The 115,343-nt window shown below is 62.4% G+C and carries 101 protein-coding genes, 4 tRNA genes, 2 other RNA genes and 1 pseudogene (2 of these 108 cut by a window edge); 84 read left to right on the top strand and 24 right to left on the bottom strand.

Features of this window, described 5'->3' with window-relative positions:
- The 5 genes from infB to pnp form a co-directional block, all read left to right on the top strand.
- Positions 1-1,627, top strand: the 3' portion of a protein-coding gene (gene infB, locus BJD12_RS04280) for a translation initiation factor IF-2 (protein WP_005991393.1). 1,082 nt of this gene lie to the left of the window's left edge; only the last 1,627 of its 2,709 coding nucleotides appear in the window; its start codon lies off the left edge, out of view; the stop codon is at positions 1,625-1,627.
- Between the two features lie 146 nt (positions 1,628-1,773).
- A complete protein-coding gene (gene rbfA / locus BJD12_RS04275; protein ID WP_005991395.1) occupies positions 1,774-2,166 on the top strand; it encodes a 30S ribosome-binding factor RbfA in 393 nt (130 codons plus the stop codon).
- A gap of 80 nt (positions 2,167-2,246) precedes the next feature.
- Positions 2,247-3,173 (top strand): tRNA pseudouridine(55) synthase TruB, encoded by a 927-nt coding sequence (truB, locus tag BJD12_RS04270; protein WP_005991397.1) that lies wholly within the window; start codon positions 2,247-2,249, stop codon positions 3,171-3,173.
- 156 nt (positions 3,174-3,329) lie between these two features.
- Positions 3,330-3,590, top strand: a complete 261-nt coding sequence (gene rpsO, locus BJD12_RS04265) for a 30S ribosomal protein S15 (protein WP_005991399.1) — start codon at positions 3,330-3,332, stop codon at positions 3,588-3,590.
- Positions 3,591-3,758: 168 nt separating this feature from the next.
- Entirely contained in the window at positions 3,759-5,873 is a 2,115-nt protein-coding gene (pnp, locus tag BJD12_RS04260; protein ID WP_005991401.1) for a polyribonucleotide nucleotidyltransferase, read from the top strand.
- A 503-nt stretch (positions 5,874-6,376) separates the two neighbouring features.
- On the opposite strand, the gene BJD12_RS04255 is transcribed toward pnp, so the two are convergent.
- From BJD12_RS04255 to BJD12_RS04245, 3 genes are all read right to left on the bottom strand, one after another.
- Complete coding sequence (locus BJD12_RS04255) at positions 6,377-7,429, bottom strand: DUF2272 domain-containing protein (RefSeq protein WP_039420592.1); 1,053 nt, start codon at positions 7,427-7,429, stop codon at positions 6,377-6,379.
- Between the two features lie 63 nt (positions 7,430-7,492).
- Positions 7,493-8,374, bottom strand: coding sequence for a carboxylating nicotinate-nucleotide diphosphorylase (nadC, locus tag BJD12_RS04250; protein ID WP_042827889.1), 882 nt, complete (start codon positions 8,372-8,374; stop codon positions 7,493-7,495).
- Complete coding sequence (locus tag BJD12_RS04245) at positions 8,371-8,640, bottom strand: Trm112 family protein (RefSeq protein WP_005991407.1); 270 nt, start codon at positions 8,638-8,640, stop codon at positions 8,371-8,373. Before BJD12_RS04245 ends, nadC begins: the two co-directional genes overlap by 4 nt.
- A 58-nt stretch (positions 8,641-8,698) precedes the next feature.
- Here BJD12_RS04245 and purE point away from each other — a divergent pair, with 58 nt between their 5' ends.
- A complete protein-coding gene (gene purE / locus BJD12_RS04240; RefSeq protein WP_005991409.1) occupies positions 8,699-9,202 on the top strand; it encodes a 5-(carboxyamino)imidazole ribonucleotide mutase in 504 nt (167 codons plus the stop codon).
- Positions 9,199-10,344: a 5-(carboxyamino)imidazole ribonucleotide synthase gene (locus BJD12_RS04235; RefSeq protein WP_005991411.1), complete on the top strand. Its 1,146-nt coding sequence runs from the start codon at positions 9,199-9,201 to the stop codon at positions 10,342-10,344. The genes purE and BJD12_RS04235 overlap by 4 nt, the downstream gene beginning before the upstream one ends.
- A gap of 138 nt (positions 10,345-10,482) precedes the next feature.
- On the opposite strand, the gene BJD12_RS04230 is transcribed toward BJD12_RS04235, so the two are convergent.
- Positions 10,483-11,061 carry a superoxide dismutase gene (locus BJD12_RS04230; RefSeq protein WP_005991414.1) on the bottom strand — a complete coding sequence of 193 codons (579 nt, stop codon included), beginning with the start codon at positions 11,059-11,061 and terminating at the stop codon, positions 10,483-10,485.
- Positions 11,062-11,181: 120 nt separating this feature from the next.
- Between BJD12_RS04230 and grxD the strand changes: the two genes are divergently transcribed.
- The 5 genes from grxD to ppnN all read left to right on the top strand — a co-directional run bounded on the left by grxD (position 11,182) and on the right by ppnN (position 17,946).
- On the top strand, positions 11,182-11,502 hold the full coding sequence (gene grxD / locus BJD12_RS04225; RefSeq protein WP_039420602.1) for a Grx4 family monothiol glutaredoxin: 321 nt from the start codon (positions 11,182-11,184) through the stop codon (positions 11,500-11,502).
- Positions 11,499-12,242, top strand: a complete 744-nt coding sequence (locus BJD12_RS04220) for an SDR family NAD(P)-dependent oxidoreductase (protein ID WP_005996029.1) — start codon at positions 11,499-11,501, stop codon at positions 12,240-12,242. Before grxD ends, BJD12_RS04220 begins: the two co-directional genes overlap by 4 nt.
- The gene (locus BJD12_RS04215) at positions 12,239-12,838 is read left to right on the top strand and encodes a YhgN family NAAT transporter (RefSeq protein WP_005996031.1); all 600 of its coding nucleotides are present in this window, start codon (positions 12,239-12,241) and stop codon (positions 12,836-12,838) included. Before BJD12_RS04220 ends, BJD12_RS04215 begins: the two co-directional genes overlap by 4 nt.
- 370 nt (positions 12,839-13,208) lie before the next feature.
- Positions 13,209-16,454, top strand: a complete 3,246-nt coding sequence (locus tag BJD12_RS04210) for a TonB-dependent receptor (RefSeq protein WP_042828472.1) — start codon at positions 13,209-13,211, stop codon at positions 16,452-16,454.
- A gap of 106 nt (positions 16,455-16,560) precedes the next feature.
- Positions 16,561-17,946: a nucleotide 5'-monophosphate nucleosidase PpnN gene (ppnN, locus tag BJD12_RS04205; protein ID WP_005996035.1), complete on the top strand. Its 1,386-nt coding sequence runs from the start codon at positions 16,561-16,563 to the stop codon at positions 17,944-17,946.
- An 18-nt stretch (positions 17,947-17,964) separates the two neighbouring features.
- Here the strand turns inward: ppnN and BJD12_RS24745 are convergent, their stop codons facing one another.
- Positions 17,965-19,020 (bottom strand): sensor histidine kinase, encoded by a 1,056-nt coding sequence (locus BJD12_RS24745; RefSeq protein WP_005996037.1) that lies wholly within the window; start codon positions 19,018-19,020, stop codon positions 17,965-17,967.
- A gap of 127 nt (positions 19,021-19,147) precedes the next feature.
- On the opposite strand from BJD12_RS24745, the gene BJD12_RS04195 reads away from it, so the two are divergent.
- From BJD12_RS04195 to BJD12_RS04165, 7 genes are read left to right on the top strand one after another with little or no spacing between them, the layout of a single operon-like run.
- Complete coding sequence (locus BJD12_RS04195; RefSeq protein WP_050812900.1) at positions 19,148-19,738, top strand: GspH/FimT family pseudopilin; 591 nt, start codon at positions 19,148-19,150, stop codon at positions 19,736-19,738.
- A gap of 7 nt (positions 19,739-19,745) precedes the next feature.
- A complete protein-coding gene (gene pilV, locus BJD12_RS04190; RefSeq protein ID WP_005996041.1) occupies positions 19,746-20,180 on the top strand; it encodes a type IV pilus modification protein PilV in 435 nt (144 codons plus the stop codon).
- Positions 20,181-20,215: 35 nt separating this feature from the next.
- Positions 20,216-21,190, top strand: a complete 975-nt coding sequence (locus tag BJD12_RS04185; protein WP_005996043.1) for a type IV pilus assembly protein PilW — start codon at positions 20,216-20,218, stop codon at positions 21,188-21,190.
- Positions 21,187-21,699, top strand: coding sequence for a pilus assembly PilX family protein (locus BJD12_RS04180; protein WP_005996045.1), 513 nt, complete (start codon positions 21,187-21,189; stop codon positions 21,697-21,699). The genes BJD12_RS04185 and BJD12_RS04180 overlap by 4 nt, the downstream gene beginning before the upstream one ends.
- Before the next feature lie 8 nt (positions 21,700-21,707).
- Positions 21,708-22,574 (top strand): hypothetical protein, encoded by an 867-nt coding sequence (locus BJD12_RS24085; RefSeq protein WP_155759266.1) that lies wholly within the window; start codon positions 21,708-21,710, stop codon positions 22,572-22,574.
- 1 nt (position 22,575) lies between these two features.
- Complete coding sequence (locus BJD12_RS24885) at positions 22,576-25,452, top strand: pilus assembly protein (protein WP_244149917.1); 2,877 nt, start codon at positions 22,576-22,578, stop codon at positions 25,450-25,452.
- Positions 25,453-25,454: 2 nt separating this feature from the next.
- Positions 25,455-25,880 (top strand): type IV pilin protein, encoded by a 426-nt coding sequence (locus BJD12_RS04165; RefSeq protein WP_074059317.1) that lies wholly within the window; start codon positions 25,455-25,457, stop codon positions 25,878-25,880.
- A 160-nt stretch (positions 25,881-26,040) separates the two neighbouring features.
- On the opposite strand, the gene BJD12_RS04160 is transcribed toward BJD12_RS04165, so the two are convergent.
- Positions 26,041-26,117, bottom strand: a tRNA-Asn gene (locus tag BJD12_RS04160).
- 58 nt (positions 26,118-26,175) lie between these two features.
- A complete protein-coding gene (locus tag BJD12_RS04155; RefSeq protein ID WP_005996050.1) occupies positions 26,176-26,709 on the bottom strand; it encodes a GspH/FimT family pseudopilin in 534 nt (177 codons plus the stop codon).
- Between the two features lie 149 nt (positions 26,710-26,858).
- Between BJD12_RS04155 and uvrB the strand changes: the two genes are divergently transcribed.
- The 21 genes and pseudogenes from uvrB to BJD12_RS04040 all read left to right on the top strand — a co-directional run bounded on the left by uvrB (position 26,859) and on the right by BJD12_RS04040 (position 48,635).
- Positions 26,859-28,880: an excinuclease ABC subunit UvrB gene (gene uvrB / locus BJD12_RS04150; RefSeq protein ID WP_005996054.1), complete on the top strand. Its 2,022-nt coding sequence runs from the start codon at positions 26,859-26,861 to the stop codon at positions 28,878-28,880.
- A 96-nt stretch (positions 28,881-28,976) separates the two neighbouring features.
- Positions 28,977-29,051: transfer RNA gene (locus tag BJD12_RS04145), tRNA-Val, on the top strand.
- Between the two features lie 527 nt (positions 29,052-29,578).
- Positions 29,579-29,821: a hypothetical protein gene (locus BJD12_RS04140; protein WP_005996056.1), complete on the top strand. Its 243-nt coding sequence runs from the start codon at positions 29,579-29,581 to the stop codon at positions 29,819-29,821.
- 35 nt (positions 29,822-29,856) lie between these two features.
- The gene (locus BJD12_RS04135) at positions 29,857-31,530 is read left to right on the top strand and encodes a type IV secretory system conjugative DNA transfer family protein (RefSeq protein WP_005996057.1); all 1,674 of its coding nucleotides are present in this window, start codon (positions 29,857-29,859) and stop codon (positions 31,528-31,530) included.
- A gap of 346 nt (positions 31,531-31,876) precedes the next feature.
- Positions 31,877-32,287 (top strand): TcpQ domain-containing protein, encoded by a 411-nt coding sequence (locus BJD12_RS04130; RefSeq protein WP_005996059.1) that lies wholly within the window; start codon positions 31,877-31,879, stop codon positions 32,285-32,287.
- A 129-nt stretch (positions 32,288-32,416) separates the two neighbouring features.
- Complete coding sequence (locus BJD12_RS04125) at positions 32,417-33,424, top strand: VirB8 family type IV secretion system protein (protein WP_005996061.1); 1,008 nt, start codon at positions 32,417-32,419, stop codon at positions 33,422-33,424.
- Complete coding sequence (locus BJD12_RS04120; protein WP_005996063.1) at positions 33,421-34,188, top strand: TrbG/VirB9 family P-type conjugative transfer protein; 768 nt, start codon at positions 33,421-33,423, stop codon at positions 34,186-34,188. The genes BJD12_RS04125 and BJD12_RS04120 overlap by 4 nt, the downstream gene beginning before the upstream one ends.
- The gene (locus BJD12_RS04115; RefSeq protein ID WP_005996065.1) at positions 34,185-35,354 is read left to right on the top strand and encodes a TrbI/VirB10 family protein; all 1,170 of its coding nucleotides are present in this window, start codon (positions 34,185-34,187) and stop codon (positions 35,352-35,354) included. Before BJD12_RS04120 ends, BJD12_RS04115 begins: the two co-directional genes overlap by 4 nt.
- A gap of 5 nt (positions 35,355-35,359) precedes the next feature.
- Positions 35,360-36,409, top strand: a complete 1,050-nt coding sequence (virB11, locus tag BJD12_RS04110) for a P-type DNA transfer ATPase VirB11 (protein WP_005996067.1) — start codon at positions 35,360-35,362, stop codon at positions 36,407-36,409.
- A gap of 62 nt (positions 36,410-36,471) precedes the next feature.
- Positions 36,472-37,296, top strand: coding sequence for a lytic transglycosylase domain-containing protein (locus BJD12_RS04105; protein ID WP_080553117.1), 825 nt, complete (start codon positions 36,472-36,474; stop codon positions 37,294-37,296).
- A 57-nt stretch (positions 37,297-37,353) separates the two neighbouring features.
- Positions 37,354-37,767, top strand: coding sequence for a TrbC/VirB2 family protein (locus tag BJD12_RS04100; RefSeq protein ID WP_005996072.1), 414 nt, complete (start codon positions 37,354-37,356; stop codon positions 37,765-37,767).
- The gene (locus BJD12_RS04095; RefSeq protein WP_005996074.1) at positions 37,760-38,071 is read left to right on the top strand and encodes a VirB3 family type IV secretion system protein; all 312 of its coding nucleotides are present in this window, start codon (positions 37,760-37,762) and stop codon (positions 38,069-38,071) included. The genes BJD12_RS04100 and BJD12_RS04095 overlap by 8 nt, the downstream gene beginning before the upstream one ends.
- A gap of 101 nt (positions 38,072-38,172) precedes the next feature.
- Positions 38,173-40,626 (top strand): VirB4 family type IV secretion/conjugal transfer ATPase, encoded by a 2,454-nt coding sequence (locus BJD12_RS04090; protein WP_005996076.1) that lies wholly within the window; start codon positions 38,173-38,175, stop codon positions 40,624-40,626.
- 106 nt (positions 40,627-40,732) lie between these two features.
- The gene (locus tag BJD12_RS04085) at positions 40,733-41,452 is read left to right on the top strand and encodes a hypothetical protein (RefSeq protein WP_042828476.1); all 720 of its coding nucleotides are present in this window, start codon (positions 40,733-40,735) and stop codon (positions 41,450-41,452) included.
- A 100-nt stretch (positions 41,453-41,552) separates the two neighbouring features.
- Positions 41,553-42,614 (top strand): TrbL/VirB6 family protein, encoded by a 1,062-nt coding sequence (locus BJD12_RS04080; protein ID WP_058563306.1) that lies wholly within the window; start codon positions 41,553-41,555, stop codon positions 42,612-42,614.
- 31 nt (positions 42,615-42,645) lie between these two features.
- Positions 42,646-43,134: a DUF4189 domain-containing protein gene (locus tag BJD12_RS04075; RefSeq protein WP_074059315.1), complete on the top strand. Its 489-nt coding sequence runs from the start codon at positions 42,646-42,648 to the stop codon at positions 43,132-43,134.
- Positions 43,135-43,278: 144 nt separating this feature from the next.
- A pseudogene (locus BJD12_RS25100) lies at positions 43,279-44,180 on the top strand (TrbL/VirB6 family protein).
- Between the two features lie 2 nt (positions 44,181-44,182).
- Positions 44,183-44,671: a DUF4189 domain-containing protein gene (locus BJD12_RS04060; protein WP_074059314.1), complete on the top strand. Its 489-nt coding sequence runs from the start codon at positions 44,183-44,185 to the stop codon at positions 44,669-44,671.
- 136 nt (positions 44,672-44,807) lie between these two features.
- A complete protein-coding gene (locus BJD12_RS04055) occupies positions 44,808-45,569 on the top strand; it encodes an FG-GAP repeat protein (protein WP_229003477.1) in 762 nt (253 codons plus the stop codon).
- A 116-nt stretch (positions 45,570-45,685) separates the two neighbouring features.
- A protein-coding gene (locus BJD12_RS23700; protein ID WP_172797204.1) for an IS3 family transposase occupies positions 45,686-46,800 on the top strand; the annotation gives its coding sequence in 2 pieces (ribosomal slippage) (positions 45,686-45,938 and positions 45,938-46,800; 1,116 coding nt in all).
- 218 nt (positions 46,801-47,018) lie between these two features.
- Positions 47,019-48,635 carry an alpha-glucosidase gene (locus tag BJD12_RS04040; protein ID WP_005995883.1) on the top strand — a complete coding sequence of 539 codons (1,617 nt, stop codon included), beginning with the start codon at positions 47,019-47,021 and terminating at the stop codon, positions 48,633-48,635.
- 356 nt (positions 48,636-48,991) lie between these two features.
- Here the strand turns inward: BJD12_RS04040 and BJD12_RS04035 are convergent.
- The 3 genes from BJD12_RS04035 to BJD12_RS04025 form a co-directional block, all read right to left on the bottom strand.
- Positions 48,992-49,067, bottom strand: a non-coding RNA gene (locus tag BJD12_RS04035) — sX9 sRNA.
- A gap of 339 nt (positions 49,068-49,406) precedes the next feature.
- Positions 49,407-52,181: a TonB-dependent receptor gene (locus BJD12_RS04030; protein WP_005995887.1), complete on the bottom strand. Its 2,775-nt coding sequence runs from the start codon at positions 52,179-52,181 to the stop codon at positions 49,407-49,409.
- A gap of 316 nt (positions 52,182-52,497) precedes the next feature.
- Complete coding sequence (locus BJD12_RS04025; RefSeq protein ID WP_042828445.1) at positions 52,498-54,579, bottom strand: glycoside hydrolase family 97 protein; 2,082 nt, start codon at positions 54,577-54,579, stop codon at positions 52,498-52,500.
- A 240-nt stretch (positions 54,580-54,819) separates the two neighbouring features.
- Between BJD12_RS04025 and BJD12_RS04020 the strand changes: the two genes are divergently transcribed.
- From BJD12_RS04020 to BJD12_RS04010, 3 genes are read left to right on the top strand one after another with little or no spacing between them, the layout of a single operon-like run.
- Positions 54,820-57,006, top strand: coding sequence for a glucosidase family protein (locus BJD12_RS04020; RefSeq protein ID WP_005995892.1), 2,187 nt, complete (start codon positions 54,820-54,822; stop codon positions 57,004-57,006).
- Positions 57,003-58,481, top strand: a complete 1,479-nt coding sequence (locus tag BJD12_RS04015) for an MFS transporter (protein ID WP_005995894.1) — start codon at positions 57,003-57,005, stop codon at positions 58,479-58,481. Before BJD12_RS04020 ends, BJD12_RS04015 begins: the two co-directional genes overlap by 4 nt.
- Positions 58,481-60,154 carry an alpha-amylase family glycosyl hydrolase gene (locus BJD12_RS04010; RefSeq protein WP_005995896.1) on the top strand — a complete coding sequence of 558 codons (1,674 nt, stop codon included), beginning with the start codon at positions 58,481-58,483 and terminating at the stop codon, positions 60,152-60,154. Before BJD12_RS04015 ends, BJD12_RS04010 begins: the two co-directional genes overlap by 1 nt.
- Before the next feature lie 132 nt (positions 60,155-60,286).
- Here the strand turns inward: BJD12_RS04010 and BJD12_RS04005 are convergent, their stop codons facing one another.
- A complete protein-coding gene (locus BJD12_RS04005; RefSeq protein WP_005995898.1) occupies positions 60,287-61,408 on the bottom strand; it encodes a LacI family DNA-binding transcriptional regulator in 1,122 nt (373 codons plus the stop codon).
- Between the two features lie 325 nt (positions 61,409-61,733).
- Between BJD12_RS04005 and thrS the strand changes: the two genes are divergently transcribed.
- The 30 genes from thrS to BJD12_RS03855 all read left to right on the top strand — a co-directional run bounded on the left by thrS (position 61,734) and on the right by BJD12_RS03855 (position 91,925).
- Positions 61,734-63,638: a threonine--tRNA ligase gene (gene thrS / locus BJD12_RS04000; protein WP_005995900.1), complete on the top strand. Its 1,905-nt coding sequence runs from the start codon at positions 61,734-61,736 to the stop codon at positions 63,636-63,638.
- 48 nt (positions 63,639-63,686) lie between these two features.
- Positions 63,687-64,229 (top strand): translation initiation factor IF-3, encoded by a 543-nt coding sequence (infC, locus tag BJD12_RS03995; RefSeq protein ID WP_070690874.1) that lies wholly within the window; start codon positions 63,687-63,689, stop codon positions 64,227-64,229.
- A 239-nt stretch (positions 64,230-64,468) separates the two neighbouring features.
- Positions 64,469-64,666, top strand: a complete 198-nt coding sequence (gene rpmI / locus BJD12_RS03990) for a 50S ribosomal protein L35 (protein WP_002811096.1) — start codon at positions 64,469-64,471, stop codon at positions 64,664-64,666.
- Between the two features lie 10 nt (positions 64,667-64,676).
- On the top strand, positions 64,677-65,036 hold the full coding sequence (gene rplT, locus BJD12_RS03985) for a 50S ribosomal protein L20 (protein WP_003484828.1): 360 nt from the start codon (positions 64,677-64,679) through the stop codon (positions 65,034-65,036).
- Positions 65,037-65,324: 288 nt separating this feature from the next.
- Positions 65,325-66,320, top strand: a complete 996-nt coding sequence (gene pheS / locus BJD12_RS03980; protein WP_005995904.1) for a phenylalanine--tRNA ligase subunit alpha — start codon at positions 65,325-65,327, stop codon at positions 66,318-66,320.
- Positions 66,321-66,453: 133 nt separating this feature from the next.
- Complete coding sequence (gene pheT / locus BJD12_RS03975) at positions 66,454-68,832, top strand: phenylalanine--tRNA ligase subunit beta (protein ID WP_005995906.1); 2,379 nt, start codon at positions 66,454-66,456, stop codon at positions 68,830-68,832.
- A 21-nt stretch (positions 68,833-68,853) separates the two neighbouring features.
- Positions 68,854-69,153: an integration host factor subunit alpha gene (locus tag BJD12_RS03970; RefSeq protein ID WP_005995908.1), complete on the top strand. Its 300-nt coding sequence runs from the start codon at positions 68,854-68,856 to the stop codon at positions 69,151-69,153.
- Positions 69,134-69,490: a MerR family transcriptional regulator gene (locus tag BJD12_RS03965; RefSeq protein ID WP_005995911.1), complete on the top strand. Its 357-nt coding sequence runs from the start codon at positions 69,134-69,136 to the stop codon at positions 69,488-69,490. The genes BJD12_RS03970 and BJD12_RS03965 overlap by 20 nt, the downstream gene beginning before the upstream one ends.
- A gap of 61 nt (positions 69,491-69,551) precedes the next feature.
- A tRNA-Pro gene (locus BJD12_RS03960) sits at positions 69,552-69,628 on the top strand.
- Between the two features lie 470 nt (positions 69,629-70,098).
- Positions 70,099-70,797, top strand: coding sequence for a polysaccharide biosynthesis/export family protein (locus tag BJD12_RS03955; RefSeq protein ID WP_005995913.1), 699 nt, complete (start codon positions 70,099-70,101; stop codon positions 70,795-70,797).
- Positions 70,779-72,218, top strand: coding sequence for a GumC family protein (locus tag BJD12_RS03950; RefSeq protein WP_074052462.1), 1,440 nt, complete (start codon positions 70,779-70,781; stop codon positions 72,216-72,218). Before BJD12_RS03955 ends, BJD12_RS03950 begins: the two co-directional genes overlap by 19 nt.
- 244 nt (positions 72,219-72,462) lie before the next feature.
- On the top strand, positions 72,463-73,917 hold the full coding sequence (locus BJD12_RS03945) for an undecaprenyl-phosphate glucose phosphotransferase (protein WP_005995917.1): 1,455 nt from the start codon (positions 72,463-72,465) through the stop codon (positions 73,915-73,917).
- Between the two features lie 94 nt (positions 73,918-74,011).
- Complete coding sequence (locus tag BJD12_RS03940) at positions 74,012-75,301, top strand: polysaccharide biosynthesis protein GumE (protein ID WP_161793271.1); 1,290 nt, start codon at positions 74,012-74,014, stop codon at positions 75,299-75,301.
- Complete coding sequence (locus BJD12_RS03935; protein ID WP_005991621.1) at positions 75,298-76,386, top strand: acyltransferase family protein; 1,089 nt, start codon at positions 75,298-75,300, stop codon at positions 76,384-76,386. Before BJD12_RS03940 ends, BJD12_RS03935 begins: the two co-directional genes overlap by 4 nt.
- Positions 76,364-77,488 (top strand): acyltransferase family protein, encoded by a 1,125-nt coding sequence (locus BJD12_RS03930; RefSeq protein WP_228999673.1) that lies wholly within the window; start codon positions 76,364-76,366, stop codon positions 77,486-77,488. The genes BJD12_RS03935 and BJD12_RS03930 overlap by 23 nt, the downstream gene beginning before the upstream one ends.
- A gap of 67 nt (positions 77,489-77,555) precedes the next feature.
- On the top strand, positions 77,556-78,698 hold the full coding sequence (locus BJD12_RS03925) for a glycosyltransferase family 4 protein (RefSeq protein WP_005991619.1): 1,143 nt from the start codon (positions 77,556-77,558) through the stop codon (positions 78,696-78,698).
- Entirely contained in the window at positions 78,695-79,744 is a 1,050-nt protein-coding gene (locus BJD12_RS03920) for a glycosyltransferase (RefSeq protein ID WP_005991617.1), read from the top strand. Before BJD12_RS03925 ends, BJD12_RS03920 begins: the two co-directional genes overlap by 4 nt.
- Positions 79,741-81,246: a lipopolysaccharide biosynthesis protein gene (locus tag BJD12_RS03915; RefSeq protein WP_042827914.1), complete on the top strand. Its 1,506-nt coding sequence runs from the start codon at positions 79,741-79,743 to the stop codon at positions 81,244-81,246. Before BJD12_RS03920 ends, BJD12_RS03915 begins: the two co-directional genes overlap by 4 nt.
- Before the next feature lie 64 nt (positions 81,247-81,310).
- A complete protein-coding gene (locus BJD12_RS03910) occupies positions 81,311-82,513 on the top strand; it encodes a GumK N-terminal domain-containing glycosyltransferase (RefSeq protein WP_005991613.1) in 1,203 nt (400 codons plus the stop codon).
- A gap of 41 nt (positions 82,514-82,554) precedes the next feature.
- A complete protein-coding gene (locus BJD12_RS03905) occupies positions 82,555-83,349 on the top strand; it encodes a polysaccharide pyruvyl transferase family protein (RefSeq protein ID WP_005991611.1) in 795 nt (264 codons plus the stop codon).
- A gap of 4 nt (positions 83,350-83,353) precedes the next feature.
- On the top strand, positions 83,354-84,148 hold the full coding sequence (locus tag BJD12_RS03900; protein ID WP_005991610.1) for a WecB/TagA/CpsF family glycosyltransferase: 795 nt from the start codon (positions 83,354-83,356) through the stop codon (positions 84,146-84,148).
- Positions 84,149-84,234: 86 nt separating this feature from the next.
- Positions 84,235-84,310: non-coding RNA, sX9 sRNA (locus tag BJD12_RS03895), on the top strand.
- Between the two features lie 17 nt (positions 84,311-84,327).
- A complete protein-coding gene (locus BJD12_RS03890) occupies positions 84,328-84,789 on the top strand; it encodes a cupin domain-containing protein (protein ID WP_005991608.1) in 462 nt (153 codons plus the stop codon).
- A 92-nt stretch (positions 84,790-84,881) separates the two neighbouring features.
- Positions 84,882-85,895 carry a TraB/GumN family protein gene (locus BJD12_RS03885; protein ID WP_005991606.1) on the top strand — a complete coding sequence of 338 codons (1,014 nt, stop codon included), beginning with the start codon at positions 84,882-84,884 and terminating at the stop codon, positions 85,893-85,895.
- Between the two features lie 193 nt (positions 85,896-86,088).
- Positions 86,089-87,120 carry a 3-oxoacyl-[acyl-carrier-protein] synthase III C-terminal domain-containing protein gene (locus BJD12_RS03880; protein WP_005991604.1) on the top strand — a complete coding sequence of 344 codons (1,032 nt, stop codon included), beginning with the start codon at positions 86,089-86,091 and terminating at the stop codon, positions 87,118-87,120.
- A complete protein-coding gene (locus BJD12_RS03875; RefSeq protein WP_058562635.1) occupies positions 87,120-87,968 on the top strand; it encodes an MBL fold metallo-hydrolase in 849 nt (282 codons plus the stop codon). Before BJD12_RS03880 ends, BJD12_RS03875 begins: the two co-directional genes overlap by 1 nt.
- Entirely contained in the window at positions 87,965-88,924 is a 960-nt protein-coding gene (locus BJD12_RS03870; RefSeq protein ID WP_005990564.1) for an NAD-dependent epimerase/dehydratase family protein, read from the top strand. The genes BJD12_RS03875 and BJD12_RS03870 overlap by 4 nt, the downstream gene beginning before the upstream one ends.
- Entirely contained in the window at positions 88,915-90,069 is a 1,155-nt protein-coding gene (locus tag BJD12_RS03865) for a glycosyltransferase (RefSeq protein WP_039420478.1), read from the top strand. Before BJD12_RS03870 ends, BJD12_RS03865 begins: the two co-directional genes overlap by 10 nt.
- Positions 90,059-90,658, top strand: coding sequence for a hypothetical protein (locus tag BJD12_RS03860; protein WP_005990560.1), 600 nt, complete (start codon positions 90,059-90,061; stop codon positions 90,656-90,658). The genes BJD12_RS03865 and BJD12_RS03860 overlap by 11 nt, the downstream gene beginning before the upstream one ends.
- Positions 90,648-91,925 carry a glycosyltransferase gene (locus tag BJD12_RS03855; RefSeq protein WP_005990558.1) on the top strand — a complete coding sequence of 426 codons (1,278 nt, stop codon included), beginning with the start codon at positions 90,648-90,650 and terminating at the stop codon, positions 91,923-91,925. Before BJD12_RS03860 ends, BJD12_RS03855 begins: the two co-directional genes overlap by 11 nt.
- Positions 91,926-92,296: 371 nt before the next feature.
- Here the strand turns inward: BJD12_RS03855 and dxs are convergent, their stop codons facing one another.
- The 5 genes from dxs to BJD12_RS03830 form a co-directional block, all read right to left on the bottom strand.
- On the bottom strand, positions 92,297-94,213 hold the full coding sequence (gene dxs / locus BJD12_RS03850; RefSeq protein WP_042827803.1) for a 1-deoxy-D-xylulose-5-phosphate synthase: 1,917 nt from the start codon (positions 94,211-94,213) through the stop codon (positions 92,297-92,299).
- Between the two features lie 484 nt (positions 94,214-94,697).
- Positions 94,698-95,354: an HNH endonuclease gene (locus BJD12_RS03845; protein WP_039420446.1), complete on the bottom strand. Its 657-nt coding sequence runs from the start codon at positions 95,352-95,354 to the stop codon at positions 94,698-94,700.
- Positions 95,355-95,718: 364 nt separating this feature from the next.
- Entirely contained in the window at positions 95,719-97,512 is a 1,794-nt protein-coding gene (locus BJD12_RS03840; protein ID WP_005990552.1) for an acyl-CoA dehydrogenase C-terminal domain-containing protein, read from the bottom strand.
- 38 nt (positions 97,513-97,550) lie between these two features.
- Complete coding sequence (locus BJD12_RS03835) at positions 97,551-98,024, bottom strand: LEA/WHy family protein (protein WP_005990550.1); 474 nt, start codon at positions 98,022-98,024, stop codon at positions 97,551-97,553.
- Between the two features lie 107 nt (positions 98,025-98,131).
- Positions 98,132-98,668, bottom strand: a complete 537-nt coding sequence (locus BJD12_RS03830) for a lipocalin family protein (protein ID WP_005990549.1) — start codon at positions 98,666-98,668, stop codon at positions 98,132-98,134.
- 179 nt (positions 98,669-98,847) lie between these two features.
- On the opposite strand from BJD12_RS03830, the gene BJD12_RS03825 reads away from it, so the two are divergent.
- Positions 98,848-98,923, top strand: a tRNA-Phe gene (locus BJD12_RS03825).
- 276 nt (positions 98,924-99,199) lie between these two features.
- Entirely contained in the window at positions 99,200-99,475 is a 276-nt protein-coding gene (locus tag BJD12_RS03820; protein WP_039420444.1) for a hypothetical protein, read from the top strand.
- A gap of 201 nt (positions 99,476-99,676) precedes the next feature.
- Here the strand turns inward: BJD12_RS03820 and BJD12_RS24080 are convergent, their stop codons facing one another.
- On the bottom strand, positions 99,677-100,339 hold the full coding sequence (locus BJD12_RS24080) for a S41 family peptidase (RefSeq protein WP_126936618.1): 663 nt from the start codon (positions 100,337-100,339) through the stop codon (positions 99,677-99,679).
- Between the two features lie 48 nt (positions 100,340-100,387).
- Between BJD12_RS24080 and BJD12_RS03805 the strand changes: the two genes are divergently transcribed.
- The gene (locus BJD12_RS03805; RefSeq protein ID WP_005990542.1) at positions 100,388-100,987 is read left to right on the top strand and encodes a hypothetical protein; all 600 of its coding nucleotides are present in this window, start codon (positions 100,388-100,390) and stop codon (positions 100,985-100,987) included.
- Positions 100,988-101,000: 13 nt separating this feature from the next.
- Here BJD12_RS03805 and BJD12_RS03800 read toward each other — a convergent pair whose 3' ends face one another.
- Complete coding sequence (locus tag BJD12_RS03800; protein WP_005990540.1) at positions 101,001-101,675, bottom strand: class I SAM-dependent methyltransferase; 675 nt, start codon at positions 101,673-101,675, stop codon at positions 101,001-101,003.
- A 324-nt stretch (positions 101,676-101,999) separates the two neighbouring features.
- On the opposite strand from BJD12_RS03800, the gene BJD12_RS03795 reads away from it, so the two are divergent.
- On the top strand, positions 102,000-103,622 hold the full coding sequence (locus BJD12_RS03795; RefSeq protein WP_042827796.1) for a hybrid sensor histidine kinase/response regulator: 1,623 nt from the start codon (positions 102,000-102,002) through the stop codon (positions 103,620-103,622).
- A gap of 310 nt (positions 103,623-103,932) precedes the next feature.
- On the opposite strand, the gene BJD12_RS03790 is transcribed toward BJD12_RS03795, so the two are convergent.
- The 6 genes from BJD12_RS03790 to BJD12_RS03765 all read right to left on the bottom strand — a co-directional run bounded on the left by BJD12_RS03790 (position 103,933) and on the right by BJD12_RS03765 (position 108,541).
- The gene (locus BJD12_RS03790; protein ID WP_005990536.1) at positions 103,933-104,208 is read right to left on the bottom strand and encodes a DUF3658 domain-containing protein; all 276 of its coding nucleotides are present in this window, start codon (positions 104,206-104,208) and stop codon (positions 103,933-103,935) included.
- Positions 104,209-104,305: 97 nt separating this feature from the next.
- On the bottom strand, positions 104,306-104,584 hold the full coding sequence (locus tag BJD12_RS03785; RefSeq protein ID WP_005990534.1) for an oxidative damage protection protein: 279 nt from the start codon (positions 104,582-104,584) through the stop codon (positions 104,306-104,308).
- A 21-nt stretch (positions 104,585-104,605) separates the two neighbouring features.
- Entirely contained in the window at positions 104,606-105,679 is a 1,074-nt protein-coding gene (mutY, locus tag BJD12_RS03780; protein ID WP_042827795.1) for an A/G-specific adenine glycosylase, read from the bottom strand.
- Positions 105,680-105,733: 54 nt separating this feature from the next.
- Positions 105,734-105,997 (bottom strand): hypothetical protein, encoded by a 264-nt coding sequence (locus tag BJD12_RS03775; RefSeq protein ID WP_005990530.1) that lies wholly within the window; start codon positions 105,995-105,997, stop codon positions 105,734-105,736.
- Complete coding sequence (ftsY, locus tag BJD12_RS03770) at positions 105,998-107,641, bottom strand: signal recognition particle-docking protein FtsY (RefSeq protein ID WP_005990528.1); 1,644 nt, start codon at positions 107,639-107,641, stop codon at positions 105,998-106,000.
- 183 nt (positions 107,642-107,824) lie between these two features.
- Complete coding sequence (locus BJD12_RS03765; RefSeq protein ID WP_005990526.1) at positions 107,825-108,541, bottom strand: AraC family transcriptional regulator; 717 nt, start codon at positions 108,539-108,541, stop codon at positions 107,825-107,827.
- Between the two features lie 159 nt (positions 108,542-108,700).
- On the opposite strand from BJD12_RS03765, the gene BJD12_RS03760 reads away from it, so the two are divergent.
- From BJD12_RS03760 to BJD12_RS03730, 7 genes are all read left to right on the top strand, one after another.
- Positions 108,701-109,639, top strand: a complete 939-nt coding sequence (locus BJD12_RS03760; RefSeq protein WP_005990524.1) for a proline racemase family protein — start codon at positions 108,701-108,703, stop codon at positions 109,637-109,639.
- The gene (locus BJD12_RS03755; protein ID WP_005990522.1) at positions 109,639-110,868 is read left to right on the top strand and encodes an NAD(P)/FAD-dependent oxidoreductase; all 1,230 of its coding nucleotides are present in this window, start codon (positions 109,639-109,641) and stop codon (positions 110,866-110,868) included. Before BJD12_RS03760 ends, BJD12_RS03755 begins: the two co-directional genes overlap by 1 nt.
- Positions 110,865-111,110, top strand: a complete 246-nt coding sequence (locus tag BJD12_RS03750; protein WP_005990520.1) for a 2Fe-2S iron-sulfur cluster-binding protein — start codon at positions 110,865-110,867, stop codon at positions 111,108-111,110. The genes BJD12_RS03755 and BJD12_RS03750 overlap by 4 nt, the downstream gene beginning before the upstream one ends.
- Entirely contained in the window at positions 111,103-112,416 is a 1,314-nt protein-coding gene (locus tag BJD12_RS03745; RefSeq protein WP_005990518.1) for an NAD(P)/FAD-dependent oxidoreductase, read from the top strand. The genes BJD12_RS03750 and BJD12_RS03745 overlap by 8 nt, the downstream gene beginning before the upstream one ends.
- Positions 112,413-113,321: a dihydrodipicolinate synthase family protein gene (locus BJD12_RS03740; RefSeq protein WP_005990516.1), complete on the top strand. Its 909-nt coding sequence runs from the start codon at positions 112,413-112,415 to the stop codon at positions 113,319-113,321. Before BJD12_RS03745 ends, BJD12_RS03740 begins: the two co-directional genes overlap by 4 nt.
- A 191-nt stretch (positions 113,322-113,512) precedes the next feature.
- Positions 113,513-115,108, top strand: coding sequence for an aldehyde dehydrogenase family protein (locus tag BJD12_RS03735; protein ID WP_074059310.1), 1,596 nt, complete (start codon positions 113,513-113,515; stop codon positions 115,106-115,108).
- Positions 115,105-115,343, top strand: partial view of a M24 family metallopeptidase gene (locus tag BJD12_RS03730; RefSeq protein WP_005990511.1) — the beginning only. It continues 961 nt past the right edge of the window; 239 of the gene's 1,200 nt are visible here — the first part of the coding sequence; the start codon lies at positions 115,105-115,107; its stop codon lies beyond the right edge, outside the window. Before BJD12_RS03735 ends, BJD12_RS03730 begins: the two co-directional genes overlap by 4 nt.

The raw sequence follows: 115,343 nt of genomic DNA, 5'->3' as shown, positions 1-115,343 counted from the left end.
TCACGACACCGCTGCGCTGGTGACCGAAGAACTCGGCCACAAGGCCATGCGTGCGGACAACGCAGACTTCGAAGATGCGCTGTTGGCGCATGCCGAAGATGCGCAGGGCGAGACCAGCTCGCGTCCGCCGGTGGTCACCATCATGGGTCACGTCGATCACGGCAAGACCTCGCTGCTGGATTACATCCGTCGTACCAAGATCGCCTCTGGCGAAGCCGGCGGCATCACCCAGCACATCGGTGCGTACCACGTCGAAACCGGCCGTGGCGTCATCAGCTTCCTGGATACGCCCGGCCATGCCGCGTTTACCTCGATGCGTGCGCGTGGTGCCAAGATCACCGACATCGTGGTGCTGGTGGTTGCAGCCGATGACGGCGTGATGCCGCAGACCAAGGAAGCGGTGGCGCATGCCAAGGCGGCAGGCGTTCCGTTGATCGTGGCGGTCAACAAGATCGACAAGGCCGGCGCGGATCCGCTGCGGGTCAAGAACGAGTTGCTGGCCGAAAACGTGGTGGCTGAAGAGTTCGGTGGCGATACCCAGTTCATCGAAGTGTCGGCCAAGGTCGGTACCGGTGTGGATACGCTGCTGGATGCGATTTCGCTGCAGGCCGAAGTGCTGGAACTCAAGGCAGTGGCCGACGGCCGCGCCAGCGGTACCGTGATCGAATCGTCGCTGGACAAGGGCCGCGGCCCGGTTGCGACGGTGCTGGTGCAACAGGGCGCGCTGAAGCGTGGCGATTACCTGGTGTGCGGCATCCAGTACGGCCGCGTGCGTGCGCTGTTCGACGAAACCGGCCACCAGCCGGCCTCGGCGGGCCCGTCGATTCCGGTGCAGGTGCTCGGCCTGTCCGGCGTGCCGGAAGCTGGCGACGACTTCGTGGTCGTCGACGACGAGCGTCTGGCCAAGGACGTGGCGCAGCAGCGCGAAACCAAGCGCCGCGAGTCGCGTCTGGTCGCTTCTGCCACCAACCGCATGGAAGACATCCTGGCCCAGATGGGCAAGGGCGAAGGTCAGCAGGTGTTGAACCTGGTGATCAAGGCCGACGTGCAGGGTTCGGTGGAAGCGCTCAAGCAGTCGCTGGTGGCGTTGTCCAACGACGACATCCGCATCAACGTGATCCACTCCGGCGTGGGCGGCATCACCGAGTCCGATGCGAATTCGGCCGCGGCCTCCAAGGCCACGGTGATCGGCTTCAACGTGCGTGCGGATGCGTCGGCGCGCAAGATCGTCGAGTCCAACGGTATCGATCTGCGCTACTTCTCGATCATCTATGACGTGATCGACCAGGTGAAGCAGGTGGCGTCCGGTTTGCTCGGCGTGGAAATCCGCGAAGAGATCATCGGTATCGCGCAGGTGCGCGACGTGTTCCGCAGCTCCAAGTTCGGTGCGGTTGCAGGCTGCATGATCATCGAAGGCGTGGTGAAGCGCAGCAAGCCGATCCGCGTGCTCCGCGACAGCGTCGTGGTGTTCGAGGGCGAGCTGGAATCGCTGCGCCGCTTCAAGGAAAACGTCGACGAAGTGCGTAACGGGACCGAGTGCGGTATCGGCGTGAAGGCCTACAACGACGTCAAGGCCGGCGACCAGATCGAGTGCTTCGAGCGTATCGAGGTTGCCCGTACGCTGTAAGGGGAATCGGGGCCTCTGCGGGCCCCGATTTACCGCGCTGGCGCATCGCGTCGCGCACGTTCTGCAAGGCGAGGGCGGCATGGCCGCCCGCGTTCGTTTTTGGCTTCGGTGCCATCTGGCCCTCCGAATCAACCAGGTCCACGACCATGCCAACCAAATCATTCCATCGCACCGACCGCGTCTCGGCGCAGGTGCGTCGCGACCTCGGCACGATCGTGCACGCGGCCGTGCGTGATCACGGCCTGCCGTCGGTCAGCGTTTCCGATGTCGAGATCAGCCGTGACCTGGCGCACGCCAAGGTGTTCGTCACCGCGCTGCAGCAAGAGCGTTCGGCCGAAGCGGTCAAGGGGCTCAAGGAAATCGCCGGGCAGCTGCGCACGCAGCTGGCGCGCGCAATGAAACTGCGCCACGTGCCCGAGCTGCACTTTCACTACGACGACTCAGTCGACCGTGGCGAACGGATCGATAACCTGCTGCGTGACCTGGACGATGTCGGTCCGCAGGCCACGTCCAGCGATGAAGACGCCGAGCAGCGCTAAGCGCTGCGTCGGCTGGGCGAGATTGCTGCGCCCCTGGATTCCCGCGGACGCGCACGGCGTCCGATTCGAGCACCGATCCATTGAAACCCCGCATCGTCTATCGCCCGCTACACGGCATCCTGTTGCTGGATAAACCGGCCGGGCTCAGCTCCAATAATGCGTTGCAGGCCGCGCGCCGCCTGTTGCGTGCCGAAAAAGGTGGCCACACTGGCAGCCTTGACCCGCTGGCCACCGGCTTGCTGCCGTTATGCCTGGGCGAGGCAACCAAGATCGCCGGCTTGCTGCTTGGTTCGGCCAAGGCATACGACGCCGAGGTGGTATTGGGCGTCACCACCGATACCGACGATGCCGACGGCGAGCCGCTGCGCGAGCGTGCAGTGCCGGCGTTGAGCGAAGACGCATTGCGTGCGGCCTTGGCTCCATTTATCGGGCGCATCCAGCAGCAGGCTCCGATCTATTCCGCGCTCAAGCAGGGCGGTGAGCCGCTGTATGCCAAGGCACGCCGGGGCGAGGAAATCGAGGCGCCGGTGCGCGAAGTCGAGGTGCATGCGATCGAATTGATCGGCTACCAGGCGCCGCGTCTGCAAGTGCGCGTGACCTGTGGCTCCGGCACCTACATCCGTAGCCTGGCCCGCGATCTGGGTGAAGTGCTCGGCTGCGGCGCGCATATCGCTTCGCTGCGCCGGCTGTGGGTGGAGCCGTTCCGGTCGCCACAAATGATCACACTTGAAGTGTTGAGCGCGGCATTGGAAACGGGCACACGGGCGGAGGATCTGCTGCTGCCGATCCAGGCCGGGCTGGCCGATTTTGCGCAGATCACCCTCGACCAGGCGCATGCGACCCGCTTTCGGATGGGGCAACGCTTGCGCGACCCCGCATTTCCAGTCGGTCAGGTGGCCGTTTTCGGCCCGGATGGACGCCCGTCAGGCCTTGGCCTTGTTGACGCTGACGGTCGGCTGTCGCCGCAGCGCCTGTTCAATGGACTGAACGAGACTGCGGGTTGTTAAGGTTTAGTCAACTTGTTCCTGGCGTCATGCAACGGTACAATTTCGCGGCCCCGATCTGGGCACCTCAGCGCCAAGCGCGCATATCCCTAGCAAACGGCGAGTCCGACGGTGCGTCATGCACGTTCCTGTCGACCACGCATCTATCGAGAACACATCATGTCTGTCGACACCCAGAAAGTTATTGAAGACAACAAGCGCAGCGCCCAGGACACCGGTTCGCCGGAAGTGCAGGTCGCTCTGCTGACCGCACGCATCGAGCTGCTGACCGGTCACTTCAAGACCCACAAGAAGGATCACCACAGCCGTCGTGGTCTGCTGCAGATGGTCAACCGTCGTCGCAGCCTGCTCGACTACCTGAAGAAGAAGGACAACGACCGCTACAAGTCGCTGATCGAGAAGCTCGGCCTGCGCCGCTAATCGAGTCCTACCGCCGCGGCGCAGCGATGCGCCGCGGTTTTGTTTTGGTCCTTCGCAAACGCGTCATCGCATCACCAAGTTCATGGGCCGGAGCCTCCCGGCCGCCCGTTCTCGGCATGGGTCGACGACGGTCCAACGAAGACAGTTACACCTAAGGAAAAAACCTCCGTGGCAAAAATCACCAAAACCTTCCAGTACGGCAAGCACACCGTCACTCTTGAGACGGGCGAAATCGCTCGCCAGGCAGGCGGCGCCGTCATCGTCAAGTTCGACGACACCGTACTGCTGGTCACCGCCGTCGCCGCCAAGAGCGCGCGCGAAGGGCAGGACTTCTTTCCCCTGACGGTCGATTATCAGGAGAAGTTCTACGCCGGCGGCCGCATCCCGGGCGGCTTTTTCAAGCGCGAAGGACGTGCGACCGAGAAGGAAACGTTGATCTCGCGCCTGATCGATCGCCCGATCCGTCCGCTGTTCCCGGAGGACTACAAGAACGAAGTGCAGATCATCGCCACCGTGATGTCGATGAACCCGGACATCGACGGCGACATCGCCGCGCTGATCGGCGCATCGGCCGCGCTGTCGCTGGCCGGTACCCCGTTCAACGGCCCGATCGCTGCGGCGAAGGTCGGTTACAAGAATGGCGAATACATCCTCAACCCGACCGTGACCGAGCTGAAGGATTCGCAGCTGGAGCTGGTCGTGGCCGGTACCGCCAATGCGGTGCTGATGGTCGAGTCCGAAGCCGAGCTGCTGTCGGAAGAAGTGATGCTGGGCGCGGTGACGTTCGGCCATCGCGAGATGCAGAAGGTCATCAACATCATCAACGAGCTGACCGTCGAAGCCGGCACCAAGCCGTCCGATTGGGTGGCCCCGGCGAAGAACGACGGCATGATCGCCGCGCTGAAGGAAGCAGTGGGCGATCAGCTCGCGTCGGCCTTCCAGGTGCGTGACAAGCTGCAGCGCCGCGATGCGATTTCGGCGATCAAGAAGGACGTGCTGGGTTCGCTGGCGCCGCGCGCCACGGTCGAAGGCTGGGTTGCCGGTGATCTGTCGAAGGAATTCGGCGAGCTGGAATACCAGACCATGCGTGGCTCGGTGCTGAGCACCAAGGTGCGTATCGATGGCCGTGCACTGGATACCGTGCGTCCGATCAGCGCCAAGGCCGGCGTGCTGCCGCGTACCCATGGCTCGGCGCTGTTCACCCGCGGCGAGACCCAGGCGATCGTGATCACCACGCTGGGTACCGCGCGCGACGGTCAGGTCATCGACGCGGTGTCGGGCGAGTACAAAGAGAACTTCCTGTTCCATTACAACTTCCCTCCGTATTCGGTGGGCGAGTGCGGTCGTTTCGGTGCGCCGAAGCGTCGCGAAATCGGCCACGGCCGTTTGGCCAAGCGCGGCGTGCTGGCCGTGATGCCGAGCCTGGAAGAATTCCCGTACACCATTCGCGTGGTTTCGGAAATCACCGAGTCCAACGGTTCCTCGTCGATGGCATCGGTCTGCGGCAGCTCGCTGGCGCTGATGGACGCCGGTGTGCCGATCAAGGCGCCGGTTGCCGGTATCGCGATGGGTCTGGTCAAGGAAGGCAACGACTTCGTCGTGCTCTCCGACATCCTGGGTGACGAAGATCACCTGGGCGACATGGACTTCAAGGTGGCCGGTACTGCCGAAGGCGTGTCCGCGCTGCAGATGGACATCAAGATCGAAGGCATCACCGAAGAGATCATGAAGCAGGCACTGCAGCAGGCCAAGGCCGGCCGTCTGCACATCCTCGGCGAGATGGCGCATGCGTTGACCACCCCGCGTCAGGAGCTGAGCGACTACACGCCGCGTCTGCTGACCATCAAGATCCATCCGGACAAGATCCGCGAAGTGATCGGCAAGGGCGGCTCGACCATCCAGGCGATCACCAAGGAAACCGGTACGCAGATCGACATCCAGGACGACGGCACGATCATCATCGCCTCGGTCAACGCCATCGCTGCGCAGGCTGCGAAGTCGCGCATCGAGCAGATCACCTCGGACGTGGAGCCGGGCCGCATCTACGAAGGCAAGGTCGCCAAGATCATGGACTTCGGTGCGTTCGTCACCATCCTGCCGGGCAAGGACGGCCTGGTGCACGTCTCGCAGATCTCCAGCGAGCGCGTGGAGAAGGTCGGCGACAAGCTGAAGGAAGGCGATCTGGTGCGCGTCAAGGTGCTGGAAGTGGACAAGCAGGGCCGTATCCGCCTGTCGATCAAGGCAGTGGAAGAAGGCGAGGGCGTTCCGCCGTCGGCCGAGTAATCGCCGCTGGTTGATGCGTCACCGAAAAAGCGGGCTTCGGCCCGCTTTTTTTTATGGGTCGAATTCGTCACATGTCGTGCGTCGCGTGTGGAACGCGTGGCGCTGCCAGCACTAGCGCCACCGGCGCGGAGCGCATGTGCCGGACGTTTCGTCGCAGTGCTCGTGGAGAGAAGTTACGCTCTAACTGGCACGCCCCACGAGGCGCGGCGCGGAACCCGTAGGTTGAAGTCTGTGGCGTCACCGCCGGGCCGGGACGGGCGTGTGGCTTGTCTGTCCGGGAATTGCGCTCGGAAGTGCCTGCCTTAACCGGAGCATCGTCGTCTCGGCGAAAGGTCTTCGATTTCTTTCGCACATGAGTGGACCGAATCGGCCCGGCGCAGCGGACGTCGAGGCTTGCAAACGTGCAAACGCAAACGTAAGACGTCTATCGCAATCCGGCGCACGCCGCGTTGTTATTCACCAGGCTGCGTTCGGGAGCGCCCTCCGACAGAAGGCTTGCCGATTCACCCCGGCTGCTGCGTCGGCGCCGGTTGCGTTTCCGGGCGCGGCGGCACCACGCGTGGGAAGCCTGCAGGCATCGTCTGCTCGGCAGGCGGTGCGGTGGGTGCAGGCGGTGGTTCGGTTGGCGGTGGTGCCAGCATTGCCGCGTCGGGACGCAGTTTCAGCAGCGCCGCCCAGTCGCGTCGGTTGAAGTCGCACAGTTCTTCGTGTGCCGGCGTGCATTCGCTGGCGACGCCAAGGCTGTCTTCGTTCTGATCCTGCGCGCTGTCGGACTGCGGCGTCGGTAATACCACGCGGCCGGCGCGGTCCAGCGGCATCTTGCGCATCATCACGGTGTTGAACACATTGCCGCCAATCAGATACAGCGTGCGATCACCGCCGACATTGGCAGCCACCACCACGTCGCAATGCGATTGCCATGGCATCGGTGCACTGCCGCCCAGGGCGGCCTTCAATCCTGCGTAGCCGAGCGCCACGCTGCGCCCGCGCAGCAGGCACAGCATGTCGCCAGGCGCGGGTTTTTCCACCGCAGGGTCGGCGAACTGGTAAGGGCCGGTGGCGCCATCGTTGTACGCGCTGCGGATGTAGTCCAGATGGCGCGCGGAGCGATGAAACCCGCTCAGTCTCGCTTGCGTCATCACCCATGAAATGAAGGCGGCCGACCACGGGTTGTCGATCAGAAAGGCGCGACAGTCGCTGGCGGTGTAGCGGGTGCCATCCAATGCGGCGCAACTCGATGCGCCGGGACGTCCGCCCATCGAGGCGAGCGTGCCGCTATCGCGCCAATAGCCTGCGACGCGTTGCCACGCCACGACGCCATCATCGGCGAGATAGCCGGATTCGGCTTCGGTCACGCCCAGGCTGGCGAGGCGCCCCTTGGCATCGATAAACGGGTGTTGCCACAGACGATGTTCGTTGCAGGCCGTGCGCACGATGGCAATGGCGGCAGGGCTGGTCCCAAAACGCGGTGGCATATCGCACACTTCTGCAGCCGCAGCGCTGCTTCCCAATCCTGCAAGCAGCAGGCACATCCACGGCCAGGGTCTTACGGTCATCGAACATCCTGCACAAAAGCAATCGCCGCAGGCTGCCAGAGCGGCCTGCGCGCAGACGTGAAATCAGTGCGGCGGCGGGCCGAGTTTGAGCGACAGATCCACTGCTTGCACATGCTTGGTCAAGCCGCCGATGGAAATGCAGTCCACGCCATCCTGTGCAATTGCGCGGATGCCGGCCAGGTCGACGCTGCCGGAGACTTCCAGCGGGATGCGCTGATCCGCCGGCAGCGCGGCAACGATGCGCACTGCCTCGCGACGCATCGCCGGATCGAAGTCGTCGATGAGGATGCGCGTGCAGCCCACCTGCAAGGCCTCGCGCAGCTGCGCGAGCGTTTCCACTTCCACCACCAGCGGCAGCTGCGCTTGCTGCGCGCGTGCTGCCTGCACGGCCGCACTCAGCGAGCCGGCGGCGCGGATGTGGTTTTCCTTGAGCATCACCGTGTCGAACAAGCCGATGCGGTGATTGTCGCCGCCGCCGCAGCGCACCGCGTATTTCTGCGCCATGCGCAGGCCCGGCAGGGTCTTGCGCGTGTCCAGGATGCGGGCGCCGGTGCCCGCCACTTCGGCCACATAGGCTGCGGTGGCGGTGGCAGTGGCAGAGAGCGTCTGCAGGAAATTTAGAGAGGTACGTTCGGCACTGACCAGGCTGCGGCTGCGGCCTTGCAGGGTGGCCAGCACCGTGCCGGCGCTGACGTGCTGGCCTTCGTGCACGTGCCAGTCGATGCGCACCTGTGGATCGAGCGCACGATGGGTGGCATCGAACCAGGGTCGGCCGGCGATCACTGCGTCCTGCTTGCACAACAGATACGCGCTGTCGGCTTGATCGGAGAGCAGTGCAGCGGTTACATCGCCACTGCCGATGTCCTCGGCCAGCGCGCGCGCCACTTCGGCATCGACCAACGCGGCTGGCGGTGCCTCCGGCAGCGTGTGCACTGACGCAGTCACTTTTCGGGGAAATCGGTGATCTGCGCAGTGCCGATGGCTTCTTCGGCCAGCAGCACCGGAATGCCGTCGTCGACGCGGAAGATCTGCTTGCGGTCGCGGGTGATCAAGGCCTCGCGCAGCGGCTGGCTTTGCGCGGTGCCGTCGGCGCGCTGCAGGTTTCCGGTGGCGATGGCAGTGTTGAGTGCTTCCAGGCCCTTGCCGTCCAGCAGCGAAAGCGGCTGGCGGGTATCGGGCGAGCACAGCAGGTCGAGCAGTTTGCGATCCATCGAAGTCTTGTCTTGCGTGGAGATTGGCTAGAATACGTCTTTACCGCAGGGCAGGGCCATGACCTCCAACCACTCCGCGCCGCTGGTCGGCATCGTGATGGGCTCCCGTTCCGATTGGGAGACCATGCAACACGCAGCTCAGAAGCTCGATGCGCTGGGCGTGCCGTACGAGGTCAAGGTGGTCTCGGCGCACCGCACCCCGGATGTGCTGTTCACCTATGCCGAGCAAGCGGGCGGGCGCGGCTTGCGCGCCATCATTGCCGGTGCCGGCGGTGCGGCGCACCTGCCGGGCATGCTGGCGGCCAAGACGGCGGTGCCGGTGCTGGGCGTGCCGGTGCAGTCCAAGGCGCTCAATGGCATGGATTCGCTGTTGTCGATCGTGCAGATGCCGGCCGGCATTCCGGTGGCCACGTTTGCGATTGGCAATGCCGGCGCCGCCAATGCGGCGTTGTTCGCGGCTGCGATGCTGGCGCCGGAGCAGCCGCAGATCGGCCAGGCACTGGCGCAGTTCCGTGCCAGGCAGACCGACGATGTGATGGCCAGCGACGACCCGCGCCAATGACCACAGTCGGCATCCTGGGGGGCGGCCAGTTGGCGCGCATGCTGATACTGGCCGGTGCGCCGCTCGGGCTGCGGTTCGCGGTGTTCGACCCGGTAGCCGATGCCTGCGCAGGGCAGATGGCGCCGCTGCAGGTGGGGGCGTTCGACGATGCCGCCGCGCTCGCTGCATTCGCCGCGCAGGTGGATGTGATCACTTTCGACTTCGAGAACGTGCCAGCGGCCAGCGCGCAGCAACTTGCCGCGCAGGTGCCGGTGTTTCCGCGCCCGGATGCCTTGGCGATGGCGCAGGATCGGCTGAGTGAAAAAACCCTGTTTCGCGAACTCGGCATTCCGGTACCGGAGTTTGCCGCCATCGACGACCGCGCCGGGCTCGACGCGGCACTGGCGCGCATTGGTGCGCCCTGCGTCCTCAAGACGCGCAGATTCGGCTACGACGGCAAGGGCCAGTTCCGCATCAAGACGCTTGCCGATGCGGACGCGGCATGGGATGCGCTCGGCGCGCAGGCCTCCAAGGTCGGGCTGATTCTTGAAGCGTTCGTGCCATTTCAACGCGAGGTCAGCGTGGTGGCCGTGCGTGGGCGCGATGGCGAGTTCCGTGCGTGGCCGCTGACCGAAAACTGGCATGTCGATGGCGTGCTGTCGGCCAGTCTTGCGCCTGCCAGCGTGGACGCGACGCTGCAGGCCACTGCGGACGCGCATGCGCGCGCCATTGCAGACAGGCTGGACTACGTGGGCGTGTTCGCACTGGAATTGTTCGTGCGCGATGGCGAGCTGCTCGCCAACGAGATCGCCCCGCGCGTGCACAATTCCGGCCACTGGACCATCGAAGGCGCGGAAACCTCGCAGTTCGAAAATCACGTGCGTGCGGTGCTCGGGCTGCCGTTGGGCAGCACTGCAATGCGCGGTCAGGCGTGCATGCTCAACTGGTTGGGCGTGATGCCTGACGCTGCGGCATTTCTGGCGGTGCCCGGTGGACATTGGCACGACTACGGCAAGCAGCCGCGCGATGGCCGCAAGGTGGGCCACGCAACCCTGCGGGCCGATGCGCCGCAGGCGCTGGCACAGGCGCTGGTGGAAGCTGGCATGGCACTGCAGCGCAATGCGCAAGTCGAGCCGGTGATCGCGCGACTGCGCGAAGGCTGAGCATCAGTCATTCGGGAGCGACCGCGACGCGTGAGAGGGTCGTCGCGATGGTCGTTGCGCTGCTGGTCGTTTGCGCTTCGACAGACGGCGCGTAGCCCGGACATCGGTCAACGAACCATCGGCATCCGGCTGGGCGTGTTAGCCCAATCGGCTGGTCACGAAATCCCAGTTGATCAGCTTCCAGAATGCCTCCAGGTACTGCGCGCGGTCCTGCTGGTAATCCAGGTAGTACGCATGTTCCCAGAGGTCGCACGCCAGTAGCGGCGTGTCTGGCCCGGCGAGCGGGGTGGACGCATTAGGCGTGGCAACAACGGCCAATGCCCCGTCCGGGCGCTGTACCAGCCACACCCAACCCGAGCCGAAGCTGCTCAAGGCGACGCCAGTGAATTCCTGCTTGAAATGCACGAAATCGCCGAACGATCTGCCGATGCCGTCGGCCAGCTTGCCGAGCGGCTCGCCGCCGCCGCGTGGCCGCAGGCATTGCCAGTAGAAATTGTGGTTCCACACCTGCGCTGCCAGATGGAATAGCGTGCCCTGCGCCTGCGCGATGATCTCTTCCAACGTCAGCTCGGCAAACTCGCTGCCTTCGATGCGCGCATTGAGCCGTTCCACCTCGCCGCGATGACAGACGCCGTGGTGCGCCTCCAGGGTTGCAGAAGACAGGTGCGGCTCCAGAGCGGCGCGGGAGTAGGGCAGTGCAACGTGTTCGATCGGCATGATGGCAAGGGCAGCGAAGGGAGTGCGGCGACAGTTCGCGTGAAGGCTTACAATGCGCGCCTTTGCGGAAGTCTATCCGACCCGGCGGTCGGGCCTGCCGCTCCCAGTCAGGAGAGTCCAATGCCGGTGATGGAACGGATCCAGGCCGAAGTCGAACAACATCCGATTGTGTTGTTCATGAAAGGCACCCCGCAATTTCCGATGTGCGGGTTTTCCAGTCGCGCAGTGCAGGCGTTGATCGCCGCCGGCGCCGATCAGCTGCGCACGGTCAACGTGCTGGAAGAACCCGAAATCCGCGCCAATCTGCCGCGTTATTCCAATTGGCCGACCTTCCCGCAGTTGTTCATCCATGGCGAATTGATCGGCGGCTGCGACATCACGCTGGAACTGTTCGAAGCCGGCGAGCTCAAGCGCATCGTCACCGAAGCGTATCAGCCGTGAGTGCGTTGCAGGACCCGGGTCAATCGCAGTCACTGAGCGGGCGGGTGGTGCTGATCACCGGCGCGGCGGGGGGGCTGGGCGCCGCCGCCGCACACGCGTGCGCATCCGCAGGGGCGACCGTGGTGCTGCTGGGGCGCAAGCTGCGTCCGCTGGAGCGCGTGTATGACGCTGTCGCCACGCTGGGGCCGGAGCCGCTGCTGTATCCCCTCGATCTGGCCGGTGCGACACCCGATGATTACGCGGCGTTGGCGCAACGGCTGCACTCCGAATTAGGCGGTCTCCATGGACTGCTGCAGTGCGCCGCCGATTTCGGTGGGCTGACGCCTGCCGAACTTGTGGCACCTGCGGACTTCGCACGCAGCATCCACGTCAACCTTACTGCACGCGCCTGGCTGACCCAGGCGTGCCTGCCACTGATGCGACAGCAGGACGACGCGGCCGTGGTTTTCGTCGTGGACGATGCCGTGCGCGTCGGTCAGGCGTACTGGGGCGCATACGGTGCCGCCCAGCACGCACAGTTGGGCGTGATTGCCAGTCTGCATCACGAAACCGCAGCCGGCCCGGTGCGTGTCCACGGCCTGCAACCAGGGCCGATGCGCACTGCATTGCGCGCGCGTGCCTTTACCCATCAGGAAGACAGTGAGGCGGCCGATCCCGCCCGTTACGCGTCCGCCTGCGTCACCTTGTTGTCCCTGGCAGGTGCCCCGCACCGCGGTGCGATCTGGAGCCCTCCCGCATGACCATCCTGTCAGCGGCCTTGCTGCTGTTCCTGATCCTGGACCCGCTGGGCAACATCCCGGTCTTTCTCAGCGTGCTCAAGCCGCTACCGCCCAAGCGCCAGCGCTTCGTACTGGCGCGCGAACTGCTGATCGCGCTGTGTGTGCTGATGGCGTTCCTGTGGGGCGGCAAATACGCATTGGAGCTGATGCACCTGCGCCAGGAGTCGGTGGCGATCGCCGGTGGCATCGTGCTGTTTCTGATCGGCATCCGCATGATCTTCCCGCGCCCGGAAGGCCTGATGGGCGAGATCCCCGATGGTGAACCCTTCATCGTGCCGCTGGCCATTCCACTGGTGGCCGGCCCATCCGGCATGGCCGCGGTGATGCTCATGGGCAGCAACGAACCCACGCGTCTTTGGGACTGGAGCCTGGCGTTGATGATCGCCTGGATCGGCGCTTCTACGATCCTGGCCTCCGCACCGCTGCTGTACAAGCTCCTGGGTCACCGCGCACTGACCGCAATCGAACGATTGATGGGCATGCTGCTGGTCGCCATTTCCGTGCAGATGTTCCTGGACGGGTTGGGGACGTACTTCAAGCTGCCGGTGTCGATTTAAGGGAGCTGTCATATCCAGGCCGGCACTGGCCCCTGGAACGTCGCGCGCAGCGTTGCGCAAACTGGGCGAACGGCGTTCGTGCCTGGTTTGGACGCTCGAAATCATTTACTTCGAGACGCAGACCTCACTCCCGCTGCGACCTTGCGCAGTCTGGCGATTACGCCTTCACATGCGAAGTTCATGTTGCAGTGCGCGAACTTTGTCACGCCACCGTCACAATCAGGCCTTAGCGTGTTAATCTGTTGTTAACCGTTGCGGCAGCAACCAGCCGCGCGGCAAGGGACCCCAGATCATCGGCAGCCCACCCCCGGGAACGGTTGGGCTGACTGCGCCTTTTTGTCACTGCCCAACCTGTATCGAGGCTACCGAAATGACCCACCCCCGTTGTCTCCGCATGTCCAAGCTCACGCTTGGTCTCGTTGCCGCACTCGCCGCCGCGCCCGTGTTCGCCCAGAGCACTTCTGCCGGCGTCGCTGGCCTGGTCACCAGCAGCGGCGGTCAGCCGGTGCCGAATGCCGAAGTCACGATCACCCACGTCGAATCAGGCACCGTCAGCCGCGCCACCACCGATGCCAGCGGACGCTACAACGCGCGCGGCCTGCGTGTGGGTGGGCCGTACACGATCACCATTACCAAATCGGGTGAAGGCACCAAGACCGAAGAGGGCGTGTATCTCAACCTCAACCAGGTCAATAGCGTCGATGCCTCCCTGGGCGGCGACGTGACGACGCTGGGCGCGGTGCAGGCCATCGGCGGCGATTACGGCTCGGCGCTGTTCAGTGCCAACAAGATGGGCACCGGCACCAACGTGACGCGTGAGCAGATCGAATCCCTGCCGTCGATCAACCGCAACCTGCAAGACTACGTGCGTCTGGATCCGCGTGTAGCGCAGACCGACAAGGCGCGTAACGAGATCTCGGTGGGCGGCCAGAACCCGCGCTTCAACCTGATTCGCGTGGACGGCATCAGCACCAACGATGCGTTCGGCCTCGAGTCCAATGGCCTGCCGACGCCCCGTCAGCCGTTCTCGATGGATGTCATCGACGAAATCTCCGTGGACGTGGCCAACTACGATGTCACCATCACTGGCGCCACCGGTGGTGTGATCAATGCAGTCACCAAATCCGGTACCAACGAATTCCACGGGTCGGTCTACGGCACCTATCGCGAGAACGATTGGTCGGGCAAGAACCAGAACGATATCCGCCCGCAGCTGTTCGATAACGAGGCCACCTACGGCTTGACCCTGGGCGGCCCGATCATCAAGGACAAGCTGTTCTTCTTCGCCAACTACGAAAAGTACAAGGGCAAGGGCGTGTTTACCGGAGCCTCCGGCTACGGTCCGATCGGTTCTGGCGAGAGCAATATCGTTCAGATCCCGCAGGCGGATATCGATCGGATCATCGACATTTCGCGCAACACCTACGGGTTCGATCCGGGGACGTTGGCGTTGCCGGCCCTGGATTCGGATTCGGAAGAGAAGGGCTTCAAGCTCGACTGGAATATTTCCGACAAGCACCGTGCGTCGGTTCGTTACGGCGAGAGCGAACAGAGCACCGCCAATCTCAATGGTTTCGGCAATCAGGCGCTGTCGCTGAACTCGTTCCACTACGTTCGCGATTTCAGCCTCAAGACGTATACGGCACAGCTGTTCAGCGACTGGACCGACACCTTCTCCACCGAAGCCAAAGTTTCGTACCGCGACTACTCCGCTGTGCGTACTGCTGCCTCGCAGCTGCCGGCCATTGCTGTGCGGATCGGTAACAACACCGTCAACCTGGGCACCGAGCAGAGCACCCAGGCCAACGAGCTGCGTACCGAAACCTGGAACGCTTTCTTTGCCGGCACGTTGTTCTTGAACGACCACACCGTCAAGTTCGGATTCGACTACGAAGACAACGACCTGTTCAATCTGTTTGGTCAGCGCGTCTTCGGTTCCTACACGTTCAACTCGATTGCCGACTACGCGGCCAATCGCCCGCTGAACTACCGTTATTCGCGCTCCAATAGCGGCAACATCGACGACATCGCCGCAAATTGGGGCATGCGCAATGTCGGTGTGTTTTTGCAGGATACCTGGGCTGTCAACAACAACCTGACGCTGACGTTCGGTGTGCGTTACGACGAGCCGATGGTCAAAAACAGCCCGGCCTACAATGCAACAGCATCGACGCTGTTCGGCTTCCGTAACGACCAGACCATTGACGGGAACGGTCTGTTCGAGCCGCGCTTCGGTTTCAATTACACCTTCGACAGCGATCGCCCCACCCAGTTGCGTGGTGGCGTGGGCCTGTTCCAGGGCGCCGCGGCAACTGTGTGGTTGTCCAATCCGTACTCCAACACCGGTCTGGCTTACACGGATTACAACTTCTCCAGCCAGACGCTGGTGAACACCAACGGCATCCGCTTCACGCCGGACATCAATAACCAGCCGACTGGTAATGGTTCGTTGAATGGCGCCACGCAGTCCGTCGATTTCGTCGACAGCAAGCTGGGTCAGCCGTCGGTATGGAAGGCCAATCTGGCATTCGATACCGAGTTGCCCTGGTACGGCATCGTGGCATCTGCCGAGGCGGTGGTGACTAAGGTCAAAGAGGCGATCTACTACCAGCAGCTCAATCTTGGCAACATCAGCCGCGTGGGCCAGGACGGTCGCAATCTGTACTGGAATACTGCCGGCTTGAATCGTGCCTGCTGGATGGAAGACGGCCGTAACCCCACCGGTGCAGGCGCTCCGGCTGCTTGTGTACGTGGCACTGCGTCCGTGGTCGATGCGCGCGGTTCGCGCGATCCTCGCTTCAACGATGCGATCATCGCGCGTCCCACAGACAAGGGCGGCAGTGAGAGCTTCACCGTTGGTCTGAACAAGCCCTTCAATGGTGGCGATTGGTCGTGGGGCCTGTACTACACCTACACCGATGCCGACGAAGTCAGCGGCCTGACCAGTTCAACCTCGGGTTCGCAGCTGGGCAATAACGCGGTATTCCAGGCCAACGAAAACGTCGCCTCGACCGCCGCGTACGAAGTGAAGAACAGCATCCTCGGTACGTTGAACTGGAAGCATGCCTTCTTCGGCGATTACGAGACCAAGCTGGGTCTGATCTACCAAGGCCGTAATGGTCGCCCGTATAGCTATGCGTTCGACAACGACGCCAATGGCGATGGCCGCTTGAACGACCTGTTGTATATCCCGGCTGGCCGTGGCGATGTGCTGTTCGGGACCGCTCGAGAAGAGCAGGCGTTCTGGAACTACATCGAAGGCAACGAGTATCTGGCCGCCCGTCGTGGTCAGGTCGCCGAGCGTAATGGCGCACGTAACTCCTGGATCAACCAGTTCGACCTGCATATCGAGCAGGAAATTCCGGGTTTCTTCAAGGACAACAAGGCCTCCCTCTGGCTTGACGTCATGAACGTCGGCAACCTGCTCAACAAGAAGTGGGGCCGTGTCGAGGAGTATGGCTTCCCGGGCATGCGTGGCGTGGTGGAATACGGTGGTGTCGATGCGGCTACTGGCAAGTACGTGTATCGCTTCAATACGCCGGACCAGTCCACGGTCTACGACGATCGCGGCATCTCCCGCTGGGCATTGCAGCTGGGCTTCCGCTACCAGTTCTAAAGCTGGCTAGCGTGTCGAAGATTGCAAAAACGGCCGGGGTCTCCCGGCCGTTTTCTTTTGTGCGGGTGAGTACGCTAAAGTCCCGTGCATACGACAGGAGCAAGCTATGGAACTCAGCAGTACGGCAGCACGGGCGCTGCCGGTGGTGGATGCGCGGATCTATCCGCGTGGTGGCCTGGATGTGTTGTCCAAGGCAGAAGTGGCGCGGCTACGTGACGCCTCCAGTGGCGGCATGCACGAGTTGCTGCGCCGTTGCGCGCTGGCTGTGCTCACTAGCGGCAGCGCGTCGGACGACCCACGCGCCGCGCGCGATCTGTATCCGGATTTCGACATCCAGGTGAACCAGCAGGATCGCGGCATCCGCATCGATCTGACCAACGCGCCGGCCATGGCGTTCGTCGACGGCGAGATCATCTGCGGCGTCGCCGAGCTCCTGTTTGCCGTGGTGCGCGATCTGGCCTACATGGCCATCGAGCTGGAAGCGCAGCGCGCCGATCTCGATACCAGCGAAGGTATCACCAACGCCGTGTTCGGCCAGTTGCGCAACGCGCGCATCCTGCAGCCGTCCGATCCCAATCTGGTCGTGTGCTGGGGCGGGCATTCCATCTCGCGTGACGAATACCTGTACACCAAGCAGGTGGGCTACGAGCTCGGCCTGCGTGGCCTGGACATCTGCACCGGCTGCGGCCCGGGTGCGATGAAGGGCCCGATGAAGGGCGCCACCATTGCGCATGCCAAGCAGCGCAAGCACCACACGCGCTACATCGGCGTGACCGAGCCCGGCATCATCGCAGCCGAGTCTCCGAACCCGATCGTCAATCATCTGGTGATCATGCCGGATATCGAGAAGCGCCTGGAGGCCTTTGTCCGGATCGGTCACGGCATCCTGGTGTTTCCGGGTGGCGTTGGTACCGCCGAAGAGATCCTGTATCTGCTCGGCATCCTGCTGCGCGAAGAGAACGCGGGCCTGCCGTTCCCGCTGATTTTGACCGGGCCGACCATCGCCGCGCCGTACTTCGAACAGATCGACCGCTTCATTCGCCTCACACTCGGCGAGGCGGCAGCATCGCGCTACGAGATCATCGTTGGCGACCCGGTCGCCGTCGCGCGTCGCATGGCCGAAGGCATCCATGAGGTGCGCGCGCACCGCAAGGACCAGAAAGACTCGTACTACTTCAACTGGTCGGTGCACATCCCGCTCGAGTACCAGCAGCCGTTCGTCCCGAGCCACGAAGCCATGGCCGCCCTGGACCTGCACCACGGCCGCCCGGCACCCGCACTGGCCGCCGACCTGCGCCGCGCCTTCTCCGGCATCGTCGCCGGCAACGTCAAGGAGGACGGCATGCGCCGCATCGAAGAATTCGGTCCCTTCGAGATCCACGGCGACCCGGACATCATGCAGGCCCTGGACGAGCTGCTGCGCGGCTTCGTCGAGCAGCGCCGGATGAAGATCTCGGGGGATTACCGGCCTTGTTATCGGGTGGTGACCTGAGTGTCGTCCCCATTTGGGTCAGGTTGTTGGTAGGTCCAGAGTGCTGACGAACGTTCCGTCGACGCGCTGAGTTGCCAGAAATGCGTGGCCGTTGCCGAACGTTTCTAGCCTCGCCTTGACCGCCGCGAGACCTAGTTGATGGCCACGGCGAGTGTTCTCCTGCGAAGATGGCAGCGGGTTGGTGATTTCAATCCTAACCCGCTCGCCTTCCAGGGTGACTTTGAGCGATACGCACCCGCCGTCGATGCTCGGCTCGATGCCATGAAAGACGGCGTTTTCAACCAGCGGTTGTATGGACAGGGTGGGGATGTGCACATCCGGAAGCACTGCAGGCACTTGCCAATCGATGGTAAGTCGTCGTCCCAAGCGCAGCTCCTCGATTTCCAAATACCGCCTTGCCAGTGCGAGCTCTTCGTTGAGGCTGATATGGTCCGAGTTGCTCATGGCGGCTCTGAATAAATCCGCCAGATCGAGCAGCAGCCGCTCTGCCTGTTCGGGGTGAACATGGACGAGAGCAGCACCAGTGTTGAGTGTATTAAAAAGAAAGTGGGGGCGGATACGCGCGCGCAAGGCGTCCAGTTGTGCCTGTTTCGCTTCCAGCGCCAGCCGCTGTGCCTGCCAGTGGTTATGGAATGCCAGCACACCGAGAATTCCCACCGTCAAGGCAATCCCGGTGGTACGCAAAAAGGTCAATCCCCATTCTCGGGGATGCATGTTCCAGGTCTCGTGAAGTGCTGCCCAGGTCGCGCCGCAGACCGCCCAGGTGCAGGCGAGCATCAGCGCCAAAGAGAGCGTCGCTATCTGCAGAGGCTTGAGATTGGCTACATGCCTGCGTAGTCCATACAGACAAGTCAACGTCAATAACGCGACCCACTGGATTGTGAGCGAAGCAAGACCGAAATAAACCCACCGATTTCCGTCCAGGGCCGGTGCGAGTGCAAGGACGGCGGCGACTCCTTCTCCGGCAAGCAAGGTCCAAACGATCACCGGCGCTTGGCGCAGGGTGTCCAGTGGCTGCGCTATAGGCGCGTGATTGGGCATTGAGTCGAGTTGTCCGAAAACCGATGCAGCCATGATGCCTGGATTCCGGAACGCCCTGAGGCTCCGTTCGCGCCCTTAGGCTTGCCGCCTATCGGTCATCGATTGCACCTCTAACGGCCAGCCGCTAGCTTTGCGCTGGGGAATGTTAAAAGGAAAAACCATGCAGGCGTTGCAATGCAACCTGCGGGGCAGGGCGCGTCTGGTTTATTGCCAGGGCTTTAGCCTGGTTGAATTGATGGTCACCGTGGCCGTCCTTGCAATCGTGGCGGCAATCGCCATCCCGAGCTTCACCGGATTGATCAATAGTAGTCGCCTCACCGCCTCGGCCAACGAGGTGCTTGCGTCCATACAGTTGGCGCGGTCCGAAGCTGTGCAGCGCAACCAGACCGTCTTGATCTGCCCGAGTAGCAATGCATCCAGCTGCGGTAGCGGCTCCTGGAACCAGTGGATCGTCATGGTCAAGTCCACGAGCGAAGTGTTGCGCGTGGGAACTGCGAAAGTACCGCTACTCATCCAGGCCAGTCCAGCCATTGTAAGCAACGGCAACGCAATCGAATTCCGTGCCGATGGTCTTGCACGCGACTCGACCGGTGCGCTGCTGGTCGCGTCGGTCAGCTCATGCCTGACCACGAACAAACCGCCGGAAAACGTGCGTGTGGTGGTGATCGTCAGCGGTAGCCGCGCAGCCGTCCGAACAGGTGCGAGCGACGTGACATGCGCCGCACCTGCAAACACGCCGACCACGATATAGGGATGCAATGAAAATCATCGATCGTAAATCCATGTCCGGTATCGGTTTGATTGAGGTATTGATCTCCGTCGTGATCCTGGGTGTGGGCATGCTGGGTATCGCTGCGATGCAGGCGACGGCCTTGCGCAATAGCCAGAGCTCGCTGGAGCGTAGCCAGGCTGTGATCCAGGCTTACACAATATTCGACTCGATGCGCGCAAATCTGACAGTAGCGACGTCAGGTGGTTACAACCAGACGTCCTGTACTGCGCCGACCGGTGCCAATCTGGTGTCCAATGACGTCAGCAATTGGTTGCAAGGGTTGAAGACCTCAATCAACTCCACGGCGTGCGGCAAGATCACCTGCAGCGCCACCGCGTGCGAAGCCGTGGTGAGCTGGGATGACAGCCGGGCTAAGGACGGTAGTGCAACGCAGCAGTTTTCTATCAAGACCCGTCTATGAACCTCATGAAGCGCGCACGTCCATCCCGATCACGCATGCGCGGCGTGACGCTGATCGAACTGATGATTGCATTGGTTTTGGGGTTGCTGGTGGTCGGTGCTGCGATCGGTATCTTTCTGGCCAATCGGCGCACTTATAGCGCTACCGAAGGTCTGGGGCGCGTCCAGGAAAATGTACGCACGGCATTTGAACTGATGGCGCGCGATGTACGCGAAGCCTCGGGAAATCCCTGCGTAAATACTGTTCCAATTGCGAATGTTCTCAAAACCAAAGCCAGTAATTGGTACACCAACATCGACACATGGAACTCCGGTATCACCGGGGTGGAAGGTGCCTTTCCATCTGGTTCGCCAGCCAATGGGACCGCAGCCGGAACGCGAGTTGCGGGAACCGACGCGCTGCAGATTCTGGGCTCTGGTTATGAAGTGGCGACGATTTCATCCGACGACACTGGCGCGGCGACCTTTACCCTTAACATGACCGCCGCAGCCGCCGGTATAAATGCAGGCGATGTCGTCGTCGCGTGCAATGCGCGGCAGTCGGCCATTTTCCAGGTCAGTGCTGTCTCTGGTTCTACGATCACGCATGCGGTTTCGGGTGTCTCGCCAGGGAACTGTTCAACGGGGTTGGCAATGCCGGTGTGTGGCGGCTCGCAATTCGCATTCGTCGCGCCGGGCTCCGTGGTCGCTAACTTGCATGCTGCGCGTTGGTTTATCGGAAACAATGCAAGCGGCACAAGATCCTTGTATCGGTCTCAGATGGTGTATTCCGGTAGCGCACTGAGTCAGCGTAACGACGAGGTATTGGAGGGCGTCAACGACATGCAATTGCAATATCTGGTGAAGGGTGCGGCGTCGTATGTAGACGCCACAGCCGTGTCAGATTGGTCTTCTGTTGTTGCGGTCAGCGTGCGCCTTGAAATGCTGGATACAACCCGTGTCGGGCCTGCCGGTGAACCAATCAGGCGCACCCTTAGCCATGTGATCGCTCTTCGGAATCGCAATGCATGAAGACTCTTGACCACCTACGGCAGGATGGCGTCTCGCTTATTGTTGTGCTGTTGCTTTTGCTGATCATGACCCTGCTGGGCTTGGCAGTGCTGCGCAGTACCGTTCTCGAAGAACGGATGGCGTCGAATCTGGTTGATCGCGGCAGAAGCTTTCAGGCCGCAGAGGGTGCTGTCCGAGAGGCGGAGGATCGCATCAAAGCCGCTGCCACCTTGACCATACCCACTAGCGGTTGTAACGACGGAATTTGCGCAACGCCGGTCGCAAGCGATGCCGATCGCTGGTTGGCATCTAGCCGCGCCGGTTGGCGTACCGCCTCTCTGACCGTAGATTCCACTGCAGCCCCGCAATACATCATCGAATACATGGGAGATGCACCCACGTGGCCGGCGTGCGACCGCATCTCTCCGATACCCGCATTATGTCTGGCGCCGAGGTATCGCATTACCGCTGTGAGTGAGGGGGCCGGGCGCTCCCAGGTCCTGCTCCAGACTAATTACATCAAGCAGTAAGGCTGACCATGAACATTCCAAAAAGCTCGTTCCGTCGGCGTCTTGATGCGATGCGCAAGGCGATTCGCGTGCCCATGTTTTCCATGCTGGCGACGCTGCTGTCGCTGCCTGCGAATGCGGGAATCACATTGCCGACCGACCCGTTGACCACGGCCAGTCGCGTACCGCCAAACATCATGTTCATTCTGGATGACTCGGGTTCGATGTCCTTTGGGGATCTTGCCAATCCGGATTTTCCCACGATCTGCGTACGCACGTCTGATGGAGGTGCCTGCAGTACGAGCGATGTGGTCGATATCACGGATAATACATATGTTGGCAACACGGTCTTTTATAACCCCGCAACGAATTACCAGCCCTGGTTGACAGCGACGGGAGTGTTGATGATGGGAGGAACGTCGTACAACGCGGTCTACGGCGATTTCAATAAAGCTAGCGGTACTGTTATTGATCTTGCTAATTCCGCAAATTGCGTAAAGTTCGATCAAAATGGAAACGACAAGAACACGGGCGCAAACGTTACCGTATGTGGCGGAGTGCAGACATTTTACGCTCCAAAAAACACCGGGAATACTTCGTCCAACTACTTGTCGAATGCGAGTAACTATTATCGTTATGAGATAACGGACGCCAATACGGTTACCCGTAGCGAATATGGAGTTTCCGTCAATAACTCCACGCCGCCTGGGTTTCCAGTCTCTGATTCTGTTTCGAGAAATCAGGTGGATACCTACACTGTCAGTGTGCCAGCAAACGGAGTGCTCACTGTTTCCGCCCAGTCCAGTGCTCAAGGTGACCCTGACGGTCAAGAGTGCTGCAAGTATTACAAACGATTGCTCTCAAAGCGTGCCGGCGAACCGAACCGGCACGTGTAGCGTGACGCCGTCCTCAAATACCACATATACCGTGCAGGTTTCGCGCGGCGCGGTTAACGGTACGGCAAACTATTCTCTCAGCGCAAATATCTATCGCGATAATCGTTGTGATACCAGTATGGCTGTAACAACGAATGCTTGGATTAACTGCACGGCGATGACGCCGACGGGCAGGACTGCGGCTGCCGAGGCAGCTAACTATGCGACATGGTTCTCTTATCATCGCACGCGTATCAAGGCGGCAAAGGCCGGTGCAGGTCAGGCATTCAGTGATCTAGGTGCCAATGTTCGTGTCGGCTTCAGAACCATCTGGTCGCGCAACAATCTCGATATTCCCGTGAATGACGGAAATCAGGGGTTATTTATAGATCGCGCTGCGTCTGGTGGGGCAGCGGCGACAAGTGCCCGGACGAATTGGTATAATCGTCTTTATAATGCCTCGGGATTTAATGGTACTCCATTGCTCGATGCATTGGACAGTACCGGAAAATATTTTCAAAGTTCAGTCTCTACTGGTCCCTATGGCCCGGAAGCTGGCAATGACCAATATGCATGCCGTCAGAACTTCGCAATCATGACGACCGACGGCTACTGGAACGGGACCACCAGCGCAAAGCCCGGTAATCAAGACGGATCAAATGGCGTGACCTACAGCGGCCCGAATGGTCTGCCAGCGCCGTATGGCTACACAGCGAGTGCGCCTTACTCGGATACTTATTCCAATACGTTGGCTGACGTGGCCATGCAGTACTGGAAGACTGATTTGCGTGCAGATCTCGACAACATCGTACCGACGACAAACGCAGACCCCGCTTTTTGGCAACATATGGTCACGTTTGCCATCGCAATTGGTGCACGTGGTCTGTTGAATCCGAGCACAGATCTGCCCGGTCTGACTGCTGGCACCAAAACTTGGCCAGATCCGAAGACTGGTGATACGGGTAACGCCGATGTCTTGGCCCGACTGGATGACTTGTGGCATGCCTCCGTTAATGGACGTGGTACCTTCTTGTCGGCCGCCGACCCTAATGCGTTCAAAATTGGCCTTACCGCAGCGCTTTCGACCATCACTCAACGGACCGGGTCGTTCTCGAACGTATCCGCGACGTCAACAAGCCTTGACGGCGGTACGATAGTGTTTATGGCCAGTTATCTGTCGGGCATCTGGACAGGTGAACTCAAGGCCTATCCGGTGGTCAATCAAAACGTGTCGTCCACGGCGAGTTGGAATGCGTCAGAAAACATAAAGGCGACCAACCGAAAGATTTTTACCTGGAACGGTCTGGCTGGCGCGACCTTTCCAACAACGACTCAGACACTTGCCCTGGAGCGGACGACTACTCCGGCTGTCTCTGGTGCTGACAACGCAGCGTATCTCGCCGGTGATCGCAGCAAGGAGATCGTAAATGGCGGCACGCTGCGCAACCGCACGTCGCTGCTTGGTGACATTGTCAGCTCTTCGCCTGCATATTCAAGCGACACTAACACCGTCTATGTCGGTGCAAACGACGGCATGCTGCACGCCTTCGATGCGACCACCGGTGCGGAGCAGTTCGCATATGTTCCTTCTGGAATTAATTTTTCAGATCTGGGTAGCCTGAGTGCTCCAACCTATAGTCACCGTTATTTCGTGGATGGCCCAGTTGTCCTATCCACGCGTGCGCAGACCCCTAACAAGACGGTATTAGTTGGTGCGCTAGGCAAAGGAGGTAAAGGCATTTATGTATTGGACGTCACTACGCCGACAGGCTTTTCTGCGAGCAATGTGAAGTGGGAGCGGTATGGAGCGGCCTCCGATCTTGAGGCAGGTAACATCGGTCTCGTACAAGCTCGCCCATTTATTGCCAATCTTAATAATGGTACGACTGCGCTGGTTGTTGCGAACGGTATCAACAGCGCCAATGATCAAGCCGTGCTGCTGATCTACGACTTGGAGACCGGCGCGCTCATTAAGCAAATCAGCACAGGTGCTGGATCATCAAGTGCTCCCAATGGACTCTCCGGTGCGACAGGCTGGGACACCGATGCGAGCGGCACCGTTGACTACGTGTACGCTGGTGATTTGCTTGGCAATGTTTGGAAGTTCGATCTGTCGGCTGCTGCTGTGACCAGCTGGGGCGTCGCCAATAAAGGCAAGCCATTGTTCACGGCTTCCTACCCTGCCGGTAGCGCTAGCACTGCGCAGCCGATCTCGGCAACTATGACGGTTGCGTTGAACCCTAATACTTATGATATCTGGCTCTTTTTCGGCACTGGCCGATTCATGACCACGGGCGATATGACCGACAAAAGCGGACAAAGCTTGTATGGAATTATCGATGGCAGTACCTCCACCAGTAACGAAACTTTGACGCGTAGCGCATTGACCACTCGCTCGATTAAGGTGACGGGAACGCAGAACGGATTCCCGGTGCGAGGGTTCGAGGCTAACTCGGTGTTACCCGCGGATTCGAAGGGGTGGTATATCGATCTGGCGAAACCGGCCACGACGACTGGCGGCTCCTCCACACTGGAGGGTGAGCGTATCGTCACTGAGTCGCAACTGCTCAACAAAACGCTGGTTGTGAGCAGCATTATTCCGACTGCAAGTGCATGTCAGGCAGATGGGACCGGCTATATCAATGCACTGGATGCTTTTACAGGCACCAGTAGTACCGACTCCTTTTTTGATCTCAATGGCGATGGCAATTTCAAGGACGAAACGGTGGGTGGCGTACCCGTAGGCTCAGTTAACCTGGGTGTGGGCATGCCAACGCTGTCCAACATCTTGCGTGGCAAGATCGTGGTCGGTGGGTCCAGCGGAAATCTGGGCGGCCTTAACATTGCAGATAACCGCAACGCCGGGCGCGTGTCGTGGCGAGAGATCATCAGGAACTAATTATGTACAAAATTAATCGCTCGAAATCTCAAATAGGTTCACGCTATTCGTCTGGTTTCAGCCTGATGGAGCTGATGATTGCAGTTGTGATTGTCGGTATTCTCAGTGCGATCGCTTTGGCAAATTATCAGTCGTCTGTCATTAAATCCCGTCGTTCGGCTGCAGCTGCCTGCCTTCAAGAGGGCGCGCAGACGATGGAACGCTACTACACGACCAAAATGACTTACGTCGGTGGAAGCATGGGGTCATGCAGCAGTGATATCTCTAACTTCTATACGCTTTCTTCGGGAACCCCTGCAGTCACGACTTTTACGCTGACTGCGACTCCAACCTCGAAGCAGAACGATCCGAAATGCGGTACGCTGTCAATCGATCAAAAAGGCGTGCGGACTGCATCTGGGACAGATGGCGCATCACAATGCTTTTGACGGTGTGAGTCGTGGCCGTTGAGGGCAGTCCACTTAGAGGGCTGCCTTTAGCGGTGAAGTCGCAGGGCGAAGCACACACATTCGTTCACTCACCCCCGCGAGTGGCTGCCCTACGGAGTAGCAAAAAAAAAGACCTCTGACGAGGTCTTTTTTTTTTATTTGGCGCCCGAAGTTGGACTCGAACCAACGACCCCCTGATTAACAGTCAAGTGCTCTAACCGGCTGAGCTATTCGGGCGGGGAGCCAAATTATAGGGAGGAGACGCCGCACGCGCAACCCCCTTCAATGCAACTCCTCATGATGGGCAGGGATGCGCGGGAATTGGCCGCTGCACGCGCGGGCGCCCCGCCATGCTGACAATCAGCTGTGTGTCCAGGTAGCGGCCGCGGCAGATGTTGAAGGTTGCGTTGGTTCCCTGTGCGGTGCCCAAAGGTACGTAGCGCACCTGTGTGCGGCCATGGGTGGTGCGGATGCTGAGCATTGAGCCTGCCTGTGGCGCGACCGATGCAAGGATGTCACTGGCGCGATCTGGTTTACGATTTCCATCAGGGTCTACATAGACCAGCCAGCCGCGGGTCCAATCGTGGCTAGCCACGCAACTCTCTGCAACTGAGCCTGGGCACATCGCAACGACATTGCCCCGTGCGATGGAGGTCGACCTGGTCAAGGCAAGATGCGCAGTGAGTTCGGCAACCGCAGCGCGCGCTTGATGCCGTTGGTGGAGTTCGGTAAGAGACGGCAATGCGATCGCAGTCAAGACGGCGAGCACCGCTCCGGCAAGCATGCTTTCGATCAGGCTGAATCCAGCTTGGCGGCACCTCCGGCGCATGGCGTAGCTCCTAATCTGGGTGGCTCAAGGGTCGGTAGATGGCCGTTGCGATGGGATCGGTCCACTGCTGATCGCGGGGTAGGAAAACCGCAAACGTCACCGTCATCCCCCCGTCGCTATACTCATTAGTCGTTTGAAGGTGCTGCTCCATGACCGACCGCTTTGAGCTCGTCTCCCCATACTCCCCAGCCGGCGACCAGCCAGCTGCCATCGAGAAGCTGGTGGCCAACTTCGAGGCTGGCCTGGCCAAGCAGACCCTGTTGGGGGTGACCGGTTCGGGCAAGACGTACACCATTGCCAATGTGGTCCAGCAGGTGCAGAAGCCGACCCTGGTGATGGCGCCGAACAAGACGTTGGCGGCGCAGCTGTACGGCGAGTTCAAGTCGTTCTTCCCGAACAATGCCGTCGAATACTTCGTCAGCTACTACGACTACTACCAGCCCGAAGCCTACGTGCCGTCGTCGGACACCTTCATCGAGAAGGACAGTTCGATCAACGAGCACATCGAGCAAATGCGTCTTTCGGCGACCAAGACCTTGCTCTCGCGTCGTGATTCGCTGGTAGTTGCGACGGTCTCGGCAATCTATGGCCTCGGCGCGCCGGAGGACTATCTGTCGCTGCGCCTGATCCTGTCGGTGGGCGAGCACATCGATCAGCGTCAGTTGATCCGGCATCTGACCGATCTGCAATACACCCGCAACGAATTCGAGCTCACGCGCGGCGCGTTCCGTGTGCGTGGTGAGGTGTTGGACGTGTTTCCCGCAGAGTCGGATACCGAGGCCTTGCGGATCGAGTTGTTCGACGGCGATGTCGAACAGCTGACATTGTTCGACCCGTTGACCGGCGAAACCCTGCGCAAGCTGCAGCGTTACACCGTGTATCCAAAGACGCACTACGCCACGACGCGCGAGCGCACGCTCAGCGCCGTCGATACCATCAAGGAAGAGTTGAAGGAGCGCCTGGAGCAGCTGTATTCCCAGAACAAGCTGGTGGAAGCGCAGCGCCTGGCGCAGCGCACCCAGTTCGATCTGGAAATGATGGCTGAAGTTGGCTTCTGCAACGGCATCGAGAACTACTCTCGCCATCTCACCGGCAAGGCGCCGGGCGAGCCGCCGCCGACGCTGTTCGACTACCTGCCGCCGGATGCGTTGCTGGTCATCGATGAGTCGCATGTGACCATTCCGCAGATCGGCGCGATGTATAAAGGCGACCGCTCGCGCAAGGAAACGCTGGTGGAATTCGGCTTCCGGCTGCCGTCGGCGCTGGACAACCGGCCGCTGCGCTTCGAAGAGTGGGAGGCGCGTTCGCCGCGCAGCATCTATGTGTCCGCAACACCGGGGCCTTACGAATTGCGCGAGTCTGCCGGCGAGATCACCGAGCTGGTGGTGCGGCCGACCGGTCTGATCGATCCGGTGGTCGAGATTCGCCCGGTCGGTACCCAGGTCGACGACCTGATGTCCGAAGTGCACGAGCGCATCAAGCTCGGCGACCGCGTGTTGGTCACGACGCTGACCAAGCGCATGGCCGAAAATCTCACCGAATATCTGGGCGAGCACGGCATTCGCGTGCGCTATCTGCACTCGGATATCGACACGGTCGAGCGTGTGGAAATCATCCGCGACCTGCGTCTGGGCAAGTTCGATGTGCTGGTCGGCATCAACCTGCTGCGCGAAGGCCTGGACATGCCGGAAGTGTCGCTGGTGGCAATCCTGGATGCGGACAAGGAGGGCTTCCTGCGTTCGACCGGCTCGTTGATCCAGACCATCGGCCGCGCCGCGCGCAATCTGCGGGGCAAGGCGATTCTGTATGCCGACAAGATGACGCGTTCGATGCAGGCCGCGATCGATGAGACCGACCGCCGTCGCGAAAAGCAGGTGGAATACAACCTCGAACACGGCATCACGCCCAAGTCGGTGGCGCGCCCGATCTCCGACATCATGGAGGGCGCGCGCGAGGATGCTGCCGAAAAACGCGCCGGCAAGGGGCGTTCGAAGTCGCGCCAGGTCGCCGAGGAGACCCCGGACTATCGCGCCATGAAACCTGCTGAAATTGCCGGAAAGCTCAAGAGCCTGGAGCAGAAGATGTACCAGCACGCCAAGGACCTGGAGTTCGAGGCGGCGGCGCAGATTCGCGACCAGATCCAGAAGTTGAAGGCTGCAAGCCTCGGATAGGGTGAAGCGGTACGCGAAGCACCGGGAGGGCTTGTGGTCGGCAAAACCCTGCGCTAGAATGCGCGCCCTGCACAGCGCAATGCTGGCGCAGGATTCGGGCGGTTAGCTCAGCGGTAGAGCACTACCTTGACATGGTAGGGGTCACAGGTTCGAACCCTGTACCGCCCACCACTCCAAGTCCAGATGGTATGGCGACTTGGGTGGTTAAATGATTGGCAGCGAAGTCTGCCACTGAGCCCAAGTGACTCTACTGAGAAAGCTCCTGTGGTTTGAGGGCGCCGTTGGTCACATCTCTCGCCATAGATTCCACCCCCTTTTGCTGCACCCAGATAGCTCGGTTCGAACTTCGCGTAGCGGTCAGTTGTGCCTGCTGCACCGTGCTCAAGCACGCCAGACACTGCCGATGCGGCCGTGCCGCGTTGCCATAACCGCGTGGCGATGTCACGGCGCAGCCGCTGGCTCGCGATACCGCTAACTGGCTTGGCCCATATGAGGGGCCAATGCTGGTAGCAGTGGAGCGTCAGCTAACGCGTATTTGTCTGTCGCCGCACTGGTGAAAGGATCGGGCCAAATCAACGACTCAGGTCCTGAGGCAGGGTAGCTCGACTTGCGCAGTCACGGGGGCTGCCGAAACCGCTTTCTCCGTCACACGTCTTGCTTTAGCATCGCCTCCGCGCTGACGGAAAGGAAGGCTGGCGATGGACGAGTATCAGCACACCGTGCTGACCAGGGGCGGATATCGCATCGTGGCGATTACGCGCGACGAAACGTATGCACCCGATGCGGTGGTTGCCTATGCGGTCGTGACCGATGCGGGGACGCGAATCACGCCGGATCTTTCGTTGGATCAGGCCAACGTGTGGATCGACTCGCTCGTCGAAAGCGAGAGCGGGGGGCGCAAGGCAGGCCTGATCGACCACAAGCCTGTTGTCCGCCGCTAAACCGTCGTCCAGATGCAAGCCTAAGGAGAAGGCACATGTCCAAAGCCAAAATTATCGCGATCGCCACTGCGGTGGCGTTGCTCGCCGGATATCTGTTGTCCGGCTATGTAACCCTGCTGCTGCTGCGGCTCGATACAAGCCTGTACAGCTGGGACACTTATTACCGCTACTTCAGTGCGCTGGGCTTGCCGCAGGTTGCTCCCTATGCGAACAAGATCAAGATGGCAGGTGCCATCGGCTTCGGTGTTCCCGCGCTCGTTTGGATCATCGGTATTGCGCTGGCTCTTAAGCCTAAGGCGCCGGCGCTACACGGCGACGCGCGCTTTGCCGGGGCTGCCGATCTCTCTAAACATGGCTTATTCAAGCCAAGCGGTAACGGTATCGTCGTCGGTAAATTCAACGGCAAGTTGGTGCGTCTGAGCGGGCAGCAATTCGTGATCCTCGCTGCGCCCACGCGCTCAGGCAAAGGTGTGGGTGTTGTCATCCCCAACCTGCTCGAGTACCAGGAGTCGATCGTCGTACTGGACATCAAGCAGGAAAACTTCGATCTGACCAGCGGCTGGCGCGCCAGCCAGGGCCACGAGGTCTTTCTCTTCAATCCCTTTGCGGAAGATCGGCGGACCCATCGCTGGAATCCCCTGACCTACGTGTCGAACGATCCCGCATTCCGCGTCTCGGACCTGATGAGCATCGCGGCCATGCTGTATCCGGATGGATCGGACGATCAAAAATTCTGGGTCAGCCAGGCGCGGAATGCGTTCTTGGCCTTTGCCCTGTATCTTTTCGAGAACTGGGATGAGGAGCTGTCGCTTGGCTTCCCGGGCGGGGCAGGGGCGCCCACGCTGGGCGCAATTTATCGCCTGTCGTCGGGTGACGGCACCGACCTCAAGAAATACCTGAAGTCGCTGTCCGAGCGAAGGTTTCTCAGTAGCAACGCCAAGTCGGCCTTCGCCAACATGCTGTCGCAGGCGGATGAGACCTTCGCGTCCATCATGGGCACTCTGAAGGAGCCGCTCAACGCGTGGATCAACCCTGTACTGGATGCGGCCACCAGCGCCGACGACTTCATGCTGACGGATCTACGCAAGAAGAAGATGACGATCTACATCGGCATTCAGCCCAACAAGCTTGCCGAGAGTCGCCTGATCATCAACCTGCTTTTCAGTCAAATCATCAACCTCAACACCCGTGAACTGCCCAAGTCCAACCCCGAGCTCAAGTACCAGTGCTTGCTGCTCATGGACGAATTCACCTCGATCGGCAGGGTGGACATCATCGCGACCGCCGTGGCTTACATGGCCGGCTACAACATTCGTCTGCTGCCCATCATCCAGAGCATGGCGCAGCTGGATGCGACCTATGGCAAGGATCTGTCGCGCACCATCATCACCAACCACGCTCTGCAGATCCTGTACGCGCCGCGCGAGCAGCAGGACGCGAACGATTACTCGGAGATGTTGGGCTACACCACGATCAAGAAGCAAAACATCACCCGGGGCAGGGAGACGACGCGCAGCGTTTCCGAAGAGCGGCGTGCATTGATGCTTCCCCAGGAGCTCAAGGCGATGGGCAATGAGAAGGAAGTCTTCCTGTATGAAGGTATTCCGCATCCTGTAAAGTGCGACAAAATCCGCTACTACGAAGATCGCTATTTCACCGCACGACTGTTGCCCAAAACGGATGTGAAAACGCTTGCTATAAAAGTGTGATGTCCGTCACACGTTGGGTGCAGCTAATGATGGGTAATTCTTGACTCATGTGTCCGTTGAGGGCAAAGTTACCCAGAATTCCTGGATTGTTTTTTTTTTGTTAAGGGGGCGGCGCCAGACGGGGTCGCAGAGGAGTAAAGCTATGGATGGTTCATTGGTGTGCTCATCTTCTTCTGCGTGTACGCGCTGCACTGCCTCGTCTGTCTGGTCGGGTCGAGTGCCCCTCGCGTGTCCAAGCGGTTTCTCAAAGCCCTCATTGCTCCGCAGCCTCTAGGCGCGCGGGGCCGCAGTGCTGTCCATCACTACGCCCGAAATTTCCTGAGTTGGAGAAGTCAGAGTGAATCCGATGTATGTGTCCAAGCTGTCGTTGGTGTTAGCAGCTGCCGTGTTGGCTGGCGCCTGCGCGACCAAGCCTGCTCCTGACTTTGGTGGGCGTTGGAAGCACGTCAATCACTTCGACGAGGCCCCGACCGAAATTCCGCTCTATACGTCTTACACGTATCAGGCCACGCCGATGGACGGCACGCTGAAGACGATGCTGGAGCGCTGGGCCACGGACTCCAACATGCAGCTGTCCTACAACTTGCCGTCGGATTACACCCTGATCGCACCGGTTTCGAACATCAGCACGACCAGCGTGCAGCAGGCTGCGACCGAGCTCAGTGCTGTGTATGCGGCGCAAGGAGTCTCGGTATCAGTCTCTGCCAACAAGCTGCTAGTGCAGCCGGTGCCGGTGTCAACGGGTTCCAAGCTCTGAGGGAACGTCGACCTATGTGCTGCCCAAGTGGCATCACATCTTCAAGAACGTCCATGCTTCCCAAGTGCCCGCAACCCATCGCGGCAACAGTTTCAGGCCTGACAAGGCCCCACGGTGACGGATCTAGACATGTTGCGTAAGAAGGTCAGTGAGAAAGATGGATCTGCCCAGGTGGGGGCAGCCGTCCAGAAGGCGGTTAACTACGAGGTAAGCATCGCCGATCTTGCGCGCCGCAGTGAAAAGCGCGCGTGGGTGGTGGCGACCTTGTCGATGGTCGTGACGGTCATGACTGCGGGCGGCTATTACTACATGCTGCCTTTGAAGGAGAAAGTGCCCTATCTGGTCATGGCAGATGCCTATTCGGGTACAAGCACGATTGCCAAGCTTGAGCCGAATTTTGGTGGGCGGACGATCAGTACGAGTGAGGCCTTGGCGCGCAGTAATATCGCACGCTTCATCATTGCGCGCGAATCGTTCGATTTGTCGATCATCGGTCAACGTGACTGGAATACCGTGTCAGCAATGGGCACGACAAATGTTGTGAACGAATATCGTGCGCTGCATTCCGCAAACAATCCACTACGGCCATTGAATACATACGGCAAGCTTCGTGCAGTCCGCATCAATATTCTGAGCATCACCTTGATCGGCGGAAAAGGGCAGCCTTACAAAGGCGCGACCGTACGTTTTCAGCGAACCGTATATGACAAAAATTCAACCCTCTCCACGCTGCTCGATAACAAGATTGCGACCATGGGATTCGTCTATCAGGACAATCTGGAGATGAGCGATAGCCTTCGCGTCGAAAATCCCCTGGGATTCCGGGTGACAGATTATCGGGTCGATAACGACTATTCCTCCCTGCCGGCAGCGCCTGCCGCTGGTGCCGTCATCAGTGCACAGCCTCAAGCAGCGGCACAGCAGCCTGGCATGGGCGTTGTCGATCCCAATGCGGCAAATGTCTCTGGCGCAGTCCCGCAAGGGGGCGTTCCGCTCCAGCAAGGAGCATTGCCGCAGGGTAGCGTGCCGCAGCAGCAAGCGCAGCCCGCGTTTCCCGATCAGATGCAGCCGCCGGGCCAGACTGCGATTCAACCCCAAGGGACGCCGAATAATGTCAATGGAGCAAGCGGTCGATGAAACTCTTTAATCGGTACAGGGCTGCGTTATTTTCAGCGCTACCAATTGCACTGTGTGCTTTTTCAGCAGTGGCGCAGGTGGTCCAGGAATACGAATATGCGCCCGATCGTATCTATCAGGTGCGTACGGGCCTGGGGATTACCACTCAGGTCGAGCTGAGCCCGAACGAGAAAATCCTGGACTACAGCACCGGCTTCACTGGTGGCTGGGAACTTACTCGGCGTGAGAATGTATTTTATCTGAAACCCAAAAATGTTGACGTCGACACGAATATGATGATTCGTACGGCGACGCATTCCTACATTCTTGAGCTCAAGGTGGTTGCAACAGATTGGCAGCGCCTCGAGCAGGCGAAGCAGGCGGGTGTTCAATATAAGGTTGTGTTCACCTACCCGAAGGACACGAGTTTCAACAATGTCGAAGATGCAGATGCATCGAAGAAAGGTCCATTGTTGAACGCAAAGATCCTGAAGGATCGTCGTTACTACTATGACTATGATTACTCGACACGCACCAAGAAATCCTGGCTGATTCCAAGCCGGGTGTACGACGATGGCAAGTTCACTTATATCAACATGGATTTGACGCGTTTTCCGACTGGTAATTTTCCGGCGGTCTTCGCTCGAGAGAAAGAACACGCCGAGGATTTTCTCGTCAATACGACGGTGGAAGGCAACACCCTGATCGTGCATGGGACCTATCCTTTCCTGGTGGTTCGCCACGGCGATAACGTTCTCGGTCTGCGAAGGAACAAGCAAAAGTGAACTCGAATATCCCAAACAGCCCAGATGATCGCTCTCCGAGCAACCGCGGGGAAGAGTCGCGGAACGGCGAGTACGATGAGCGCAACAATCCGTACTTTGCGCGTCAACAAGCCGGTGCCGCGCCTGACCTGGATGCTAATGAGCCAGTACTGCGCTCCAGCGACATCAAGCGGCTGAATCGCAAGGCGCTCGTGTTTCTCGCTGCCATCGCCGCTTTGCTGATTCTCGTCATCTTCTGGCTGGCGACACAAAGTGGGGAAGATTCGGCGCCGCCGAAGCCGCGCGCTGAGACCGTTGTGGCGCCTGCGCTACCACAAAACATGACTGCGCCCGTTGAAGAGGCGCCCGTGCCCCTCGCGCAGCAGCCGAGTCTGCCGCCATTGCCGCCGATGCCGACTGTCGATAATGAGGATGCCGGTTCCGCGCCAGAACGTCAGCGTGGCCCTACCTTGTTGGAGCGTCGAATCCTCGCCGAATCCGCTGCGAATGGCGCAGGCATGCCCGGGCAACCTGGTCCGCCAGCCGCGCCCGGAGAGGAAGACACTGCTATCACACTGGCGAAGCCGATCAGCAATCCAGATGGTTTATTGGTGCGTGGCACGTACATTCGCTGCATTCTCGAGACCCGGATCATTTCGGATTTCGGTGGCTACACGTCGTGCATCGTGACCGAGCCTGTGTACTCCATCAACGGGCATAACCTGCTTCTGCCGAAGGGTTCCAAGATGCTGGGTCAGTATGGCGCCGGAGAGCCAACGACACGGCGGCTGCAGGTGGTCTGGGATCGGGTTACCACGCCCACCGGGCTGGATGTCACGCTGGTGGGGCCTGGTATCGATACGCTGGGCAGCGCTGGCCATCCAGGCAACTACAACGCCCATTGGGGTAACAAGATTGCATCGGCGCTGTTCATCAGCCTGCTGAGCGATGCATTTAAGTATGCGGGTGCCGAATATGGTCCAGAAACGACAACCATCGGTGTTGGCAGCGGGATCGTCACTCAGCAGCCTTTTGAAAGTAATACTGCCCGCAGCATGCAGCAGCTTGCCGAGCAGGCTGTCGAAAAGTCTGGGCGCCGTCCGGCAACCTTGACGATCAATCAGGGCACGGTGTTGAACGTTTATGTTGCCAAGGACGTCGATTTCTCGGCGGTCCTTCCGAAGTGAATGACATGGCTGCCATGACGATCGATGATTCCCCGACAGCGCGCATTTCGAACGACTTCCTGGACTACCAGTACTCGGTGCTGGGAATCCTGGATTATCTGAATTCGCCTGACGTGACCGAAATTTGCATCAATCGTCCGGGTGAGTTGTATCTTGAGACCATTCATGGGTGGCAGCGGGTTGATGTGCCGTCTCTCACCTATGACCGTGCTCGGCAGTTTTGTACCGCTGTCGTCAATGAGAGCAATACCGGGCAACGGATTACTGACGCTGACCCGGTGGTGTCACTGACTTTTCCGACCGGACAACGCGCGCAGTTCGTGATGCCTCCCGCTTGCGATGCGGGCAAGGTGTCCATCACGATCCGGCTTCCTTCCAAGCACACCAAGTCGCTGGAGCAGTACAAGCACGACGGTTTTTTCGACGAGGTGCTGGAACAGTCTGCGGATGTCAGCGATCATGATCAGGAGTTGCTGGAGTTACGCCGCAAGCGTGACTATGCCGAGTTCTTCAAAAAGTGCGTGTTGTACAAGAAGAATGTCGTGGTTGCTGGAGCGACTGGCAGCGGCAAGACCACCTTCATGAAGGCGTTGGTCAATCATATTCCGAACGAAGAGCGCCTGGTCACCATTGAGGACGCTAGAGAGCTGTTCATCAGTCAGCCCAATTCCGTGCACCTGCTGTATTCGAAAGGCGGTCAGAGCGCCAGCAACGTGACTGCCAAGAGTTGCATGGAGGCGTGCCTGCGCATGAAGCCGGATCGCATCATCCTGGCCGAGCTGCGCGGTGATGAGTCGTTCTACTTCATCCGCAACTGCGCTTCGGGGCATCCGGGGTCCATCACCAGTTGCCACGCCGGGAGTGTCGAGCAGACCTGGGACCAGTTGGCCTTGATGGTGAAGGCATCCAACGAAGGCTCTGGTCTGGAGTTTGAGGTCATCAAGCGTCTGCTGAGAATGACCATCGACATCGTGGTTCACATCAAGGCTCACGCAGGGCGCCGGTTCATCACGGGCATCGATTTCGATCCTCTGAGAACCTTACGCGGCGGTTGAGAGGTGAATTCTTTAGTTGGGGCTGGTTTGGTTTTGCAAGGAGTAATGACATGTTGCCTGGCATGGAACTGATGGGGTGCACTGGACTTGCTGTTCCTGGCGAGGTGATGCAGCACGTTGTCCGTGTCGAGTCGTCGCGTAATCCGTATGCCATCGGTGTGGTTGGCGGGCGCTTGGTGCGTGAGCCGCGGGGGTTGGCTGAGGCAGTCGCCACGGCCAAGATGCTGGAACAGAAGGGGTATAACTTTTCCCTGGGACTAGGCCAAGTCAATCGTTACAACCTGCAGAAGTACGGGCTGACCAGTTACGAAATGGCATTCGACAAATGCCCCAATCTTGTCGCTGCTTCAAGGATTTTAGCGGAGTGCCATTCGCGCTCAGGCGCGAATTGGGGCAGGTCGTTCAGTTGCTACTACTCGGGCAACTTCGAGACCGGCTTCAAACATGGTTACGTTCAAAAGATCTACGCCTCCATTCGTCAGTCGGTAGCATCTTCTGGACCCAAGCCCATCGCGGTCGTGCCAACGCGCCAGGTGCAATTGCGGCCTGCCAATCCGCTCAAGCAGGCGGCTGCGGAATTGGCAGATGCGATTGTAGCGCGTCGTATTCAGGATCTTTCCGGGACGGGCAACACGGTGGCTTCACCGTCAGGGCCTATGCTACCGGTACCGTCAGTACCTTACTCTCCGCCAAGTCGTGCCACCCCTGTGGCTCCTGCGGCGGAGAACGAGTTGTATGTGATAAAGCCGACAGGCCAGGGTCGGGGGATGGCGCTGCCCGCCGTTGCACCGCAGACCTCGACGCAAACCGATCAAGCCACAAGTCCCGTCTCCATGCCACGTGCAACGCAGACGGCTCCGCAAGTCGATAGCGCATTTGTTTTTTAGGATGGAAGATCGCCAAGGAATGGCTGCTGGACCCCCTCTGTTCCCAAGGAGTTAGACATGAAGTTTGAAATCGACAAGAAGACAATGGCTGATGCCAAGATGGTTGGCACCCAGGCCGTGAAGGCACTGGTATTCATCTCGCTGCTGATGGTTGCCGGTGGCGCAGCAGCAGACGGTAATGGTCTTGGTGGCACCGACACTCAGGTTTGCGGCTTCCTGAATAATGTGAAGAAGCTTCTGAACATGGGCTCGATTGTAGTGGTCACCATTGCGGTTATCGTGGCTGGTTATCAGATCGCCTTTGCACACAAGCGCATCTCCGAGGTTTCCCCAATCCTTATCGGCGGTGTTCTGATTGGCGCAGCTGGCCAGATCGCCAACATGATTCTTCAGAACAAGGATGGTGCTGCTGCGACCGACTGCACGGGAGTCGGCGCTTCGTTGATGCAGATCGTTCAGCACTATGCATAAAGACGTCCTCTTCCGCGGCTGCACCCGCCCGGCGATGTTTCTGGGGGTGCCTTACATTCCCTTCTTCATCGGTGCCGGCGGTGGCCTGCTGTTGGGGATGTACATCAATCTCTGGTACCTGTTCACCATCCCCGTCATCATCTTTGCCATGCAACAGATGGCCAAGCGTGACGAGATGATTTTCAGGTTGCTCGGATTGCGCTGGCTGTTCCGAATGCGTGCTCGAAACCTCCAGCGTTATTCTGGAATGTGGGTGTTCAGCCCAAACGAATATCGCAAGACCCCCCCGGGTAAATCGCGATAGGCACGTGAATCGTTTAACCAACCCCGCGCGCGAAATCGGCGCGGGGTTGGTGTTTTCCGATTGTCCTTGGTGCGATGCTTTTCTCTTAACTTGGTAAGACCATGTTCAGTCCAGATAGTCCGATCGGCGAATTTGTTTCCATTTCGACACATGTTGCACCGTCCGTCGTCAAGACGACCGGGGGCGACTACCTGTTGATCTGGCATCTGGCTGGCTTGCCCTTCGTTGGGCGTGACGAGTTCGAACTCGAGCAGCGGCACAACACGTTTAATCGGTTACTGCAAACCTTGCGTGCACCGGATTTCGCCAATATTGCGTTCTGGGTTCACGACGTTCGTCGTCGTCGCAAAATCGGCACTGGCGGACGCTTCAAGCAATCCTTCAATCAGACTCTGTCTGACGAGTATTACGCAGCGCTCTCCTCGCAAAAAATCATGCAAAACGAGTTGTACTTCAGCATGATCTATCGTCCCGTAGTTACAGGACGAAGGCTGGTCGAAAAGTCCGTCAATCCAGACAAGATCAGGGCTGAAGAAGAACAGGCCATCGCCAAGATCGTCGAGTTAGCCACGAACGTTGAGGCGGTGCTGAAGGATTATTCACCTTACCGTCTTGGCATGTACGAAGCCAAGAACGGTGTCGTATTTTCCGAGACACTGGAATTTCTCGGTTACCTGCTCAACCGGATCGACGAGCCTGTCCCGGTGCTGCAGGCGCCTGTGCCGGCATATCTGCCTGTCAGCAAGCACATGTTTGCCAACAAGACCGGCGACTTTGTCATTCGCACTCCGGATGGCATCAATCATTTCGGCGCGATCCTCAATGTCAAGGAATATGCCGATGGAACCTATCCCGGCATTCTCAATGGCCTGAAGTATCTTGATTTCGAATACGTGATGACGCATTCGTTTAGTCCGATTGGTCGCCACGATGCCTTGAAGGTGTTGGAACGCACCAAGGGAATGATGATTTCGTCGGGGGACAAGTCGTCCAGCCAGATCCGCGACCTGGACCTGGCGATGGATGACGTGGCCTCCGGCAATTTCGTATTGGGCGAATATCACTTTACCTTGGCGGTCTATGCCGATAGTCAGGAAAAGCTGGCCAGGCAGATCGCGACTACACGCGCCGAATTGTCCAACGCTGGTTTTGTGTCCGCCAAGGAAGATCTGGCAATCGCTTCTTCGTTCTATGCGCAGCTGCCGGGTAACTGGCGCTTCCGTACGCGTATCGCCAACCTGAGCTCGCTCAATTTCCTGGGGTTGTCGCCGCTGCACAATTTCGCTCAGGGCAAGCAGCACAACAACCCGTGGGGTGACTGCGTCACCACGTTGCAGACCACCAACGGTCAGCCGTATTACTTCAACTTCCACGCCACGCATCCGGCCGAGAATTCCCTCGGCGAGAAGGCGATCGGCAATACCATGGTGATCGGTAAGTCCGGTACCGGTAAGACGGCGCTGATCAACTTCCTGCTGAGCCAGGTGCAAAAGTTCGATCCGATCCCGACGATTTTCTTCTTCGACAAGGATCGCGGCGCGGAGATTTTCGTGCGTGCGTGCGGCGGCAATTACCTGGCGCTGGAAAACGGCGTGCCGACGGGCTTCAACCCGTTCCAGTGCGAGCGCAACGAAGCCAACACGCAGTTCCTTGCCGAATTGATCAAGGTACTGGGCGGCAAGGCCGAGTACAGCGCCCGCGAGGAAGAAGACATCTACCGCGCGGTGGAGGGTATGTTGGATACGCCCATGCACCTGCGCAGCATGAGCAACTTCCGCAAGAGCCTGCCCAACATGGGCGACGACGGCCTGTACGCGCGCCTACGTCGCTGGACGGCGGGCAGTTCGCTGGGCTGGGTGTTCGACAACCCGGTCGACACCATCGACCTGACGCGCGCATCCATCATCGGCTTCGACTACACGGATGTGATCGACAACGCCGAAGTGCGCGTGCCAGTGATCAATTACCTGCTACACCGCCTGGAAGCCTTGATCGACGGTCGCCCGTTAATCTATGTGATGGACGAGTTCTGGAAGATCCTGGACGGCAAGGGTGGCTTGAAGGAATTTGCCAAGAACAAGCAGAAGACCATCCGTAAGCAGAACGGTTTAGGCATCTTCGCCACGCAAAGCCCGGAAGATGCACTGGCGAGCGACATCGCCGCCGCGCTGATCGAGCAGACCGCCACAATGGTGCTGCTGCCCAACCCCAACGCCAGCCGCGACGACTACATCGAGGGGCTCAAGCTCACCGACGCCGAGTATCAGGTAGTGGTCTCGCTGGACGAGCGCTCGCGCTGCTTCCTGGTCAAGCAAGGCCACGCCTCGGCGGTGTGCCAACTCAACCTGCGCGGCATGGACGATGCGCTGTCGGTGATTTCGTCCTCAACCGACAACATCGAGATCATGCATCAGATCCTGGTCGGCAAGGCCAGCAAGCTTGGCGTCACCGTCGACCAGCTGACGCCAGAGCAGTGGTTGACCGATTTCTATGCCAACCGCAAGGGCTCTGGCAAACGCAAATCGGCGAAGGACAAGGAGGTCGAAGATGCATAGTCAGCCCACGCAATCGCAGCAGTACTATCGCGCAGCATATTCATCTGTGTCACAGGAGGCGAAGAACACCATGACAACCAAGTTCAGACATATTTCCCAGGTATTCATGGGTCTGTTGCTGCTCAGCATGGCGGGAGCGGCCAGTGCGCAGTGGGAGGTCGTTGACAATGATCTCAACACCAAGGCCAAGGAAATTCAGGATTCGCTGAAACTTGGCAAAAAGACCAAGGAGAAGGACAGCGGGACCGAGGTCGACAAACCCAAGGAAGAGATCAAGAAGGTTCCGGATGATTACGGGATTGCCGATTGCTCTAGCACGACTGCGGGCACGCCGGTGGCGAACGAGCAGAAAGAGGGGTGCGAGCTGATCCAGCGCACGCGCAACTCGCAGTACAACTATATGGTGGCGATGTACGAGATCACCACCAAGCGACTGGAACGATTGCGCAAGATCGAGCAAGAGCGCGCGGAGATCGAGGACACAGAGCTGGGAAAGCTAGAAGACAACACTAACAAGCTGATCGCCCTGAAGACCCTGATGGATATTGATCGCCAGCAGATGGAGTCAGCGATGTTCGCGTATCAGACACGTCTGGGGTTTTTGACCAAACAACAGGACGCGCAGGCATGGGCGGCGATGCGTGGCAAGAAAGCGCCCAAGGGTGACCCGTCCAGCCAAGGACCGGGTAGCTTCTTCGAGAATCTGGGCAGCACCCTGGCCGATTTCGGCACCTCGGTGGTTGCTGGTGCGGCGATGAAGGTAGCGCTGGACTCTGTCCGGTCTGACAAGCCCAGCGATATGAAGCCATTGGACTTGGGCAAGTGATATTTCGGCACGCGCAGTATGCGCGTGCCGTCGCAGGTGTAATCGAACCCGGAGCAGCGAGTGCTCCACGGCCTCGCCGTCCAGTGGAATGTGGTGACATATGGATTTTCTGAGCAGTCTTGGTAATTACGCGTTCTTCTCGCTGATCAACGATTTCCTGCGCGACGAGATCGATATTTTTCAGTGGACGCTCCTGCAGCGCACCTCGGCCTTGATTGGCATTGTGTCCTTGACGGTGTTGACGCTGTGGGTCATCTTCCAGGGGTACCGCATCGTGACCGGCCAATCCCGCGAGGCGGCGATGGGCTTGGTGGTGACGGCGCTGCGTGCCTCGTTGATCATCGGCCTGGCGACGAGCATGGCCGAAGGCTCGTCAAAGCTTTACTGGACGCTGACCGATGGTGTGAGCCAGTCCATTACCCAAGTGGTGACGGGGGATTCGAAAAGTCCCTACGATGCGATCGACAAGAATCTGGGTCTGATGCAGATTGCGATGATGAGCATCGATCAGATCCAGACAGCAGGCAACCAACAGCGCGACGATGAGAAGACCCGTGCGCGCTGGTTCACTGGAGTAGGGATGGCCGGCCCCGGCGTGGTGGGTGGCTCGTTGCTTCTGTTGAACAAGATTGGGATGGCGCTGTTTGTGGGCTTCGGTCCATTGTTCATCATGTGCCTGCTGTTTCAGGCGACGAAGTCGTTGTTCAGCAAGTGGCTGCTATACGGGTTAGGTATGGTGTTTTCGTTGTCGGTGCTGAGCTTCACGGTGAGTCTGGCAACGAAGGTAATCGGTGCAGTGGCTGTCGCATTCCTGGCGAAGTACGCATTCCCAGGAAACAGTGGCGAAGGCATCAGTAGCATGGCGTTGCAACAAGGAGGGCTGGGCCTGGTCATGACCACTTTGATCGTCACCGCACCACCGATGGCAGCGGCCTTCTTCCAGGGCACGCTGGGCCAGTTCACGGCGTACTCGGCGCTGGGGCAGCTGGATCGGGCCAATCAGGAGCCGGGCGCTGGTAGGCCTTATCAGCCTGCACCGCCGGCTAGAGATTCTGGCGACACGACAAATCAGCGCGCCCAGGAAAGGACAATTGTTCGCACTGACTCAGCCCCCTCTCAGAACTCAGCAAACACAGGTGATCGTGGTCTTGCACAGAGGTAGAGAGTTTGTGTCTTCATAGTAGGGTGTAAAAATGAAAAATATTTTCTTGATTTTAATTGTGTTGTTATTGGGCTTGCCTCTAGCAGCTTTCGCGCAAACTGCGTGCCCGGTCGGCGTGGCCCCCGGAAGTCCGCAGTGTGGCCCAGACTCCGGTACTTCTAGAGCTAACGAGGCTCCTCCTCAGCCAACTGGCGAATGGATTAAGACTTGGGGAGCAATCGCAGGTTCCGACTCAACAGGAGAGGCTGGGACAGCTGCGAACAAAATATCCCAGACAGAGGCAGAAGAAGCTGCGATACGTCAGTGCGAAATTGGCGGTGCGGGTGACTGTAAAATCGATTTGGTTTACCGGAATCAATGCGCGGCTTTGGTTTCTGGGGATTCAGGTAGCTTTTTTCAGGCATCTCCTACTGAACAGCGCGCAATCGAGATCGCTAAAAGAAAATGTGCGAAGAATGGTGGGGGTTCTTGTAAGGTCGTCTACTCTGAATGTACAAGTCCAATTTTCAGGAAATATTAAATTTATTTAATTTTATTGGTTACTCAATAAGTAATAGCAAAGCAAAGGAAAATTGGAGTGATTGGTTCTGGGTGAAAGATATTCGAACTATAATTCGAAAGTTTAGTGATCTGACACTCGAGATCTTTATTCAGGGGGCGCTGCATCGTGACCGGCCAGTCCCGCGAGGCGGCCATGGGCTTGGTGGTGACCGCGTTGCGCGCGGCGCTGATTATCGGTCTGGCGACGAGCATGGCCGAAGGTTCGTCGAAACTGTATTGGACGCTGACTGACGGTGTTAGCCAGTCCAATACCCAAGTGGTGACCGGGGATTCGGAAAGTCCCTACGATGCGATCGACAAGAATCTGGATCTGATGCAGATTGCGATGATGAGCATCGATCAGATTCGGACAGCAGGCAACCAACAGCGCGACGATGAGAAGACCCGTGCGCGCTGGTCACTGGAGTAGGGATGGCCGGCCCCGGCGTGGTGGGTGGCTCGCTGCTTCTGTTGAACAAGATTGGGATGGCGCTGTTTGTGGGCTTCGGTCCATTGTTCATCATGTGCCTGTTATTCCAGGCGACGAAGTCGTTGTTCAGCAAGTGGCTGCTACACGGGTTAGGTATGGTGTTTTCGTTGTCGGTGCTGAGCTTCACGGTGAGTCTGGCAACAAGGTAATCGGTGCAGTGGCTGTCATTCCTGGCGAAGCACGCATTCCCAGGAAAGCGGCGAGGGCCTCAGCAGCATGGCGTTGCAACAGAGAGGGTTAGGCTTGGTGATGACGACGTTGATCGTAACCGCCGCATCGATGGCCGCAGCCTTCTTCCAGGGCACGCTGGGCCAGTTCACGGCGTATTCGGCGCTAGGGCAGCTGGACCGAGCCAATCAAGAGCCTGGGACGGGTAGGCCTTATCAACCGGCAGAGCCGGCTAGGACAATCAGCGCTCCGAAATCACTCCCGTGCCGCAAGTTAGTGGCCGAGTTTCGAGCGATGAATCCAGTTCTAGTCATACCGCAAGCGGTAGGATGGGTAATGCTAATAACGGCGATAGGCAGCGAGGCTAAAAATGCGTGGGATTATATTATTATCAGCGTTTATCCCCCTATTTGCTTTTGCGCAAACCGCGTGTCCGGTTGGTGTGGCGCCTGGCAGTCCACAATGTGGGCCTGACTCCGGAACGTCAAGAGCAGGCATTACTGCTCCGCCGCCGCAGCCTACAGGCGAATGGATAAAAACATGGGGTGCCATTGCCATCGCCGACAATGGTGATGCTGGTTACACTAAGGGGCGTCTCACTAGCAAAGAGGCTGAAGATGCCGCCCTGCAAAACTGCCAAAAGTTGGCTGGCATGCAATGTACCATCGCGTTGACTTTTCATAATCAGTGTGCTGCCATTGCGTCGCCTGCTTCTAGTCGTGGTAAGGGGGCGATAACTGGAGGTCCATCCTTGAATGATGTTGAATCCAGAGCAACGAAAACTTGCGAGAAGAATTCAAGAGGGGATTGTAAAATTGCAATGTCAACTTGCAGCGATCCCATCTTTAGGAAGTTCTGATTTTCTGTCATAAATGTCGCTAGCAAAGTGTCGCGAACCCAGAGGCGGGCACAATTTGTTTGGAGCCGGTATTTAGGAAATATTGATTTGAATTGGAAGGATTTCTATGGTGAAACGTATACTAGTAAGAGGGTTCGTGGGGGCGCTGTATTTAGCTTGCGTCATCTCGATCACAGCGTGCAGTCCTGGCAATACTCCGTCCGCAGAGGCTGACGGAGAGAAATTATCCGCCCAAGATCAAACTGGCAAAAAGCCTGAATCCTCGCCGCAAAAGGACTTGAAAATGCCATCTGCTGTCAATGCCAAGCTCAACGATCAGGGTGAGTTAAACGCAGATATCAGTGGAATTGCTATTTCAATCAATTCGCAGGGCTGTGGCGAAGATAGTCCATGGATCATGCTATGTAACCGTTCGCCAGTCGTGGAGGTGACATTCCCCGGAGCCACGCCGATTGCACTGGAGCCTGAGGCATTGTACGTGGATAGTGATTCCACGTTCTATCATGGTCCGCTAGACGACACTTACAAAAAGAACCGCTACTCAATCATTCTGACCGATATCAATGGCGATGGGTACGAAGATGTAGTGGTGTGGTCTGGAAAAGAGGGTAATTATGGTGGTCCCTCTTACAGTGTCTATCTTTTCGATGCTGCGCAGAAAACCCTTGTTTTCAATCAGTCGCTATCCGATATTACGGTAATGGCGAATGGCTTATTCTCCGTGAAAGGAAATGTGCTGACGTCTACTTCTGGTGATGGATGTTGTATCCACGTCTTCGATATCTACGAGCTTAAGAATAACGAGGCAGTGCTGATAGAGCGATTAACCGAAGACACGAATGATCCGGCCAATCCGAAGAAAAAGATCGAGCGGATTCAAGGTAGTGAAATGAAGTAGGTGTCGAATTAGGAAGTGATCGGTAATTGGTAGTGAGTACATGCGTAAGCTCCCCAGCCTGACAGACACCACATAAGTAGATCTTTCTGGCATCGTTATCTCAGTCAGGAGTTTCTATGCGCACCTCAAAGTTCACCGAGGCGCAGATCGTCGCGACGCTCAAGCAGGCCGACGCCGGTGTGCCCGTCAAGGACATCTGTCGCCAGGTCAGTATCAGCACAGCGACGTACTACCAGTGGAAGAGCAAGCACGGAGGCCTGGAGGCTTCGGAGCTGCGGCGGGTCAAGGAGCTTGAGTCCGAGAACGCCAAGCTCAAGCGGCTGTACGCCGAGTTGGCGCTCGACAACGCGGCCATGAAGGATCTCATCGCAAAAAAACTCTAGGGCCGGCGCGCAAGCGCGAGGCCGTGCGGTACCTGATCGAGGTGCACGCGCGGCCGCTGCGTCGGTCCTGTGCATGCGTCGGGCTTGCACGTGCGGCGTGGTATGCGCCACCGCTCGACTGGACAGTACGCGATGCCGAGTTGATCGCGGCGATCGCACGTGTCGTCGAAGACCGCCCCAGTCGCGGCTTCTGGAAATGCAGCGACGTGCTGCGCAGGACGCGTCCTGACTGGAACCCGAAGAGAATCTATCGCGTGTACAAGGCCATGCGGCTCAACCTGCGCCGCGCTGCGAAGCGGCGGCTTCGCAAGCGCGAGCGTGTCGCGCTGTATGTCCCAAGGTTGCCTGATACCGTCTGGTCGGTCGACTTCATGAGCGACGCTTTGGCGTGCGGACGGCGCTTCCGCACCTTCAACGTGGTCGACGACTTCAACCGCGAGGTGCTTCACATCGAGGTTGATACCTCGATCAATTCGCATCGTCTGGTGCGGGTGTTCGAGCAGATCAAGCACGATCATGGCCTGCCGCAGGTCGTGCGTTCCGACAACGGGCCAGAGTTTCTAGGCGACGCATTTACCAGCTGGCTGAAAGTCAATGGCGTGGCGATCAACTACATCCAACCCGGCAAACCGAACCAGAATGCTTTCATCGAACGCTTCAACCGCACGTTCCGGGAAGAAGTGCTCGACCAGCACCTTTTCACTCGCCTCGACGATATCCGCGAAGCCACCCATTGGTGGATGATCGATTACAACGAACAGCGGCCCCATGACTCGCTCGGCGGCCTAACCCCCGTTGAGTACCGCAATCAACACGTCAGAAGGTCTACTTTTGGAGTGTCTGCTTGACGGGGGAGCTTACGTAAGCGCCGCTTCTTGCCAGGCTGATCGAGCAGCATGGTTGGAGCGAGCGCCGTGCCTGTTTGATGGTTCGCGTCGCTTGCTCGATAGCACGCTTAGCGATGAATACGTATGCACGCGCGCGTTTGTCGCGCATTGCGCCGCTAGGCTAACGCCCTTGGCTGGCGGCCGTGTTGGCCGCCCGCAGTGGCCCGGGAGGGGCGTACATGTCACAGACACCATGGTGGCGCGGGGCCGTCATCTATCAGATCTATCCGCGGAGTTTTCTGGATTCCAATGGTGATGGGGTGGGCGATCTGCCCGGCATCATCGCCAAGCTCGACTACATCGCCGAGTTGGGCGTGGATGCGATCTGGATCTCGCCGTTCTTCAAGTCGCCGATGGCCGATTTCGGGTACGACATCGCCGACTATCGGGCGGTGGATCCGCTGTTCGGCACGCTGGAGGATTTCGATCGCCTGCTCGACAAGGCGCATGCGCTCGGGCTGAAGGTGATGATCGACCAGGTGCTGAGCCACACCTCGATCGAACATGCGTGGTTCCAGGAAAGCCGGCAGGACAAGACCAACGCGAAGGCGGACTGGTACGTCTGGGCCGACCCGCGCGAGGACGGCACGCCGCCCAATAATTGGCTATCGCTCTTCGGCGGGGTAGCGTGGCAGTGGGAGCCGCGGCGCGAGCAGTACTACCTGCATAACTTTTTGGTGGATCAGCCGGATCTCAATTTCCACAACGCCGATGTGCAGCAGGCGACCCTGGACAATGTGCGGTTCTGGCTGGATCGCGGGGTGGATGGCTTCCGCCTGGATGCGATCAACTTCTGCTTCCACGATGCGCAGCTGCGCGACAACCCGGCCAAGCCGGCGGACAAGCGGGTGGGGCGCGGCTTCAGTGCGGACAATCCGTACGCGTACCAATACCACTACTTCAACAACACGCAGCCGGACAATCTGCCATTCCTGGAGCGCCTGCGCGCGTTGCTCGATCGCTACCCGAATGCGGTAAGCCTGGGCGAGATTTCTTCGGAAGATTCGTTGGCGACCACGGCCGAGTACACCGCCAAGGGCCGTCTGCACATGGGCTACAGCTTCGAGCTGTTGGTGCAGGATTACAGCGCTGCCTATATCCGTGAGACGGTCAGCCGGCTCGAGGCGACCATGTTGGAAGGCTGGCCGTGCTGGGCGATTTCCAATCACGACGTGGTGCGCGCGGTGACGCGTTGGGGCGGCGAAGATGCGTCGCCCGCATTTGCACGGATGGTGGTGGCGCTGCTGTGTTCGCTGCGTGGTTCGGTCTGCCTGTACCAGGGCGAGGAGCTTGGGCTGGGCGAGGCGGATGTGGCGTTCGAGGATCTGCAGGATCCATATGGCATCACGTTCTGGCCAACCTTCAAGGGGCGCGATGGTTGCCGTACGCCGATGCCGTGGACCGATGCGCCGTCGGCGGGGTTCACCAGTGGCAAGCCGTGGCTGCCGTTGGCCGAGCCGCATCGCCTGGCGGCGGTAAGTGTGCAGCAGGGCGATGCGCAGTCGGTGTTGAGCGCGGTGCGTGCGTTTGTTGCCTGGCGCAAGCGCATGCCGGCCTTGTGCGAAGGAACGATCACGTTCTACGACACCGCCGAGCCGGTGCTGATGTTCCGGCGTGAGCATGCAGGCCAGGTGATGCTGTTGGCCTTCAATTTGTCGTCCGATGTTGCCGAGCTTGCGCTGCCTGCAGGTGCATGGGAACAGACCGATGTCCCTGGCGTGGAGCGGGGCGTGGTCGAGGATGGACGCGTGAACTTGCCTGGGCACGGGGTAGTGTGCGCCACGGGCGAGGGCTGATAGCACCGTTTCACAGACGGGTATGCTGTGATTGAGTGAGACAGGCGAGGCATTCCATCGGGATGCCTCGCTTTTTTTGTGCGGTGCTAGCTACCAATCATTAGTGCTTGCGCCGGGCGCTGTGTCCGGCAAGCGAACAAGGAGCGTCATATGGGGGGTGCTGTTGCAGGAAACAGCAATGCATCTGCGCCGGCCCGATCATGCTGCAGGAGCCGGGTGTCTGATGAAGTTGAGTGCGATCGCGACATCGTCAGTCGACGCGCTGGCCCGAGTGTCACGGCGTGTGTTGCGCATGGAAACGGCGACAACTCAGGTACGCATGTGGCGCTTATCGCTCGATTCGCTCGATTGAAAGTGGCTGACAGAACGTAGCGAGCAGTCGTCAATTGATATGGATGGGGCACTCTGAATCGGAGTGCACGAGCGGCACATGCGCTCCTTCGAGCTCCAGTATCGCCCGCCTGGCCGTTGCATGGTCTTGTTATTCGCTGCTCTCGTGGTGATCGTGTTCACCCGAATGGCGGTGATGCTCATTCAAAAGAAAAGCCGCCGGTCTCTAACCGGCGGCTTCTGAGTAGGCAACATCTTGAGGTGCTGGAGCAGGACGCTTTGGGTTGCATTGCGCGGATTGGAAAGCAGCCCCTTCTGAAAAAAACTACAGAATTATGAAGCAGTACACCTGGAGCTGATTGTCCTTGAATCCGTACCCTCACCCCAACCCCTCTCTCGGGGAGAGAGGGGCTATAGGCCGCTATTTGTTGCTGCAGCAGATCAGAACTTGTAGTTCACACCCAGCACGAAGGTGCGGCCCCATTCGATGTATTCGAGCGGGCGATCCTTGGACTCTGCATAGGTGCGGTACGGCGAGTTGCTGAGGTTGCTGGCCTGCAGCAGCAGGGTCAGGCCGGACAGGCTGCTTCCTTCGCTGAAGTTGTAGCTGATCTGCGCGTCGGTGATGTTTTCGCCGACCACGTAGCGCAAGGTGCGGTTGCCGTTGAAGTTGCCGATCTCGCCGATGAAGTCCGAGCGGCGGCGTTGGCTCACGCGTGCCTCGAAGCCCTTGTGCTCGTAGTAGGCGGTGAGGTTGTAGACGCGTTCGGACAGGCCGGGCAGGCTGATTTCGCCATCGCCCACGCTGGAGGCGCTTTCCGGGTCGCGAATCTTGACGTCGCTGTCGTTGAAGGTGGCGCTGGCCTGGATGCCGAAGCCTTCCAACGGGGCGAACAGCAGGTCCAGCGGCAACGAGGCGGTGAGTTCGACGCCGCGTAGCGTGCCGCCCTTGCCGTTGAACGGTGCGCTGAAGGTGCCGGTGGTGAGCACCGGTGCCGAGCCCGGTGGCGGCACGTAGCCGGCGACCAGTGCGGAAAAATCGTAGTTGTCGCGGCTCTGGGTATAGATATAGCTCTTGAGATCCTTGTAGAAGAACGCTGCCGCCACGTAGGCGCGGTCGGCGAAGTACTTCTCATAGGAGATGTCCAAGGCGTTGGCACGCCACGGGTCGAGCATGGGGTTGCCGCCGCTGGCACCGGGGCGGCCGGTGGAGGTGTCCACGCCGAACTCCAGCGAGGCGCGGAGCTGGTCCACACGCGGGCGCGCGACCTGCTTGGCCATCGCAAACCGCAGCGTCTGCTCGTACGGGAACTGAAACGCCAAATTCAGGCTGGGCAACCAGTCGCGGTACTTCTTGCCATCGTCGATGGGACGCACTTCGCTGCCGGCCGGCTGCGAGGCATCCCAGTAATTGGCCTGCGAGGACTGGTCGGCACTCTGCAGCTGCACGCCGATGTTGCCGCGCACGCCCACTTCGCCCCATTCGGTATTGATGTTGGCACGCAGCCAGGCGGTGGTGATCTTTTCTTCGACCGTCCACGCCTTGGAGACCAGGAACGAGGCGTCGTCGCTTGGGTTGAACAGCATGTAGCGCGACACGGTGGCCGGCACATTCCAGGCGGGCAGGGAGCCGAGGCCGGCAAAGCCGAGATTGACCGGAGCATATTGCAGGTCCGCCGCCACCGTGGCTTCGCCCTGCGCGCCCAGCGTGATGTTGCCTTCCGGCTGGGTCTTCTGCTTTTCGCGATTGGCGTAGTTGACGCCCACGTCCAGATCGGAAAACCAGCTCAGTGCTTCGGGCATGGGGAAGCTAGCCTGCAGGCGCGCGCCCTTCAGCACGTCTTGCACGCGCGGCACCTTGCCGTAGCCGGAGCCGTAGATGGTGTTGGTGAGGAACAGCTCGTCCGGATTGGAATAATTCATGCCCGGCGTCAGTTGCGAGAAGCCATTGCCGACGACCGACACGCCCACCGTGTCCAGCTGCGGCATGGGAGCGCGCTGGAGATTGTTCTCCAGGTTCAACTCGTCGCGGGTGGCCTTGGAGTAGTTCAGATCGGCGATGATCTTGACGGCGCCGGCCGAGATTTCGTTGTTCCAGCCGAAGGCGTCGATCTTGTCTTCGCGCTTGTTGTACATGCCGCGCACCAGCGGATAGACGCCACTGGCGGTACCGCCGATGAAGCTGCCGTTGTCGTTGACCCGCACGTCGGTGATGTTCAGGCCGGGCGTGTAGCCACCGTTGTAGTTGCTCAGGTTGAGCTCGAACTGGTTGGCGGTATCGATCTGCTCGGCTTCGGTGTGGAAGGCATCGAGCGTGCTGGTCCAGGCGTTGGACGGCCGGTACTGCAGCGTGGCCATGACGCCGTCGCGCTTCTGATTGCCGGTGCGGCGCAAGGCCTTGATGCCATCGGAGAAGTACACGCCGTCGGCAACGCCGGGGCGTTGGCGCTGTGCGTTGACCGTCTGCCAGGGTTCGTACAAGCCCACCTGGTTTTCCTGGATCGGCATGTCGGTGTGCGCGTAGCCGATGGTCAGGCCGATGGTGCGGTCGGCGAACTGGTCGATGTAGCTGACGTTGAAGCGGTTGCCGTAGGGGTCGACATTGGCCGCCTTGCCCAGCGAATTGCGCTGGTAGCGGCCGCCGATGGCGATCACGCGCTCGTTGTAGCTGAGCGGGCGTGCGGTCTGCATGTCCACCGTGCCCGACAGGCCCTGTCCGACCAGGCCGGCATCGGGCGTCTTGTAGACGGTGACGCCGCTGACCAGTTCGGACGGATATTGGTCGAATTCCACGCTGCGGTTGTCGCCGGTGCTGACCACTTCGCGGCCATTGAGCAGGGTGGTGGAGAAGTCTGGCGACAAGCCGCGCACGCTGATCACCTGCGCGCGGCCGGCCACGCGCTGGGCGGCCAGGCCCGGCAGGCGCGCCAGCGATTCGGCGATGCTCACGTCCGGCAGGCGGCCGATGTCTTCGGCGGAAATGGCTTCCACGATCGAGGTGGAATCACGCTTGACCGAAATGGCGCCTTCGATCGCGCGGCGCAGGCCGGTGACCTGGACCTTGTCCAACTCGGTGACCTCGCCGGCGGCCGGCTCGGACGCGGTCTGTGCAGTGGTGGTGGTTTGCGCAGGCGTTGCCGATTGCGCGGCTGCCAACGTCGGTGCCATGGCAACGGCCAGGGCGATACTCAGCGCGGAGCGCTTGTGCTTCAACATTTTCCCCTCCCAGGTACATGTTGTTCTTTTGAATTTTGATCCGGCAGATGCCTGGAGATGCTGCGTCGTGCGTCATGCAAGGCGTCGCGACTGCAACGTATGGTAGACATCGCGCCTGCGTGCAAACGGCCGCTGCATACGTATTCAACCGCCACGTTGGCGATGAAATCGATTCCATGCGCGGCTTTCGGTCATGCCAAGTCGCCTGCTGCGGATTGCCAGGCGACCGGAATGCTGCATCCGCGGCGGCGCGGTGCCGCGATGGCATGCAATCGTTGGCGGCGGCCCTGCATGCGGGCGGCCGCAACGGTATCGCTCAACGTGCGCCACCCATCGGCACGAAGCGGATCGCCTGCCCGCCGCCCGGTGCCAGCCGCAGCTCTAGGGTGTCGTTGCTGCTGACCTGACGCTCTTCGCGCACAAAGGCGAACGGGTTGCTCACATAGTCGGCGCCATCGCCATCGCGATAGATCTGCGCGGTGTAGCGCACGCCGGGCTCAAGAAAACCCAGCGGCACCTGCAGCACGCGGCCGTGTTCGTCGGTGATGCTGCCCAGGAACCATTCGCGGCTGTGCCGATCCTTGCGCGCGATGGTCACGTAGTCGCCCACTTCGCCATTCAATGCGCGAGTCTGGTCCCAATCCACCGCCACGTCCTCGATGAAGCGGAACGCATCGCGGTGCTGCAGATAATGCTCGGGCAGATCGGCGGCCATCTGGATCGGGCTATACAGCGTCACATACAGCGCCAGTTGCCGCGCCAGGGTGCTGGGAATGGCCTGGCCGTTGCGTCCCTTCAAGCTGACGATGCCCGGCGTGTAATCCATCGGCCCGGCGAGCAGGCGCGTGAACACCAGGTTGACCTCGTGCTCCGGTGGATTGGGCGGCTGCCCCCAGGCGTTGTATTCCATGCCGCGCGCGCCTTCGCGCGAAATCCAGTTGGGATAGGTGCGGCGCAGGCCGGTGTCCTTGATCGGCTCGTGCGCATTGACTGCGATATGTCGCTCGGCCGCCTCGCGCACCACGCGCAGATGATGGCGCGCCATCCATTGGCCGTCGTGCCACTCGCGTAGCGGCGCACCGCCGGCTGGATTGCGTCGCTCCACCTGGCCGTCGTCGCAGACATAGCCGGTCTTGACCGAATCCACGCCAAAACGTGCATACAGGTCCATCGCTTCGGCGATCTGGTCTTCGTAATGGTCCACTGCGCACCCCGTTTCATGATGGCCGATCAGATGCACGCCTTTGGCTGCGGCGTACGTGCTCAGTGCGGGAAGGTCGAAATCCGGCGTGGATTTTGTGAAATCGAAGCTGCCTCCGTTGCCGAACCACTCGCCGTCCCAGCCCGGATTCCAGCCTTCCACCAGCACGCCGCGAAAGCCGTGCGCGGCGGCAAAATCGATATAGCGCCGGGTCGTGGCCGTGGTTGCCGCGTGCTTGGGGCCGGTGGCCCAGGTCTGCTGGTTGAGATGCATCGACCACCAAACCCCGACATATTTGGACGGCTTGACCCAGTCGACATTGCCCAGCGCATTGGGCTCGTTGAGGTTGAGGATCAGGTTCGATTCCACCAGGCCGGTCGCCTGATCGGCGATCTGCAGCGTGCGCCACGGCGTATCGAAGGGCAGGGTACGACGTACCTTCCAGCCTTCGGCCGCCGGAGACAATTGTGCGCGCAGGCGCTGGTCGTCGGTGCGGCGTAGCCACATGCCGGCGTAATCCACCAGCACCGCTTCGTGCAGCGCGATATGCAGCCCGCTGTCGGTACGTAGCGTGAGCGGCGTATGCGCCAGGGTGAGTTGATTCAGTGGTGTGCGGTTGTAGAGATACTCGTAATGGATCGGTTCGCCCGCCGGAATCCACCATGCATCGGCGTGTTGGGCAATGGCGAATTCGGTGAGCTCGTCGTCAATGATCGCTTCGCGCAGGCCGGCTTGTTCGGGAAAGTGATAGCGCAGGCCCAGCCCGTCGTCGTAGACGCGGAAGACCACCTCGAAGCTGCGCTGCGCACCGTCACGCTCGCCCAGGCTGACGCGCAGTTCGTTGTAGTGGTTGCGGACCAGGCGGGTCTCGCCCCAGGGCTGCTCCCAGGTGTCGTCGTGACTCTGGCGTGCCTGCGACAGCACCACCAATCCGCGGTCCAGGCGCCCGTCGCGCAAATTGAAACCCAGCCGTGAACGCTGCAGCACCGGCTGGCCCAGGCGTTGCACGCGGTAGTACGGCGTGCCGCCATCCAGCTCCAGGCTCACCTGCAGGATCTTGCCGGGCGAGGCGACATCGATGGTGGTGACCTCGGCATGCAGCATTGGCGCCACGCTCGCGATGCAGGCGAGCAACAACAGGCGCGCGATCGAGCGCGCGCCCAGCGTCGAGCGTGCTCGACATGAAGACAGCGGCATATCCCCTCCCAAGGTGGCCGTTGCGTAAGCGACGACTATGCAGCGCCAGGCCGGCACCGGGCCATGTTGCGGACTGGCGTCGGCCATGAATACGTATGCAGGGGTGCGGAACGGCAAGGTGCGCGTCTACCATGGCGCCACGGCACCTGGGAGGGTCCGCGACCGTGGCCAGTTGTGCCGCGCACCACAACGCGTGCAACGAGGGAGGAAGGCCGACGGCGCAAGCCGTCTGCTGCTTCGATGCTGAAGATGATCTGCATGGCTGCAACGCTTGGCGTTGCGGCAAGCTCGCCGGCATTGGCCGATGAACTGGAATTTCAAGGGCGCCGCGCACAGGCGCAGGCGCTGGACGACGGCGGTTTCGTGTTGCGATGGCCACAGGGCGAGCGCCGCATTGCGGCGCAGCCGATGCGTACGCACACCGCCAGCCCGATGTTCGATGCCTTGTTCGCGTTGGCGCAGCAGGAGATGGCCGACGACCGTGTCGAGGCGATCCGCGATCCGGCCTTCAACGCCGGCAAGCCGGTGTCCTGCGAATGCTTCGAGACCGGCGAACGCTGGCCGTACGTGTGGACGCGCGATGTCAGTTTCGCCGCCGATCTGGCGTTGGCGCGGCTGGAGCCGCAGCGCACACGTCATTCCCTGCGCTTCAAGCTCTCCACCGCGCGCGATGGCCGTACGCCCGGCCTGTTTGTGGCGCAGGACACCGGCTCTGGTGGCAGCTGGCCGGTCAGCAGCGACCGGGTGGTGTGGTTTCTGGCCGCGCGCGGTCTGCTGGACGACAAGCCGTTTGCCGACGAGGTGTGGCAGGCGCTGCAGGCCACGCTCGCGCAGGATCGCGATGCGGTGTTCGATCCACAGATCGGCCTCTACCGCGGCGAAACATCGTTTCTGGACTGGCGCGAGCAGACCTATCCGGACTGGACGCGCGAGGACGTGCGCTTCATCGCCGAGTCCTTTGCGCTGTCGACCAACGTGTTGCATTACCAGGCGCTGCGCCTGGCCGAACAGATGGCGCGCCAGCGCGGCGATGCGCGTGCCGCGCAGTACGCGCAATGGGCCGACGCATTGCGGCAGGCGATCGATGCGCGCTTCTGGGATGCGCCCAGCCAGCAGTATGTGAGCTACCTGGGCAATGCCGCGCATCCGGTGCGCTACGCCAAGTTCGACCTGCTTGGTTTGTCGCTGGGCGTGTTGGCCGATGTGTTCCCGGTTGAACGCGCACGCCTGGCGCTACGCAATTACCCGGTAGTGGCCGGTGGCAGCCCGGTAGTGTGGCCACAGGAGGCCGCCCAACCGATTTATCACAATCGCGCCATCTGGCCGTTCGTCAGCGCCTATGCCTTGCGCGCGTCGCGTGCACTGGACGATGCGCCGCGCATCGCGTTGGAGTTGCAGTCGTTGATGCGCGGCAGCGCGCTGGCTGGCTCCAACATGGAAAACTACGAAATGCAGCGCCTGGCGGTGCACGTGGAAGAGGGCGCGCGCAGCGGCCCGGTGGTGAATTCCCCGCGTCAGCTGTGGTCGGTGGCGGGGTATCTGTCGGCGGTGCTGGAAGGCGTGTTCGGCTTGTCCGCCGATGGCAGCGTCACCCCGAAGTTGCCGCGCAGCCTGGTGCCGCTGTTGTTTGGTGCACGCCAACAGATCGTGCTGGAGCAGGGCACGCGCCGGTACGTGCTGCAGCGTCCGGCCGGCGACCAGGGCGAGTTGCTGGTGGCCGGGCATGTCGAGCAGCAGGGCCAGACCACGCAGGTGCAGCTGGCTGGGCGCAAGGCCGAGATGACGGCGCCACCGCAGCCGGGGCAGGTGTTTGCGCCGGCAACGCCGACGCCGCCCGAGGTGCAGGAGCACGCCAATCGGTATCGGGTTGCGATTCCGGCCGGCACGACGCTGTACATGGACGGCCGGGCGCTGGATGCCGCGGAGCATTACGCATTACCCGACGATGGGCTGCAGCATGTGGTCAGCCTCTCCAGGCGCGTGGATGGCCTGGAGTCGCTGCACAGTGCGTCGCTGACGCTTGGCCCATCGCAGACCTTGCCCGGTAGCCAGACCTGGGCATGGCAAGCCGCATCCACTGGTCTGCATCGCGTGTCGTTGCGGTATCGCAACGCCAATGGCCCGATCAATACAGGCGTCACTGCTGCGGTGAAGCGGCTGGTGCTGGAATGCCCGGGCAGGCCGCCGCAATCGCAGGTGATCGTGATGCCGCATGGCGTGGGCGAGCAGGTGTCCACACAGGTGCGCTTCGATGCCGTGGCGGGGCAGGCCTGCGTCTTTCGTTTGGAAGACGGTTTCAACATGAGCGCCCTGACGCATTTTGCCCAGTACAACGGTGGCCGTGGCGGTCGGGACGGTGTGGTCAATGCGGCGCAGGTGAGTGCATTGATGATCGGGCCGGCAGCTGACACGGAGGCCGCGCCATGACCGCCAAACCCCGCCTGAGCTTCTGGCAGATCTGGAACATGTGCTTCGGCTTTCTCGGCATCCAGTTCGGATTCGCGCTGCAGAACGCCAATGCTAGCCGCATCTTCCAGACCCTGGGCGCGCAGGTCGACGACGTGCCGGGGCTATGGATTGCCGCGCCGCTCACCGGGCTGATCGTGCAGCCCATCATCGGCTACCTGTCCGATCGCACCTGGACGCCCTGGGGCCGTCGGCGCCCATATTTCATGGTAGGCGCGGTGTTCACCACGCTGGCGCTGCTGGTGATGCCCAACGCACCGGTGCTGTGGATCGCTGCCGGCACGCTGTGGGTGCTGGATGCATCGATCAACATTTCGATGGAGCCGTTCCGCGCGCTGGTGGGCGACCAGCTGCCACCCGCGCAGCGCCCCACCGGCTATGCGATGCAGAGCTTCTTCATCGGTGTCGGCGCAATCGTGGCGAGCTTTCTGCCGTGGTTGCTCACGCGCTGGGGCTTTGCCAACACCGCACCGCCTGGGCAGCTGCCCGACAGCGTGCGCTATGCGTTCTACCTCGGCGCGGCAGTACTGTTTCTCTCGATCGCCTGGACCGTGCTGCGCACACGCGAATACAACCCCGCACAGCTGGCGAGCTTCGACGATGCGCATCCACCTGTCGCAACGCAAATGCGCAGCGGTGCGCTGCCCTCGCAGACATCAAGCGCTGCTTGGTGCGTTGCTGGCGTGTTGCTTGCTGCAGCCATCGCCTGGCAGCACGGCGACCGCATGCTATATGTGCTGGCTGGTCTGTGCGTCGCCTATGGCGCGTTGCTCGCGTTGACGCGTGTCCTGCCGGGTAGCAGCATGCTTGTGGTCATCGTGCAGGACTTGCGCAGCATGCCGATGACCATGCGACGCCTGGCCTGGGTGCAGTTTTTCTCGTGGTTCGCGCTGTTTGCGATGTGGATCTACACCACCGCCGCGGTGACGCAGGTGCACTTCGGCGCAACCGACACGGTCTCGGCGGCCTATAACGATGGCGCGAACTGGGTGGGAGTGCTGTTCGGTGCCTACAACGGATTTGCCGCGCTGGCAGCGTTGGTCATTCCGTTGCTGGTGCGTGCGATCGGCCTGCGCTGGAGCCATCTGTGCAACCTGTGGCTGGGTGCTGCGGGCTTGCTGTCGATGGTGGTGATTCGTGACCCGCAGTGGTTGCTGCTGTCCATGCTGGGGGTCGGCTTTGCCTGGGCATCGATTCTCTCGCTGCCGTACGCCTTGCTGTCCGATAGCGTGCCGGCCGCCAAGATGGGCGTGTACATGGGCATCTTCAATTTCTTCATCGTGATTCCGCAGTTGGTCGCTGCCAGCGCGCTGGGCTTCGTGCTCCGCGTCTGGTTGGGTGGTCAGCCGATCTATGCATTGGCCATCGGCGGGCTCAGCCTGTTGGTCGCCGGCATGTGCGTGGTGCGGGTTCCAGTCGTCTCGGGAGGGCAGTGATGCGTAGTGCGATGTGTGTGGCGTTGACGATGTACGCAGGCGTGGCGCTCGCCACGCCTGCGTCCAGGGAGTATTACGGCACCCTGGAGCCGTTCGCCGCCGATGCGGTGTACTTCGTGGTCACCGACCGTTTCGTCAATGGAGACACCGGCAACGATCATCGCGACCAGGGCGGTGCGCATCGCACTTTCGATGTGCCCACGCCGTGCGCCGACGGCAGCGACGACAACATTGGCTACCTGGGTGGCGACTTCAAGGGCATCGTCGATCATGCCGACTACATTCGCGACCTGGGATTTGGCGCGGTGTGGATCACGCCCATCGTCGACAACCCCGATCAGGCGTTCACCGGCGGCAAGCCGATCACCTGCGGCAGCACGCTCAGTGATCACGGCAAGACCGGCTACCACGGCTACTGGGGTGTCAACTTCTACACGCTGGACGAACACCTGCCCAGCGCAGGCCTGGATTTCGCTGGCTTTACCCGCGCCATGCATGCCAACAAGCTGAAGGTGGTGCTGGATATCGTAGGCAATCACGGCTCGCCGGCCTACACCATGCCGGAAGCGCAGCCCGGCTTCGGCAAACTCTACGATGCGCAGGGGCGGCTGGTCGCCGACCATCAGAATCTGCCGCCCGCGCAGCTGGATCCGCAGCACAACCCATTGCATGCCTTCTACAACACCGGCGGCGGCCTGGCGGAGTTGTCCGACCTCAACGAGAACAATCCGGCGGTGCTGGATTATCTGGCTGGCGCGTATCTGCAATGGATGGAGCAGGGTGCCGATGCATTCCGTATCGACACCATCGGCTGGATGCCGGACCGTTTCTGGCATGCTTTCGTTGCGCGCATCCGCGAACAACGCCCGGGATTTTTTATGTTTGGCGAGGCATTCGATTACAACGCCGACAAGATCGCTAGCCACACTTGGGCACGCAACGCCGGTGTGAGCGTGCTGGATTTCCCTTTGAAGCAGCAGCTGTCGGACGTCTTCGGCCATGCGCAGGCGGGTTTCGAACAACTCGCCAAACCATTGTTTCTGCGTCAGGGGCCGTATGCAAATCCGTACGAGCTGATGAGTTTCTACGACAACCACGACATGGCGCGGCTGGACGCCAGCGACACCGGTTTTATCGATGCGCACAACTGGCTGTTCACCGCGCGCGGCATCCCCGTGATCTATTACGGCTCGGAAATCGGCTTCATGCGCGGGCGTGCGGAGCATGCGGGCAACCGCAATTACTTCGGCGTCGAGCGCATCAAGGCCGCGCCGCAGAGCCCGATCTTCGGACCGCTGCAGCAGATCGCTCGGCTGCGTCGCGATACGCCGGCATTGCAACGCGGCCTGCAGGTGGATGTGCTGCTACGCGGGGATCAAGCGGCGTTTTTGCGGGTCTATCAGCATGCGGGCATCAACCAGACCGCGTTGGTGCTGCTCAACAAGGGCGAGGCGGCGGCAGACATCGAAGTGACGCGCTTTCTGCAGCCTGGCACCTGGCGCGACGCGGTGAGCGGCGAGCAAGTGCAGGTGCAACGCCGGCTACTGGCGCCAGTGCCGGCGCACGGCGTGCGCGTGCTGCTCTCGGATGTGCCGGTCGCCGACCCGGCCTTGCGCAAGCAGCTCGATATGCAGATGGCCGAGCAAGCCGTGCGCGACGCACGTGACAGATAAGAGTGCATCGGGCGCAATGCGACTTTATCGGTAACGCATCGTCGCGCCCGGTTGCGCTCCTGCGACGCATTTAATGGCCGCGACGGATCCCGCAGCCTGTCGTGCATCCGCGAACGATGTTCGAATCCCGAATCAACTCCTCACAGCCTCATCCGCGGTCCGATCCAGCACCGCGTTCCCGGTCGTCGAGCCGGACGGCCTCCAGCCCAATGGCGGCTGCAATCCGCTGCTGCGCGAGGAATCGCGCACTGCCAGTCGTACCGGGATCGTGCGGCTCTGCGCCGCTTCGCCACGGATCAGCGCGACCAGGCTTTCCACCAACAGCGTGCCGGCCTGCTTGGTGTCCTGCTGCACGGTGGATAAGGCCGGCGCAACCGATGCGGCCAACGCGATGTCGTCGAAGCCGCTGATCGCCACGTCCTGCGGTACGCGCAGGCCGCGTTCGCGCAACGCACGCATCGCACCGATCGCAATGAGGTCGCTGGCTGCACACACTGCATCGAATGCGTTGCCGCTGTCCAGCAACGCCAGGCATGCCGCATACCCGGACGATTCGGTGGTGATCGCATCAAACTGCAGTGCGGCATCAGCCACCAGATCTTGCTGCGCTAGGGCCGCAACGTGGCCCCGGTAGCGCTCTTCGAATTCGGGATAGTGATTGGACGCGTGGCCAAGAAATGCGATGCGTCGGCACCCCTGCGCCAACAGGTGCTCGGTGATGTCCAGCCCGCCCTGGTAGTTGTCGCTGCCGATCGAAATGCCCGGCTGGCCCGGCAATGCCGCGCCCCAGCGCACGAAGTGCGTGCCTTGTTCCACCAGCAGCTGTAGTCGCTGGCGCGATTGCTGGTAGTCGCCGTAGCCCAGCAAGATGATGCCGTCGGCCTTATTGCTGTCTTCGTAATCGGCCTGCCAGTCCTTGGACAGCTGCTGGAACGACACCAGCAGGTCGTAGCCCTGCAGCGCGCAGGCCCGCGTGATCGAGCCCAGCATCGAGTGGAAGAACGGGTTGATCAGCGAATCGTCGGCGGTGGGGTCTTCGAAGAACAGCAGCGCCAGCGTGCCGGCGTTGCGCAGCCGCAGCGAGGAAGCGTTCTTGTCGACCTTGTAGTTCAGCTCGCGCGCGATGCGCACAATGCGCTTGCGCGTTTCCTCATTGACCATCGGGCTGCCGCGCAACGCGCGCGAGACGGTCGGCTGCGACACGCCGGCCAAGTAGGCGATATCCAGCGAGGTGGCTTTACCCTTGATGGTCATGATCGGCAACGGCGGGACAAGTGGCCGGCATCATGCCACGCGCCCGCCGGCGCTGTGCCGCCGTGCGCAGTGGCCGCCTGATTGGTTTACCATTCACGTCCAAGACCCCTTGCGAGAAGGTGGCCCGCGCTCCGCGCCGGCCCAGCGTGCGACATGAGCACTACCACCGCCCACCGTTGACCCGGACCGGCCCCAGCGCAGCCAGCGCCCGCGTGCCGTTGTCCTTCGCAGCACTTCTCGTACATTCTTTCCGAGCCTGTCCAGCAGTGGGCAGGTCTCCCGTGGCAGCGGACCGCTGCAGCCAGCCCAGACCTCATTCTTGCCCATGATCAATATCACGCTCCCCGACGGCAGCCGCCGCGAATTCGAATCCCCCGTCTCGGTGATGCAGGTCGCCCAGTCGATCGGCGCCGGCCTGGCCAAGGCCACCATCGCCGGCCAGGTGGATGGCCAGCTGGTCGACGCCAGCGACGTCATCGACCACGACGCCAGCCTGCGCATCATCACCGCCAAGGATGCCGAAGGGGTTGAGATCATCCGCCACTCCTGCGCGCACCTGGTCGGCCACGCGGTCAAGCAGCTGTATCCCGAGGTCAAGATGGTGATCGGCCCGGTCATTGCCGAAGGCTTCTATTACGACATCTACAGCGAGCGCCCGTTCACGCCCGAAGACATGGCCGCGATCGAGCAGCGCATGCAGGAACTAATCGCGCAGGACTACGACGTGATCAAGAAGGTCACCCCGCGCGCCGAAGTGATCGAGGTGTTCGCCCAGCGCGGCGAGGAGTACAAGCTGCGCCTGATCGAGGACATGTCCGAGGACATCACCGCGATGGGCCTGTATTACCACCAGGAATACGTGGACATGTGCCGCGGCCCGCACGTGCCCAACACGCGCTTCCTCAAGGCGTTCAAGCTGACCCGCATTTCCGGCGCCTACTGGCGCGGCGATGCCAAGAACGAGCAGTTGCAGCGCATCTACGGCACCGCCTGGGCCGACAAGAAGCAGCTGGACGCCTACATCCTGCGCATGGAAGAAGCCGACAAGCGCGACCACCGCCGTATCGGCAAGGCGCAGGACCTGTTCCACCTGCAGGAAGAAGCGCCGGGCCTGGTGTTCTGGCACCCCAAGGGCTGGTCGCTGTGGCAGGTCGTCGAGCAGTACATGCGCAAGGTCTACCGCGACAGCGGCTACGGCGAAGTGCGCTGCCCGCAGATCCTGGACGTATCGCTGTGGCAGAAGTCCGGCCACTGGGACAACTACCAGGACGCGATGTTCTTCACCGAGTCGGAGAAGCGCACCTACGCGGTCAAGCCGATGAATTGCCCCGGCCACGTGCAGGTGTTCAACCAGGGCCTGCACAGCTACCGCGACCTACCGATCCGCTACGGCGAGTTCGGCGCCTGCCACCGCAACGAGCCCTCCGGCGCGCTGCACGGCATCCTGCGCGTGCGCGGCTTCACCCAGGACGACGGGCACGTGTTCTGCCTGGAATCGCAAATCGAAGCGGAAGTCACCGCGTTCCATCAGCAGGCACTGGCCGTCTACACCGCGTTCGGCTTTGACGACATCGAGATCAAGATCGCGTTGCGCCCGGAAAAGCGCCTGGGCGACGACGGCACCTGGGACAAGGCCGAAGCCGCGCTGCGCACCGCGCTGGGCGTGTGCGGGGTGGAGTGGCAGGAATTGCCGGGCGAGGGTGCCTTCTACGGCCCCAAGATCGAGTACCACCTCAAGGACGCGATCGGCCGCACCTGGCAGTTGGGCACGATGCAGGTCGATTTCATGATGCCTGGCCGCCTGGGCGCCGAGTACGTGGACGAAAACAGCCAGAAGAAGCATCCGGTGATGCTGCACCGGGCCATCGTCGGTTCGATGGAGCGTTTCATCGGCATCTTGATCGAACACCACGCCGGGGCCTTCCCGTCCTGGCTGGCCCCGGTCCAGGTCGTTGTCGCAAATATCACCGACGCCCAGGCAGACTATGTGGACTCGGTTCGGAAAACCCTTGCAAATCAAGGCTTCCGTGTCAACGCCGATTTGCGTAATGAGAAGATCGGTTATAAGATTCGCGAGCATACGCTGCAACGCGTGCCGTACCTGCTCGTCGTCGGTGACCGCGAGAAGGAAAATGGCGCAGTCGCCGTGCGGACGCGTTCGGGGGAGGACCTTGGGACCATGACGGTCTCAGCCTTCGTCGAACGCCTGCAGGCAGAGCAGGCAGCGTGAGCCAACCCCGGCCGGTCTGGATGATCCGGATGCGCCGGTTCGATTCCCCTGGGAGATTGCAATATCAGTACCCCTGACAACAAACAGAACCGCAAGAACCAAGAAATCCGTGTGCCGCGCGTTCGCGTGATCGGCAGCGACGGTGAGATGGTCGGCGTGTTGTCGCGCGACGAAGCGCTCGCCAAGGCCGAGGAAGAAGGCCTGGATCTGGTTGAAATCCAGCCGCAGGCCGATCCGCCGGTCTGCAAGATCATGGATTTCGGCAAGTTCAAGTTCGAGCAGCAGAAAAAGGCCAACGAGGCCAAGAAGAAGACCAAGCAGGTCGAGATCAAGGAACTCAAGTTCCGTCCGGTCACGGACGAGGGCGATTACCAGATCAAGCTGCGCAACATGCGCCGCTTCCTGGAAGAGGGTGACAAGGTCAAGGTCAACATCCGCTTCCGTGGCCGCGAAATGAGCCACCAGGAGCTGGGTCGCGAGATGGCGGCACGCATCGAGGCCGACCTGGGCGAAGACATCGTCATCGAGTCCCGTCCGCGCCTGGAAGGGCGGCAGATGGTCATGATGATCGCGCCGAAGAAGAAGATCTGATTCCGCACCGTGGTGGGCCTGACCGGGCCCGCCACGTCAGCGAGTCCATCGATTTGCAAGAATTCCCGGCAACGGGCATACTGCGCGGCCCGGTTTTGCCGGGGCGCCGCGCAAGCGGTACAGGACCTGTCCGGATCGTGTTCGATCAAGGACTTACAAGCAGGCAAGGGCAAGGATGGAAAGTGTGGTCGCAAGACTGCCGCCCGTGTCAGTGACAAAACACCATCAAGGACATTGCAATGCCCAAGATCAAGACCAACCGGGCGGCGGCCAAGCGTTTCCGCAAGACCGCCTCCGGCAAGTACAAGTGCGGCCACGCAAACCGTAGCCATATCCTCACGAAGAAAGCGACCAAGCGGAAGCGCAACCTGCGGCAGACGAATCACGTCCGTGCCGAGGACGCTGGCCGTCTTGACCGTATGCTTCCCTACCTCTGAGGACTGACCCATGGCACGAGTAAAGCGTGGCGTACAGGCGCGTCGCCGCCACAAGAAAATTCTGACCCTGGCAAAGGGGTATTACAACGCGCGCCGCAAGGTGTTCCGCGTTGCCAAGCAGGCGGTCATCAAGGCACAGCAGTACGCCTATATTGGTCGTAAGCAGAAGAAGCGTAATTTCCGTTCGTTGTGGATCACCCGCATCAATGCGGCTGCCCGCATCAACGGCTTGAGCTACAGCCGTTTCATGAATGGCCTGCTCAAGGCTGGCATCACCCTTGACCGCAAGGTGCTGGCGGATATCGCCGTGCACGACGCCGCCGGCTTTGCCGCGCTGGCCGAGAAGGCCAAGGGCGCGCTGGCTGCGTAAATGCAGGTCCCTCTGCAAGAGCCCGCACGCTGTATGTGCGAGTCCCTCGCAAGAGCCCGCACATCCATGTGCGGACTGCTTAAAGAGGCGGGTCATCGGATGTAGTCACACTTGGTGTGCATGCCTTCGGTGAAATGAGACGCAGAGATGCAGGGGGGAAGGGCGCGAGTCCTTCCCCTTTTGCGTTTTTGCGAAGCCACCAAGTGGGTGATGGCAGGTTGGTCCAGTGACAATGCGTTCCGGTGCACCCGGAAACACCGTTCGGTTAGCAGTTGAGGCGCAAGTGCAATGAGTGAGATTCAATCCCTGACCGAGCGCGCGCTGGCTGATGTCGCCGCTGCGCAGACGCCGGACCAACTGGAGGCCCTGCGGGTCGCCTTGCTGGGCAAGAGTGGCAGCGTTACCGCCCAGCTCAAGCAGCTCGGCACGTTGCCGCCCGAGCAGCGCAAGGCGGCGGGCGAGGCGATCAACCAGGCCCGGGATACGCTGAGCGCAGCGTTGTCGGAGCGCAAGACGACGCTAGAAACCGCGGCGCTGGACGCACGCCTTGCCGGCGAACGCATCGACGTCACCCTGCCGGGCCGCCGTAGCGAACGTGGGGGTCTGCATCCGGTGACGCGCACGCTCGAGCGCATCGTCGAGATTTTCGCGCGGCTGGGGTACGAGCTATCCGACGGCCCGGAAATCGAGGACGACTGGCACAACTTCGAAGCGCTGAACTTCCCGCCGCACCATCCGGCGCGCGCGATGCACGACACGTTCTATTTTGGCGACGGGCGCCTGCTGCGCACGCATACCTCCGGTGTGCAGGTGCGTTACATGGATGCGCACAAACCGCCGCTGCGCATGATTGCGGCCGGCAAGGTGTATCGCTCCGATTCGGACCAGACCCACTCGCCGATGTTCCATCAGGTCGAAGGCCTGCTGGTGGACGAGCATTCGAACTTCGCCGACCTCAAGGGCACCTTGTCCGAGTTCGTGCGTGCGTTCTTCGAGCGCGATTTCGAAATGCGTTTTCGCCCTAGCTATTTCCCGTTCGTGGAGCCGGGTGCGGAAGTGGACATCGCCTGGCAGCAGCCCGACGGCAGCATGCGCTGGCTGGAAGTTCTGGGCTGCGGCATGGTGCATCCGAACGTGCTGCGCAGCGTCGGCATCGACCCGGAGCGTTACACCGGCTTTGCCTTCGGTCTGGGCGTGGAACGTTTTGCGATGCTGCGTTACGGCGTCAACGACCTGCGCGCGTTCTTCGAGAACGATGTGCGCTTTCTCAGGCAGTTTGCTTGATGGCGGGGAATCGGGAATCGGGAATCGGGAATCGGGAATCGCAAGAGCCAAGCGCTCCGCTGGTCCCGGTCCGAAGGCCCGGCGCTCCCGCCTTTGCGATTCCCTATTCCCCATTCTCGATTCCCGGCTCCTCATGAAATTCTCTGAAAATTGGCTGCGTAGCCATGTTCCGATCCAGGCCTCGCGTGAGGAACTTGCCGCCACGCTGACGGCGATCGGTCTGGAAGTCGAAGACGTCACGCCCTTGGGCGAGGCGCTGGGCCAGGTGGTGGTGGCGCGCATCGTCGAAGCCGTGCGTCATCCTGAAGCCGATCGCCTGCAGGTGTGCAGTGTCGATGCAGGGCAGGGCGCGTTGCTGCAGATCGTGTGTGGCGCGCCCAACGCGCGTGCCGGCCTGGTGGCGCCGCTGGCGCTGGTTGGCGCGCAGATCGGCGAGCTGACCATCACCGCTGCCAAGCTGCGCGGTGTGGCGTCCAACGGCATGTTGTGCTCGGCCAAGGAGCTGGGGCTGGATAGCGATGCGTCCGGGCTGTTCGAGTTGCCGGACGATGCGCCGGTGGGTCAAGCGCTGGCGGACTATCTGGGCTTGCCGGATGCCAGCATCGAAATCAAGCTCACGCCCAATCGCGCCGACTGTTTCAGCGTGCGTGGCATCGCCTTCGACGTGGCCGCCGCGTGCGCCAGCGAAGTGGTGGCGTTCGATGCCGGTGCCGTGGCGCCGGTGTCCACACGCACGCTTGCGGTGGAATTGAATGCCGGCAAGGAAGCGCCGCGTTATTGCGGGCGGGTGATCGAAGGCATCGATCCGCTGGCGAAGACGCCGGTGTGGCTGGCCGAGCGTCTGCGTCGCAGCGGTGTGCGCCCAGTGTCGTTGCTGGTGGATATCACCCAGTACGTGATGCTGGAACTGGGTCAGCCGATGCATGCCTTCGATCTGGATACCTTGCAGGGGCCGATCGGCGTGCGTCGCTCGCGCAGTGGCGAGCAGCTGGCGCTGCTGGATGGGCGTCAGGTCACGTTGGACGATAGCTTTCTGACCATCACCGATGCCGACCGTCCCGTGGCGCTGGCCGGTTTGATGGGCGGGCTGGACACGCGCGTCACCGACACCACGCGCAACGTGTTTCTGGAGTCGGCGTATTTCGATCCGGCCGCGATCATGGGCCGTGGCCGCAAGTTCGGCCTGCATACCGATGCGGGCCATCGCTTCGAGCGCGGCGTGGATCCGGCGTTGCCGCCGCAAGCGATCGAGGTCGCCACGCGTCTGGTGCTGGAGCTGGCCGGCGGCACGCCGGGCCCAGTGGTCCACGCGCAATTACCGGAGCATTTGCCGCAGCCGGCGCGCATCCTGCTGCGGCGTGCGCGGATCGCGCGCGTGCTCGGTATCCAGATCGACGATGTCGAGGTTGTGCGCATCCTGAGCGCGCTTGGCATGCAGCTCGACGCAGTGTCCGAAGGCTGGCAGGTCGTCGCGCCGAGCCGTCGATTCGATATCGCCATCGAAGAAGACCTGATCGAGGAGCTGGCGCGCATCCATGGTTACGACCGGGTGCCGACCACGCTGCCGGGCGGCGCCAGCCGGATCGCAATGCCCAGCGAAACCCAATTGGACGAGTTGAGTGTGCGTCGTCAGCTGGTGGCGCGCGAGCTGCAGGAAACCATCAATTACGCCTTCGTCGATGCCGCTTTGCTGGAGCGCTGGCAGTTGACCGACGGACTGGTGCCGCTGGCCAATCCGCTCAGTGCCGAGCTGGCCATCATGCGCCCGCGCTTGTTGCCGGGCCTGGTCGCTACGCTAGGCCGCAACGCGGCCCGTCAGGCCGGGCGGGTGCGCCTGTTCGAACTGGGCAAAGTATTTGCGGCCTCCACACAGGCTGGCGATGCGCCGCAGGAATCCCAGCATGTTGCCGTCGCGGTGTGTGGCGATGCGTTGGCGTTGCAGTGGGGGGAACCCGCGCGCAAGGTGGACTTTCACGATGTGAAAGGCGACCTGATGGCGCTGGCCGCGGCCAGCGGTGCGGTGCTGGAATTTCAGCCCTCCAGCCAGCCGTTCGGGCATCCGGGCCGGTCGGCCGATATCTATCGCGAGGGCGTCTGCATCGGCTGGATCGGCCAGGTGCATCCGCGTTTGAGCAAGGCGATGGAGATCGATGTCGACGTGATCGCGTTCGAGCTGCAGCTGGCCCCACTGGTACAGCGGGCGCTGCCGCGCGCTGGCGAGCTGTCGCGGTTCCCGTCGGTGCGTCGCGATCTAGCCTTCCTGGTTCCGGAAGATGTGAGCTGGGCGGCACTGTCGGCCAGCGTGCAGACCACGGTCGGCCCGTTGTTGCGCGAGGTGCAGCTGTTCGATCGCTATGTCGGGCAGGGGGTCGAGCCAGGTTTCAAGAGTCTGGCTATGGGCTTGATTTTGCAGGATAACTCGCGCACTCTCACCGACCGGGATGTGGATGTGGTCGTGACCGATGTGGTGGCCGTGGTTGAGCGCGAGCACCGCGCCCGGATCCGGAGTTGAGGTGGTAATCAGGGGATTGGCATGGCATTGACGAAAGCGGAGATGGCCGAACGTCTGTTCGACGAGGTCGGTCTGAACAAGCGCGAGGCAAAGGAATTTGTCGACGCGTTTTTCGATGTGCTGCGCGATGCGCTGGAGCAGGGTCGTCAGGTGAAGTTGTCGGGTTTCGGCAACTTCGATCTGCGGCCCAAGAACCAACGGCCCGGTCGCAATCCCAAGACCGGTGAGGAAATTCCGATCTCGGCCCGCACGGTGGTGACCTTCCGCCCAGGCCAGAAGCTCAAGGAACGGGTGGAGGCTTATGCTGGATCCGGGCAGTAATCGCGAGCTACCGCCGATCCCGGCCAAGCGCTACTTCACCATCGGTGAGGTCAGCGAGCTGTGCGACGTCAAGCCGCATGTGTTGCGCTACTGGGAAACGGAATTTCCAAGCCTGGAGCCGGTCAAGCGGCGCGGCAACCGCCGTTACTACCAACGCCACGATGTGCTGATGGTCCGGCAGATCCGCGGCCTGCTTTACGAACAGGGCTACACCATCGGCGGCGCGCGTCTTCGGTTGGAGGGCGACGGTGCCAAAAGCGAGTCCGCGTTGAGCAATCAGATCATCAAGCAGGTGCGCATGGAGCTGGAAGAAGTGCTGCAGCTGCTTCGCCGCTAGGAAAACGTTTCATAAAGCCGCTATAATCGCAGGCCATCCTCGCGACGGGATGCAGCATCTTCGGGGTATAGCGCAGCCTGGTAGCGCACTAGTCTGGGGGACTAGTGGTCGTCGGTTCGAATCCGGCTACCCCGACCAAATATCAAGCCCATGTCCGACCGACATGGGCTTTTTGTTGCGCCGCAACATTGCATTTTTGTGTCCCGGCCGCGCTCGCTCGATATGCGGATCGGCATATCGCACTGCAGCATGAACCGAACGCCAGCGCCCAGTTTCTGCGCTCCAGTTCGGTATGGACTTGGATCACGGAACGATGCTAAGTGTCCGAAATCACTCCAAATCATTGGCTCCAGATTAGAACGTGGATCACGGTTTGTTAACGCGGCGACGACGAACTTGAATCAATAGGCCAACGCCGTCAAAAAAATGGCGTGCCGCGTCTTGCGATGCGATCTTTCTGTGCCATAGTGCAGTGCAACACGTCATACCTGTCGTGATCCCGATGTTCCTGGGATGAATTTCTCTGTCGTACGTTCTTGCTGGCGTGTTGGCCGGTTGAATGCTGCGCGAGCTCCTGTCCCACCCAACCGAGGCAGCCAGCCACACGCATGAAGAAACTGATCGGACGATTTTGCCAAGGCCTCAGCCTGGCGTTGATCTGCTCGATGGCCCTGGGTGCTTGCAGCACCGGGAAGGAGATGGCGTCGTCGTTGCCTCTCCCCGATCCGCTGGCAATGTCCGCGGTGCAGCCCGAGTATCGACTCTCCCCAGGCGACCTGCTGCTGGTCAAGGTGTTTCAGGTCGACGATCTGGAACGGCAGGTCCGCATCGATCAGAACGGCCACATTTCGCTGCCGCTGATCGGCGACGTCAACGCCGCCGGCATGGGTGTCGGTGAGCTGGAAAAGATGGTTGCCGATCGCTACCGCGGCGGCTACCTGCAGAATCCGCAGGTGTCGGTGTTCGTGCAGGAATCCAATGGCCGTCGCGTGACCGTGACCGGCGCCGTCACCGAGCCCGGCATCTACCCGGTGATCGGCTCCAACCTGACGCTGCAACAGGCCGTGGCGCAGGCCAAGGGCGTCAGCACCGTGGCAAGTCGCGGCAATGTCATCGTGTTCCGCATGGTCAACGGGCAGAAGATGATCGCGCGCTTCGACCTGACCGAGATAGAGAAGGGTGCCAACCCTGACCCTGAAATCTACGGTGGCGACATCGTCGTGGTGTATCGCTCGGATGCGCGCGTCTGGTTGCGCACCATGCTGGAACTGACCCCCTTAGTGATGGTGTGGCGCGCTTACCGATGAGTATGAATTCCGACAATCGTTCCTCGCCGTCGCAGCGTCATGGGCATCTCGAACTGGCCGACGTCAGCTTGCTCGACTACTGGCGTGCCCTTGTGTCGCAACGCTGGCTGATCATCATGATCACGATCGCAGCGGTGCTGCTGGCGCTGGTGATCACCTTCCTGATGCCGGAAAAGTATCGCGCCACCAGCACGCTGCAGATCGAGCGTGATTCGCTCAACGTGGTGAACGTCGACAATCTGATGCCGGTCGAGTCGCCGCAGGATCGCGACTTCTACCAGACCCAGTACCAGCTGCTGCAGAGCCGTTCGCTGGCACGTGCAGTGATTCGCGAAGCCAAGCTCGACCAGGAGCCGGCGTTCAAGCAACAGGTCGAGGAAGCGCTGGAAAAGGCCGCGGCCAAGAACCCGGAAGCCGGCAAGTCTGTGGATTCACGCCAGGCCATCATCGAGCGCAGCCTGACCGACACCTTGCTGGCAGGTCTGGTGGTCGAGCCCATCCTCAATTCGCGCCTGGTCTACGTCAATTACGATTCGCCGGACCCGGTGCTCGCGGCCAAGATCGCCAACACCTATCCGAAGGTGTTCATCGTGAGCACGCAGGAGCGCCGCATGAAGGCGTCCTCGTTCGCGACCAAGTTCCTTGCCGAGCGCCTGGAGCAATTGCGCGACAAGGTCGAAGACTCGGAAAAGACGCTGGTTGCATACTCGACCGATGAGCAGATCGTCTCGGTGGGCGACGACAAGCCGTCGTTGCCTGCGCAGAACCTGACCGATCTCAATGCGATGCTTGCATCGGCGCAGGACGCGCGCATCAAGGCCGAGGCCGCCTGGCGTCAGGCCTCCACCGGCGACGCCATGTCGTTGCCGCAGGTGTTGAGTAGCCCGCTGATCCAGACATTGCGCGGCGAGCAGGTGCGCCTGACCAGCGAATATCAGCAGAAGCTGTCGACCTTCAAGCCGGATTACCCGGAAATGCAGCGCCTGAAGGCACAGATCGAAGAGTCGCGCCGGCAGATCAACGGCGAGGTCGTCAACGTCCGCCAGTCGCTCAAGGCGACCTATGACGCGTCGGTGCATCAGGAGCAGTTGCTCAACGAACGCATCGCTGGTTTGCGTACCAACGAACTCGACCTGCAGAGCCGCAGCATTCGCTACAACATGCTCAAGCGCGACGTCGACACCAACCGGCAGCTCTATGATGCGCTCCTGCAGCGCTACAAGGAAATCGGTGTGGCGAGCAACGTCGGCGCCAACAACGTGACCATCGTCGACACTGCAGATGTGCCTACGTCGAAGACTTCGCCGAAACTCAAATTGAACCTCGCTTTAGGCTTCATCTTTGGCGTATTCCTTGGATTGGCCGTGGCGCTTGTGCGCTACTTCCTGCGGGGCAATGGGCCGGAAACGCGATTGAACTGACATCGTGATGTTGCAAAACAGTGGTTAATTAAAGTGACAACCGATTCAGCGTAGAAAAAGTGGGATCCCGTATGTTTCGGGCTCCCTCGTTTTGAAAGTTTGTCTCTGTTGAAACAAAGGGCTGTCGAGTGATCTGGGGTCGGTAGGTATTACCGCGGTGATCACTCGGCGGAGATGATTGAAAGCTCGCGTGCGATTCGTATGTTCCCCCGCATGCGCCGTATCGAGTTTGGAGGACATCCCCATGCTTTTGGCAGACTTGAGTAGCGCGACTTACACGACATCCTCGCCGCGATTGTTGTCCAAGTACTCGGCAGCAGCTGACCTGGTGCTGCGTGTGTTCGACCTGACCATGGTGGTCGTGTCGGGCTTGATCGCATACCGGATCGTGTTCGGTTCCTGGGTGCCCGCGGCCCCATATCGGGTCGCAATCGCCACCACCTTGTTGTACTCGGTGATCTGCTTTGCACTCTTCCCGCTGTATCGCAGCTGGCGCGGTCGCGGACTATTGAGCGAGTTGATGGTGTTGGGCGGTGCCTTTGGCGGCGTGTTCGCGCTGTTTGCGGTGCATGCGCTGATCGTGCAGGTGGGCGAGCAGGTCTCGCGCGGCTGGATCGGTTTGTGGTTCGTCGGTGGTCTGGCGTCCCTGGTAGCTGCACGCACCTTGCTGCGCGGCTTCCTGAACCACCTGCGTGCTCAAGGCGTGGACGTCCAGCGCGTGGTGGTGGTTGGCCTGCGTCACCCGGTGATGAAGATCAATCACTACCTGAGCCGCAATCCGTGGGTCGGTATGAATCTGGTTGGCTACTTCCGTACGCCATACGATATCGCCGTGACCGAGCAGCGTCAGTCGCTGCCGTGTCTGGGCGAGCCGGACGCGCTGATCGACTACCTGAAGGAAAATCAGGTCGAGCAGGTGTGGATTTCGTTGCCGCTGGGCGAGCGCGATCACATCAAGCAGCTGCTGCAGCGTCTGGACCGTTACCCGATCAACGTGAAGCTGGTGCCCGATCTGTTCGACTTCGGTCTGTTGAATCAGTCCGGCGAGCAGATCGGCAATACGCCGGTGATCAACCTGCGCCAGGGCGGCGTGGACCGCGACAATTACTTCGTGGTCGCCAAGGCCCTGCAGGACAAGATCCTGGCTGTGATCGCGCTGATGGGTCTGTGGCCGCTGATGGCTGCGATTGCCGTCGGTGTCAAGATGAGCTCGCCGGGCCCGGTGTTCTTCCGCCAGCGTCGTCACGGCCTGGGCGGTCGCGAGTTCTACATGTTCAAGTTCCGCTCGATGCGCGTGCATGACGATCACGGCACCACCATCCAGCAGGCGACCAAGAACGACACACGCATCACCCGTTTCGGTGCGTTCCTGCGTCGCAGCAGCCTGGATGAATTGCCGCAGATCTTCAATGTGCTGGGTGGCAGCATGTCGATTGTGGGGCCGCGCCCCCATGCCGCGCAGCACAACACGCACTACGAAAAACTGATCAACCATTACATGCAACGCCACTACGTCAAGCCGGGTATCACCGGTTGGGCGCAGGTCAACGGCTTCCGCGGCGAGACCCCGGAGCTGCGGACGATGAAAAAGCGTATCCAGTACGATCTGGATTACATCCGTCGCTGGTCGCTGTGGCTGGATATCCGCATCATCGTGCTGACTGCCGTGCGCGTGCTCGGACAGAAGACCGCTTACTGATGACGGCGGGGAGCGTGGGACCTGGCGCGTCAGGCGTCGCGGGCGGCTGCAGTGCAGCCGACTTTCTCAAGCGGGTGTGTGCATGCTGATTCGAATGAGCGAGGAAACCCGCGTTCGTTGGCATAACCTGCTGATTGAACTGACGCTGCTGGTCGGCGTGGGCTATAACCTGGTGCTGGCACTGATCAATGCCAACGTGTTCACCGTGCGTCCGGTGATCACCTATGCCGTTGAATTCATGGTCTACGCGGCGTGCTTTTTGCTGGGTCTGGGCTCGCTTAGCCGCAAACGCATTGCACTGATCGTCAGTGGGCTTGGGTTGATCGTCCTGTTGATGTTCGTGCGATTCCTGGTGAACTGGCAGATCGATCCGAAATTTTTCCGCGATGCCCTGGTGGTATTCGCGTTTGTAGTGCTGGGCTCGGCGTACACCGGTTCGGTGCCCAAGTTGTTCATCCGCATGACCATCATCGTCTCGCTGGTTGCCGCTTTTGAACTGGCAATGCCAAGCGCCTATGGCGATCTGGTCAACCCGAAGAGCTTCTTCGTCAACGCGCGCGGCATGAGCGCCGAAGGGTTCTGGAACGAAGACAGCAACCTGTTCGTCAGCGCCACGCGACCGGGTGAACGTAACTTCCTGCCGGGGTCAAATCTCCCGCGTGCCTCTTCGATGTTCATCGAGCCGGTGACGATGGGAAACTACATCTGCTTTTTTACGGCCATCGTGCTGGTGTTCTGGCGTTGGATGCGGCCGGCGGCGCTGGTCCTATCGGTGGGTTTGATCGGCTTCATGATCGTTGCCTCGGATGGACGATTGGCGGCCGGTACCTGCGTGTTGATGGTGTTGCTGACGCCGCTGTTGAAACGGCTGGATCAGCGACTGGCATTTCTGGTGTTCCTGCTGGTGATCATGAGTGCGTGGCTGCTGGTGTGGGTCACCGGGATCACGGCATATCAAGACACCACCATGGGCCGGGTATTTTTCACCGTTTACTCGATGAACAACCTGTCGTTTGAGTCCTGGTTGGGGCTGGATTTTGCGCAGGCCTACCGTTACTTCGACAGCGGCATTTCGTATTTCATCGCGTCGCAGTCGATCGTCGGGGTGCTGGCATTCCTGTTGTCGTATTCGTTCCTGTTGCTGATGCCCAGCAAGGAAGGTCAGCTATTTAAGAATCTGGCCATCTTTGCGTTTGCGCTGAGCCTGTTGGTGTCCAACGGCTACTTCTCGATCAAGACCTCGGCGCTGTGGTGGTTCGTGTGCGGCTGCCTGTGGCATATGCGCCCGACCTGGTCTGCGTCGGCAGCCTCCACTCCTTCGATCAAGGATGATCCAACGGCTGATGGCGCGCAGCTGCCATTGCCTGCGGGAGCGGGGCGATGAGCGCGGCGGTGGCGCCGTCGTCGATTGCGTCTGATGCGGGCGTTCGGATCGCAGCCGGTGGAAAGGCGCGCGATCCGCGGATCGATGCGGCCAAGGCGATCGCGATCTTGCTGGTGGTGTTCTGCCATGCCAAGGGCGTGCCGCATGGCATGACTTTGTTTGCGTACAGCTTTCACGTGCCGCTGTTCTTTTTGGTGTCCGGGTGGTTGTCCGCCGGCTATGCGTCGCGTACCACGGGACTGGACAGACGCTCGGTGAGCAGACACGCGCGCAGTCTGCTGGTGCCGTACATCACGTTCTATCTGTCGGGCTACGCGTACTGGCTGCTGACCCGCAACATCGGCGAGAAGGCCGCGCGCTGGGGAAGCCACCCATGGTGGGAGCCGATCGTTTCGCTGTTCACCGGCATCGGTCCGGACCTGTATGTGCAACCGCCACTGTGGTTCTTGCCGGTGATGCTGGTGACCGTGCTGAGCTATTTGTTGCTGCGGCGCGTCCTGCCGCCGCTGGCGATTGCAGCTGCGACATTGGTGCTGGCCTGGTTCTGGATGAACTGGTTCCCGGCGCAGGGAGTGCGGCTTTTTTTTGGACTCGATGTGCTACCGGTGTCGTTGTGCTTCTACGCGCTGGGTGCGTTGTTGATTTACGTGTCGCCACGCCTGCCGACCTCGCTGCCGGTCAGTGCGCTGGTGACGGTGGCATTGGCGGTTGCAGTTGCATGGCTGGCACAACGTAACGGTCGTATCGACGTCAACATGCTTGGCTTCGGGCGCGACCATGCCGTGTTCTTGCTCGGTGCAGTGCTTGGGTCGTTGATGGTGATCTGTGCGGCGCGGCTGGTGCAGAGCTGGGCATGGGTGCAGTGGATTGGCCGCAACACCTTGCTGATCCTGTGCACGCATATGCTGGTGTTCTTCGTGCTGTCCGGGGTTGCCGCGGTTGCGGGCGGATTTGGTACAGCGCGGCCGGGCCTGGGTTGGGCGGTCTTCGTGACGGTGTTTGCGCTGGCTGCCTGCGTGCCCATGCGCTGGGTGTTGATGCGCTTTGCCCCCTGGACCCTGGGTGCGCGCGCGGTGGCGGCATGATCGGCACTGCGGCATGACGACTGCGCCGTCTCTCTCGCAAGCCGCTTGCGCCAAGGTCGTCGCGACTCCCGGCCGGACGCCTGCGCTGGCCCGCGATTGGCAGATCGACGCGGCAAAGGCGCTGGCCATCGTGCTGGTGGTGCTGGGGCACGCGAGTGGCATGCCGCCTGCCTACAAACTGTTTGCCTACAGCTTCCATGTGCCGTTGTTTTTTGTGCTCTCCGGCTGGGTCGGCGAACGTTTCGGGCGTCGCGGCTTGAATGTGTCGACGGTGCAAAAGCTGGCGCGGACCTTGTTGGTGCCGTACCTGGCGTTTTTCCTGGTGGCCTACGGGCTATGGCTGCTGACGGCCGTGCTCAATCATGCGTTTCAGCAGGCCGGCGCGCGGGCTTGGTGGGACCCGTTGCCTGGCGTGCTCTGGGCCAATGGCGCGCGCCTCTATGTGCTGCCGGCCTTGTGGTTTTTGCCGGCGTTGTTTGTCACAACGCTGACCTACATTGCACTGCGTGCGCGGTTGAGCACCACGGCGGTAGCCGTGCTCAGCTTGCCGGTGGTCTTGGCATGGGCGGGATGGTTTCCCTCGTTGCAGCTGCGCTTGCCGCTTGCGTTGGACGTGCTGCCGATTGCCTTGTTTTTTATTGCGATGGGTGGCTGGTTGTCGCGCTTTGCCGATACGCTGCGCGCGTTCGGGGCATGGGTGTGGGCGGTGGCGCTGCCCTTGATCGCAATGGCGTGGTGGTTGCTGGCCGGTGTGAACGGGCAGGTGGACGTAAACAACCTGCTGTTCGGGCAATCGGCTGCCTTGTTCCTGCTGGTGAGTCTGCTGGGCACTGCAATGACGCTGTGCGTTGCGTATTTCGTCCGGCACTGGCAGTGGCTGCAATGGGTCGGTACTAACACCTTGCTGATTCTGTGCACGCATACGCTGGTGTTTCTGGTGCTCACCAGCGTGGTTGCGCGCACCGGTATCATCGATCGCGGCCTCATCGGCACCCCAGCGTGGGCGATGGGGCTCAGCGCAGTGGCGATTGCCTGCGCGGTACCGATGCGCGCGGTGCTGGTGCGTAGCGCGCCATGGATGTTGGGGTTAAAGAAGCAATGACGCAGTTCAAGAATCATCAGCTGTCGCGGCACCTGCGTGCGCGCGGCTGGCACAGGAGATTGGCGTAATGAAAGTGGTGCATGTCGTCCGCCAATTCCACCCCTCGATCGGGGGCATGGAAGAGGTCGTTCTCAACGTTGCCCGCCAGCATCAGGCCAACAGCGCCGATACGGTGGAAGTGGTGACCCTGGATCGGGTGTTCACCGATCCGGGTGCGCAGCTTGCGCCGCAGGAGACCCATCAAGGTCTGCCGATCCGGCGAATTGGCTATCGGGGCTCGTCGCGCTATCCGTGTGCGCCGTCGGTGCTGGGCGCGATTCGTTCGGCCGATGTGGTGCATCTACACGGAATCGATTTTTTCTACGACTATCTGGCGTTGACCAAGCCGCTGCACGGCAAGCCGATGGTGGTGTCCACGCACGGCGGGTTCTTTCACACCGCCTATGCGTCGCGCATGAAGCAACTATGGTTCCAGACACTTACGCGCACCTCAGCGTTGGCGTATTCGCGGGTGATCGCAACCAGCGAAAACGATGGCGATCTGTTTGCCAAGGTGGTATCGCCGGCCCGCTTGCGGGTGATCGAAAACGGTGTGGACGTGGAGAAATATGCGGGGCAGGGTGCCGCCGCGCCGGGTCGGACGATGCTGTATTTCGGGCGCTGGTCGGTCAACAAGGGGCTGATCGAGACGCTGGAACTGCTGAAGGCGATGCTCGCGCGCGATCCGCAGTGGCAGTTGATCATCGCCGGCCGCGAATACGATTTGAACGAGGCCGACTTGCGCAAGGCGATTGCCGAGCGCGGCTTGCAGGACAAGGTGCAGTTGAGCATGTCGCCGTCGCAAGAACAGCTGCGCGCGTTGATGCAGCAGGCGCAATTCTTCGTGTGCCTGTCGCGCCATGAAGGTTTCGGCATTGCCGCAGTGGAGGCGATGAGTGCGGGCCTGATTCCCGTCCTCAGCGATATCCCGCCGTTCGTGCGGCTGGCGAGCGAGTCGGGGCAGGGCGTGATCGTCAACCGCGACAGGATCGAGGCGGCGGCCGACCAGGTGCAGGCGCTCGCACTGACGGCCGATGCCGACTTTGCGGCGCGTCGTGCGGCATCGATGTCCTACGTGAGCCGCTACGACTGGAAGCATGTGGTGGGGCGCTATATCGACGAGTACCACAGTGCGCTGGGCACGCCGCGCCCGCAGGAGACGCTGCGATGAGCGCGCTTGCATCGGCATCGATGACACGTGTGGCGACCACGCCGCAGATCACGGTGTTGTTCTCTACCGAAAAGCCCAATGCCAGCACCAACCCGTACCTGACCCAGCTCTACGACGCATTGCCCGATGCAGTGCAGCCGCGTTTTTTCTCGATGCGCGATGCCTTGCTGTCGCACTACGACGTGCTGCATCTGCACTGGCCCGAATACCTGCTGCGCCATCCCAGCGCCGTGGGCACATTGGCCAAGCAGCTTTGCGCGGCATTATTGCTGTTGAAGTTGCAGGTCACTGCCACGCCGGTGGTGCGCACCTTGCACAATCTGGCACCGCACGAAGATCGCGGGTGGCGCGAGCGCAGCCTGTTGCGCTGGATCGATCGCCTGACCCGTCGCTGGATTCGCATCAACGCCACCACCCCGGCGCGCCCGCCGTTCACCGACACCATCCTGCATGGCCACTACCGCGACTGGTTCGCGACGATGCCGCAAGGCACCACGGTGCCGGGGCGGCTACTGCACTTCGGGCTGATCCGTCCGTACAAGGGTGTGGAAACGCTGCTGGAGGTCATGCGCGAGGTCCGCGATCCGCGGCTGAATCTGCGCATCGTCGGTAACCCGGCCACCCCGCAGATGCGCACGCTGGTGGAAGAAGCCAGTGCGCAGGATCCGCGCATCAGCGCCTTGCTTGCCTATGTCGAAGAGCCGGTGCTGGCGCGCGAGGTCAGCGAGGCCGAGTTGGTGGTGTTGCCGTACCGGCAGATGCACAACTCCGGCACGCTGCTGCTGGCGTTGTCGTTGGCGCGCCCGGTGCTGGCACCGTGGAGCGAATCCAATGCGGCGATTGCCGAAGAAGTGGGGCCGGGCTGGGTGTTTCTGTACGAAGGCGAGTTCGATGCGGCGCTGTTGACCGGCATGCTCGACACGGTGCGCGCTGCACCACGTGGGCCGGCACCGGATCTGTCGCAACGTGATTGGCCGCGCATCGGTCAGCTGCATTACCGCACCTACCTCGAAGCGCTGGGCAAGGATGGAGACGCTGCGCTGTGACCGCGGAAACTCCCACGACGTCCTCTCCAACCCCGCCGCCGCAGCGCAGCCTCGGCTCGCGCGCCGCTGGCGGTGCCGCGGTGACCATGTTGGGCCAGTCGGCCAAGATGGTCGTGCAATTCGGCGGCATCATCCTGCTGGCACGCTTGTTGACGCCCTACGACTACGGGTTGATGGCGATGGTCACCGCGATTGTCGGTGCAGCCGAGATCCTGCGCGATTTCGGCTTGTCGGCCGCCGCGGTGCAGGCCAAACACGTCAGCCGCGAACAGCGCGACAACCTGTTCTGGATCAACAGCGGTATCGGCCTGGCGCTGTCGGTGCTGGTATTCGCATCGTCGCATGTGATCGCCAACTTCTATAAAGAGCCGGCGCTGGTCACGATCTCGCAGGCGCTTGCGGTGACGTTCCTGATCAATGGCATGACCACCCAGTACCGCGCGCATCTGAGCCGTGGGCTGCGCTTCGGGCAGGTAGCGCTGAGCGATGTGGGCTCGCAGGTGCTGGGTTTGGGTGCTGCCGTCGTTGCCGCGCTGCTGGGGTGGGGCTATTGGGCGCTGGTGGTGCAACAGGTGGTGCAGGCAGTGGTCAACCTGGTGATCGCCGGCAGCTGCGCGCGTTGGCTGCCTGGTGGCTATCAACGTTCTGCACCGATGCGCGATTTCATGAGTTTCGGCTGGAACCTGATGGCCGCGCAGTTGCTGGGATACGCAAGCCGCAATGTGGGGCAGGTGATCATCGGCTGGCGTACCGGGCCCGATGCGCTGGGTCTGTACAACCGCGCGTTCCAGCTGTTGATGATGCCGTTGAACCAGATCAATGCACCTGCGACCAGCGTGGCGTTGCCGGTGCTGTCGCAGTTGCAGGACGACCGCGAGCGTTTCAGTGCGTTCCTGCTGCGTGGGCAGACCGTGATGGTGCACCTGATCGTGGCGCTGTTTTCGTTCGCCTGCGCGGTGGCGATGCCGTTGATCGTGCTGGTGCTGGGCGAACAATGGCGCGAGGCAGTGCCGTTGTTCCAGGTGCTCGCGCTGGGTGGTATTTTCCAGACTGCGTCCTATGCCACGTATTGGGTGTTCCTGGCACGCGGTTTGATGCGCGAGCAGTTGCTGTTTTCGCTGGTCAGCCGCATCGTGTTGATTGCCTGCATCTTTGTCGGTTCGCGCTGGGGCGCGATGGGGGTCGCCATCGGCTATTCGTTCGGGTTGCTGGTGACCTGGCCGCTGTCGCTGATCTGGGTCGGCAAGATTTCCGATACGCCGGTGGGCGTGCTGTTCACCAATGCGGTACGCGCAATGGTGGCTTACGGCGTCGCTGGTGCCTGCGCGTACTACGCCTCGATCACCGTCGGCGGCCCGCTCTGGCAGCAACTGGCCGCAGGTGCAGCGGCGATGGCCGTGGTGTGCCTGCTGATGCTGGGCATCTGGCCGTCGTTCCGTCGCGACGTGATCTCCATCGTCAACATCCGCAAGTTGCTGAGTCAGGCCAAGGCACGTCGATGAGATCGACATCGTCTTCGCCTGCATTCGAGCATGATTTGACCCACTCATTCATAGGACACGGCCCATGAGCGAAACACCCGCCGCTGCTTCCGGCATTCGCCGGCCTTGCTATCTGGTCTTGTCCGCACACGATTACCGCACGCCGCGCCGCGCCAACATCCACTTCATCACCGATCAGCTCGCGCAGCGCGGGACGACGCGATTTTTCTCGTTGCGTTACAGCAGGTTGTCGCGGATGAAGGGCGATATGCGTCTGCCGCTGGACGACACCGCCAATACCGTGGTGTCGCACAAGGGCGTGGACTGCTATCTGTGGCGCACCACGGTGCATCCGTTCAATACGCGCCGGTCGTGGCTGCAGTCTGTCGAAGACGCGATGTTCCGCTGGTATGCCGCACATCCGCCGAAGCAACTGCTGGACTGGATGCGCGAGGCCGATGTCATCGTGTTCGAAAGTGGCATCGCCGTGGCCTTTATCGAACTGGCCAAGCGCACCAATCCCGCCGCCAAGCTGGTGTATCGCGCCTCCGATGGGTTGAGCACGATCAACGTGGCCTCCTACATCGAACGCGAATTCGACCGGGTTGCGCCCACCCTGGATGTCATCGCGCTGGTGTCGCCGGCCATGGCCGAAGAGATTGCAAGCCGCGATAACGTCTATCACGTTGGGCACGGCGTGGATCACAACCTGGATCAGCTGGGTGACCCATCGCCGTACGGCGAAGGAATTCACGCGGTGGCAGTGGGGTCGATGTTGTTCGATCCGGACTTCTTCGTCGTTGCCAGCAAGGCGTTTCCGCAGGTCACGTTTCATGTGATCGGGTCGGGCATGGGCCGTCACCCGAGCTATGGCGATAACGTCGTCGTCTATGGTGAAATGAAGCACGTCGAGACGATCGGCTACATCAAGCACGCGCGGTTCGGCATCGCGCCGTACGCGTCGGAGCAGGTGCCGGTGTATCTGGCCGATAGCTCGATGAAGCTGTTGCAATACGATTTTTTTGGCTTGCCTGCGGTGTGTCCGAATGCAGTGGTCGGGCCTTACCAGCAGTCGCGCTTTGGTTACACGCCAGGCAATGCCGATTCGATCGTTGCTGCAATCGGGCAGGCGCTGGACGCGCCGCATGTGCGTTACCGCCAATGTTTGAACTGGTCCGACACCACCGACCGTGTACTGGATCCAGCCGCGTATCCGGAAACCCGTTTGTATCCGCAGCACACCGGCGCAGCCGCGCGTGCTTCCTCGGAGGCTGCGCTCTCGCATTGATGCAACGCACCTCACCCGCTTGAGACAGGAGACCCCCCTTTATGGCCAACGCTTTGCTGCAAAAGTGGATAGAACATGCAGAACGTCGCGCACTGTTCTGGTGGCAGCCGAAGAACGCTGGCGTCAACATGGGGGATCACCTGTCCAAGGTGATCGTGTCCTGTGTGCTTTCGTTGCAGGACAAGACCCTGATCGAGAAGCGTGATCTCAGCAAGAAGCTGATCGCGATCGGTTCGGTGCTGCACTTTGCCAAAGATGGCGACACCGTCTGGGGCAGCGGCATCAACGGCAAGATTCCGGCCGAGCGCAACACCTTCAGCACGCTCGACGTGCGGGCGGTGCGCGGGCCCAAGACCCGTCAATTTCTGCTGGACCGTGGCATCGCGGTACCCGAAGTCTACGGCGACCCTGGTCTGCTGACCCCGATGTTCTTTCCGGCCGACGCACTCGGCACGGTCAAGAAGCGTCCGTTCGCCATCGTTCCGCATTTCAACGAGCCGGTCGAAAAGTACAGCGCGTACGCAGACCATCTGGTGTTTCCCAACGTCAAGCCGGCGACCTTCATGAGCCAGCTGTTGGGCGCTGAGTTGGTGGTCAGCAGTTCGCTGCATGGCCTGATCCTGGCCGAGGCCTATGGCATCCCGGCGGTATACCTGGACTGGGGCAATGGCGAAGATCGCTTCAAGTACGACGACTACTATTACGGCACCGGCCGCACGCAGTGGGACTCGGGCAACAACGTCGAAGAGTGTCTGACGCTAGGCGGCAACGGCACGTTCGATCTGGAAAAACTGCAGGCCGGGCTGCTGGCCGCATTCCCTTACGACCTTTGGTGATTCGATGATGCAGGGCCAGCGCGTGGACAGCGAAACAACGACCGTCGCCGCGGTCGACACGCCGCCGGGCGTGGTGATTCCACTGGGTGGGTTTCCGGTGTTGTCCACCACCCAGGAAGCATTCGCGCTGGATCTGTTCCATGCATTGGCCGCGCAACAGCCGCGCCGGGTGTTCTTCGCCAACACCAACTTCGTCGTGCAGTGCCAGGCGCTGCGGATGCGCATGCGCGAGCCCAGCGTGCGCATCGTCAACGACGGGATCGGCATGGACTTGGCGGCGCGGCTGATTCATGGCCGCCGCTTTGCCGGCAATCTCAACGGCACCGATCTGATTCCGTATTTGTGCCGCGAAGCAGCGCAACCGCTCAAGTTCTTCCTGCTTGGCGGGCGGCCCGGCGTAGGCAAGACCGCCGCTGCCACCTTGACCGGCACCTTGGGGCAACAGGTAGTGGGCATGTGCGACGGCTACGGCGAATTTGCCGCGGCGGGCGAAGGTCTTGCCGAGCGCATCAACCGCTCGGGCGCCGATGTGCTGCTGGTGGCGTTCGGCAACCCCTTGCAGGAGCGCTGGATCCTCGATCATAGCCAGGCACTGCGCGTGCCGCTGGTGTTCGGCGTCGGTGCATTGCTTGATTTTCTGTCGGGTACCGCCAAGCGCGCGCCGGATTGGGTACGCCGGTTGCACATGGAGTGGATGTATCGCCTGCTCAACGAGCCGCGTCGCCTGCTCAAGCGCTACAGCTGGGATCTGCTGGTGTTCTTCCGCACCTGCCTGCGCGCGGGCAAACACCTGCCTTGATGCAGGGTGATGGTCTGTGGGCTTGGAGCAGCTCACATGACTACGGCGCGGCCGCCAGGCGGGTGCGGCCGGTGCTCGGAATCGGCATCTATCGCTCGTACACTGCGGTTCCTCCGCGCCGTCCGCACCCACCTGACGACCGCTCGCTATGGGTGGTCAGCCGCTCTTAGAAGGCACGCATGCATCCGACCGCCGCCGCCGTGATCCGCTCGCTCGACCTGTCGCCGCATCCGGAAGGCGGGCACTTCCGCCGCGTGTATGCCTCCGAGCGCCAGATCAGCGACAACGGCCTGATCCGCCCGGCGCTGACTGCGATCCGTTTTTTGCTCGCCGCCGGCGAATCCAGCGCCTGGCATCGTGTCGATGCCGAGGAAAGCTGGCATTGGCAACAAGGCGATGCGCTGGAACTACTGATCTACGACGAAGCCGGCGGGCAGCTGCAACGGCTGGTGCTGGACGCCGCCGAACGCGGCGAGCCGATGCACGTGGTCCCCGCAGGGCACTGGCAGGCGGCACGTTCGCTGGGCGAGTTCACTCTGGTGGGCTGCACGGTGTCGCCAGGATTTGTGTGGGAAGGATTTGCGCTGCTCGACGCCGCCTCGCCATTGGCCGAGCACCTGGCAGCACTGGCCCCACGCTGACCGATCGCCGCACGGTGCGCGGCCGAACGCTTCCCTAACGCGGCGCTTGCGGGCTTGGCGTACTGTCCGCTTCAAACAGGGGGCAACACGTGATGCGATACAGCGCAACGTTATGGGGCGCCGGCTTGATGCTGGCATCGATGCTGGCCGCTGGCAGCGAGCGTGCGCCGCAAACCTCGGCCGCACCACCGCCGGTGGTCGACCTGGAGGCCATGGTCGTGCGTGGCGTGCAGCCCGGTCCGGGGTTGTGGAAGGTCAGCAAGGGCGACCACGTGTTGTGGATCCTGGGCACCTTGTCGCCCTTGCCGAAACGGCTGCAATGGCAGTCGACCGAAGTGCAAACCATCATCGGCCAATCCCAGCAGGTGCTGATGGCGCCGACCGTGCAGATCGATGCGGACATGGGCTTTTTCGGCAAGCTGACCTTGCTGCCATCGGCGATGAAGGCGATGAAGAATGAAGACGACCGCGAACTGCGTGACGTGTTGCCGGCCGAGTTGTATGCGCGCTGGAGCGTGGCCAAGGCGCGCTATATCGGCAGCGATCGCGGCGTGGAGCGCAAACGCCCGATGCTGGCAGCCGGCGAGTTGTATCAGGCCGCGATCAAGCGTTCCGGCCTTGCCCGTTCGCCGGTGATCTGGTCGGTGGTGGAACGCGCGGCCAAGCGCGCAGGCATCAAGCCCACGTCCACCACGCTGGACTACAAGATCAAGGACCCGCGTCAGGCGCTCAAGGAGTTCCGTGCCGGCGGCATGGACGATACTGACTGCTTTCGCAGCATTCTGGTCACCGTGGAGCGCGATCTGCCGACCATGGTCGAGCGCGCCAACGCCTGGTCGGTGGGCGATATCGAGGCCTTGCGTCAACTGCCGCGCGAAGATCCGCAAGCGGCGTGCATGAGCGCGATGGCCAGCTCCGGCGCCGCCAGAAAGCGCGGCGTCGACGATCTGGAGCGGCGCATGCGCGAGCATTGGCTCGGCATCGCCACCACCGCGCTGCAGCGCAATCGCAGCACGTTCGCAGTGCTGCCGATCAGCCGCATGACCACGCCGGATGGCTATCTGGCGCGACTGCAGGCGCTTGGGTACGAGGTGGAGGCGCCTTGAGCGCATGCGCGCGTCGTAAAGCCGCCGGGGAAGGAGGCCAAGCGCCACAGCGTGCGTTACCAGCTGCGGGGAAGACCAGTTGCCAGTCGCCAGGCAGCAGTCGAGCGAACCCCGATTACGATCACCGACAGCGCGCGCTGGCCGCCACGTGATCGCCGCCACCTTGGGTTAGGCCAGCCCAGGCAGCCACGGTATGCTGCGCGCCTTGTTCACAGAGAGCTCCGCGTTGAACGCATTGCCGCTGCGCATCCTCGGTACCGGGCGCCACGTCCCGGCCAGGGAAGTCACTTCGCATGAGCTGGATGCGCGCTGGCAATTGCCGGCCGGCACCACCTTCGCGCGCCTGGGAGTCGCCACGCGCCATTACGTCGGCGAGGGCGAGACCGCATCGTCGATGGGGGCCGCCGCCGCGCAGCAGGCATTGGCCAACGCGGGCATCGACAGCAGCCAGATCGATTGCCTGATCTCTGCCTGCAGCGTGATGGAGCAGCCCATTCCTTGCCAGGCGGTGCTGATCCAGCGCGCACTCGGGCTTGGCGATTCCGGCATTCCCGCGTTCGACGTCAATGCAACCTGCCTGAGCTTTGTGGTGGCGCTGGACATGGCCGCCAACGCACTGGCGCTGGGCCGCTACCAGCGCGTGTTGATCGTCTCCAGCGAAGTGGCCTCGGCCGGTCTGGACGACACAGTACCGGCCACCGCCGGTCTGTTCGGCGATGGCGCTGCGGCCGTGGTGGTCGGGCGCAGCAGCGCCGATGACGGTTCGGCGTTGCTGTCCAGTCGTCTGTCCAGCTACGGCAGCGGCGCGGACGTGTGCCGCATTCGCGGCGGCGGTACCCGCGCAGCGCAGACACAGCACAGCGCAGCCGATGCGTCGCGCACGTTCTGGATGGATGGGCGCAGCGCCTACCGCTTTGCTGCGCGGCATCTGCCGGCGTTCTGGCAGCAGTTGCTGCACGAGGCCGGCGTCACTGTGCCGCAGCTGCGCTACCTGGTGCCGCACCAGGCCTCCGGTGGCGGACTGGATCACGTGGTGCAATCGCTGGGGCTACGCAGCGAGCAGGTCGTGCGCATCCTGCACGCCACCGGCAACCAGGTGGCCGCTTCGCTCCCGCACGCCTTGCATCACGCCTGCGTCGATGGGCAGTTGCAACGCGGCGACGTGATCGCGCTCCTCGGCACCGGCGCCGGTCTGGCGATTGGCGGCATGGTGTTGCGCTACTGATGCGCGTGCGCGTCTCTCTTGAGCTGTTGCGGGTCGGCCACTGCCGGCATTGCGAGCGCATGGTGCGTGCAGACGGCCATTGGCATGCGGTGGACTTTCCCGCGTTGAGCGTGTTGATCCGGCATCCGCAGCGGGGAGCGATGCTCTACGACACCGGCTATGCCGCGCATTTTTTCCAGGCTACCGATCCCTGGCCGGAGCGCCTGTATCGCTGGACCACCCCGGTGACCCTGCCCACGCACGAAACCCTGCGCGCGCAGCTGGCACGTCGCAGTGTGCAGCTGGACGAGATCGGCTGGTGCCTGATTTCGCATTTCCATGCCGACCATGTGGGTGGCCTGCGCGACCTGCCGAACGCGCGCTTCATCTGTCTGCGCGCGGACTATCAGCAGTTGCGGACTTGCTCGCGCCTGGGAGGATTGCGTCGTGCCTTGCTGCCGCAGCTGCTGCCGGAGGATTTCGATCGGCGCCTGCAGTTCGCCGAGCAGGCGCCTCAGCGCGAGCTGAGCGGGGCCTGGAAGGGCCTGGGCACGGCGTACGACCTGTTCGAAGACGGCAGCGTGCTCGCCGTGCCACTGCCCGGCCACGTGCCCGGGCAGATGGGCGTGTGGTTGCGCGACCAGCACGACCGCGAGGTGCTGCTCTGCGCGGATGCGGTGTGGTCGTCGGCCACCTGGGCAACGCTGCAGTGGCCGGCGTGGCCCACGCGGTTGCTGATGCACGATTGGAGCGCGTTTCAGCGCACCGTGCGGCAGTTGCACGGTTTGTCGCAGGCGCATCCGGAGTTGGCGATCCTGCCGTCGCACTGCCAACCCAGTCTTGACCGTTACCAGCCGGAGTGGCGATGAGCCTGCGCATTCTCGTGACCGGCGCATCCGGTTTTGTGGGCGGCGCGTTCCTGCGCCGTTTCCAGGGGCAGCCCGGCGTGGAGATTCACGGTATCGGGCGGCGTGCCAGCGAGCTACCCAACTATCACCGCATCGATCTGAGCCAACCGTTCTCGCTGGACTGGCGGCCGGATGTGGTCATCCACGCGGCGGCCCTGGCATCCCCTTGGGGGAGCCGCGCGCAGTTCCACCTGCACAACGTGCAGGCCACCGCCAATGTCATCGATTTTTGCCTGCGCAACGGCTGCCCGCGCTTGCTGTATGTGTCCTCCAGCTCGGTGTTCTACCGGGAGGCGCATCAATATGATCTGGACGAAGGCAGCCCCATCGGCCCGGACTTCGTCAACACGTACGCACGCACCAAATACCTCGGCGAAACCTTGCTGGAGCGCTATCCGGGGCAGGCATCGGTACTGCGCCCGCGCGCGGTGTTCGGGCCGGGCGACACGGTGTTGTTCCCGCGCGTGATCGCCGCTGCGCGCAAGGGTGCATTGCCGCGTTTTGTGGGCCAGACCCAGCCGGTGATCGGCGATCTGATCTATATCGACACGCTCTGCGACTACCTCTACCGCGCGGCCACGGCACCGCAACTGCAACGCGCCTACAACCTCACCAACGCGCAGCCTGTGGATCTGCAGCAAACGGTGCTGGATGTGCTGGCGCGCCTGCAGCTGCCGTTACCGCACCGCGAAGTGCGCATCGGCACGGCGCTGCGCATGGCCAGCATGGTGGAGGGTTTGTATCGCGTGCTGCGCTTGCGCAGCGAGCCGCCGATCACGCGGTTCGGCGTCGGTGCGTTTGCCTATTCCAAGACCTTCAATCCGCAACGCATGCTTGCCGATCTGGGGGCTCCCAGCGTGGGCGTGGAAGAGGGCATCGAGGCCTTCGTGCGTTGGCAGGCGGCGCAGTGGATGTAGCCGTGCTCGCCTTGGCGGCGCTGTACCTGAGCCTGCTGCTGTTCAAGACGGCTGCGGTGCTGTGGGTCATGCGCAACGCGCATGCACGGCCTGCACGCGGTTTTGCCGGTACCCAGGCAGAGGTGGCGATCCTGCAGCCGATTCTTGGCGGTGACGCGCATTTGCATAGCGTGCTGGCGGCCAATCTGCAGGCGTTGCCGCATGCGCAGTTCTGGTGGCTGCTGGACGCGGACGACGCAGCGGGGAACGCGGTCGCAGACGCGCTGGCCATACAGCATCCACAGATGCGAATCACACGGATGCTGGTGCCTGCGGCGCCGCCCAACATCAATCCCAAGGCGTGGAAACTCGAGTACGCCCTTGCCCAGGTGCAGGCGCCGATCTGTCTGATCCTGGACGACGATGCGCAGCTGAGTGAACCGGCGTTGTTGCAGCTGCTGCAGGATATGAACCACGCCGACGTCGTGACCGCATTGCCGTACTACTGCGACAGCGACACGCTGGCGGGCCGCCTGTTGTCGCAGTTCGTCAACAACAATGCGGCGCTCACCTATCTCGGCTGGCTGCCGTTTGCGGCGCCGTTGACCATCAATGGCATGTGCTACGCCGTGCGCACCGCGCAACTGCGTGCGTGGGGCGGCTTTGCTGGGTTGCTGGAACAACTGACCGACGATCTGGCGGTTGCCACGCTGGTCCGCGAACGCGGCGGGCGCCTGTGGCAATCCACTGCGCCGGTGGCGATGCGCACCGCAATGCCGGATCTGGGCAGCTACACGCGGCAGATGCATCGCTGGATGTTGTTCGCCTTGATCCTGCTTCGGCGACAACGTGTACGCACACGCAGCGCCATCGGTCTCTTGCAAGGCTTGCCGCCGCTTATGCTGGTTGCCGTGTTGATCGGCACCTGCCTCTGGCCTTCGTGGCCGGTGCTGGCAGGCCTCGTTACCACGGTGGTGGTGCGTGCTTCGCTGCTGTGTGCCGTGCAATGGCGCGTGACCGGTGCGCTGCGCCATCGCCCGCTGTGGTCGCTCTGCGCCGAGTGTCTGCAACCGCTGCATCTGCTGCATGCCACAATGGTGCGCACCATCCGCTGGCGCACCCGCCGGTACCGGGTCTTGTCGAACGGCTGCTTCCGTGCGCAGTGACGCCGCGCCGCTGCAGATCGCGTTCCTGACCGGGCAAAGCGACCCGGCGCGCTGCGCCCTGAGTGCGGAGCAACTGGCATTTCTGCACATGCTGCAAGGCCCGGGCCGACGGCTGTTGACCTGCAATTATCCGTACTGGCTTGTCAGTGCTCCGCACCGGCGCATACCGCTGTGGCGCGCGAGCCTGTCCAACGCGCGCCAGTATCTGCAGGCGCGTGCCGGTCGCGTTGCAGAGGCCGATCGCGCGCGGGTCGGTGCATTGCTGCAGCAGGCGCCGATGACGGTGTTGCTGGCCGGCAGTTGCGGTCTGCAGGTGCTGACGGCACTGCAGTTGCCGCAGGCGCTACGTGCGCGGTTGGCCGTGTTTGCGTACGGCCCGGTCTGTCGCGCGCCGGCGACATTCAGTCGCTTGCGGGTGGTGCAAGGGCAGGGCGACTGGATTTCGCGCGCGCTGTTCGACGCTGCAGCTGAGCTGACGCCCGCCTGCGGTCATATGGACTACCTGCGCGATGCAGCGGTGCTGGCAAGCTGCCAGGCCTTTGTGGCCGAGGTCGAACAAACCCTGCGGAGCCATGCGGATGCGGATTGACCTGATCGCCCCACCGTACAGCGGCCATCTGCATCCGATCCTGGCCATTGCGCGTCAGCTCGCGGCCCGGCATGACGTCCATGTCATCAGCACCCCGGCGGCGCAGGCGCGTATCGCTGCCTGCGGGTTGCACGCGGCGAGCGTGCTGGACGTGCAGGCCGATCGCATCTTGATGCAGATCGCCAACCCACCGCACGCCGTAGGTCATCACCCGTTGCGTCTACGTCGACAGCTGCATGACGCGCTTGGCCTGATGGCACGCGTGGGCACCGCATTGCAGGCGCGCTGGAGCGAACGACGGCCGGATCTGGTGATCGTGGATTTCACCCTGCCCAGCGCCGGCCTGACGGCGCAGGGCATGGGGATTGCGTGGTGGACCAGCATGCCGTCGCCCTGCGTGATCGAAACCCCGGACGGCCCGCCTGCCTACTTCGGTGGGTTGTTGCCTGCAACCACCCTGCGCCAGCGTGCCTGGCATGCGCTGGCGCGCCGGCTCACACGCGGATTCAAGCGCACCTTGCATGCCTGCTATCGGCGCCAGATGCACGCCTGCGGCTTGCCGGCGCTATACCGCAGCGATCGCAGCGAGGCGGTGTATTCGCCGCAGTGCATCCTGGCCTTGGGACTGCCGTCGTTTGAATTCGCGCAGCGCTGGCCGGCGGCGGTGCGCTTCGTCGGGCCGCAGTTGTGTACGCCGCCGTCCACGGTGGCGCCACCCGACTTCGTGCCCGGCCATCGGCATGTGCTGGTCACGCTGGGCACGCATCTGCAGTGGGTCAAGCAGCGCATGAATGGCGTGCTGCGCGCGCTGGCGCCGCAATTTCCCGAGGTGATCTTTCATTTCAGCGATGGCGATACGACCGCGCCACATCAGCCAGGGCAGGGCAATTATCGGCGTCTGCCGTATTTGGATTACGCGCAGCACCTGCATCGCTACGCCCTGGTCGTGCATCACGGCGGTGCCGGCATTCTGTATGCCTGCCTGGCCGCAGGATTGCCGTCGATCGTGTATCCGCTGGATTACGACCAGTTCGACCATGCGGCACGGCTGCACGCCGCAGGTGCCGCAACCTGGCTGCGTGAGCTGAGTGCGTTGCCCGACGTGCTGGGCGAGGCGCTGAGGGCGCCGGGACCATCGTCGGATGTACTGCGTCTGCAGGCAGAGTTGCAGCAGATCGCTGTGCAGGCGCGCGTCGTGGGGCTGGTGGAGGCCTTCGCGCAGACCGGGACCGTGCCGAGCACCGACGCCCTGGCAGCCCAGATGTGATGCGTGGCGTGCGTTGCTCTTGCAGATGCAATGCGCATTGGCGCAGCGACTGATCAAGCCGATTCTTCCTGCAATACCTACGCTCGGTGTTGGCGCTGCGGATGCCTCTGACCCGGTTGCTCAAGGGCTGCGGGCGTCTTCTGACACGACGCGCGCATCGCTGTGTTGGCGAGTCATCGATCTTCATCGCATGCAGGCCATATTGCGCGCGGATCTAATCGCGCGCATTTGCGTGACGACTCAGACGCACCGAGCAAGGCGCTAGTCGAATAGGGACTCAGCGCGAGCACGTCGCACACAACGTGTCCTGGAATCGCAGATACCTACGGGTCCACGCGACCGACGAACCGGTCGCGTGGATGGCAACGCGCTTAACCCGCAGCGGCGTTACGCGGTGCGGTGGTGCCGGCCATCAGCTGCGGCCAACGCTTGAGCACGGCGGCACGGATGCCGGCCTGGTCGATGCCGGCTTCGGCCAGCAGATCTTCGCGGCTGGCGTGGTGCTGGAAGCTGTCCGGCAGGCCCAGGTGCAGCATGGGCATGGTGATGGCTTCGGCATTGAGCAATTCGGCCACGCCCGAGCCGGCGCCGCCAGCGACGACATTGTCTTCGATGGTCACGAAGCCGTCGTGGGTCTTGGCCAGGTCCAGCAGCATCGCCTTGTCGAGCGGTTTGACAAAGCGCATGTTGACCACAGTCAGCCCCAGCTCGCGGCCGACCGCTTCTGCTGCTTCCACGGTAACGCCAAAGCCCAGCAACGCCAGGCGGGTACCGCTGTGTCGCAGCTGCGCCTTGCCGATCGGCAGGGTGGTCAGCGCTGCGTCGAGCGCCACGCCGGGGCCGGTGCCGCGCGGGTAGCGCACTGCCGCCGGGCCTTCGTAACGCACGCCGGTGCTCAACATCTGGCGGCATTCGGCTTCGTCCGCCGGCGCCATCACCACCATGTGCGGTACGCAGCGCAGGAAGCTCAGATCGAGATTTCCGGCATGGGTGGCGCCATCGGGGCCGACCACGCCGCCGCGGTCGATCGCGAACAGCACGTCCAGTTTCTGCACCGCCACGTCATGCACCAGCTGGTCGTAACCGCGTTGCAGGAAGGTGGAATAGATCGCCACCACCGGCTTGGCACCCTGGGTCGCCATGCCGGCGGCCAGCGTCACCGCATGCTGCTCGGCAATGGCTACATCGAAGTAGCGCTGCGGGTATTCCTTGCTGAAACGCACCAGCCCCGAGCCTTCGCGCATCGCCGGGGTGATCACCAGCAACTTGGGCTCGGCGGCAGCCATGTCGCAGACCCAGTCGCTGAAGACGTCGGTATAGGTCGGCTTCCTGGCGCCGGTCTTGGCCACCAGCCCCTTGCTGGGGTCAAACGGGCCGACCGCGTGATAGCCGATCTGGTCGCCTTCGGCCAGCTCGTAGCCCTTGCCCTTGGTGGTGATCACGTGCAGCAGCTGCGGACCCTTGAGGGTCTTCAGCGTCTTGAGCGCGCCGACCAGGCCGGGCAGGTCGTGGCCATCGATGGGGCCGGTGTAATGGAAACCCATTTCCTCGAACAGCGTGGAGGGCACGAACATGCCTTTCCAGTGTTCTTCCCAGCGCCGTACGAAGCGGGCCGTGGGGTTGTTTTTCTTGTCGCCGAGGATCTTCTTGCCGCCTTCGCGGATGGCGTTGAGCGTGCGGCTGCCGCTGGCGCGACCCAGCATCTTGGTCAGCCCGCCCACCGCTTCGGAGATCGACATGCGGTTGTCGTTGAGGATCACCAGCAGGTTCGGTTCCGGGTCCATGCCACCGGCGTGGTTGAGCGCCTCGTAGACCATGCCGGCCGTCATCGCGCCATCGCCAATCACAGCCACGACCTTGCGGTCGTCGCCATTGCGCTGCGCGGCAATCGCCATGCCGAGCGCTGCAGAGATCGAGGTGGACGAATGGCCCACGCCGAAGGTGTCGTAGACGCTCTCTTCGCGCTTGGGAAACGGCGCAACGCCGTCCTTCTGCTTGACGGTGTGGATCTGGTCGCGCCGCCCGGTCAGGATCTTGTGCGGGTAGGTCTGATGGCCAACGTCCCATACCAGCTGATCGACCGGAGTCTGATACAGATAGTGCAGGGCGACGGTGAGTTCGATCACGCCCAGGCCGGCCGCGAAGTGCCCGCCGCTCTTGCCGACCGATTCGATGAGATAGGCACGCAGCTCATCGGCGATCGCCGCAAGCTCGGCTTCGTCGAAGCTGCGCAGGTCGTCGGGAGTCTGGATGCGGGACAGGCGCGGGTAGCGGGTGGAGTCGATCATCATCGTGTCAATGTTCTGAAGCCATATTGTCCTCCCCATGCGAAGGCCCGGCAAGCAAACCGGTTCAGCTGTCAGCGGGTGGTGATGGTCGAGTGTGCCGTTGTTGCTGGCGTGTGCGGGCGTTGCTGGAGCCTGCGGCAATCTGCCGCACCCCGAGGGCGGTGCGTCGTGGCATCTACTGCAGCGTGCAGGCGGCGCAGCGTGGTGGCCGTGGGTGCTGCTGGTCGTGTGTTAGGCGCTACGTAGGTGGGCCGGCACATGCGCGTGCTGTCGGTCAACGCGGCGTCTTCTGCCTGTGGCGTCGCTGGCGATGGCACAGCAGCGTCGAACGCAAGCACGCCGAGTCAGGCAAGCCCTTGATCGATGACGACTGTCGAAACGAGGTGAGCGCTTGCCGGATCAGCCATCAGTTGCAGCGGCCGTTGTCGCGAGCCGTGTTGGCGTCGTTCAGTGCGTCATCGCAGTCGTCTGCACCCACCCAGGCTTACAACGACAGCTTCGAACGCTTGGGCAGTTGCGCGCGCAGGAAGGCCATCTGATCGGACAGGATGTTGCGGTTAGACAGGATCAGATGCTCGATCCAGCTCGGCCGGTACGGTACCGCCAGCAGTGGCATGTGCGCCTGCTGCGGCGTGCGGTTGGCCTTGCGCGAGTTGCACTGGAAGCAGGCGGTGACCACGTTCTCCCAGCTGTCGCGCCCGCCCTTGGACACCGGCATGACGTGATCGCGGGTCAGGTGCGGGCGGCTGAAGTGCTGGCCGCAATACATGCAAAGCTGCGCATCGCGTGCGAACAATGCGGTGTTGCTCAAGGTCGGGGTGGGGTCCAGCGCACGCGAACGGGCGTGGCCACGCGCGGCGATGATGGGGTGCAGCTCCAGCGTGCTGCGCTCACCGGTGAGCCGCGAAATGCCGCCGTGGATCTGCATGCAGGGCTCGCCCAGCGTCCAGGACACCGCGCCGCGCGCATACAGGCAGGCCGCATCTTGCCAGTTGATCCAGTCCAGTACGCGGCCGTGCGCATCGAGGGAAAGCAGGCGCAAGGTGGGAAGTTGCTGGATTGCGGCGACAGCGCCGCCCGCGACCGGGGCAGAGATGCCTCCGGGGACGATCACATCACGAACGTGCGTGTCTGTCTCCATCGGGAAAACAGCTTATACCCGATCGTTGACAGTTTGTGTATCGCAGCGAACGGCGTTGGCGCGTGTCTTGCAACCAAAGGGTCGGCCAGCAAGGACCGGCTTGGCCGCGATGCGCCCGTGCTGCGGAATCAATCTTCGGGCGCGTTGATGGTTTTGGTGAATCGTAGGGGCACACCTGGGCGCGACGCCTTGCAGATCGATACCGCCTCTTCGCGGCCAGGTCCGCTCCTACAACAGCAGCAAAATCTCCCATGTCTCGCCATGGGAGCGCACCGGGGCACGATGCCTTGTCGATCAAGGCCGCCTTGTCGCGGCCAGGTCCGCTCCTACAACGGCGACGGACCGCCGCTGTGCGATGTGTCGCTCAAGCGTCGCCGAACAACGCCGCTTCCAGTGTCATCAGTGGGGCGGCGCCGCTGCGGATGGTGGCGGCATGGGTCAATGTGCGCGGCAGGATGCGCGCGAAATAGAAGCGTGCGGTTTCGCGCTTGGCGCGCTTGAAGTCGTCGCTGTGTGCGGATGCATCCGCCGCAGCGGCGCTGCGTGCCCACCAGTACGCCAGCACCACATAGCCGGAATAGAACAGATAGTCGTAGCTGGCAGCGCCCAGTTCGTCCGGATTGCGTGCGGCGCGATCCAGCACATCGCGGGTCAGCATGGCCCACTCGCTGCACTTGTCGCGCAAGGGCTTGATGAACTCGGCCAGTGCGGCATTGCCTTCCTGTGCATTGGCGAAGGTTTCCACATCGGCCAGGAACAGCTTGAGCCCGGCGGCCTGGCTCGCGGCGGTCTTGCGGCCGATCAAATCAAGCGCCTGGATGCCGGTGGTGCCTTCGTAGATGGTGGTGATGCGCGCATCGCGGGCCAGCTGCTCCATCCCGTATTCGCGGATGTAGCCGTGGCCGCCGAAACACTGCAGCGCGTGATAGGTGTTCTCGATCGACCACTCGGTCTGGCAGGCCTTGGAAATCGGGGTGAGGAAGCTCACCAGCGTCTCGGCATCGGCGCGTTCCTGTTCGCTCACGCCGCGGTGCGACACATCGACCAGGCTGGCCGCATGCAGCGCCAGCAGGCGGCTGCCTTCGGTCAGCGACTTGATGGTCAGCAGCATGCGGCGTACGTCCGGATGCACGATGATCGGGTCGGCCGGTTTGTCGGGGAATTTGGCGCCGCTGAGCGAACGCGACTGCAGGCGTTCGCGGGTATAGCGCAGGGCGTTCTGATAGGCGCGCTCGGACAGACCGATGCCTTGCAGGCCCACGCTCAGGCGTGCGGTATTCATCATCGTAAACATCGCCTGCAGGCCCTTGTGCGGCTGGCCGACCAGGTAGCCCTGCGCGCCTTCGAAGTTCATCACGCAGGTCACCGAACCCTTGATGCCCATCTTGTGCTCGATCGAGCCGCAGTGCAGCGCGTTGCGCTCGCCCACTACGCCGTCACGGCCCACCTTGAACTTGGGGGTGACGAACAGCGAGATGCCCTTGGCGCCGGCCGGGGCGTCGGGCAGTTTGGCCAGCACCAAGTGCACGATGTTGTCGGTGAGGTCGTGCTCGCCGGCGGTGATGAAGATCTTGGTGCCGGTGATGGCGTAGCTGCCGTCGGCATTGGACTCGGCGCGGGTCTTGAGCAGGCCCAGGTCGGTGCCGCAATGCGGCTCGGTCAGGCACATGGTGCCGGTCCAGCGGCCATCGGTCAGCGGTTTGAGGAACGCTTCCTGCTGCCAGGCCTCGCCGTGCTGACGCAGCGCTTCGCTGGCGCCGTGCGAGAGCAGCGGGAAGTTGCCCCAGGCCAGATTGGCCGAGTTGATCATTTCGCTCAGCGGCACGCCCAGGGTGTGCGGCATGCCCTGGCCACCGAACTCGGGCTCGGCCGTCAGGCCGTTCCAGCCGCCTGCCACGAATTGGTCGTACGCCGCACGAAACCCCGGCGGGGTGGTGACGGCATGGGTGCTCTTGTCGAACGCGCAGCCGATCTCATCGCCCACGCTGTTGAGTGGCGCCAGCACCTGGGTGGTGAAGCGGCCGGCTTCTTCGAGGACGGCGTCGATGATGTCGGCACTGGCGTCGCCATAGCCGAGCCGGGCGAAGAGGGCTTCGGCGCCGAGCACGTCGTGCAGGGCGAAACGGAAGTCGGTCAGTGGGGCGCTATAGCTGCTCATGCAAGATCCTTACAAAGGCGGTGCGGGAGGCGTGCGCGTCAACGCAGCACGCCATTGAGGCCGGGGGCCGGGCTGAGCGTGTTGCGCGATTCCACCGCGAACTCGCGTTGTTTCTTGTCCTGCGGGGTGGCCCATACCGTGCCCTTGAGGGTGTAGGGCAGCGAGCGGCCGCCGGCCAGCACATCGGCCACGGTGATGCGGCCTAGCGAGGTGGGCCGCAGGGTGAGGGTCACCACGTCTGCAGTCTCCGGCCCGATCGATATTCCCACCGTCTGGTCGAGCTTGCCGGCGACCTGTTCGCCGGCAGAAATGTCCAGCGCCACACGCTCGAACTGCATCGGGATGCTGCTGTAGTTCTGCAGGCGCAGGTCCACCGACCAGGAGCCGTCGGCACGCACGGTGAGCTGCTGGATGCTGGCGGCAGGCTCGGATACGCGGCGGACTGCGCCACCGCAGGCGCTCAACAGCAGGCCGCAGGCCAGCGACACGATCAGAAGGCGATAGGCACGCATGTAAGTGGTCCTGGCGGGTGTAAGGCGGCGCCAAGAATACTACGCAGTACGGACGCTGCCTTGCGGTCAGCCTCGATGCTGCGCTGCCAGTCGGCCAGGGCTCGAGGTCAAAGCACCGGGGCTGCCACGATCAGGGGTGACAGGTCGTAGCCCATCTGCGTGGCCTGCGCCTTGAGCTGCTCGAACTGCGCACGCGGCATCTGTGGCGAGCGCGACAGGATCCACAGGTACTTGCGATCCGGCTCGCCGACCACCGCCCATTGGTAGTCCGGGTCGAGTGCGATCACCCAATAGTCCGCCCAGACCAGCGGCAACCAACTCAACCATTCGGGCGCAAAGCGCACCTGCAACTGCCCGGGGTGGCCGTCGACCGGTTTCGCCACGCCCTCGGCCTGGGTCAGGCTGCCGTCGGCAGTGCGGCAGCCATTGCGCACGCCGATCAGGCCATCGTCGCGCAAGGTGTAGCTGGCAGTGATGTCGCTACGGCACTTCTTCTGGAACGAGACCGGCAGGTGCGCGATTTCGTGCCATTGCCCGGCATAGCGCGAGATGTCCAGTTGCGTCACCGCACGCACCGGTTGCTGCGCAAACGCCGTCAGTGGCAGCAGGGCGAGCAACGACAACAGCAGGTGGGGCAGGCGCATGACGATCTCCGGTTGACGCGCGCAGGCTAGGCCATCATCCCCGCCGCGCGGCGTGAACCGACGCAAGAAACGCAGGGCCGACGCACCGCTGCAACAAAGTGCGTCACAACGCTTGCCCAAATTGCGCCTGCTCGCTATGATGCGCGTCCTCGCAACGCTGTCAGCAGTGTTGGGTTAGTGGCCGAGTAGCTCAGTTGGTAGAGCAGGGGATTGAAAATCCCCGTGTCGGCGGTTCGATTCCGTCCTCGGCCACCATTTCTTCAGTCTCGCAGCGCAAGTGGGTTATTCCTTCGCGCTACTGATGACCACAATACCCCCACTACCTCTCTTCGATTCTATTCGCTGTGCATTTACGAATGCCTGCAATTTCGCTGGGTCGGTTGTCAGCTGCTTTGGCGCTATGCGATGCGAATATCTGCACGGGTTTCTGGCGTCTCTTATGCGTCGTGCAGCGACAGGCGCTGTGGATGCGTGCGGCGACCGGCAGGTGTTTCCACGTCATCTTCAACTCTGCGTGGCGATACTGCGCGCATGACGCACAAGACACTTCGACGCACATTGATCCACGGATATTGCGGCGAGTTCCGCGTGGAGACGATGGAAAGTCAGGCGCCCGGCCAAACGCGCTGGCTGTCGACCGCATTCGTCTATCATCGCGACCGCGCCGCGCCGATCGCCACCATCGAAGGGGCGGGCGAGGGCGACTATCGCGGCGACGCGCGCGAGCAGGCATTGCGGGTGGGGTCCTGTCTGGCGGACTTTCTTGATCCGAAGGAATATCGCACTTGCGAACTGGATGGGCAGTAACGCGCTATCAGTAGACGCAGTGATGCTGTCCAGATAATGCAATCGCGCAGAACAGTGAACTGGATCAGGTGTGCGCTTTGCTTACACGCATGCGGTGAAGCGCCTGGGAATCACCTGGCCAATCCGGCGGCCACCAGGCCGCGCCGTAGTAGGCCATCGCAGCCATTGCTCAACTCCGCCGCATCGATCGCAACTGGTACATCAGGCACGACGCCGACGGACTGGGTAGCGAAGGGGTGCCTTCGGCTTGGGTAAAAAAACGTCTGTCGCTACGCGGTCAACGAGCGTCGCTTCGTCCATCTCGCCAGCGCGCAGGTTGTCCGTCGGATCGAAGATATAGAAATTGTCGCTGACAAGGGCGCGATATCCGGAATCGCCCAATGCACCCCCCTGGCTTTGCGAATCCCGGCCACCGCCGGCACCGATGGTGTGCTCGCCCATGAACGTGGCGCCGCTGGCCCACAGGTAGGTGGCCAGCAATTCGCCAGCCGATCGGTTGCCTGCATCCACCAGCGCGATGAGCGGCTTGTGCGCAGCGACGCTGCCGCAGCTGGCATCGTCCTGCAGCGCTTCCAGATGCACGATTCCCGGCGTTCCCGACGCGCTCATCTCGTACGTTTTCACTGGCTTGCGGCCGGTGAGCGCCAGGCGAATCCGCCCATGTTGCCGCGCAAGTCGATGAGCATGACGTCGGAGCGCGCTGCGACGGCAGCGTAGCGATCGATCAATGCCCGTGTCACCGCACAAAACCCCGCCAACATGGGTACGTCCGGTTCGTTTGCTTCCGCCGGTGCGGCCTTCTTGGCCTCCGCCGCGGTGGTGAGCGTAACGTTGTACCGCATGCCATCGCGTGGCTGCGAGCATGGTCGGCTATGCTTGCGCGCTCGACGCAGACCAGATGAGGGAACGGCCATGACAGCGCGCTGCTGGTGGTTGATGGTGGCAATGACAATAGCGCTGCCGGCTGGCGCTGCCACGCTGCCCGCGGGCGCTGCAAAGCTACTGCCTGCCGGGCAGTCGGTGATGCAGGTCGCCAACGCAGATCTCACTGGCGATGGCCGGCAGGATTATGTCGTTGCATTGCGTGCATCCGCAGAACAGACGCAGCGTGCGAATGGCCGTGCGGCGCCGGCGCGGACGTTGCTGGTCCTGGTGACGAACGCGGACGGTGGCATTGTCGAAGCCGCACGCAACACGCGGGTGATCTTCAAGGCCGACGAGGGCGGGCAATGCGATCCGTTTCTGGATGGCGAAGAGGGCCTGGTGGCCAAGGGCGCCTACTTCACGGTGCAAAATGGTGTGGCATGCGGCCAGCACTGGACCGACTACATCACCTTCCGCTACGACCGCACACGCCGTGCATTCGTGTTCCACAAGCGCGTGATCGAAGCCTGGGAATTGAATACGGATGACAGGCCCGACGCCGATGCGCTGCGCCTGAGCGAGCACAAGGAGATCAAGGCCGATCCGCGCAAGCCCGTGCTGTTGTCCGACTACACGCCTGTGCCGTGAGGGCGTGGCGTTTTCACGCGTCTGCCGGCCACCAATTGTCCATATTGCGGCGATAGACGAACAGGCGCGGCGCCTTGGCCACCTGCGCCGCAGCCTGGCGCTCGCCGGCGATCAACGAGAATCCGATATCCGCCAGCATGCGCGAAAGCGCGTTGGCATTGCCGCGGCCAGGGTCGCTGATCACGATCTCACATGATGGCTTGGCCAGTCCCGGGATCAACTTGGCCAGCATGGTGGCGTGGCGGGTTTCGTAGAGCACGTCGCTGGCGATGATCATGTCGAACTGGCCCATGTTCGATGCACCCGCGTCCCAGTCGAGCCGGCGATACGGCACCGAGTCCAGCGAATTGAGTGCGGCGTTATACGCCAGAAATACCTCCGCCAGGGGGTGATGATCGCTGGCCACCACGTCGGCGCCGCGTTTTCGCAATACCAGGCTTGCCAGGCCCAGACCGCAGCCGAGCTCGAGGATGCGCTTGCCTTCCACCGGACGTGTGGCCATCGCTTGGGCCAGCAATTGGCCTGCGGGCCACACCTGGCCGAACAGACTCCATTGCGCCGAAGAAATGCCGGCGTCGGCGGCCGCATCGTCGGGGTCGGCGAATTGCTGCTTGTCCGCTAAAGCGCGGATGACGTAGGTCTGCTGACCGAAGGTCAACTCGTGAATCTGGGTCTCATAGCCCGTCATGGTGGCGCCGCATGGTCGCCTGGCGTGCACGCCGGCGTGGGAGAAGGCGCGCGCGACGCAACCGACACGGCGGGACGACGGCGCAAGAGCTGCAAACTGCCCAGGCATGCTACGGCAAAACAGCGGGCGCGCGTGTCTGTGTTGGCCGGGACGGGCGTGCTGCGTTAAGCGGCTGCTTTGCCAAGATGCACGGCTACGCAAGGGGGCTGCATTTGGTTGCATCGGTCCGCGCAGCCGTACCGGATTGGCTCATCGATGTGAGGAATTAACTCACTTGGCCCAAATAGAATGTGGCAACGGGAATCGCCCCGCGGAGACAATCACTTGAACGATACCCGTCACGGAGAGCTACGGGCGCCTCATATCAGCGAATCTCGCAGCCTGCCTGTGGAAAAGCATCGCTCGGATATCTTTTTTGCCGCCGTGGAAACCACGCGGATGCCGATGACGGTGACCGACCCGCATCTGCCGGATAACCCGATCGTGTTTGCCAACCGGGCGTTCCTGGAGATGACCGGGTATTCGGCCGACGAGATCATTGGCAACAACTGCCGGTTTCTGCAGGGCCCGGAGACCGATCCGGCCAGCGTGCAGGACGTGCGCGAGTCCATCGAACAACGCCGCGAATTCGCCACCGAAGTGCTGAATTACCGCAAGGACGGCTCGTCGTTCTGGAATGCATTGTTTGTCTCGCCGGTCTTCGACGACCAGGGCAATCTGGTGTATTTCTTCGGCTCGCAGTTGGACGTGAGCCGTCGCCGCGATGCGGAAGACGCCTTGCGCCAGGCGCAGAAGATGGAAGCACTGGGGCAGTTGACTGGCGGCATCGCGCACGATTTCAACAATCTGCTGCAGGTGATGTCCGGACATCTGGAAGTGATCCAGATGATTGCGTCCAAGGCTGGCGGCAACGCCGAGCGCATCGCTTTCAGCGCCGAACATGCCGCAACCGCGGCGGCCAAGGCGGCTACCTTGACCCAACAATTGCTGGCATTTTCGCGCAAGCAGAAACTACGGGGCCGGGTGGTCAATCTCAATGGCCTGGTGTCGGGCATGAACAACATGGCAGAGCGCGCACTGGGGGGAGGCATCAGCCTGCGGCAGTCGCTCGAAGACCGGCTGTGGAACTGCCAGATCGACACCACGCAGGCGGAAGTTGCGCTATTGAACGTGCTGATCAATGCGCGCGATGCGATGGCGCAGTCCGAGCGCAAGGAAGTGACCGTGCAGACCCAGAACGTGGAAATCACCAGCCACGATCTGGCCATGCACCACCAACTGGCGCCCGGCCGCTATGTGAGCATCGCCGTCAGCGACACCGGCTCGGGCATGCCGCCGGAGGTGGCCAGCCGCGTGATGGAACCATTCTTTACCACCAAGGACGAGGGGCAGGGCACGGGGTTGGGTCTGTCGATGGTGTACGGCTTTGTCAAACAGTCTGGCGGCACCGTGCGCATTTACAGCGAGGTGGGCGAAGGCACCACGGTGCGGCTGTATTTCCCCGCATCCACCGAGTTCGAGAACGATCTGCAGGCGGTCAAGAGCCGTGCCATCGACAAGGGCGGCAACGAGACCATCTTGGTGGTGGAAGATAAGCAAGACGTGGCAGTGGTGGCCAAGATGTTCCTGGAGAACGCCGGCTACCGCATTTTGTCCGCAGCGAGTGGACGCGAGGCCATCGAGTTGCTGGAGCAGCACCCGGATGTGGATGCGCTGTTCACCGACTTGATCATGCCCGGTGGCATGAACGGGGTGATGCTCGCACGCGAGGCGCGCCGCCTGCTGCCTAAGATCAAGGTGCTGCTCACCACCGGCTACGCCGATGCCAGCATCCAGCGCACCGACGTGGGTGGGGCGGAATTCGACGTGGTCAACAAGCCATACACGCAAAAGGAATTGCTCAAGCGCATCCGCATGCTGCTGGATGGGCCGACGGGCGTTGGCTGAGCGCGCTGTCGTGCTCGGTGACGCTGCCGCGCTGCGGTGGCGTCACCGAGACGTGGTTGGGGTTGCCGATGGCTGCCGCGATGATTTGCAGCGTCGACGTGGAATTTTGCGGATATCAATGGCCGTGCCTTGGATCGTTGGCGCGACTGGACGTTTGTAATCCAGACGCGCCCAGGCTGCGGCCGCCGGGTAAAGCCCGGCAAGCCCCAAGCCGATGCCAATAGCGCGCTGCCCCATAGCAGTGCACCGTCGATCTGCCGTTGGCTGGGCAATTGCAGCGATGCACCGTGCAGTCCTTGACGTGGGGGTTTCAGCGTGCGTGCGGCGAATGCGCAGCAAGACGCACCTCACTATGTCGCCAGTCGGACACATCGCCCGCAGCCTCCAGCCGACCGCTCCGAACAAGGCAGGCAATGCGCTGCGCGATGTGGTCGGTCGCGTCCTGCACGTCGGCCAGATTCAACTGCTCGTCAGTGAGCGCTCGCGCAATCAGCAGCGCGACTTTTTGCCACTGCGTGTCGACAGCGGCAGTGATGAATGCGTCGATTGCGCTCAGTTCAACGTCGGATGGGCCAGTGCCTGTCATCGCCGATCACCATTCCAGATGCCCGAAGCATCGCCACGTGAGGCGTGATCCCGCACTCCGGCTATCGACCTCACTGCTAATTCCCAATCTGCGCCGACTACTCTTCACCAAGCGGCGCCACATAGCCTTCGGGCTTATCGGCATTGCGCTCGAACAGGAACTTCTGCAGTTCGGCTTCGAGAAAGGCGCGATGCTTGGGGTCGCGCGGCGATAGCCGGTTTTCGTTGATCAGCATGGTCTGGTGCGCCAGCCATGCCTGCCACGCGGTCTTGCCGATCTGCGCGAAGATGCGCTGGCCGAGTTCGCCGGGATACGGCACAAAATCCAGGCCGTCGGTGTCGCATTGCTGGTATTGGCAGAACACGGTGCGGGACATGCGAATTCCTTTGAGGCGTGCTTAAAGCGTGTCGAGCAACTTGCGGATCGGCGCCGGCAAGCCCAGCGACCCCATATCGGCGCGGGCGACCCAACGCAGATGGTCATTGTCGCGCACCGCCGCACGCAGTGCGACCTTGCGCAAGCGCAACGGCTGCAGATGCAGGCGGTAATGGCTGAAGGTGTGCACGATCGGCGCCATCTCGTCAGCGCGCTCGTAGTCGCCATCCAGATGCGCGGCGAACCAGTCGCGCATGCCGCTGTCGGTCTCGGCCTGCGGCAGCGTCCACAACGAGGCCCAGATCCCGGTGGGCGGGCGGCGCTGCAGCAGGATCTCGCCGTGTGCGTTTTCCAGCAGCAGGGCGGTCGCTTCGCGCTCGGGCAGGAGCTTGCCCGGCTTGGGCGTGGGCAGCGCCTCCACCAGACCCTCGCGGCGGGCAACGCAGGCATCCTGCAACGGGCACAACACGCAGGCCGGTTTGGCACGCGTGCACAGTGTGGCGCCGAAATCCATCTGCGCCTGCGTGTAGTCGGCCAGGCGGCCGTCGGGTACATCTGCGACGTGCGTTGTCGCCAGCTGCCACAGCTGCTTTTCGACGACCGGCAGGCCGGGGTAACCGGCAATGCCATGGAAGCGCGTCATGACGCGTTTGACATTGCCATCCATGATGGGGAAACGGTCGTTCCAGGCCTGGCTCAGGATCGCACCGGCGGTGCTGCGGCCGATGCCGGGCAACGCGAGCAAGGCATCGAAGTCGCGTGGCAGCTCGCCTGCATGCAGGGCGACGCACTGTTTGGCAGCGGCATGCAGGTTGCGCGCCCGTGCGTAGTAGCCCAGTCCCGCCCAGTGGGCCATGACCGTGTCGTTGTCGGCTGCCGCCAGGTCGGCAAGTGCCGGGAAGCGTGCAACGAACTTCTGGAAGTACGGAACGACCACCGCGACCTGGGTCTGTTGCAGCATGATTTCCGACAGCCAGACACGATACGGCGCGCGTGGATGTTGCCAGGGCAGATCGTGACGCCCGTGGCCGTCGAACCAGTGCAGCAACGGAGCGACGAAAGCGTCAGCGGATGAAGCGGCGAGATCTGCGGGCATGAGGTCTGCTGGCGGTGAAGGAGGGCGGTGCTGGGCACAGGTGCGGTGGCAAGGTCAGCGCAGTGGAAACGCCATGCCGACCAGGCACTGCTGGCAGAAGAAGCCTTCATCGCCAGGCCAATGCGGTGCCTTAGGTGCGTGGTAGTAAGACACCGCAGCATCGCTGCACTGCGTTGCACGCAGCGCGGCGGGCAGGGTGCGCGCGAACTCCAGGACGCGTTTGGCGCGCGACCAGCCATGCGACACCTGCTGCACCGCGCAGCCGGCCTGCAACGCGCTTGCGTACAGGGGTTGCAGGTGCGGGCAGGCGTCGGCCACTCAACTGCCCAATGCGTCCGGCAGCAAGGCGTCGACGAAGGCGACCGGGTCGAATACGCGCAGATCTTCCGGGCGTTCGCCGATGCCGGCAAACCGGATCGGAATATTGAACTCGCGCGCCAGCGCGAACACCACACCGCCCTTGGCGGTGCCATCGAGCTTGGTCACGACCAGGCCAGTGACGCCGACTGCCGCATGGAACTGACGCAACTGCGAGATGGCGTTCTGGCCGGTGGTGCCGTCGATCACCATCAGCACTTCGTGCGGCGCGGCGGCGTCGATCTTGCCGAGCACGCGACGGATCTTGCCCAGCTCGTTCATCAGGCCGGTCTGCGTGTGCAGGCGGCCGGCGGTGTCGGCGATCAAGATATCGGTGCCGCGCGCCTTGGCGGCCTGCAGGGCGTCGAACGCCACCGAGGCGGCATCGGCATTCTGCCCCTGCGCGATCACTGCCACGCCGTTGCGGTCGCCCCAGGCCTGCAGCTGGGCCACCGCGGCGGCGCGGAAGGTGTCGCCGGCGGCCAGCATCAGGCTGTTGCCGTCGTCCTTGAAGCGCTTGGCCAGCTTGCCGATGGTGGTGGTCTTGCCGACGCCGTTGACGCCGACGGTGAGCACCACGAACGGTTTGACCGAGCGGTCGATGACCAGCGGTTTGGACACCGGCTGCAGCAACGCGATGAGATCGGCGCGCAGGGCCTTGAACATGGCCTGTGCGTCGACGAATTCGCGCGACTTCATGCGCTTGCGCAGGCCTTCGATCAGCGCGGTGGTGGCGCCGATTCCAACGTCGGCGGTGATCAATGCGGTTTCGATTTCGTCGAGCAGATCGTCGTCGAGCTTGGGGTTGCGCGAAAACAGGCCGCCGAAGCTGCGTGCGAAGGTGCTGTTGCGCAGCCGCTCGCGCCAGCCCGGCTTGCCAGCCGCCGCGGCAGGCAGCGCGTCGTGCTGGCCGACGATGCTGTCGCTGTCTTGCGTCGCCGGCGCCGGGCTGCTGACGATGACCGGCGCGGTCACGATCGGTGCTGCGCTCGCGGCAGGAGCGGTTGCCGGCGGAGTGGACACGGCCGGGGGAGCGGCAGGCGGCACCACCACGGGCGGTGCCGCGACCGGCGGGGCGGTAACGGGAGCCGCAACGACCGGTGGCGAGACCGACGGCGGCGGCATCGTTGAGGTCGCAGGTTGCGCCGGGGCAGCAACAGGCGGCATCGGCGCGTGCTGGGGCTGCACAACGACCGGCGCCACCACCACGACTGGCGTCGGCGCGGTGGGCGTGGCAGCCGGTGCCGGGTCCGGCAATGCCTGTAGCGCAGACGGCGCGGGAGGCGTGGGTGCGGCGGGCGCAGTCGGCACCGCGGCGATGCTCTGCGCCTGGCCGGTGCGGGCAGCGATGTCGCGTGCAAGCGCATCGGCCGGTGTCGCTGGTGCGGTTTGCGTGGTGGTTTCTGCCGCGGGGGCAGGCGTTACAGGCGGCGCCGCGGCAGGCACTGTGCCGGACTGCGCAGGCGGCATGGCCTCGATCGGAGATGCGGGCGTGGCAGCCGATGGTGCGGTAGGGAATGCGGCTGCCAGTTCTTCCAGGCTGTAGCGCGAGGTGCGCGAGCTGTCGGGCGCGGTGGGCTTGTTGCGGCGGAAAAAGCTGGCCATTGGCAACGCAGTAGGGGAAACCCGGAATTCTATCATCCGGGCTCTGGCGCACCTTGACGCGCCCTTCAGTGTCGCACTGAGTTCGAATGACCAAAACGTGCTGCGACGGCGCGTTCAATCCTGCCGAATTCGGCATTTGTGCCAGCCATGTGTCAGCGCCCGTTTGCGGCGCCACCGGCGCTCCTACAACTGACCCTTGAGCGCACGGTAATCGCGCGGGGTCATGCCGACGGTGGCCTTGAACTGGCGGGCGAATGCGCTCTGGTCGGCAAACCCGCAGCGTTGTCCGATGCTGGCGATGCTGTCGTCGCCGTACAGCAGGCGCATGGCCGATTCGATGCGCAGCTTGGTCAGCAGTTGCTGCGGGGTAACCTGGAACACGCGACGGAAGTGTCGCTCCAGCTGCGCGACCGAGAGCCCGGCCAGATCGGCCAGCGCCTGCACACGCAGGTTGTCGCCGAAGTTGGACTGCATGTGGTCCATCACCTGGCTCAGGCGTTCATACGCCGAATGCCGGCTATCTGGCTGGCCCAGGTCGCGCGAAATACCCACCACGCCAATCACCTCGTTCGCCTCGCATAGCGGGCGTTTGAAGGTCAGGCACCAGCCGGGCAAGCGGTTGGGATACAGATGTACTTCGAGCTGGTTGTCGATGAGCTCGCCCTGCAGGACGCGGCGGTCCTGCATCATGTAGCTGCCGCCCAGCGGTAACGGGAACACTTCCAGCGGCGACCGGCCAATGATCTCGCTGCGCAGCTTGCGCCCGAGCCGGCGCACCAGGGTGAGATTGCAATGGCTGTAGCGGCCCTCGCTGTCCTTGATGAAGAACACCACGTCCGGCAGTGCATCGAACAGCGTCTGCATTTCCAGCGCGGGAAGGTTGAGATCCATCAGGGTCATGGTAGCGGTCACGATTGACGGCTGCACGGTGGTGCAACCCAGGCTTGATCCTAGCGTAAACGCGCGGCTGTGCAGCAGGTTGGCGATTGTGCGGATTTCCGCATTTTCACTTCGCATTGGACGCTAGTCGTCCGCGGCCCGGCAGTGGGAGCATGAGCCATGCACACCATCGACGTCATCGACTCCCATACGGCCGGCGAACCCACCCGCGTGGTCCTGGCCGGCTTCCCCGATCTGGGCGATGGCGACCTGGCGCAGTGCCGCGAGCGCTTCCGCCAGGACTTCGACCACTGGCGCAGCGCAATCGCCTGCGAGCCGCGCGGCTCGGACACCATGGTGGGCGCGCTGCTGCTGCCGGCGCGCGACCCCACCGCCTGCACCGGGGTGATCTTCTTCAATAACGTGGGATATCTGGGCATGTGCGGCCACGGCACCATCGGGGTGGTGCGCACCCTGGCCGAGCTGGGGCGCATCGGGCCGGGCCAGCATCGCATCGAAACCCCGGTCGGCACCGTGGGCGTAGCGCTGGCCGACGACGGCACGGTGTCGGTGGACAACGTCGAGAGCTACCGCGCGGCTGCCGGGGTGGAAGTGGACGTGCCGGGCCATGGCCGGGTACGCGGCGATGTGGCCTGGGGCGGCAACTGGTTCTTCATTACCGAGCAGGCGCCGTGCGCGCTCGATCTGGCGCACCAGCGCGAGCTCACCGCCTACACCGAAGCGATCCGGCTGGCGCTGGAAGCGGCCGGGATCACGGGTGAGGCGGGTGGTGAAATCGACCACATTGAAGTCAATGGCGCCGCCCCCGACGGCAGCGGCGTGGCACGCAACTTCGTGCTGTGCCCCGGGCTGGCTTACGACCGCTCGCCCTGCGGCACCGGCACCAGCGCCAAGCTGGCCTGCCTGGCCGCAGACGGCAAACTGGGCGAGGGCGAGCGCTGGGTGCAGCAAGGCATTCTGGGCAGTGCGTTCGAGGGCAGTTATCGCCTGAGCGGGCGCGGCATTGCACCGCGCATCAGCGGGCATGCGTACATCACTGCGCGCTCGCAGCTGATCATCGATCCGGCCGATCCGTTCGCCTGGGGCATCGTGGCCTGATGCCGGCGTCGCAGCCCGCGCCGGATGCTGCGTTGGCTGCGCCGCCGAGCGGTTTGGCGGCGGGCGCACCGCATCGCGATGCCGGTGGGGATGTCAGCCCATCTGTCGCCTCCACGCGGCGTAGTTACGACCTGATCGTGATCGGCGCCGGCATCGTCGGTGCCGCCTGTGCGGAAGCCGCGGCAGGCGAGGGCCTGCGCGTGGCGATCATCGAGCCGGGGCCGATTGGCGGTGGTTCGACTGCGGCGGCGATGGGGCACCTGGTAGCGATGGACGACGACCCGGCCGAGCTGGCGTTGTCGGCGTATTCGCTGCGTTTGTGGGAACGCTTCGCGCAGCTGCGCGAGGCCGAATTCAGTCGTTGCGGCACGTTGTGGGTGGCACGCGATGCGCGCGAACTGGCGGCGGTGCCGGCCAAGATCGCGCGCCTGGCGGCGGCCGACCTGCGCGCAGAAGCCATCGATGCGCAGCAGCTGTACACGCTGGAACCGCAACTGGTGGCCGGTCTGGCGGGCGGCATGCGGGTGCCCAATGAGGCGGTGGTGTATCCGCCGCGGGTGGCGCGGCACCTGGTGAGCCTGGCCTGCAAGGCCGGCGCGCAGCTGTTTGCCGGCCGCCAAGTGACGCAACTGCAAGCGCACGGCGTGCGCCTGGACGATGGCCAGCTGCTGTCCGGGCCGGTGCTGGTCGCCAGCGGTGTCGCCCTGCCGCAATTGCTGCCCGAACTGGCGCTGCGCCCGCGCAAGGGCCACCTGGTCATCACCGACCGGCATCCCGGCTTGATCCGGCATCAATTGCTCGAGCTGGGTTATGCCGATTCGGCGCACGGGGCCGACGACACCAGCGTGGCCTTCAACGTGCAGCCGCGGCCGACCGGGCAGATCCTGATCGGCTCCTCGCGGCAGTTCGGCGAACACGATCGCGCGTTGTCGATGCCGGTGCTGCAGCGGATGTTGCAGCGGGCATTTGCGTATCTGCCGGTGTTGCGCGAGCTGCAGGCGATCCGGGTATGGACCGGCCTGCGTCCGGCCACTCCGGACGGGCGCCCGTATCTTGGGGCGGTGCCCGGCCGGGCCGATGTGTGGGTGGCAGCGGGGCATGAAGGGCTGGGGGTCACCACGGCGCTGGGGAGCGCACGGGTGATCGTGGACAGCCTGCTTGGGCGTACGCCGGCCATCGACCCGGCGCCGTACGCACCGGCGCGCGCGGTGCAGGGGGCCGCGGCATGAGCGCCACGGTTCGCCTGTATGTGGATGCGCAGCCGGTGGATGTGCCGGCCGGCGCCAGCGTGGCTGCAGCGGTGGCACAGGCCACGCTGCAGTTTCGCCAGTCCAGCAGTGGCCAGCCGCGGGCCCCGTTATGCGGCATGGGCGTGTGTTTCGAATGCCGCGTGCGCATCGATGGCATTGCCCAGCAACGCGCCTGCCTGGTGGATGCGCATGAGGGCATGCAGGTGCGGACCGATGGCTGAGCGCGTGCTGCATTTCGATGTGCTGGTGATCGGTGCCGGCCCGGCCGGATTGGCCGCCGCGCAGGTGGCCGCCGGCCATGGCGCGCGGGTGGGCGTGGTGGACATGCAGCCGCGTGCGGGCGGGCAGGTGTGGCGCAGCGACGTGCACCACGGTGCGCCGGCCGATGCGCGCGCGCTGTTGCGGCAGGTGCAGGGCAATGCCGCAATCGGCCTGCTGACCCGCACGCAGATCTTGCTTGCCCAGCCAGGCTGGCTGCTGGCCGATGGCCCGGACGGCACGCTGCAACTGCATTACGCCGCGCTGGTGCTGGCCACCGGCGCGCGCGAATTGCTGTTGCCGTTTCCGGGCTGGACCTTGCCCGGCGTCACCGGCGCGGGAGCGGCGCAGGCGCTGGCCAAACAAGGCTGGCCGCTAGCCGGCAAGCGCGTGCTGGTGGCCGGCAGCGGACCGCTGCTGCTGGCCAGTGCGGCCACCTTGCAGCGACATGGCGCGCAGGTGCTCGGCATCCACGAACAGGCCAGCGCTGCCGCGTTGCGCGCCTTCGCCGCGCAGTTGTGGCGCTGGCCGGGCAAGGCCGCACAGGCGGTGGCACTGCGGTTGCAATTGCATCGTGTTGCCTATCGCGCCGGCAGCGTGGTGGTGGCCGCGTATGGGGATACGCAGCTGCGCGAGGTGGAGCTCGATGGCCCGGGTGGGCGCACCCGCGTGGCGTGCGACCAGCTGGCCGTGGGCTACGGACTGGTGCCCAATACCGAGCTGGCGCAGCTGCTGGGTTGCCAGCTGGACCCGTGCGGCGCGCATCGGCAGATCCAGGTCGATGCGTTGCTGCGCACCAGCGTCGTGCAGGTCTTCGCAGCCGGCGAGGCCTGTGGTATCGGCGGGCGCGATTGCGCGCTGGTCGAAGGTGCAATGGCCGGGCATATGGCCGCCGGCGCACCCGATCACGCACTGCAGCTGCAGCCGCGTCGGCGTGCCGCACGCGCGTTTGCGCAGCTGCTGCAACAGCAGTTCGCCCTGCATCCGCGCATCCGCGCGCTGGCGCAACCGGACACCCTGGTCTGCCGTTGCGAAGACGTGCCGCTGGGTGCGCTGGACAGCTTCAAGGATGCACGCGATGCCAAGCTGGCTTCGCGCTGCGGCATGGGCGCCTGCCAGGGCCGCATCTGCGGCAGCGCGCTGGCCGAACTGGGCCGTTGCCCGCCCGATCTTTCCACCGACGCCGGCCGCCGGCCGCCGTTGTTCCCGGTCCGCCTCGCGGCGCTGGCCGACCCGTTCACTTCCGACTCGCAAGGGAATCATCCATGAGCATCGCTACGTTCTGGCACGGCGTGTTGCCGGCCATCACCACTCCGTTCACCGCCAACGGCGAGATCGATCACGACTTCCTCGGCAAGCACGCCAATCAACTGGTGGATGCCGGCTGCACCGCGATCGTGCCGCTGGGCTCGCTGGGCGAAGCGGCCACCTTGAGCGTGGACGACAAGCTGGCGATCCTGCGCACCCTGGTCACCGCCTTGAACGGCCGCGTGCCGGTGGTGCCGGGCATCGCCAGCCTGGCGACCGGCGAAGCGGTGGCGCTGGCCAAGGCGGCCAAGGAGATCGGCTGCGGCGGCTTGATGGTGCTGCCGCCGTATGTGTACTCCACCGACTGGCGCGAGATGGGCGCGCATGTGCGCGCAGTGATCGGCGCGACCGATCTGCCGGTGATCCTGTACAACAACCCGGTCGCCTACAAGACCGATTTCGGCCCGACGCAGATCGCCGAGCTCGCCAGCGAGTTCCCGAACCTGCAGGCGGTGAAGGAATCCTCCGGCGACGTGCGCCGCTTCGCCGCGTTGCAGGAATTGCTGGGCGACCGCCTGGCGCTGCTGGTCGGCATGGACGATGCCATCGTCGAGGGCCTGAGCATGGGTGCCAAGGGCTGGATCGCCGGTTTGGTCAACGCCTATCCCGCCGAATCGGTGCGTTTGTTCGAGCTGGCGCGCGATGGCGGCTACCCGGCCGCCAAGGAGCTGTACAACTGGTTCCTGCCGTTGTTGCGGCTGGATACCGTGCCCACCTTCGTGCAGCTGATCAAACTGGTGCAGGCGAAGGTCGGCCTGGGCAGCGAGCATGTGCGCGCGCCACGGCTGGTGGTGGCCGGCGCCGAGCGCGAGGCTGCGCTGAAGGTGATCGATCATGCGATTGCCACCGCACCTGAGTTGTCATGATGACGCAGGCGCCATGACGCTGCGCGAGGCGCCACTCTGTCAGCGTGGCGCGCAACCGCGCCGCCGTGTGCGCAGCGACGTGTGCCAATCAATGCGGATGTCGCGTTTGCTGCGGCGTCCGCATCGGTCCCTTGGTCGGCCGCTGCCGCACGCTGCGCACAGGTCGATTCCATGCAATTGAAGGTGCCGCAATGAACGAGACGATCCAACCCATCCTGCTGGCCGGCCAATGGCAGCCCAGCCACGCGGCGACGGGCAGTTTCCGCGCCGCCAACCCGGCGACGGGCGAGGCGATCGGGCCGCTGTTTCCGGTCAGCGGTGCCGACGACATCGACACCGCACTGAGCGCCGCGCACGCGGTTGCCGCCGAGCTGGCCGCCGCGCCGGCCGAACGCATTGCCGCGTTTCTGGACGCGTACGCCGATGCGCTGGATGCCGATGCCGGCACCCTGGTTGCACTCGCGCATGCAGAAACCGCATTGCCGGCGCCCACGCGTTTGCGCGGCAACGAGCTGCCGCGCACCAGCGGCCAGTTGCGCCAGGCCGCAAATGCGGTGCGCAGCTACAGCTGGACCAACCCCATCATCGACACCGCCGCCGATCTGCGCTCGCATCTGGCGCCACTGGGCAAGCCGGTGGCGGTATTTGGCCCCAACAATTTTCCGTTTGCGTTCAATGCGATTGCCGGCAGCGATTTTGCTTCGGCCATTGCCGCGCGCAACCCGGTGATCGCCAAGGCGCACCCGCTGCATCCGGCCACCAGCCAGCGCATGGCGCAGCTCGCGCATCAGGCCTTGGTGGGCGCTGGTCTGCCGGCGGCGGCGGTGCAGTTGCTGTATCACTTCGACAACGCCGTCGGCGTGCGGCTGGCCGGCGATGCGCGCCTGGGCGCGATCGGGTTTACCGGTAGCCGCGCGGGCGGGCTGGCGTTGAAGGCCGCTGCCGATGCAGCCGGCGTGCCGTTCTATGCCGAGCTGTCCAGCGTCAACCCGGTGTTTGTGTTGCCGGGCGCACTGGCCGAGCGCGGCGATGCGCTGGCGCAGGAATTCTTTGCCTCGTGCACCTTGGGCAGCGGCCAGTTCTGCACCAACCCCGGCGTAGTGGTAGTGCCGCACGGCGCGGCCGGCGATGCATTCGTCGCGGCCACCAAGGCGCATTTCGAAGCAGCCATGCCGATGGTGCTGTTCTCTGCCGCGGGGGTGGATGGCGTGCAGCGTGGCGTGGCGAGCTTGCGCGCTGCCGGCGCCGCGGTGCTGGCGGGTGGCCACACCGGCGAGGATGGCTACCGCTACGCGCCGACCCTGCTGAGCGTGGAGGCAGCGGCGTTTCTCGCCAAGCCGCATGCGCTGCAGACCGAGGCATTCGGCCCGGTGAGCCTGCTGGTGCGTGCGCAGGACAGCGCGCAGATGGCGCAGCTGGCCGCCGCATTCGAAGGCAATCTGACCGGCACGCTGTATCGCGCTGTCGATGGCAGCGACGATGCGGCATGGCAGGCGATCGCGCCGGTCTTGCGCGCGCGGGTGGGCCGTTTGATCAACAGCAAGATGCCGACCGGCGTGGCGGTGAGTGCAGCGCAAAATCATGGTGGCCCGTTTCCGAGCACCGGGCATCCGGGGTTCACCGCGGTAGGCATGCCGGGCGCGATCCGCCGCTTTGCCGCCTTGAACAGCTACGACGCCGTGCCCGATGCCTTGCTGCCGCCGGAACTGCGCCAGTGCGACCCCGGCGGCGTGGCGCGGCTGGTCGATGGGCAGTGGAGCAGCGCCGATCTTGGAGCGGGCACATGAGCGCGCAGATCGGTGGCCTGTCGCTGGAACAGGCGCGTGCGCAACTGGCGCCGTGGGCGCAGCGCGCCGCGCCGATCGCAGCCGACGAGTACGCACAGCGCATCGAGCGCGCACGTGGGCTGATGCGCGCGCACGGCGTGGATGCAGTGTTGATCGGCGCCGGCACCTCGTTGCGCTATTTCACCGGCGTGCCGTGGGGCGCCAGTGAACGGCTGGTCGCCGCGTTGCTGACCCT

The organism is Xanthomonas vesicatoria ATCC 35937, from assembly GCF_001908725.1.
In the GTDB taxonomy this organism is placed as follows: Bacteria; Pseudomonadota; Gammaproteobacteria; order Xanthomonadales; family Xanthomonadaceae; genus Xanthomonas; species Xanthomonas vesicatoria.
Note: the sequence above shows the minus strand (reverse complement) of the source record. Positions and strands in the feature narration are given on the sequence as shown.

Coding starts and splice junctions, on each gene's coding strand:
- rbfA (WP_005991395.1), top strand. CDS start 1,774: ATGCCAACCAAATCATTCCATCGCACCGACCGCGTCTCGGCGCAGGTG.
- rpsO (WP_005991399.1), top strand. CDS start 3,330: ATGTCTGTCGACACCCAGAAAGTTATTGAAGACAACAAGCGCAGCGCC.
- BJD12_RS04255 (WP_039420592.1), bottom strand. CDS start 7,429: ATGACCGTAAGACCCTGGCCGTGGATGTGCCTGCTGCTTGCAGGATTG.
- BJD12_RS04245 (WP_005991407.1), bottom strand. CDS start 8,640: ATGGATCGCAAACTGCTCGACCTGCTGTGCTCGCCCGATACCCGCCAG.
- purE (WP_005991409.1), top strand. CDS start 8,699: ATGACCTCCAACCACTCCGCGCCGCTGGTCGGCATCGTGATGGGCTCC.
- BJD12_RS04235 (WP_005991411.1), top strand. CDS start 9,199: ATGACCACAGTCGGCATCCTGGGGGGCGGCCAGTTGGCGCGCATGCTG.
- BJD12_RS04230 (WP_005991414.1), bottom strand. CDS start 11,061: ATGCCGATCGAACACGTTGCACTGCCCTACTCCCGCGCCGCTCTGGAG.
- grxD (WP_039420602.1), top strand. CDS start 11,182: ATGCCGGTGATGGAACGGATCCAGGCCGAAGTCGAACAACATCCGATT.
- BJD12_RS04215 (WP_005996031.1), top strand. CDS start 12,239: ATGACCATCCTGTCAGCGGCCTTGCTGCTGTTCCTGATCCTGGACCCG.
- BJD12_RS04210 (WP_042828472.1), top strand. CDS start 13,209: ATGACCCACCCCCGTTGTCTCCGCATGTCCAAGCTCACGCTTGGTCTC.
- ppnN (WP_005996035.1), top strand. CDS start 16,561: ATGGAACTCAGCAGTACGGCAGCACGGGCGCTGCCGGTGGTGGATGCG.
- BJD12_RS24745 (WP_005996037.1), bottom strand. CDS start 19,020: ATGGCTGCATCGGTTTTCGGACAACTCGACTCAATGCCCAATCACGCG.
- BJD12_RS04195 (WP_050812900.1), top strand. CDS start 19,148: ATGCAGGCGTTGCAATGCAACCTGCGGGGCAGGGCGCGTCTGGTTTAT.
- pilV (WP_005996041.1), top strand. CDS start 19,746: ATGAAAATCATCGATCGTAAATCCATGTCCGGTATCGGTTTGATTGAG.
- BJD12_RS04185 (WP_005996043.1), top strand. CDS start 20,216: ATGCGCGGCGTGACGCTGATCGAACTGATGATTGCATTGGTTTTGGGG.
- BJD12_RS04180 (WP_005996045.1), top strand. CDS start 21,187: ATGAAGACTCTTGACCACCTACGGCAGGATGGCGTCTCGCTTATTGTT.
- BJD12_RS24085 (WP_155759266.1), top strand. CDS start 21,708: ATGAACATTCCAAAAAGCTCGTTCCGTCGGCGTCTTGATGCGATGCGC.
- BJD12_RS04165 (WP_074059317.1), top strand. CDS start 25,455: ATGTACAAAATTAATCGCTCGAAATCTCAAATAGGTTCACGCTATTCG.
- BJD12_RS04155 (WP_005996050.1), bottom strand. CDS start 26,709: ATGCGCCGGAGGTGCCGCCAAGCTGGATTCAGCCTGATCGAAAGCATG.
- uvrB (WP_005996054.1), top strand. CDS start 26,859: ATGACCGACCGCTTTGAGCTCGTCTCCCCATACTCCCCAGCCGGCGAC.
- BJD12_RS04140 (WP_005996056.1), top strand. CDS start 29,579: ATGGACGAGTATCAGCACACCGTGCTGACCAGGGGCGGATATCGCATC.
- BJD12_RS04135 (WP_005996057.1), top strand. CDS start 29,857: ATGTCCAAAGCCAAAATTATCGCGATCGCCACTGCGGTGGCGTTGCTC.
- BJD12_RS04130 (WP_005996059.1), top strand. CDS start 31,877: ATGTATGTGTCCAAGCTGTCGTTGGTGTTAGCAGCTGCCGTGTTGGCT.
- BJD12_RS04125 (WP_005996061.1), top strand. CDS start 32,417: ATGTTGCGTAAGAAGGTCAGTGAGAAAGATGGATCTGCCCAGGTGGGG.
- BJD12_RS04120 (WP_005996063.1), top strand. CDS start 33,421: ATGAAACTCTTTAATCGGTACAGGGCTGCGTTATTTTCAGCGCTACCA.
- virB11 (WP_005996067.1), top strand. CDS start 35,360: ATGGCTGCCATGACGATCGATGATTCCCCGACAGCGCGCATTTCGAAC.
- BJD12_RS04105 (WP_080553117.1), top strand. CDS start 36,472: ATGGAACTGATGGGGTGCACTGGACTTGCTGTTCCTGGCGAGGTGATG.
- BJD12_RS04100 (WP_005996072.1), top strand. CDS start 37,354: ATGAAGTTTGAAATCGACAAGAAGACAATGGCTGATGCCAAGATGGTT.
- BJD12_RS04095 (WP_005996074.1), top strand. CDS start 37,760: ATGCATAAAGACGTCCTCTTCCGCGGCTGCACCCGCCCGGCGATGTTT.
- BJD12_RS04090 (WP_005996076.1), top strand. CDS start 38,173: ATGTTCAGTCCAGATAGTCCGATCGGCGAATTTGTTTCCATTTCGACA.
- BJD12_RS04085 (WP_042828476.1), top strand. CDS start 40,733: ATGGGTCTGTTGCTGCTCAGCATGGCGGGAGCGGCCAGTGCGCAGTGG.
- BJD12_RS04080 (WP_058563306.1), top strand. CDS start 41,553: ATGGATTTTCTGAGCAGTCTTGGTAATTACGCGTTCTTCTCGCTGATC.
- BJD12_RS04075 (WP_074059315.1), top strand. CDS start 42,646: ATGAAAAATATTTTCTTGATTTTAATTGTGTTGTTATTGGGCTTGCCT.
- BJD12_RS04060 (WP_074059314.1), top strand. CDS start 44,183: ATGCGTGGGATTATATTATTATCAGCGTTTATCCCCCTATTTGCTTTT.
- BJD12_RS04040 (WP_005995883.1), top strand. CDS start 47,019: ATGTCACAGACACCATGGTGGCGCGGGGCCGTCATCTATCAGATCTAT.
- BJD12_RS04030 (WP_005995887.1), bottom strand. CDS start 52,181: ATGTTGAAGCACAAGCGCTCCGCGCTGAGTATCGCCCTGGCCGTTGCC.
- BJD12_RS04025 (WP_042828445.1), bottom strand. CDS start 54,579: ATGCCGCTGTCTTCATGTCGAGCACGCTCGACGCTGGGCGCGCGCTCG.
- BJD12_RS04020 (WP_005995892.1), top strand. CDS start 54,820: ATGCTGAAGATGATCTGCATGGCTGCAACGCTTGGCGTTGCGGCAAGC.
- BJD12_RS04015 (WP_005995894.1), top strand. CDS start 57,003: ATGACCGCCAAACCCCGCCTGAGCTTCTGGCAGATCTGGAACATGTGC.
- BJD12_RS04010 (WP_005995896.1), top strand. CDS start 58,481: ATGCGTAGTGCGATGTGTGTGGCGTTGACGATGTACGCAGGCGTGGCG.
- BJD12_RS04005 (WP_005995898.1), bottom strand. CDS start 61,408: ATGACCATCAAGGGTAAAGCCACCTCGCTGGATATCGCCTACTTGGCC.
- thrS (WP_005995900.1), top strand. CDS start 61,734: ATGATCAATATCACGCTCCCCGACGGCAGCCGCCGCGAATTCGAATCC.
- rpmI (WP_002811096.1), top strand. CDS start 64,469: ATGCCCAAGATCAAGACCAACCGGGCGGCGGCCAAGCGTTTCCGCAAG.
- rplT (WP_003484828.1), top strand. CDS start 64,677: ATGGCACGAGTAAAGCGTGGCGTACAGGCGCGTCGCCGCCACAAGAAA.
- pheS (WP_005995904.1), top strand. CDS start 65,325: ATGAGTGAGATTCAATCCCTGACCGAGCGCGCGCTGGCTGATGTCGCC.
- pheT (WP_005995906.1), top strand. CDS start 66,454: ATGAAATTCTCTGAAAATTGGCTGCGTAGCCATGTTCCGATCCAGGCC.
- BJD12_RS03970 (WP_005995908.1), top strand. CDS start 68,854: ATGGCATTGACGAAAGCGGAGATGGCCGAACGTCTGTTCGACGAGGTC.
- BJD12_RS03965 (WP_005995911.1), top strand. CDS start 69,134: ATGCTGGATCCGGGCAGTAATCGCGAGCTACCGCCGATCCCGGCCAAG.
- BJD12_RS03955 (WP_005995913.1), top strand. CDS start 70,099: ATGAAGAAACTGATCGGACGATTTTGCCAAGGCCTCAGCCTGGCGTTG.
- BJD12_RS03945 (WP_005995917.1), top strand. CDS start 72,463: ATGCTTTTGGCAGACTTGAGTAGCGCGACTTACACGACATCCTCGCCG.
- BJD12_RS03940 (WP_161793271.1), top strand. CDS start 74,012: ATGAGCGAGGAAACCCGCGTTCGTTGGCATAACCTGCTGATTGAACTG.
- BJD12_RS03935 (WP_005991621.1), top strand. CDS start 75,298: ATGAGCGCGGCGGTGGCGCCGTCGTCGATTGCGTCTGATGCGGGCGTT.
- BJD12_RS03925 (WP_005991619.1), top strand. CDS start 77,556: ATGAAAGTGGTGCATGTCGTCCGCCAATTCCACCCCTCGATCGGGGGC.
- BJD12_RS03920 (WP_005991617.1), top strand. CDS start 78,695: ATGAGCGCGCTTGCATCGGCATCGATGACACGTGTGGCGACCACGCCG.
- BJD12_RS03910 (WP_005991613.1), top strand. CDS start 81,311: ATGAGCGAAACACCCGCCGCTGCTTCCGGCATTCGCCGGCCTTGCTAT.
- BJD12_RS03905 (WP_005991611.1), top strand. CDS start 82,555: ATGGCCAACGCTTTGCTGCAAAAGTGGATAGAACATGCAGAACGTCGC.
- BJD12_RS03900 (WP_005991610.1), top strand. CDS start 83,354: ATGATGCAGGGCCAGCGCGTGGACAGCGAAACAACGACCGTCGCCGCG.
- BJD12_RS03890 (WP_005991608.1), top strand. CDS start 84,328: ATGCATCCGACCGCCGCCGCCGTGATCCGCTCGCTCGACCTGTCGCCG.
- BJD12_RS03885 (WP_005991606.1), top strand. CDS start 84,882: ATGCGATACAGCGCAACGTTATGGGGCGCCGGCTTGATGCTGGCATCG.
- BJD12_RS03880 (WP_005991604.1), top strand. CDS start 86,089: ATGCTGCGCGCCTTGTTCACAGAGAGCTCCGCGTTGAACGCATTGCCG.
- BJD12_RS03875 (WP_058562635.1), top strand. CDS start 87,120: ATGCGCGTGCGCGTCTCTCTTGAGCTGTTGCGGGTCGGCCACTGCCGG.
- BJD12_RS03870 (WP_005990564.1), top strand. CDS start 87,965: ATGAGCCTGCGCATTCTCGTGACCGGCGCATCCGGTTTTGTGGGCGGC.
- BJD12_RS03855 (WP_005990558.1), top strand. CDS start 90,648: ATGCGGATTGACCTGATCGCCCCACCGTACAGCGGCCATCTGCATCCG.
- dxs (WP_042827803.1), bottom strand. CDS start 94,213: ATGATCGACTCCACCCGCTACCCGCGCCTGTCCCGCATCCAGACTCCC.
- BJD12_RS03845 (WP_039420446.1), bottom strand. CDS start 95,354: ATGGAGACAGACACGCACGTTCGTGATGTGATCGTCCCCGGAGGCATC.
- BJD12_RS03840 (WP_005990552.1), bottom strand. CDS start 97,512: ATGAGCAGCTATAGCGCCCCACTGACCGACTTCCGTTTCGCCCTGCAC.
- BJD12_RS03835 (WP_005990550.1), bottom strand. CDS start 98,024: ATGCGTGCCTATCGCCTTCTGATCGTGTCGCTGGCCTGCGGCCTGCTG.
- BJD12_RS03830 (WP_005990549.1), bottom strand. CDS start 98,668: ATGCGCCTGCCCCACCTGCTGTTGTCGTTGCTCGCCCTGCTGCCACTG.
- BJD12_RS03820 (WP_039420444.1), top strand. CDS start 99,200: ATGACGCACAAGACACTTCGACGCACATTGATCCACGGATATTGCGGC.
- BJD12_RS24080 (WP_126936618.1), bottom strand. CDS start 100,339: ATGCTCGCAGCCACGCGATGGCATGCGGTACAACGTTACGCTCACCAC.
- BJD12_RS03805 (WP_005990542.1), top strand. CDS start 100,388: ATGACAGCGCGCTGCTGGTGGTTGATGGTGGCAATGACAATAGCGCTG.
- BJD12_RS03800 (WP_005990540.1), bottom strand. CDS start 101,675: ATGACGGGCTATGAGACCCAGATTCACGAGTTGACCTTCGGTCAGCAG.
- BJD12_RS03790 (WP_005990536.1), bottom strand. CDS start 104,208: ATGACAGGCACTGGCCCATCCGACGTTGAACTGAGCGCAATCGACGCA.
- BJD12_RS03785 (WP_005990534.1), bottom strand. CDS start 104,584: ATGTCCCGCACCGTGTTCTGCCAATACCAGCAATGCGACACCGACGGC.
- mutY (WP_042827795.1), bottom strand. CDS start 105,679: ATGCCCGCAGATCTCGCCGCTTCATCCGCTGACGCTTTCGTCGCTCCG.
- ftsY (WP_005990528.1), bottom strand. CDS start 107,641: ATGGCCAGCTTTTTCCGCCGCAACAAGCCCACCGCGCCCGACAGCTCG.
- BJD12_RS03765 (WP_005990526.1), bottom strand. CDS start 108,541: ATGACCCTGATGGATCTCAACCTTCCCGCGCTGGAAATGCAGACGCTG.
- BJD12_RS03760 (WP_005990524.1), top strand. CDS start 108,701: ATGCACACCATCGACGTCATCGACTCCCATACGGCCGGCGAACCCACC.
- BJD12_RS03755 (WP_005990522.1), top strand. CDS start 109,639: ATGCCGGCGTCGCAGCCCGCGCCGGATGCTGCGTTGGCTGCGCCGCCG.
- BJD12_RS03750 (WP_005990520.1), top strand. CDS start 110,865: ATGAGCGCCACGGTTCGCCTGTATGTGGATGCGCAGCCGGTGGATGTG.
- BJD12_RS03745 (WP_005990518.1), top strand. CDS start 111,103: ATGGCTGAGCGCGTGCTGCATTTCGATGTGCTGGTGATCGGTGCCGGC.
- BJD12_RS03740 (WP_005990516.1), top strand. CDS start 112,413: ATGAGCATCGCTACGTTCTGGCACGGCGTGTTGCCGGCCATCACCACT.
- BJD12_RS03735 (WP_074059310.1), top strand. CDS start 113,513: ATGAACGAGACGATCCAACCCATCCTGCTGGCCGGCCAATGGCAGCCC.